This is a genomic window from Marinovum sedimenti, assembly GCF_054052205.1.
Map to the genome: position 1 here is coordinate 1,478,374 of NZ_CM133223.1, position 112,097 is coordinate 1,590,470.

A 112,097-nucleotide genomic window follows, 5' to 3' on the forward strand; every position below is an offset into this window, starting at 1 on the left:
AGGCCGGCGTCGGTTTTGCCACGACGGTCCATGCGCAGGGCGGCGTAGAGGACGTGGGTGCGCCAGCGGCCGTTGATCTGGAGATAGCTTTGCGCGACGCCTTCGTATTTGAAGCCTGCGCTTTCCAGCAGCCCGCGCGAGGCGGCGTTTTCCGGCAGGCAGGCGGCTTCGATGCGGCTGAGGTCCATCTTGGTGAAGGCGTGGTGGACCAGCGCGAGGATCGCCTCTTGCATATAGCCTTGGCGCGCGTGCGGCGCCCCGACCCAATAGCCAAGCGTGCCCGATTGTGCCGGGCCACGGCGGATATTGTCGAGGGTAATTGCGCCGAGCAGCGCCTGGTCGGCCCGGCGGATCAGGAACAGCGGCATGGCGGTGCCATTGGTGATGGCGCGTTGGGACCAATAGACCCGGTTGGTAAAGCTCTTGCGGGTCAGGTGATCGGAGGCCCAGGACGGCTCCCATGGGATCAGGAAGCCGTGCGAGTCATCGCGCAGCGACGACCAGTCGCGATAATCCGAATGGATCGGCGCGCGCAGGGTCATCCGGTCGGTTTCCAGCCGTATCCTGCGCCGGGTGAGAAGCATCAGGCGGCGCGCCGCGCATTCAGCCTCGCCAGATCCGGTGCACCATCGACCGGGCCATAAAGCGCCATTGCCGCCGGGGCCGCCGCCGCGATGTGGCCACCGAAATCGCGCACTGCGCCGACGGTGACTGCATCAATCCGGGCAATCGTCTCGGACAGGGCGGGCACCCTGCCCCAGATCTGGATCATGCGGGCCAGCCGCTCGGCCCGGCTTGAGGGGCTTTCCAGACCCATCAAAAGACCGGCTTTCATCTGCGCCCGGGCGCGGGCCACTTCGGCCTCACTCATGTCATCGGCAGCGCGTTTCAGCTCGTCGATGGTCAGGCCGATCAATTCGGGCAATTGCTCGGCCGAGGTGCCGGCGTAGATCGTTGTCATGCCGGTGTCGGCATAGGCGCCAGCCTGGGCAAAGATGGTGTAACACAGCCCGCGATTTTCGCGGATCTCCTGAAACAGCCGCGAAGACATGCCGCCGCCAAGCGCCACCGAATGGATCTGTGCGGTGTAGATCGAATCGTCGCAGTAGCCGGGGCTTTCCAGCGCCAGCGCAAAATGCGCCTGTTCCAACGTCTTGATATGGCGCGCCTCGCCGCCGCCGAACTTGGCGGGGCTGTCGGCCTGGGCCTTGCGCGAGGCCAGATGGCCAAACAGCGTCTCGGCCTGTTTCACCAGCGTGGCATGATCTACCGCCCCTGCCGCCGACAGGATCATCTGTTCGGGCCCGTATTGCTCGGTCACAAACCGCCCCAAATCTTCGCGGCCAAAGGCCTGCACCCGCTCGGGCGGGCCAAGGATGGTGCGGCCCAGCGCCTGTTCGGGGTAAGACACCTCTTGCAGCCAGTCAAAGATCACATCGTCGGGCGTGTCATTGGCCTGGCCGATCTCCTGCAGGATCACCCCACGCTCGATCTCGATCTCTTTGGGATCAAACACCGGATTCAGCAGGATATCCGCAACCACATCCACCGCAAGCGGCACATCATTGCGCAGCACACGCGCGTAATAGGCCGTCACTTCGCGCGAGGTATAGGCGTTGATATAGCCGCCGACGTCTTCGATCGACTCGGCGATTTGCAGCGCGCTGCGGGTCTCGGTTCCCTTGAACGCCATGTGTTCGAGGAAATGCGCGATACCGTTCTGCTCGGGCCGTTCAGCGCGGCCACCCGCGCAGACCCAAATCCCAACCGAGGCTGATTCCAGCCCCGGCATATACTCTGTAACAACGCGGAACCCGTTGGCGAGCGTGTGCAATTCTACCGTCAAGAGGCGATCTTCTCCCGTATCAGGGTTTCCAGCGCGGCCAGATCATTTGGCACCCGCGTTACCCGTTCCGGACGCTCATACAGGTCTGCCATGCGTTGTGGAAGCCCCGGGCGCAGGCCCGACGCTTTTTCCACCGCATCGGGGAATTTCGCCGGATGCGCCGTGGCCAGGGTGATCATCGGCGTGGCCGGATCGCGCAGCTCTTGGGCCACCTTCACGCCAACGGCGGAATGCGGGCAGAGCAATTCGCCCATCGTGGCCTTTGCGCTCTTGATCGTGGCCAATGTGTCGTCTTCGCTGACGCGGCCGCTGTCGAAATGTTCGCGCAGACGTTCGAGCGCGCCTTGCGAGACGTTGAAGCCGCCCTGCCCAAGCTCGTCCATAAGCTGCCCGATGGCGTTGCCGTCGCGGTCATAGGCGTCAAACAGCGCGCGTTCGAAATTGCTGCTGACTTCGATGTCCATCGATGGGCTGATCGAGGCATGCACGGTGTCTTTGGCATAGGCGCCGGTGGCGAGGCAGCGGTGCAGAATGTCGTTCTGGTTGGTGGCCACCACCAGCCGGTCGATGGGCAGGCCCATGCGCTTGGCGATATAGCCGGCAAAGACATCGCCGAAGTTGCCGGTGGGGACGGTAAAGCTCACCTTGCGGTGCGGCGCGCCAAGCGACACGGCGGAGGAGAAGAAGTACACCACCTGCGCCAGCACCCGCGCCCAGTTGATGCTGTTGACGCCGGCAAGGCGGACTTCGTCGCGGAAGTCGAAGTGGTTGAACATGTCCTTCAGCTTGGCTTGGCAATCATCGAAATTGCCGTCCATCGCGAGGGCATGTACGTTGGATTCGGTCGGGGTGGTCATCTGGCGGCGCTGGACTTCACTGACGCGGCCATGCGGGTAGAGGATGAAGACATCGACGGCATCAAGGCCGCGGAACGCTTCGATCGCCGCGCTGCCAGTGTCGCCCGAGGTGGCGCCCACGATGGTGACACGCTCGCCCCGGCGCTTCAGCGCATCCTCGAACAGTTGGCCGATCAGCTGCATGGCGAAGTCTTTGAACGCCAGCGTCGGGCCGTGGAACAGCTCGAGCAGGAAATGGTTGGGCGCAAGTTGTACCAAGGGCGCACGGGCGGCGTGGCCAAAGCCGGCGTAGGCGCGGGCAATAATGTCGCTGAACTGCGCGTCGGTGAAGCTGTCGCCCACAAAGGGCCGCATCACGCGAAACGCGGTTTCCTCATAGCTGAGGCCGGCCAGCGCGGCGATATCGCCCCGGCTCATCTGCGGGATCTCGGCGGGCACATACAGGCCACCGTCACGGGCCAAACCGCTGAGCATGGCGTCTTCGAAGGTAAGTTCGGGGGCCTTCCCCCGGGTCGAGATGTATTTCATGCTCAGGCGTCCTTGGTCTGGCGTGCGCGCAGGATATAAAACCCGGTCATGCCCAGCCAGATGATGGCGAGGGAGAACCAGGTAATCGCGTATTTCAGGTGATCGTTGGAGATGGCGGAACTGTCGACCGGCAAGGGGCTGAGGCCCGGTGCGGGCGGGTCTTCGCTGCGGACAATCACCAGCAGCGGCTCGGTTTTCAGCGCTTTCGACATGTCGCTGACATCGCGGGCGAACCAGATGTTGCCCGCCTCGTCATTGGCCGGGGTCGAGGGGTTGCGGTCATCGGGCCAGTGCAGATTGCCGGTGATCTTGGTGGCGCCGGTGCGGCGGGGTTTGTCCTTTTCAGCGACGAGGATAAAGCCACGGTCGATCAGGATATGCCGGCCGGTGATGGTGAGGTAAGGCGCGATGACGCGGTAGCCGGCACCTTTGTGTTTCTGCGAGACGAGGACATGCAGCTCGGCGCTGCCGATCTGGCCGGAGAGTTCGACGGGCGCGTATTTGTCGCTTGCCACATCGGCCACATCGGGCAACGGGATCGGATCGGCGGCGATGCGGGTGTCGATGGCGGTGAGGATGTCGCGTTTCCACGCCAGCCGCTGCACCTGCCAGACACCGAGCGAGATCAGGATGCCGGTGCCGGTCAGACCGATGATCAAGGCAAAGAGGATGCGCCGCATGTGGCCCCGTGGATGAGATAAGGCGCACCCGGAGGCTCCGCGCGCGCGCCAGTGTTTTCCCTGTTTCCCAAGGGTGATGCAACCGCAAAGACGTGCTGAGCCGCGCAGCCGAAACAGAAACGGCCCAGCAAATCGGCGGGCCTTTCCCGACAAGAGCCGGGCCAGCGGCTGTCCGCGGGGTGCCGCTGCAACGGTTTTTGCATGGAGCTTTATGCCGGCCAAGTCCGAACGACCTTTGCCGTACCGCCAAGCATCAGTCAAAGCGGCAGCCCGTAGGGGCGGGCAGCCGCTGGCCCGGCGGGCTGCGCCCTTGATTCCGGGCTAAGGGATTGAGGGCTGGCGTAAATTTAGAGCCGTACAAACAGAAAACGCCCACCAGATGGCGGGCGTTTCCGAAATCAAATCGTGGTCTGGCCTCAGCCGCCCCAGATGTAGACTGCAGCAAAGAGGAAGAGCCACACCACGTCAACGAAGTGCCAGTACCAGGCGGCAGCCTCGAAGCCGATGTGCTTTTCAGGGGTGAAGTGACCCCGGAGCAAACGCAGCAGGCAGATGAACAGGAAGATCGTGCCGATCACAACGTGCGCGCCGTGGAAACCTGTCGCCATAAAGAAGTTGGCGCCATAGATGTTGCCCGAGAAACCAAAGGCGGCGTGGCTGTACTCATACGCCTGGAACACGGTGAAGATCACACCCAGACCGATGGCAATGATCAGGCCCCACTTGACGTCTTCGCGGTTGTCTTCGTGCACAAGCGCGTGGTGCGCCCATGTCGCGGCAGCCCCCGAGCACAGCAGGATCAGCGTGTTGATCAGCGGCAGGTGAAACGGATCAAACGTCTCGATGCCGACGGGCGGCCAAACGCCATCGATGGCGGGGCTCATACCGTTCGGATCCATCGGATAGATCGCGTGTTTGAAGAAGCTCCAGAACCATGCGGCGAAGAACATGACCTCGGACATGATGAACAGGATGAAGCCGTATTTCAGGCCGATCCGCACCACCGGGGTATGATCGCCAATGCGGCTTTCGGCCACAACTTCGGACCACCAGCCAAACATGACGTAAAGCACGCCAACCAGACCGATGAGGAACATCCACGGGCCGTAGTCGTGAAACAGAAGCACCGCGCCGAAGAGCATGACAAAACCCGCCGCTGCACCCAGCAACGGCCAGATCGAGGGGCTCAGAATGTGATAATCGTGGTTCTTTACATGGGCCATTTTTGTGTCTTCCCTCGTTCAAAAGGCTCAGTTCGTTTGGGTGGTCTCCGGGTCCGCCTCAAGCTGGGCAGTTGCCGGCATGTCAATTTCGTAAAACGTATAGGACAGCGTGATATGCTTGGTGTACTTGGCATCCCGGTCTTCGACAATGGCGGGATCGACGAAGAACGTCACCGGCATCTCGACCCGCTCGCCCGGCATCAGCACCTGTTCGGTGAAGCAGAAGCAATCAATCTTGGTGAAAAACCCGCCGGCGTCGAACGGTGCGACGTTATAGCTGGCCTGTCCGGCAATCGGGCGGTCGGTCGGGTTATACGCCTCGTAAAACGCCAAGCCGGTCTCGCCGATGCGGATGGTCATCTCCGGCTGAAGCGCGCGAAACTGCCAGGCCATTTCATGGTCAAGCGAGGCATCGAAGCGGATCTTGATGGTCTTGTCGAGGATCACGTCGCTGCCGGTTTCGGCCACGCCGGTCGCACCGCCAAAGCCTGTGACCCGGCAGAACCAGTCGTAAAACGGCACCGAGGCCCATGCCAGCGCGCCCATCAGCACGACAACAGACACCGTCTGGATCACCGTCTTTTTGGGGCCGGACATCGCCATTACTTGGTCCCCGACAGTTCGGCAGGGGCCTGAAAGCCTTGGCTCGTGACCTTTACATAGGTCAGGCCAAAGACGATCACGATCAGCGCGCCGAGCAGCAGGCCAACACCGATGTTGCGGCCCTTGCGGCGCTTGTGCATTTCATGTTCTGGCGCAAAGTTCACAGCAGGCCCCCCAAGGAAAGCGCATAGCCCGCGCGGTCTAATCCGGCTTCGGCCAGGATCGCACCGAAATGGGCAAAGAGATACAGCAGCGACAGCTTGAAGAACCGACGTTCGACCGCGAAATTATCCGCCTCGGCGTCGTCTTCGTTGCGCCGCCAGATGGCGAAGGCCCCCATGATGAACAGCGCGTTGAGCACCACGGCGACCAGCAGATAAATCGGCCCGCCTGCCCCGGTAAACGAGATTGCAACGGCCAGAGCGGCCAGCAGCAGCGTGTAGACCAGGATATGCGCACGGGTGGATTTGCGGCCGTGGGTCACGGTCAGCATCGGCACACCCGCCGTGTCGTAATCGCCGCGCATGAACAGCGCCAGCGCCCAGAAGTGCGGCGGAGTCCACATGAAGGTCAGGCAGAACATCAGAACCGATTCGACCGAGATGCCGCCAGTGGCCGCCGCCCAGCCGATCATCGGCGGAAAGGCCCCCGCCGCGCCACCGATCACGATGTTCTGCGGCGTCCAGCGCTTGAGCCACATGGTGTAGATCACGACGTAGAAGAAGATGGTAAAGGCCAGCAGACCCGCCGCCACCCAATTGGTTGCCAGCCCGAGCAGGAGCACGGCGAAACCGGACAGCGCCACGCCAAGGGCCAGCGCCTCTTGCGGGGCGACCTTACCGGCGGGGATGGGGCGGTTTGCGGTGCGTTTCATTACCGCGTCAATGTCAGCGTCCCACCACATGTTGAGCGCGCCCGAGGCACCGCCGCCAACTGCAATGAACAGGATTGCGCAGAACGCCACGAAGGGATGCACCGCGACAGGCGCGGCCAACAGGCCGACAAAGGCGGTAAACACCACCAGCGTCATCACACGCGGCTTGAGCAGGGCGAAATAATCGCCGAACTGGGCCTCGTACTCTTGGCTGGCGCTATGCAGGCTGGCGTCGGTCATTGTTGTCTCCGGGGTGCCGGGTGGGCCGGGCAATCGCCCGGCACCGGTGTTTATTTGGCCGAAGCCACGTCAAACGACTGCGGCAGGGTGGCGTATTCTTCGACTGCGCCAACAAGCCATTCGGCATAAGCCTCTTCGCTGACCACTTTCACGGTGATCGGCATATAGGCGTGATCTTTGCCGCAAAGCTCGGAACACTGGCCGAAGTAGATGCCTTCGCGATCTGCGTTGAACCACAGTTCGGCAATCCGGCCCGGCACGCCATCCTGTTTCACGCCAAAGGCGGGGATGGTCCAGGAGTGGATCACGTCAGCGCCGGTGATCTGCATCACGACGGTTTTGCCAACGGGCACAACCACGGCTGTGTCGGTTGCCAGCAGATAGAGATCATCGGTGTAACCCGCCTCGGCCAGACCATCACGGCCAAGCATGAAGCTGTCGAATGCGATGACGTTGGGCTCGACCGCGTCGGTGCCCGCATCCACGTATTCGTAACCCCAGTACCACTGGTAGCCGGTGGCCTTGATCACGATGTCGCCTTCGGGGATTTCCTGTTGCTTGAACAGAACCGGAAGCGAAAACGCACCAATCAGCACGAGGATCGCGATCGGGCCGATGGTCCATGCGACTTCGAGCGGCGTGTTGTGGGTAAAGCTGCGCGGCGTCGGGTTCGACTTGTGATTGAAGCGGATGAAGGCATAGACCATCAGCCCCGCGACAAAAATGCAGATGATGGTGATCAGCCACAAGAGCATCCCATCAAGCCACTGAAGATCGCGCGCCAATTCGGTGGCCGCAGGCTGGAAGCCAATGCCATTGGGCACCGGCTTGCCGATCACTTCGAGGTCCTGCGCCATGGCAGGCAGGGCGACAAGCGAGGCCGTGAGGCCGGTGAGCAGAGATTTAAGTTGCATCATATACACCCTGGTCGGTTCATGCTGTTCGTCTTCGGGGGGCAAACGCCTGCGGATCGCAGATACGAATCCATTGCCGCGCCGCCCATTGTAACGCAGGCGTTTAAAATCATATTCTGTGAGTGAGATAAAGCACAACGCCCGCGTCAAAGGGCCGCTTTTTTGGACATATAGCAAACTTTCCGAGGCAATCCCCATGACAGACACCGCGTTTCGCCCGTTTCAGAGCTCTCTCGACAAGGATCGCGCGCTTGCGTTGGTGCGCGAGGCCACCGCTGGGGCCGACGATGGCGAGCTGTTCCTTGAGCGGCGGCGCTCGGAAGTGCTGCATTTCGATGATGGCCGCGTGAAAACAGCCAGTTACGATGCCTCAGAGGGCTTTGGCCTGCGCGCCGTCAAGGGCGAGGTTGCGGGCTATGCCCATGCCACCGAGATCAGCGAAAGCGCCTTGAAACGCGCGGTTGAGACCGCGCGGCTGGCTGTGGGCGATGGTGGCGGCGTGATGGCACCGGGGCCGCAAGCCACCAACCAAAGTCTATATACCGATGTTGATCCCATCGCCGGAGCCAGTTTTCCGGTCAAGATCGAGACCCTGCGCGAGATTGATGCCTTTGCCCGCGACATGGATCGCCGCGTGGTGCAAGTCAGCGCGACCATCATGGCCTCGCATCAAGAGGTCGAGATCCTGCGCCCCGATGGGCTGCATGTGACCGATGTGCGTCCGATGACGCGGGTCAATGTCTCGGTGATCGTCGAAAAGGACGGACGGCGCGAGGCCGGCACAGCGGGCGGTGGCGGACGGATCGGTCTTGATGGTCTGCTCGATCCCGCCGATTGGCAGGGCAAGGCGCGCGAGGCTTTGCGCATCGCGTTGGTCAACCTCGAGGCCGAGCCTGCCCCGGCGGGCGTGATGGACATCGTGCTTGGCCCCGGCTGGCCCGGCATCCTGCTGCACGAGGCCATCGGCCACGGGCTCGAGGGCGATTTCAACCGCAAGGGCTCGTCGGCCTTTGCCGGGCTGATGGGGCAACAGGTGGCGGCGCGTGGCGTGACTGTGCTTGATGACGGCACCCTGCCCGACCGGCGCGGCTCTTTGACCGTTGATGACGAAGGCACGCCCTCGGGCCGCAATGTACTGATCGAGGACGGCGTCCTCACCGGCTTTATGCAGGACCGCCAGAACGCTCGGCTGATGGGCGTGGCCCCCACCGGCAATGGGCGGCGCGAGAGTTTTGCGCATATCCCAATGCCGCGGATGACCAACACATATATGCTCGGCGGTGATACAGAGCCGGGCGATATCGTTGCCGGGCTTGAGGATGGCATCTGGGCCGTGGGCTTTGGTGGCGGTCAGGTCGACATCACCAATGGCAAGTTCGTGTTCTCCTGCACCGAGGCCTACCGGGTCAAGAATGGCAAGGTCGGCGCGCCGGTCAAAGGGGCGACGCTGATCGGCGACGGGCCGTCGGCTTTGATGCGGATTCAGGCACTTGGCAACGATATGGCGCTTGATCCCGGCATGGGCAATTGCGGCAAGGCGGGCCAGTGGGTGCCGGTGGGCGTGGGCCAGCCGACAGTCCGGATTGGCGGGCTGACAGTGGGGGGCGCTGCGGCCTGATACGCTGGGGGTTTTGACAGGAAAATAACGAAAGGCGTGGGTTACGGAAGATTGGAACTGTTTGGTTTACCCCTTGTTAACCACCGATATTGTAATAATGATTCTGCAAGCAGGCGGAACCAGGATGACCAACACAGTTACTTCTTCCTCTCACCCCCTACTCCCACCCACCTCGGAAGATGACCGGTTGGACTGGCTCCGCCTCTTGCGATCCCGGCGCGTCGGGGTTTCTACGTTCTACCGTCTGATGGACGAACACGGCACAGCCCGTGCGGCCCTTGCGGCCCTACCCGAAATCGCCCGCGATGCGGGGATTGAGAAATATGCCCCCTGCTCGCGCGCTGATGCCGAGCGAGAATATCATCACGGCACCCGTCTTGGCGCCCGGCTGATATGTCATGCCACGCAAGACTACCCCTCAGATCTTGCAGACCTGCCTGATGCGCCGCCACTGTTTTGGGCGCGCGGTGATATCGCGTTGTTGCGCCGTCCGATGATCGCTTTGGTCGGGGCGCGAAATGCCTCGTCCCTTGGCACGCGGATGGCCCGCGCCTTGGCACGAGAGCTTGGCGAGGCCGGATATGTCGTGGTCTCTGGAATGGCGCGCGGCGTCGACACCGCCGCCCACCTTGCCACGTTGGAGACCGGGACCATCGCGGTGTTTGGCGGCGGCATCGATGTGATCTACCCAGTTGAAAACACCAAACTGGCCGAGGATATTTTTGCCAGCGGCCTGGCCGTGTCGGAGCATCCTCCGGGGCTGGCCCCGCAGGCGCGGCACTTTCCGGTGCGCAACCGTATCATCTCGGGCCTGTCACGCGGGGTGGTCGTGGTTGAGGCCGCCGCCCGGTCCGGCAGCCTGATCACCGCGCGCAATGCGCTCGATCAGGGGCGTGAGGTTCTGGCCGTGCCGGGCCATCCGTTTGATGCCCGCGCCAGCGGTTGCAACATGTTGATCCGCGATGGCGCGCGTTTGGTGCGCAATGCCAATGATGTGATCGAAGCCCTCGGCCCGACCGAGGCCGCACCACAACAGCCAGAACTGCCGCTTACTTCTGCGCCCACACCGACAAAGCGCGATCTGCGCAGCACAGCGACACTGCACACTCAGATTCTGTCGCGGCTTGGCCCCTCGCCGCTGGCCGAAGACCAATTGATCCGCGATCTTGATGGCGCATCGCGGGATGTGGCCGCACAATTGACCGATCTTGAACTGTCCGGCCAGATCACGCGCCACCCCGGCGGCCTGATCTCGCTCGCGTCCTGAGTTCGAGCAAAGCCAGGCCGTCCGGCCGGTTCAAATCGCAACCAGAGCCGAACGCCAGCCGATAAACACCGCTTTACCCCAGCCCAAACAATGCCAACCTGCTTTTGCCGCGACAAGCGCCACTGCGCCGCCGATGTCACACCGCGGATTTGCCTGCATTGACTTTTGGCCTCTCCCTCCCACATGTTCCGCCGCCAGAGTAGGCGCATCGAGTCGGAAGGAATTTTTATGCCAGTTGTCGTTGTCGAGTCCCCGGCTAAAGCCAAGACAATAAACAAATATCTTGGACCGGGCTACACCGTTCTGGCGTCTTATGGCCACGTTCGCGATCTCCCTCCCAAGGACGGATCGGTCGATACCGAGAACGAATTCGAGATGAAATGGGAGATTGGCACTGACAGTCGCAAACATGTCAAAGCCATCGCCGACGCCCTGAAAGACGACAACGCCCTGATCCTCGCGACTGACCCTGACCGCGAAGGCGAAGCGATTTCCTGGCACCTCGAAGAAGCCCTGCGCAAGCGTCGGGCGATCAAAAAGGACACGCCGGTCAGCCGCGTCGTGTTCAACGCGATCACCAAATCCGCCGTCACCGAGGCGATGAAAAACCCCCGTCAGGTCGATGCGCCGCTGGTCGAGGCCTACCTTGCCCGCCGCGCGCTCGATTACCTTGTCGGGTTCAATCTGTCGCCGGTGCTTTGGCGCAAACTGCCCGGTGCAAAATCGGCGGGCCGGGTGCAATCGGTGTGCCTGCGGCTGATCGTCGAGCGCGAAATGGAGATCGAAGCCTTCAACGCGCGCGAATTCTGGTCGGTTAAAGCCCTGTTCGCCACCCCGCGCGGCCAAGAATACGAAGCACGGCTGACGGTTCATGCCGGCAAAAAGCTCGACCGCTACGATCTTGAAAACGAAACCGCCGCCGAACTGGCGGTGCAGGCCGTCACCTCGCGCGATCTCTACGTCAAATCGGTCGAGGCCAAACCGGCGAGCCGCAACCCCTCGCCGCCCTTCATGACCTCGACCTTGCAACAGGAAGCCAGCCGCAAATTCGGCATGGGCGCGCGCCAGGCGATGAACGCCGCGCAACGCCTGTATGAGGCCGGGCACATCACGTATATGCGGACCGATGGCATCGACATGGCCCCCGAGGCCGTCACCGCCACCCGCGAGGCGATCAAAGATCGCTATGGCGCGGAGTTTGTGCCGCCCAGCCCGCGCATCTATAAAAACAAGGCGAAAAACGCGCAGGAAGCCCACGAATGTATCCGCCCGACGGATATGACCAAGGACGCGACCGCGCTGAAACTGCGCGAAACCGATCAGGCGCGGCTGTACGATCTGATCTGGAAACGCACGATGGCGTGCCAGATGGAAGGCGCGCGGCTCGAACGTACGGTTGTCGAAATCGCCAGCCGCGACGAACAGGTTGGTCTGCGCGCCAATGGGCAACGGATTGTTTTCGAAGGCTTCCTCAAGGTCTATGAAGAGGGCCGCGATGACGTCGCCGATGGCGATGACGACCGCATTCTGCCGCAGATCTTGGCGGATGAGCCCGCCAAGTTTGCCAAATCCGGGCTTGAGGCCGACTACATCAAAGCCGGTGACGGCGAGGCGCAGCTGATCGAGTCGCAAGGCATCCAGCGCAACGGCAAGGCGCTGCTGAGCGAAAACGCCGCGGTTCTGGGGCTGCAACACCACACCCAACCGCCGCCGCGCTATACCGAGGCGACGCTGGTCAAACGGATGGAAGAATTGGGCATCGGCCGCCCGTCAACCTATGCCAGCATCGTCACCACGATTCAGGAACGCGAATATGTCCGCAAGGACAAGAACCGCCTGTTCCCAGAGGACAAAGGCCGGATCGTCACGATCTTTTTGCTGAACTTCTTCCGCAAATATGTTGGCTATGAATTCACTGCCGAGCTGGAAGAAGAGCTTGATCTGGTCAGTGCGGGCCAGGCCGATTACAAGGCGCTGCTCGCCCGGTTCTGGCAGGATTTCCATGCCGCGATTGCCGAAACGTCGGATCTGCGGATTTCCGAAGTGCTGGATGTGCTGGATGCGGCGCTGTCCGATCAGCTGTATCCCGCGCGCGAAGACGGCACCGATCCACGGCTCTGCCCGAAGTGCGGCACCGGCAATCTGCACCTGAAATCTTCGCGCACCGGCGGGTTTGTCGGCTGTGGCAACTATCCCGAATGCACCTATACCCGTCCGATCGCGGGCGAAGGCGCGGATGGCGACGAACGGTTGCTGGGCGAGAATGAGGGCGACGAAATCTGGCTCAAGGCCGGGCGCTTTGGCCCCTACGTTCAGCGCGGCGAACCCACGCCCGAGAACAAGAAACCGCCGCGCGCCTCATTGCCGCGCGGCTGGGACAAAGACGATATCGACCTTGAAAAGGCGCTGACGCTGCTCAGCCTGCCACGGGTGATCGGCACCCATTCCGAGGGCGGCGATATCAAATCGAACTTTGGCCGCTTTGGCCCCTATATCATGCACCAGAAGCCGGATGACGAGAAACCGGTCTATGTGAACCTCAAGGATCCGGCGGACGTTTTCGACATGGGGATGAACCGCGCGGTCGAGCTTTTGGCAGACAAGCGCGCCAATCCGGGCCGTGGCCGGGGGGGCACCGCCGCCAAACCGCTGCGCGAGCTGGGCGAACACCCCGAAAGCGGGGGGCCGGTGAATGTGATGGAAGGCCGCTATGGGCCTTATGTGAAATGGGGCAAGGTCAACGCGACCCTGCCCAAAGGCACCGAACCGGCGGATGTGACCATGGAAATGGCCAGCAAGCTGATTGAGGAAAAGGCCTCGAAGGGCGGCAAGAAGAAAGCCGCACCCAAGAAGGCGGCGGCCAAAAAGGCTCCGGCAAAGAAGGCTCCGGCGAAGAAACCGGCAGCCAAGAAAGCCCCGGCTAAAAAGCCTGCGGCCAAGAAGGCCGAACCCGAAGCCGACGCGTAATCACCTGATCAGGCGGGGCCCCTGCCCCGCCTGTCGCATATTTGCACTCATATTCGCGTTCAAGAATATGTGAGTTTTAACCTGACGGAAAATGAGGGAAAGCTCGCGGCCAACGAAGTGCAAACGAAAGGCCACTCCATGAGCAAAACAGGTTTCACCCGCCGTCATTTCATCGCTGCCGCTGGTGCGGCGCTGCTGCTGCCTGCGGTCGCGCGCGCTGCGGAACCGGTGCGGGATTTCACACGCCACAATATCTCGGGCTTTGCCCATCAGACCTGGCGCGATCACTTCAGCGAACTCGGCAAAGGGGCCATCGTGTGTGACACGGTTTCGCGCGCTCTGCATTTCTGGGCGGGCGACGGCAATGACTATCGCGTCTACCCCACCTCGGTTCCGAAAACCGATGAGCTGACCAAACGCGGCTATACCAAGATCGTGCGCAAGAAGGTCGGCCCGTCGTGGACACCCACAGCCAGCCAGATGCAGCGTTTCCCCGATTGGCGCCCTGTCGCGGGCGGTGCGCCGGACAATCCGCTGGGCACACATGCGCTGTATTTTGACTGGCCCGCCTATCTGATCCACGGCACACATGACACGCGCAAGATTGGGCGGCGGTCTTCGGATGGCTGTATCGGGCTGTACAACGAAAAGATCGAAGAGCTGTTTGCGATTACGGAAATCGGCACACAGGTCCGTTTGATCTAGGCGCAAGGGGACCGATCCATCAATGGATCGGTCCCGATCTGTTGACAGATCGGCGCCCGCCCTAGGCCAATGCGGTGTCCAGAGAGGCGAGGATCGCGGTCCAGCCGCCTTTGTGGTTATTGCGCATGTCTTCGTTGGCAAAGCGCACATGGGTCAGCCGCACCTTGGTCGCGTCGCCTTCGGGGATGAAATCCAGGGTGACCTCGCTGTTTTCCTCGGTGGAATGCGCGCTTTCCCACGTGAACACGATCCGTTCGTTTGGTGTGATTTCGCGGTAGGTGCCGGTGTGGGGCATCGCATTTTCGCCTGCCATCATGATGATCTCGAACCGGCCGCCGACCTTGGGTTCGGTCGCGGCACGCGCGACAGTCACGCTCTCGCCCGGCCGCATGAACTGGCGCAGCATGTCCGGATCGAGCCATGCGTTGAACAGCGCCTCTTGCGAGGCGGCAATGGTGCGTTCGACTTCAAGTGTCAGATCGGTCATCGGATATTCCTTTTGTTATCAATGTGTCCAATGCTTCGAGCCGGAGATCCCAGATCGAGCGCAGACCCCGGAACCAGTGGTCAACCTCGGCCAGCGGGGCCATCTGGACATCGATCAGATGCTCGCGCCACTCGGTCCGACGCCGCACCAGCCCGGCGCGCTCCAGCATTTTGATGTGCTTGGAGACAGCGTTGAGGCTCATGTCAAAGCGGGCATGGATGTCGCCCACTTTCAGCGGCCCCTCTTGCGCCAGAAGTGTCAGGATGGCGCGGCGGGTCGGGTCGCTTGCCGCTTTGAGGACGTCGTTCAGGGTTTCGCCGGTTTCTCGTTTAGCCATAAGGTTGAATAACTGATTCCGCACCATCAGTCAACCGATCGGTGGAATCATGGCCGAAGATTGATAACGCTAAACGCTTCTGCAGCGCGGCAATCCGTTTGACTCTGCGGCATCTGTCGCCCACAAAACCCGTCAATCAATACTTTGATGGGAGATTTTCGATGAAGAAGGTCTATGGCTCGGCGTCTGAGGCGCTTGATGGCCTGCTTTTCGACGGGATGCTGATCGCTTCGGGGGGCTTTGGTCTCTGCGGCATTCCGGAATTGCTGATCGACGCGCTGGTGGACAGCGGCGTCAAGGATCTGACGGTGGCGTCGAACAACGCGGGTGTGGATGGCTTTGGCCTCGGCAAACTGCTCGACACCCGGCAGGTCAAAAAGATGATGTCGTCTTATGTCGGCGAGAATGCCGAGTTCATGCGGCAGTATCTGTCGGGCGAGCTTGAGCTCGAGTTCAACCCGCAGGGCACCTTGGCGGAACGGATGCGCGCGGGCGGCTCCGGCATCCCCGGCTTTTACACCAAGACCGGTGTGGGCACGGTGATTGCCGATGGCAAAGACGTGAAATCCTGGAACGGTCAGGATTACATCCTCGAAGAAGGCATCTTTGCCGATCTCAGCATCGTCAAAGCGTGGAAGGCCGACGACACCGGCAATCTGGTGTTCCGCAAGACTGCGCGCAACTTCAACCCGCCGGCTGCGATGTGCGGCAAGGTCTGTGTGGTCGAGGTCGAGGAAATCGTCGAGCGCGGCGCTTTGGACCCCGATCATATCCACCTGCCGGGGATTTATGTGCACCGGATCATTCAGGGTGACCATGAGAAACGCATCGAACAGCGCACCGTGCGCAAGCGGGAGGAAGCCTGATGCCTTGGGATCGCAACCAAATGGCGGCGCGGGCCGCAGAAGAGCTTGAAGACGGCATGTATGTGAACCTTGGCATCGGGATCCCGACGCTGGTGGCGAACTATGTGGGCGACAAGGACATCACGCTTCAGTCGGAAAACGGCATGCTCGGCATGGGTCCGTTTCCGTTTGAGGGCGATGAGGATCCCGACCTGATCAATGCGGGCAAGCAAACGATCACCGAATTGGCGCGGACCTCGTATTTCGACAGCGCGACCTCGTTTGGCATGATCCGTGGCGGCAAGATCGCTGCGGCGATTCTGGGCGCGATGGAAGTGGCCGAGAACGGCGATCTGGCGAACTGGATGATTCCCGGCAAGCTGGTCAAAGGCATGGGCGGCGCGATGGACCTTGTGGCCGGTGTGGGCCGGGTTGTGGTGGTCATGGACCACACCAACAAACACGGAGAGTCCAAGGTGCTCAAGGCCTGCACCCTGCCGCTGACTGGCAAGGGCGTTGTGAACCGGATCATCACCAATCTGGGCGTGCTTGACGTGGTGGAAGGCGGTCTGCGGATCGTCGAGACCGCGGAAGGCGTGACCGAAGACGAGCTGCGGGCCGCCACCGAGGCAACGATTGTCTGAAGGCTTGCGTTAGAGATCAAGACCGGGGCGCGGCACAGGCTGCGCCCTTTTTCGTGCGGTGGCCCGATCTGTCAACAGATCGGTGCCGATCCATTGATGGATCGGGGTGCGCTTACCAGGCCGGTCAGTTCATTGTGACAAACACGCAGCCATCCGAGATGAACATGGGCGGCGTCCGGCACAGGCCCTGTGCCACTTTCCACGCTGCCAGCACCTTGGGGACATAGTCGCGCGTTTCGGAATAGGGCGGCACACCGCCATGCTGGCCGATCGAGTTTTCGCCCGCATTATACCCCGCGAGCACCAGCACCGGATCGCCTTCGAATTTTCGGATCAGCAGATCGAGGAACTTCACCCCGCCTTTGATGTTGTCGGCGGCCACGGCCACATCTGTCACGCCAAAACGCTCTGCAGTGGCGGGCATAAGCTGCATCAGCCCCTGCGCCCCGGCGGATGACACCGCATCCACCCGACCGCCGCTTTCCACCGACATCACCGCCAGCGCCAGCGCCGGGCTGACCTGTGTGCCCACGGTCGCCTTGAGCAGGTCAATGCCATGCACAGAGGCCAGGGATTGCAGATCGCTCAGGCGCGGCGCGCGCACCGCTTGATTGTCGGGCGCGTTGTCCAATGCGGCCAGCGCCTCGTCCAGACGACCGGCGTTTTGATCCTCGGCCTTGGTTGAGACGGTTGTCCAGAACCAGCCATACGCCGGTGCGCCGCTGCCGCCCTCGGTGGCAGGTGCGGCCTTGGGTGGCGCAACCTCTCTTGGGGCGGGGGCGGTGATTTGCACCAGTATGCGCTTTTTGGTGCCGGGCTTGGGCGGCTTGACCCGCCGTGCCTCAAAATCCTGAAAGGCCGGCGCTTCGCCCCATGCGGGCGGCGGCGCTATCACACTGTACAGTGCAAGCGCTATTGCGAGATGCTTCATCGATATACCTGCTCGGCCCTGTTGTCGGGCTGTTATTGTTGCCAGCTTGGCAAAAATCCCCCTGCCTGACCAGATTTGCGAAGTTGAAAAACGGCAAAGGCGCCATATTTGCCGGAAATTATGCCGGTGATATGATTTTCAAATATTAATGCAATCTTATTTTCCGCTTAAAATCATCAGGTTAGGTAGAAAGTCTGTTAACTTCTCATCAATATCCAAAATCGAGCGATTGGCGCCCAACTGCCGCCCCAATCCGCTGGCTTATTAGCGTCATACCAAGTCAGACGAACCTGAGGTGAGAGGCGGGTTTAGTCAGAAGCGACAAGGTTTAAGCAAACGCAAATCGACCTACGGAGACCAATACCATGATCAAGTTCATCAAAAACTTCCGCCAAGACGAAAACGGTGCCGTGACAGTTGACTGGGTCGTTCTGACCGCAGCCATCGTCGGCCTGGCCATCGCAGCCTATGGCGCGATCGAAACCAACACATCGACACTGTTCAACGCCACTGCTGGCGCAATCGGCGGCCAAAACGACTTCTAATCGTCGTCTGACCATCTGAGAATTCGGGCGTTTGCACTGCGCAAGGGCTCACATCAAACTTAAGGCCTGTAGGCCACACCAGGAGTACTACCATGCTGAAGTTCATCAACAAATTCCGCCAAGACGAAAACGGTGCCGTGACTGTTGACTGGGTTGTTCTGACCGCAGCCATCGTTGGTCTGGCCATCGCAGCTTACGGCGCGATCGAAACCAACACCTCGACCCTGTTCAACGCCACTGCCGGCGCAATCGGCGGCCAAAACGACTTCTAATTGTCGTTTTGTATAAACCAAGACGGACACCCAGAAATCGCGCCTGGGTGTCCGGTTAGGCTCTTGGAACCTGTGACGCAAATCGCGACCTAAGCTGTCGTGCCGCTGCACGTTTTTTCGAGTCCACCAAAGCGACGCCACCACGCTGCTGAGACACTGCCCTTGGCCCTCGCCCGTGAAACCGGGATGGCCTGCCGGCAAACCCAATGCGATCAACCGCCGATTTTACGGCACGATATTCAGGAAAGTCAGCAATGACCGAGCTACTCAAAAAGTTTTGCCAGAAAGAAGACGGCGCAGTCACTGTTGACTGGGTTGTTTTGACGGCGGCAATTGTCGGGTTGGCCACTGTGGCTTATGTCTCGATCGAGACCAACACCTCGACTTTGTTCAACGCCACCGCAGGCGCAATTGGTGGCCAAAACGACTTCTGATCCCGCACCACGCGACAGGATCCAATCACGACGACCGGCCCGTTCTTCGGGCCGGTCGTCGCGTTTGTGACGGCTGGAACTCTGTATGGCGTGACGATCAGAACGCGGGCCAGGGCACACACCGGCAGCCAGTGGCGAAAACCCAGTGGCGAAACACTCAATCGATTTTATCGCAACTGTTGCCATTCGCCACCCAGACGCCCGGAACGTGGCACAGTTTGACCACAAACCTTTGGCACATTGATCACCAAGAACTGGAACGGAAAAGGGGCACGACATGCGTGTGGTATTTGGATTGGTGCTGATTCTCGGCATCGGGCTGGCCGGCTTCGCGGTTTACCTGGCCAACGGCTATGTAAATTCCTATCGCGTGGCCCTGGCCAAAGCGAAAAGCTCTGAAGGGATCGCCACAACCGATGTCTTCGTGGCGACGAAACGGATGAACTATGGTGACAAGCTTGATAAATCCGCCGTGCGGGTGGTCAAGTTTCCCCGCGTATCTTTGCCCGACGGCACCTTCCTCGCGGCAGGCAGTGCGACACCGTATTACAAGCCTTGGGACGAGCTGGATGAAGCCACCAAGGAGACAATCAAGGCCAACCCCGAGCCCGGCACCCGCCCGGTCAAAGACGGCCTTAAAATCACCGACACCGGCGATCTGTTTTCAGAGACTGGCAAAGACCGTTATGTCCTGAGCACCATCGAAAAGGGTGAGGCCATCCTTGCCAGCAAGATCACCCTGCCCGGCCAGGACGCTGGCATCACCTCGCGGCTTGGCCCCGGAATGCGCGCCTTTGCGATCAAGGTCGACGTGGCCTCGGGGGTCTCGGGCTTCCTGCGTCCCGGCGACCGGGTCGATGTCTATTGGACCGGCAGTGTTGGCCAGCGCGGCGATGAACGCTCGGGCGGCTCGAATGAAGTGACCAAGCTGATCGAAACCGGCGTCAAGCTGATTGCCATCGACCAATCCGCGTATGGTGACAAGACGGCGACCACCATCGCCCGCACTGTGACTGTCTCGGCCAAACCCCAGCAAGTGGCGGCCTTGGCTCAGGCGCAATCGACAGGCCGCCTGTCTCTGGCGCTTGTCGGATCTGGCGATACCAGCGACGTTGGTCCGGTCGAGGTTGACCAGATGACCCTGCTCGGCCTTCAGGCCCCGGTGGCCCAGAAAGTTGTAGAGGTTGAGCGTGAAGAGGTCTGTACCATCCGCACGCGCAAAGGCGCAGATGTTGTGGAAATCCAGATTCCCTGCACCAATTGAACCACCCCACAAACAGTGGCCAACAAGATACAAAACGCCGCATCTAGGGATGCGGCGTTTCATTTTTCACCCCTGTTGCGAGATACCCACATAAACCGGGCCGCAGAAGCCATTGATTCTTGCAAAAAATCCAGACTTCCCCCACAGTACCCACAAATGCAGGCGATAAGACCTGCGCATTGAGGCGTGATCGGAAAGGCAGGTCACATGTATTTTAAGACGCTTTTAGGGGCGACCCTTTTGGGTGCTGTCTTGGCTTCTGGCCCGATTGCACCAAGTGCTCAGGCCGAAACGTTGCGTGTTGTGCGCCAGGGAACATCGTCCAAACTGTCGGTGCCGATCAACCGCGCGGTGGTTGTGGAAAGTGATGTGCCCTTTGCAGAGCTCAGCATTGCCAACCCCGCCATTGCCGATATCTCATCGCTCAGCGACCGCACGATCTATGTGCTTGGCAAAGGCACCGGGACGACAACGCTCACGCTGTTGGATGCTTCGGGCCGCTTGATCACCAATGTCGATGTGCACGTCACCTTCGACCTGACAGAATTCAAGGAACGCCTGCGCCAGATTATGCCGGGCGAAAAGATCGAAGTGCGCAGCGCCGACAATGGCATCGTCCTGTCGGGCGTCGCCTCGTCGATGCAAAAGATGCAGCGCGCGCTCGATCTGGCGGAACGTTATGCGCCGCAGCGGGTGTCGAACCTGATGAGCGTTGGCGGCGTGCAGCAGGTGATGCTCAAGGTGCGCTTTGCTGAGATGTCGCGCAATGTGTCGAAATCGCTGGCCTCGTCGCTAGCCATCGGCGGCGATCTGTTTGGCGGCGACGCCGGTGTGCGCTTTGGCTCGGGCCAGGCGGCACGGAACTCGGCGCTTCAAGGCATCATCGACGGCACAATCCCCGGCTCGACCTCGAACGAGCTGTCCTCCTCTATCGGGTTCAACCTTGGCGCTGTCGAAGTGGCGCTGTTGTTGGAAGCGCTCGAAAGCAAGGGCATGGTGCGGATGCTGGCCGAACCGAACCTGACGGCTCTGTCCGGTCAGGAAGCCACCTTCCTTGCCGGTGGCGAATATCCGGTGCCGGTGTCGGCGCAGGACGGGCTGATCCGGATCGAATTCAAACCTTTCGGTATCGAGCTGAGCTTTATCCCCCGCGTTGTCGATGGCGACATCATCAACCTCGAGCTCAAGACAGCGGTTTCCGCGATCGACCCGACAAACGGCTTTGTGAACAACGACTTCCAGCTTGACGCCTTCACCCGCCGCGAGGCGACGACCACGGTCGAGATGCGTGATGGCGAAAGCTTTGCCATTGCCGGGCTGCTCAAGGATGACTTCAAGGATCTCAACGGCCAGGTGCCGTGGTTGGGTGACATCCCGGTGCTTGGCGCGCTGTTCCGGTCGGCGGAATACTCGCGGCAGCAATCGGAACTGGTGATCATCGTGACGCCACATCTGGTGACCCCCACCCGTGGCGAAGCGCTTGCGCTGCCCACGGACCGGGTGCGCCCGCCCTCCGAGAAAGACCTTTTCCTGTATGGCCGCGTGGCCAGCGACACGGCATATAAAAAAGGACCGGTTGCCGAGGTTGCCAAACAGGATTTCACCGGGTCCTATGGCTATGTAATGGATTGATCAGATGCAGAAGCCACGTTTGACATACCTCATCGCATCCGCCGCCGTACTGGGTACGCTGGCAGGTTGTTCGCCCAATAAGGGACCGGTGCAAAGTTCGTTTTACCGAGAATCCGGGGCGTTGATCGATACCGGCGAGTTCGGCGTGGCGACGATGAACAACATGGCCTATCACACCGGCGAAAAGCAGTGGACCTATAATATGGCCCAACGCTTTGCCGATGAGGTCCTGACCACGGTCAATTTTGCCTTCAACAGCGCGCAGCTTGACGCTGGCGCCATCGATACCCTGCGCGAACAGGCCGCCTGGATCCGCCGCTTCCCCGAAGTGCGGTTCCGCGTCTACGGCCACACCGACAAGGTCGGCGGCGACGGCTACAACCGTCAACTCGGCCAACAACGCGCCAATGCGGTGGTTAATTTCCTCGTGTCACAGGGCATCTCGCGCTCGCGGCTCGAAGCGGTGGTGAGCTATGGCGAAGCCCAGCCCATTATCGTGACCGAAGGCCGTGAACGCCGCAATCGGCGGACCGTGACCGAAGTCACCGGCTTTGTGGCCGGGCATCCGATGCTGCTTGATGGCAATTACGCTGCCGTCGTTTACCGCGACTACGTGACCTCCGGCGAGGCCGGCTCTAGCTTTACCACAGGCGTATCAACCGGCACCCAAGCCGACACCGCCGACAGTTCTTCCTGACGAACCTCGTACCTCGGCAGGCAATGGGGCGGCTTTGCCGCCCCTTTTTTTTGCGCCAAAGCCCGTCAACAATTTACCCAATATTCACCTGATTGGTGCAAATTCGCGAAATGACGATCTTTTAGCCGCAATCTCGCCTGATTTATTGGGCACCTTCCTCGTAATGAAATGTGCCATGTTGGGTCTATGCAGCGTGGTTCGGTCCAGGAGGCAAGCAACGACGTCGGACAGGAGAATCCTGCCAATCGTTGCACTCAAAAGCCACCGGATTTGTGTAGAGGAATGAGGCCATGAATGACGACACAACGACGGAGATGGAGATCCCCCCCATCGTTGCCTGCACGATAAGTCGTAATGTGCAGGATTTCGAACTTCTGATCGAAGACATGGAGAACGCCTTGGGCGAACAATGGGGCGACCTCGGATTTGAGGAAGCGATCCCGTTTTTTGCACAGGAAGATGCGCAATCCCTTGAATTTGTTGCCATCGCTCTCGATACCGAGGACGAGGCCGATCTGCCGTTGTTGTCCGACATCATCACCGAAGCCACCGGTCGCGGGATCAAAGTGATCCTGATCACCGAAGATGTTTCGCCCGCCGCGCTGCACCATCTGATGCGCAAGGGGGCCGATGAATTCGTGCCCTACCCCCTGCCCGAAGGCGAACTGCAATTCGCCATCGACCGGGTGCGTGCATCGGCACCGGCCGCGGCCCCTGCCCTGCCGCAAGAGACTGCCCATGACATCGACACGCCCGAAACCGATGACACCGAAACCCCCGAGCAACCTGAAAAGAAGGTCAAGCTCAAAAAAGGGTCGGCCCGCGATGGCGCGTTGATCGCGGTTCACGGTTTGGCTGGCGGCGTCGGCTCGACCACATTCGCCGCCAACCTTGCGTGGGAATTGGCGACAATCTCCAAGGATGACGCGCCCAAGGTCTGTTTGATCGACCTTGATCTGCAATATGGCTCAATTGCCACCTACCTTGATCTGCCGCGCCGCGAGTCGGTGTACGAGCTGCTGTCGGACATTGAAAACATGGACGAAGACAGCTTTAGCCAGGCGCTGATGGATTATGAGGAAAAGATGCAGGTGCTGACCGCGCCCGCCGATATGCTGCCTCTCGACATCCTGCCGCCGCAAGACGTTGAAAAGCTGCTTAAAACCGCGACCGCGCATTTCGATTACGTCATTGTCGACATGCCCAAGACGCTGGTGCAATGGTCCGAAACGGTGCTGACCATGTCGCATGTCTATTTCTCGATGCTCGAGATCGACATGCGCTCGGCCCAGAATGCGCTGCGCCTGAAACGCGCGCTGCAATCCGAGGATCTGCCGTTTGAAAAGCTGCGCTTCCTTCTGAACCGCGCGCCGAAGTTTACCGATCTGACCGGCAAAAGCCGGGTCAAGCGCATGGCCGAAAGCCTGGGCATCGCGATTGACGTACAATTCCCCGATGGTGGCAAACCGGTGGTCCAAGCGTGTGACCATGGCCTGCCGCTTGCCACTGCTGCGGCCAAAAACCCGCTGCGTCGTGAAATCGCCAAGCTTGCCAAATCATTGCACGAAGTCGGTGCCAACGCGGCTGAAGCAGCCTGAGGATAAAGACAGATGTTTTCCAAATACCGCAAGGCAGCACCGGCCACAGAAAAGGCCCGCGCCGACAATGTCGCCAAGGTGCCCGCCAAGGACGACGCCCCGGCCAAGCCGATTTCGATGCGCCGCCCGGTCGTTTCCACGTCGCCAGCGCGCCCTGAGGCCACTGACAAAGAGCTTAAACGCAAAGAGCGGATGGGCGATCTCAAGCTCGAACTGCACCGTTCGCTGCTCGACAATCTCAACCTTGGTGCTTTGGAAAACGCCACCGAGGCCGATCTCAAGGCCGAGATCGGGGACATTGGTCAGGAGCTTTTGAACGAAAAGGGCGTTGTGCTCAACCGTGAGGATCGCGCCACGCTGATCCAGGAATTGTACAACGAGGTCAAAGGCCTCGGCCCTCTCGAGCCGCTTTTGCAAGACGATACTGTCAACGACATCTTGGTAAACGGCCCGCAACAGGTGTTTGTCGAACGCAACGGCAAGCTGACGCTGAGCGATGTGACCTTCAAGGATGAAAAGCACCTGTTGCGGATCATCGACAAGATCGTCTCCGCCGTTGGCCGCCGCGTCGATGAAAGCAACCCTTATGTCGATGCCCGTCTTGCCGATGGCTCGCGTTTCAACGCCATGGTGCCGCCGATTGCGGTCGACGGCTCGCTGGTGTCCATTCGTAAGTTCAAGAAGGAAAAGCTCGCGGTTGACGATCTCGTCACCTTTGGCGCCTTCACCGAGGAAATGGCCGCCTATCTTCAGGCCGCCGTCGCCTGCCGGCTTAATGTGATTGTTTCGGGCGGTACTGGCTCTGGTAAAACCACCACGCTCAACGCGCTGTCCTCGTTCATTGACGACAGTGAGCGCATCCTGACGATCGAAGACACCGCCGAACTTCAGCTACAACAGACCCACGTGGGCCGGATGGAAAGCCGCCCGCCCAACGTTGAAGGCAAAGGCGCGGTGTCCCAGCGCGACTGTCTGCGCAACGCCCTACGGATGCGGCCCGACCGTATCATCGTTGGCGAAACGCGTGGCGAAGAAGTCATCGACATGTTGCAGGCGATGAACACCGGCCACGACGGATCAATGACCACCATCCACGCCAACTCTGCGCGGGATGGCGTGTCGCGGCTGGAAAACATGATTGCGATGGCCGGGATCGAAATGCCGATCAAAGCGGTACGCAGCCAGATTTCCAGCGCTGTGAACCTGATTGTGCAGGCCTCGCGCCTGCAGGATGGCTCGCGCCGCATGGTTTCCATCACCGAGGTGACGGGCATGGAAGGCGAAGTGATCTCGATGCAAGAGGTGTTCCGGTACCAGCGTGTCGGCCTGACACCTGACAACAAAATCATCGGCCACTTCACCGCCACGGGCGTGCGCAGCCACTATTCCGAGCGTTTCAAGCTCTGGGGCTATGACCTGCCGCCTGCCATCTTTGAACCCTTTGCCGCGGAGTAGATCATGGAGATCTCAGCAGAACCGATTATCTATGCCCTGATCTTCGTCGGCGTTCTGGCGTTGGTGGAAGGCGTCTATCTGACGGTTTTTGGCAAGTCGATCAGCCTTAACAGCCGGGTCAATCGCCGTCTCGACATGATGGACAAGGGCGTGCGCCGCGACGAGGTGCTGGAAAAACTCCGCAAGGAGATGACCCAGCACGTCAAATCGCGCAAAATCCCGCTGTATTCCCTTTTGGCCACCAAGGCCCAGAAGGCCGCGATTGCCTTTACGCCGTCGCAACTGATCCTGATCATGGTCGCCGTCAGTTTCATGGCCTTTGTCGGCCTGACGCTGGGCACGGAAACCGGGTTGATCGTGCGCATTTGCGCCGCTGTCGCCATGGGCGTGGGTGGGGTTTACACCTGGGTCAATCACAAAGCCGGCAAGCGGATGTCGATGCTCGAAGAGCAATTGCCCGACGCGATCGAGCTGATCGTGCGGTCCTTACGGGTGGGCCATCCGTTCTCGTCTGCGCTGACCATCGTGTCGAAAGAGATCAAAGATCCGCTCGGGTCCGAGCTTGGCATCATCGCGGACGAGGCGGCGTATGGCCGTGACGTCGGCGAAGCGCTTGGCGAAATGTCGGCCCGTCTGGATATGCAGGATTTGCGCTTTCTCGCCGTCGCCGTGACGATCCAGCAGCAATCGGGGGGTAACCTCGCCGAAGTTCTGGCCGGTCTGTCCAAGGTGATCCGCGCCCGGTTTCGCTTGTTCCGCCGGGTCAAGGCGATCACGGCCGAAGCGAAATGGTCGGGCAAGTTTCTCTCGGGTTTTCCCATCGCCTGCCTCGGCTTCATCCAACTCACCGATCCGCATTACTACGATGACGTGATCGATCACCCCTACTTTATTCCGGCCTGTTTTGTGGTCTTCGGTTTTCTCGTGGCGAACCTTATCGTCATGCGATTCCTCGTGAATATCAAAGTTTAAGGAGCACGACATGTTCGAGCCCGGTGGAAAACTTTTCGAATTGCTTGGCCCCATGGCCCCGGTGATCATCGTTGGCGGATTGGGGGCGGTGCTCTTGCTGCTCGCGGTGTCGATGCTGATGCGGCAGCGCCCTGACCCGATGGAGAAACTGGCGGCCCAGACCCGGCAGCAAACCTCCCGCAAGGGCGAGGCTCTGCGCTCGGGGGGCACACGCAACGAAAAGCTCGACAAATACGGCTCTTTCCTCGAGCCGCAGGACGAAGAGGAATACTCGGAAGTCGCCAAAAAGCTGATGCAGGCGGGCTACCGTGGCCGCGATGCTGTTCGGTTCTTTCACGCCGCGCAGGTGGTTCTGGGGGTTTCGGCGCTTGGGCTTGGACTGGCGTATTATTATTTCGTGCTTGGGGCTGACAATGCCACCACGCAACAGATGGTGATGTATATCCTCGGCCCCGGTGCCGCCGGGTATTACATGCCGAAATACTGGGTGACCCGCCGCGCCGACGCCCGCCATCAAGAGATCGAAGACGGCTTTCCCGATGCGCTCGACATGATGCTTGTTTGCGTCGAAGCGGGCCAATCCCTTGACCAGTCCATCCTGCGCGTGAGCAAGGAAATCCAATCGTCGTATGCCGAACTGGCCTATGAGTTTCAGGTGGTCAGCCACGAAATCAAAGCGGGTAAAGACAAGGCGAGCGTTCTCAATGACATGGGCGAGCGCTGTGGCGTGCAGGATATTCAGTCCTTCGTGACCGTGCTGATCCAGGCCCAAGTGTTCGGGACATCCATCGCCGAGGCGCTGCGCGTCTATGCCGGCGAAATGCGCGACAAGCGGGTGATGAAGGCCGAGGAAAAGGCCAACAAACTGCCCACAAAAATGACGCTGGTGACGATGGGCCTTACGGTGCCGCCGCTGTTGATCATTCTGGTCGGGCCGTCGGCGAACGGCATCATGCAGCTCGGCTCGCTGGGGCAATAACCGCCCAGCTGTTCATCGAGGGCGCCGATCCATCATGGATCGGTGCCGATCTGTACACAGATCGGTTCGCGGATCGACAAATTCGCAACGATACCGGCGTTATTTCACGCCCTACCCTTCTGAGAGATACCGCTACCGCATTTGCTTGCGCTAGGCTTGCTTCCAAGCTGGGCGGCCCATCGGGCACGACATCGGCACAACCCGAGGCAATATAAGAGCAGGCAAGCAGGTGGAGCTTTCCAAAACCGCCGGTCTTCTGGCCTTTACCCTATTTCTAGCCGCCTGTTCGCAGGACGGCTTTTCGCGTGATCGCAATTCGCCTTATGCGCCGCAGGTCGACCGCCGCGCCGAAGCGGTGGATCAGCTTTTGGTCGGGCACCGGCTGTTGGCGTCAAAGGAATACGAACTGGCGCTGACCGCCTTCAACCGCGCCGCGCTTGAGCGTGGTCTTGATGATGCCGAAGTACTGTCGGCGCTCGGCACCGCAAATCTGGCGCTTGGCCGGTTGGGACAATCGGAAACGCTGCTGCGCCGGGCGGTCAAGAAAGAAGAGAACTGGCCCGAAGTCTGGAACAATCTGGGCGTGGTGCTGATGGAACGCGGCAAAACCGCTGAGGCCTCTCAGGTCTTCCACCGCGCCTATGCCATCGACAACGGCCAAAGCGATGCCATCCGGGACAACCTGAGGTTAGCACTCGCAAAATTGGACGATGTGCAGTATGATACTGAGCAACAACAAGAATACAAATTGGTGCGGCGGGGCAGTTCCGATTATCTGATCCGAACCGCGCAATAGAGGCAAGAGCAGAAAAGGACGCAAAAATGCGCCACCCTATCCTCGTGTGCGTCAGTCTGGCTGCTGTGCTGGGCTTGGCTGCCTGTGAAAAAGAGATCGACAAGAACGCTGTCGACCGCAAGCTGCAAGACATCAACGTGATCGATGAAAGCAACCTCAACGAGGTGATGCTTAACAATTCTGATCCCAACGAAGCGGTGAGCTATTTTCAGCGCGCAAGCGGGTCCAAACCCGACCGGATCGATCTTTTGCGCGGCCTTGCCGTTTCGCTGATCCGGGCCAAGCGCCCGACCGAGGCCGTCTCGGTCTGGAAAAAGGTGATTGCGCACAAAGACACCACCGAAGACGACAAGGTGCAGCTTGCCGACGCCCATATCCGCAACGATCAGTGGAAAGAGGCCGAAACCGTGCTCGACAGCGTGCCGCCGACGCATGAAACCTTCAAACGTTACCGGCTTGAGGCGATGATCGCCGACAGCAACAAGGAATGGAAAAAGGCCGACAGCTTTTACGAGGTTGCCATTGGCCTGACGACAACGCCCTCGGGCGTGATGAACAACTGGGGTTATTCCAAGCTGAGCCGTGGCGATTATGCCGGCGCGGAAAAGATGTTTACCCAAGCGATCCGCCAAGACAGCGACCTGTTCACCGCCAAGAACAATCTGGTGCTCGCCCGCGGCGCGCAGGGCAACTACACCCTGCCCGTCGTTCCGATGAGCCAGCAAGAGCGGGCCGAACTGCTGTATACGCTTGGGCTGTCGGCGGTGAAACGCGGCGATGTCGAGACCGGCAAAGGCCTGTTCCGCGACGCGGTCGAGACCCATCCGCAATACTTCGAAGCGGCTGTCCGCTCTTTGAATGCCCTGGAAAACAACACGGCGAACTGATCCATGAGCCTCTCTGTCACCACTTGGTCCGCCCTTTGGTTTCTGCCTTTCGTGGTGCCGATTTGCATCTATGTCTGCTGGTCCGACATGCGCGCGATGAAAATCCCCAACAAGGCGGTTCTCACCTTGTTGGCGGTTTTCGTGCTGGTTGGGCTGATCGCTGTGCCCCTCGCGGAGTATCCTTGGCGGTTCTTGCAACTGGGGATCATGCTGCTTTTGGGCATCGTGTTAAACGCCAGCGGCGTTGTTGGCGCGGGTGATGCGAAATTTGCCGCCGCCGCCGCGCCGTTTATCCATCCCGGCGATTTCGTTTTCCTGCTCATGCTCCTGGCTGCTACCCTTTTGGGGGCCTTCGCGGCGCACAGGTTGGCAAAGTATACTCCGCTGCGCCGGATGGCCCCAAATTGGGAAAGCTGGGAAACCGGCAGCGATTTTCCGATGGGGCTGGCACTGGGCGGCACCTTGGCGCTTTATCTGATGCTTGGTGCAATTTTCGGGAGTTGACGGCGATGTGCTTCATGAATTCTGAACCTCTGTCGGCCACAGTGGCCCTGCGCCAGAAAAGGTATCTGCCATGAACGCGGTTGTTGGAAATGTCACCGCCCCGCCCGCCCCCAAGCGGATGGAGGAAATGGCCCTGCCGATCACGATGATGCGGGACATTCTGCTCAAAACGATGTTCCGCGCGAACCTTGATATCGTGACCGACATTGCCCGCAGCATTTGCCTGCCGCTGCCGGTGACACAAGAATTGGTCGACCTGGCGCGCAGCCAGAAGTTTTTGCAGGCGACGGGCACGCTTAACGCCAACTCTGGCAACGAAATGGGCTATGAGCTGACCGATGCGGGCAAGGCGCGTTCGCTCGATGCGCTGGCGCAGTCCGAATATTTTGGTGCGATGCCGGTGCCGCTGGCGGTCTATCAGGAACAGGTCAAACGCCAATCGATCCGCAATATTCAGATCACCCGGCAGCAGTTGACCGCGGCGATGGGCGATCTGATCCTGCCGCCCTCGCTGATGGATCAACTCGGGCCGGCGGTGTCGGCCGGGCGCTCGATCTTGATGTATGGCCCGCCGGGCAACGGCAAATCCTCGATTTCCAATGGCATTCGCAAGGCGATGGGCGACAAGATCTTTGTGCCGCGCGCGATTGAATACGCCGGTCAGGTGATCACGGTTTACGATCCGATCGTGCATTCCGCCGCCGAAACCCAAGAGGACGATCCGACCCAGCTGCGCCGCTCTGGCAACCGTTATGACACCCGATATGTGCGCTGCGAGCGGCCGACGGTTGTGACGGGGGGTGAACTTTCGCTGAAGATGCTCGATCTGGTCTATAACCCGACCGCGCGCACCTATCAGGCGCCTTTGCAGCTGAAATCCTCGGGCGGGATTTTCATCGTCGACGACCTTGGCCGTCAGGAAGAGCCGCCGCAAGCGCTGGTCAACCGCTGGATTGTGCCGCTGGAAGAGAGCCGCGATATCCTTGCGCTGCAATCGGGTGAGAAGTTCGAAGTGCCGTTCGACACGCTGGTGGTGTTTTCGACCAACTTCCACCCCAATGAAATCTTTGACCAAGCGGCGCTGCGGCGGATCTTTTTCAAGATCAAGATTGACGGGCCGGAGCAGAAGGATTTCCTGAAGATTTTTGCATTGGTGGCCAAGAAAAAGGGCCTGCCGTTGGACGAGGCGAGCCTTATCCACCTGTTGCAGCAGAAATATCCGACGATCAAAAATGTTTACGCCAACTATCAGCCGGTGTTCCTGATCGATCAGATCCTGTCGATCTGCGCCTTTGAGGGGGTCGCGCCCCGGATGACGCCGGACTACATCGACCGGGCCTGGGCCAACATGTTCGTCAAAGACGAGAAGATCGTGAAGTGAGGCTAAGGGGGGCTTGGGGGCTCTGCCCCCGTCCTTGCAGGACTCCCCCGAGGTATTTTCAAACAGAAGAAGCAGGGGGTTGGCTTTTGAAATCTGGCGTGCCGCACTAGGTTTTCTGGATGGAGACTTTGCCCCCCGCCATCACCGACTGGTTTGCCGCCCGCAACTGGCAGATACATCCGCATCAACAGATGATGGTGGCGCGGAGCGCTGAGCCAGCGGTTTTACTGATCGCGCCCACCGGTGGCGGCAAGACGATGGCCGGATTTCTGCCCTCGCTGGCGGAATTGGCAGACGGGGCGGACATGGGTCTGCACACGCTTTACGTCTCGCCCTTGAAGGCGCTTGCGGCGGACATCAAGCGCAACCTGACCGGGCCGGTGACGGAGATGGGCCTGCCGATCCGGATCGAGGATCGGACCGGTGACACCTCTTACACCCAAAAGCGACGCCAGCGCGCCGACCCGCCGCATATCCTGCTGACCACGCCAGAGAGTCTCGCGCTGATGACGTCGTATGAAGACGCGCCGCGGATTTTCAAAGGATTGCAGCGGGTTATCGTTGATGAGATCCATGCGCTGGCGGAAAGCAAACGCGGCGATCAGTTGATGCTGGCGCTGGCGCGGTTGCAAAAGCTTTGCCCGGGCCTGCGGCGTGTTGGGCTTTCAGCCACGGTCGAAGACCCCGAGGCGATTGCCCACCTGTTGGCCCGCCACCCCGATCCCTGCACCATCATCGAGGCTGATACCGGGCCCAACCCGGACATTGCCATGCTCGATCTGCCCGATGCGCCGCCTTGGGCCGGGGGCGGCGCTGTCTTTGCCATTCCGCAGGTGCTGGCGGCGGTGAAGGCCCATCGCACCGCGCTGATCTTTCACAACACCCGCGCGCAGGCCGAGATTTTCTTTCACAATCTGTGGCTTGCCAATGACGACAGCCTGCCCATCGGCATCCACCACGGCAGCCTTGACCGGACCCAGCGCGAGCGGGTTGAGGCGGCGATGGTGCGGGGCGACTTGCGGGCGATTGTCTGCACCGGCAGCCTCGATCTTGGGATTGACTGGGGCGATGTCGACCTTGTCATTCAGGTCGGCGCGCCGAAAAACGTCAAGCGGCTGATCCAGCGGATCGGGCGGGCCAATCACCGCTACAATGCGCCGTCCAAGGCACGGCTGGTGCCGGCCAATCGCTTTGAGGTGGTGGAATGTCACGCCGCGCTGCAGGCCGCAGAGGCGCATGAGTTGGATGGCGATCCGCGCGGACCGGGGCCGCTGGACGTGCTGTGTCAGCATATCCTGATTTCCGCTTGTTCGGCGCCCTTTGCCGCCGAAGATCTCTATGCCGAGATGCGCAGCGCCGGACCGTATGCCGGGCTGACGCGGGCGGAATTTGACGATTGCCTCGATTTTTGCGCCACCGGCGGCTATGCGCTGCGGGCTTACGACCAGTGGCAGCGGCTCAAGCAAGGCGAGGACGGGCTGTGGCGGCTGCGCGACCCGCGCGCGGCGCGATTGATCCGGATGAACATCGGCACCATTCAGGACACCGACCTGTTGAAAGTGCGCTTTAAGGGCCGCGGTGGCAAGCCGCTTGGCGAGGTCGAAGAGGCCTTTGCCGCCACCCTCACCCCCGGCGATACCTTTCTGATCGGCGGCCAGATCGTGCGCTATGACGGGCTGCGCGAAACCGTGGTCGAGGTTACGCGGGACGCGGCGAAAAAGCCCAAGATCGCCACCTTTGGCGGCACCAAATTCGCCACCTCGACCCAACTGAGCCAGCGCATTCTGGCGATGTTTGCCGAGGCCGATTGGCCCTATCTGCCGGATCACACCCGCGACTGGCTGCACCTGCACCGCGAGGTCAGCCAGTTGCCGCAAAAGGGTCGGCTCTTGATCGAGAGTTTTCCGCATGATGGGCGCGAACACGCCTGTATCTATGGCTTTGCCGGGCGCAACGCCCAACAGACGCTGGGGCTGTTGATCACCAAGCGGATGGAGGAACTGGGTCTTGATCCGCTCGGTTTTGTCGCGACCGATTACGCCACGCTGATCTGGGGGCTCCAGCCGCTGACCGACCCTGCGCCGCTGTTTGACATTGATACGCTTGAGGCCGGGCTTGATGGCTGGTTGGCCGGGAACGCGGTGATGAAACGCACCTTTCGCGCCAGCGCCACCATCGCCGGGCTGATCAATCGCAACATGCCGGGCAGCAAGAAATCCGGGCGACAGGCGACGTTTTCCAGCGATATCCTCTATGACACCCTGCTGAAATACGACCCCGACCACCTGTTGATGCGGATCACCCGGACCGAGGCGATGCGCGGGCTGGTGGATTTCGCCCGCATCCGCGAAATGGCCGAGCGGGTTGCGGGCCGGATTGATTTGCGGCGGTTGGAACGTGTCACGCCCTTGGCCGCGCCGATGCTGCTTGAGGTCGGCAAGGTGCCGATTCAAGGTGCGGCGCGCGAGCGGCTGTTGCAGGATGAAGCCAATGCGCTGATGGCAGAGGCCGGGCTTGATACGCTCTGACATCTTGCGCGCGCCGCGCGGATGCGCGATGAACAATCCATGAACACCTACGCCTTTACCTTCGCGGGCCACAGCCTTGTTGCCCGCCCGTCCGGGGCGCTGTTTTGGCCTGCTGAGGGGGTGCTTTGCGTGTCGGACCTGCATCTCGGCAAATCCGCCCGGCAGGCGCGGCGCAGTGCGGTCCAACTGCCGCCCTATGATGTGCAGGACACGCTGGCGCGGCTTGAGGCGGAAATCCACGCCACCGAGGCGCACAGCGTGCTGTGTCTGGGTGACAGCTTTGACGATCTGCAAGCGTTTGACGATTTAAGCGACAGTGCGCGCGACTGGATCACCCGGCTTCAGGCCGGGCGGCGCTGGATCTGGATCGAGGGCAATCACGATCCCGGCCCGGTGGCGCTGGCCGGGGCGCATTTGGCACAGTTCAGCCACCTTGGGCTGACCTTTCGCCATATCGCCACCGCAGACGGCACCGCCGAGATTTCGGGGCATTACCACCCCAAGCTGCGACTGCGATCCGCCTCCCGCCCCTGCTTTCTGGTCGATGAGGCCCGCCTGATCATGCCCGCGTTTGGCACCTATACCGGCGGGTTGCGCTGTGACGATCCGGCGCTGTCGGGGCTGATGTCACCGCGGGCCTTGGCGATCCTGACAGGCGCGCGAGCGCTCGCCGTGCCGATGCATCAGAAAAGGTCGGGCCGCACCGCCTCAAGACCCGGTCGGTAGGTTCGGCTAACCGGCAGCTCGTCGCCATTTTTCAACCGTATCAATATCTTGCCTTCCTTACGCACCAAGTCCGAGATGGCATCAAGCACCACCCAGTGAGAGCGATGCACGTGGCATCCCGGCACCGGATCCATCTCGATCACCGCATCGGCAAACCGCATCCTAATCTGTTCCGCGCCGTCGCTGGTGGCCACTTCGGTCAGATGATCGTTGGCCGACACGCGATAGATATTGCCCGTCGGCGCAACCAGCCGATTGGTCAGGCGCGGGGCCTCGGCAAGAGGGGTCGCCTCGGACGGATCCTCGGTCTCCTCCTCCTCAGCCGGGCGCAAATGCGGGCGCAGCGTGTGCACAACAAGGAACACCGTCAGCGTCGGCACAAAGACATAGGCCATCGTCTCGGTAAACTTCGACGCACGCGGCGCATCGCCCGTAAAGAACACCTGCGATATCAGAAAAACGAAGGGCGAATAGACCAGCGTCATCAAACCCGTGCCAATCAAAATCGCCAGCCAGGCCGAAAAAGGCCGCGACAGCCAGATCGAGACTTCGTCAATCACCGCCCCGGCAAAGATCGAGCAGCCGACAACCACGGCCCAATACAGCGCGCGTGGCACCAGACCCAGCGCCCCTTGTGTGCCAAAGGGTTCGGCCACGATGGCCACAGCCGTCAACCCGACGAAAATCGCCAGCGACAGAGGGGATTTCAAGATTCGGCCGAGACGCGTTGTAATATCGCGCTGAATATCTCGGAAAGCGAAATTTCGTTTAAATGTATCAGTAATGCTTTTCATTTTGAGAAACGCACAGCCCTTATGTCAAATCTAAAGCGCCTTGAAAAACTATCGCACTCTGCGGCAGGGTGTAAGGTACAACCCCAACAGGTAGCGGAAAAAAATGCAGCTGAGCCCTGAAAAAATTCGTGATCTGAATGACAGTTTTGCGCGGCAAAGCTTGATGGCAACCTTTGGCGCGACGATCGACGAGATGGCACCGGGCAAAGTGAAGATCTGCGCGCCAATCAGCGCCTCTGCGCGCCAGCAACACGGCTTTGGCCACGCCGGCCTGACGTTTTCGCTGGGGGATACCGCGGCGGGGTACGCCGCGCTGTCGTTGATGCCCGAGGGGGCCGAGGTGCTGACGGCGGAGATCAAGATCAACCTGCTGGCCCCGGCCCGTGGCCAAAGCCTGCGCGCTTGCGGCGAGGTGATCAAAGCGGGCCGCAGACTTGTGGTGGTGCGCGCCTCGGTTTGGGCGCTGGACGGCGGAAAAGAGACCGAGATCGCCCTGCTGCAAGGCACGATGATCCCGGTCTGAACGGCCTGCCTAAGCGGTCAGCCCCTGCGGTGCCTCCAGCCCATTGGCCCGGCAACAGGCGGTCAGCGTATTGGCCAGCAGGCAGGCAATGGTCATCGGGCCGACCCCGCCCGGCACCGGCGTGATCGCCCCCGCCACCTCAGAGCAGCTGTCGAAATGGCAATCGCCCACCAGCCGGGTCTTGCCCTCGCCCTTTTCAGGCGCATCGATCCGGTTGATGCCCACGTCGATGACCGTGGCGCCCGGTTTGATCCAGTCGCCGGTCACCATCTCGGCGCGGCCCACGGCGGCCACAACGATATCGGCGCGGCGGGTCACCTCCTGAATGTCCTTGGTCCGGCTGTGCGCGATGGTCACGGTGCAGCTGTCGCCCAGCAAAAGCTGCGCCATCGGTTTGCCAACAATATTCGAGCGGCCAATCACCACCGCATTCATCCCCGACAGGCTGCCGTGGTGGTCGCGCAGCATCATCAGACAGCCCAGGGGCGTGCAGGGCACCATGCTGTTCTGACCGGTGCCCAACAGACCAACGTTCGAGATATGGAAGCCGTCGACATCCTTCGCCGGGTCGATCGCATTGATCACCAGATCCTCGTCAAGGTGATCGGGCAACGGCAATTGCACAAGGATACCATGGACTTTGGGATCGTTGTTCAGATCATCGATCAGCGCCAAAAGCGCATCCTGCGTGATCGAGGTGTCGCGTTTGTGCTCGTAAGAGTTCATCCCGACTTCGACGGTCTGCTTGCCTTTCGAGCGCACATAAACCTGGCTCGCCGGATCTTCGCCCACCAGAACAACGGCCAGCCCCGGCATGATACCGTGCTCTTCTTTCAGCCGCGCCACCTGTGTTGCCACCTCGCCGCGCATTTTGGCGGCAAAGGCTTTGCCATCAATAGTCGTCGCACTCATGTCTCGCCCACTTCATCTTCTTCGGCTTTAAAATATCCCCGCCGGAGGCAGGAGCCGCGTCAGCGGCGACCGGAGCGCCGGGGCTCGATGCCCCGGCGCTCCGCCCCCGTTTTAGAACAATCCTTCGACTTGACCAGCCTCATTCAGCCGAACATTTTCAGAAGCCGGCACCGACGGCAGGCCCGGCATGGTCATGATCTCGCCGCAGATCACCACAACAAACCCCGCCCCCGCCGACAGCCGCACTTCGCGCACCGGCACCGAATGGCCGGTGGGCGCGCCGCGCAGGTTCGGGTCGGTCGAGAAACTGTACTGCGTCTTGGCCATACAGACCGGAAGATTGCCGTATCCCGCCTCCTCCCAAGCGTGCAGCTGATCGCGGATCTTCTTGTCGGCCAGCACCTCGTCGGCGCGATAGATCGATTTGGCAATCGTCTCGATCTTTTCAAACAGCGGCAAGTCATCGCCATAAAGCGGTGCGAATTGTGCAACCCCGCTGTCGGCAATCTCAGCCACACGTTTCGCCAGCGCCTCGGTGCCTTCCGACCCCTTGGCCCAGTGCTGGCACAGGATCGCCTCAGAGCCTTGGGTCTTCACATAGGCCTTGACCGCCTCCACCTCGGCATCTGTGTCGGTGACAAAGTGGTTGATCGCCACCACAACCGGCACGCCAAAGCTTTTCACGTTCTGGATATGGCGGCCAAGGTTGGCACAGCCCTTCTTGATCGCCGCCACGTTTTCCGGCCCAAGATCAGCCTTGGCCACGCCGCCGTTCATCTTCATCGCGCGGCAGGTCGCCACCAGCACCACACAATCGGGCGCGAGGCCCGCCTTGCGGCACTTGATGTTCATGAACTTCTCGGCCCCAAGATCGGCCCCAAAACCGGCCTCTGTCACCACGTAATCCGCCACTTTCAGCGCAGTCGAGGTCGCCATGACCGAATTGCAGCCGTGGGCGATATTGGCAAACGGGCCGCCGTGCACAAAGGCCGGGTTGTTCTCCAGCGTCTGCACCAGATTGGGCTGCATCGCGTCCTTAAGCAGCACGGTCATCGCGCCATCGGCCTTGATATCGCGGCAGGTGATCGGCGTGCGGTCGCGGGTGTAGGCGACGATGATATCGCCCAGCCGCTTCTCCAGATCGCCCAGCGAGGTGGCAAGGCAGAGGATCGCCATGACTTCGGAGGCCACGGTGATGTCAAACCCGGTCTGGCGCGGATAGCCGTTGGCCACACCGCCAAGCGAGGTCACCACATCGCGCAGCGCCCGGTCGTTCATGTCCAAAGCCCGGCGCCACACCACCCGGCGCGGGTCGATTTCCAGAGCGTTGCCCCAGTACATATGGTTGTCGATCATCGCCGACAGCAAATTGTGCGCGGTGGTGATGGCGTGGAAATCGCCGGTGAAGTGAAGGTTCATATCCTCCATCGGCACCACCTGAGCATAGCCGCCTCCCGCAGCGCCGCCCTTCATGCCAAAGTTCGGCCCAAGCGAGGCCTCGCGGATACAGATCGCCGCCTTCTTGCCGATACGGTTAAGCCCATCCCCCAGGCCGACAGTGGTGGTGGTCTTGCCCTCACCCGCCGGCGTCGGGTTGATCGCGGTCACAAGGATCAGCTTGCCGGTCTTGTTGCCCTGAACCGAGGTGATGAAGTCCTGGCTCACCTTGGCCTTGTCGTGGCCATAGGGCAGCAGATGCTCGGCACCGATGCCGAGCTTGGCTCCGATCTCTTGTATCGGCTTTTTGTTGGCTTCCCGTGCAATTTCAATGTCGGATTTAAAGGCCATCGTCTCACTCCCGTTGATTGCGCCCTGCATACCGCGTCAATGCGCCGCGCCCACAGGTGAATCCGACATTTTGGCGCGAGCTTGCGGCGGGAATGGCGCGCCGTTTCGTCAATACGAAACCCCGCGCGCGCAATCGCCCGCATGTTTCCCCAAAACGCCCCGCACGCCGCCCCGGCGCGCAGCACAATCCATTGATGGATTGTGTCCGGATTTGTTCACAAATCCGCACCCTCACCACGAAAAAACCCCGGCGCGTTATGCCCCGGGGTTTCTGTTTTGTCGCACCGTTGAAAGCGTTACGCCGACGGTTCCGGCTCCATGTCGCCCGAAGGCTTTGACTTGGGTTTGGTCTTCGGAATTGCCGTCACCGAAGGCGCGTTGCCCTGATCAGGCGTGTCATCCTCGTCTTCATCCATCTGGGGCGGCTCGCCGCGCATGACACGGGCAATCTCTTCGCCAGTCAGCGTTTCGTATTCCAGCAGCCCCTGCGCCAGACGGTCCCATTCCGCTTTCTTCTCGGTCAGGATCCGGAAGGCCACATCATAAGCATCCTGAATGAAGCGTTTCACCTCTTCCTCGATCAGCTCCTTGGTGTGCGCCGAAACCGACAGACCGGCGGTGTTGCCGCTATAGCCTTCATGCGCTTCGGAATAGTCAATGTTGCCAACCTTGTCGGACATGCCCCAGCGCAGCACCATCGCCCGCGCCAAAGCGCTGGCTTGCTGAATGTCACCCGCCGGGCCGTTCGACACATTGTCTTCGCCGTATTTGATGATCTCGGCCGCCTTGCCCGCCATCGTCATCGCCAGCTTTTCTTCGCATTCGCTGCGATGCCAGTTCAGACGGTCGATCTCGGGCAGCGACACCACCATACCCAGCGCACCACCGCGCGGGATGATCGTCGCCTTATAGACCGGGTCACACTGCGGCAGCGACAGGCCAACAACGGCGTGCCCCGCTTCGTGATAGGCGGTCTTTTCCTTCTGCTCATCGGTCAAGACCATCGACCGACGCTCAGCGCCCATCATCACCTTGTCCTTGGCGTTCTCAAAGTCTTCCATCACGACAAACCGCCGCCCGACCCGCGCTGCCATAAGCGCCGCTTCGTTCACCAAGTTTGCCAGATCCGCACCGGAAAAGCCCGGCGTCCCGCGTGCGATGATCCGCATGTCGGCATCGGGGCCGAGGGGGATCTTGCGCGCGTGCACGTTAAGGATTTTCTCGCGGCCTTTGATGTCGGGATTCGGCACCGTCACCTGACGGTCAAACCGGCCCGGACGCAGCAGAGCCGGATCGAGCACATCCTTACGGTTGGTCGCGGCAATGATGATCACGCCTTCATTGGCCTCAAAACCGTCCATCTCGACCAGCAACTGGTTGAGCGTCTGTTCACGCTCATCGTTACCGCCGCCATAGCCCGCACCACGATGGCGACCAACAGCGTCGATCTCATCGATAAACACGATGCACGGTGCGTTCTTCTTGGCCTGCTCAAACATGTCGCGCACCCGCGATGCACCGACGCCCACGAACATCTCAACGAAGTCAGACCCCGAGATGGTGAAGAACGGCACACCCGCCTCACCCGCAATCGCCCGTGCCAGCAGGGTTTTACCAGTGCCCGGAGGGCCCACAAGCAACGCGCCTTTGGGGATTTTGCCGCCCAGACGCGAGAATTTCTGCGGGTTGCGCAGGAATTCAACGATCTCTTCGAGCTCTTCCTTGGCTTCGTCGATGCCGGCCACATCGTCAAACGTCACCCGGCCATGTTTCTCGGTCAGCATCTTGGCTTTGGATTTGCCAAAGCCCATCGCACCGCCTTTGCCGCCACCCTGCATCCGGTTCATGAAATAGATCCAGACACCGATCAGCAGCAGGAAGGGCAGCAGGCTCAGGATAAACGACTGAAAGCCCGATTGCTCTTGCAATTCGGCGTTCACCGACACGCCATTGTTGATCAGAACCTGGGTCACCTCGGCATCTTCGGGCCGGATGGTCACGTAATCGCGGCCATCTTTACCACGATACCGGATGGTTTCGCCGTCGATGGTGGCCGAGGAAATCTTGTCCTCTTCAACCAACGAGATGAAATCGGAATACGGCGTGCTCTGGCTTTGCAGCGTGGTGCTGCCGCCGGAGAACAGATTGAAAAGCGTCAGGATCAGGACGAAAAGCACGACCCAGAAAGCGATGTTTCGCATGTTGCCCAAGAAATTTCTCCCGAAGGTTGGGTTTGGCCCGCTCTATAGCGCGCCCTTACAGTGAAAAATAGGGGTTTGTGCAGCACATTCAATGGATCGCAAGGAATGCGGCAAAGCCACCCTGCCCGGCACAGACGTCGATCTCGTAGTGAGGCCCGAAACCGGCGGGCGCAAAGGCCACCAAACGCGCGCCGTCAAACACCGCCGGCTGCGCCACAAGGCTCTGAAACGGCAGGCCTTCGGGCCGTTTCGCCAATTGCCCCGCCCCCGCCTCAGACAAGGCGCGCACCTCATATCCCGCCACCAAAGCGCCGGTGATTTGCACCCGATTGTCCCAAAGCGCGCCCACAGGTGCCGCCGCCGCCGCAACCGCACCATATTCGCGGCAAATCCGGATATTGGCCGTCTCGGCCCGGATCAGGCAGCCATGCAGCGTGGCCGTGCCCCCCGACATCACCCGCTCCGCTGCATCCGCCAGCGCCTTGGCACGCGGACGATAAACCTGCGCCCCGACATATTGCAGCCCGGCGGCCAACAGGCGCAACCGCGTCTCCGCGTCCAGCGCCGCCAGCCGATCGCGATCATACAACAGGTCGCAAAATTGCGCCCGCACCACGTCGCCGGCTGCCTCAACCGCCCGCTGCCTAAGCGCTGTGCGCGCCCGCGCCATCCGCGCCGCCGTCTGCGCGAGGGTCGAAACGTCAAGGCCCAAGGGCGCCAACACCTCCAACGCCTGCCGCATCCGCACCCGGTCAAACCTCACATCCTCGTTGCTCGGATCGTCCACCCAATGGCCCTTCAGCACCGTCAGGTAATGCCGCAGATCCGCGCGCCGCGCCTCAAGCAAAGGCCGCATCACCCAGAACCCGTCGTCCGGCACAGCCGCGCGCGGCGGCGCACCCGCCCCCTCAAACACAGCACCCGAGCGCGCCACAAACCGCTGCGCCTGCATCGCCGCCAAGCCATCCACACCCGAGCCCCGCGCCAATCGCATCAAGAACGTCTCGGCCTGATCGTCGGCGGTATGCGCCATCAACACATGCCGCACCCGCCCGCGCCAGCCGTCAATCAACTGCAATCGCGCCGCCCGCGCCGCCTCTTGCAGGTTTCCGCTACCGTCCCAATCCGACCAGGTCACAACCGAATGCGGATGCCCCAAAGCGGCACATTCACGCGCAACAAACGCCGCCTCGGCCCGGCTCTCCGCCCGCAATCCATGGTCAATCGTCACCACCCACAGCCGAACGCCAAAATCCCGCGTCCAGTTGTGCGCCAAGGTCAGCATCGCCATGCTGTCGCCACCGCCCGACACCGCCAACCCGATATCCTCGGGAAACGCAGGGCCCAAAAGCGCGCCCATCGCCTCTGCAAAGTGACGTTCAAGACTGAAGCCCGTCATCGCAGCACAGGTCCAATACTTCTTCTGTTTAAAAATACCGCGGGGGAGTCCTGAAAGGACGGGGGCAGAGCCCCCAAAACCATCCCCGCCACAGGCCGCTAGCTAGAAGCCCCTAGCTACAGCCAAGAACCGCCATCTCGGATTGCGCTTCGAACAGGTCCACCGACGCCGGAAACTTCATCTCGATCTGGCCAAGGGTCTGACAGGCGGCATCGGTCTGGCCAAGATTGCCCAGCGTCCGCCCCAGCTGCAACAGCGCCGAGGACGCGGCATTGCCCTCGGGGTCCATCGAATAGCCATCCAGATAGGCACGCGCTGCGGCCTTCAGATCGCCCAATTCTTCCAAGGCCTTACCCTGCCCCAAGGCAGCGGCGGGGCCTAGCGGTCCGCCCGGATAGGTCGCATTGAAGGTCGCAAAGAGGTCCGCGGCGCCGCGAAAGTCACCCGAGGCGAGCGCCTCCTGCGCCCGCCGGAAATCCTCTTCTTCGCTCATCGCAAGTTCCGGCCCTTCGCCCGCAGGCGGGGCCACCGGCATCGGCGCGGCAGGCGCGGTCACATCCGACGTCACCCCCCCCAGCGTCGTGGTATCGCCAAGCGCCCCAACGTCGCCGCCTTCCAGCTCGACCAGCCGAAACTCAAGATCGCCAATCCGGTTGGTGCCATCGGTCACGATGGTATTGATGCGATGCTCAAGCTCTTCGGTCTTGCGCGTCACCCGGCTCAGCTCGGATTCGATCACATCGACCCGGTCCAGCAAGGTGCCGCCAATCACCGCGACATCGCTGCCGCCGGTGGTTGACAATTCGCGCCGCAGCCGCTGCATCTCGACGTTCAACAGCACCAGATCCTGCCGGATATCGGCCAGCGTGCCAGTGTTGTCCTGCGCCGCCACAGTCAGCGGCAGCGACAGAACAAACCCGAAGATCACAAGAAAACGCATCGTCATCACCTACCTTTTTGGGCGCGTCAGCTGACAGCGCCGCCTGCAATCACCGTCACCGCGCGGCGGTTCTTGGCGTAACAGGCCTCTTCCGAACAAATCTCGATCGGGCGTTCCTTGCCATAGGTGACAAAGCGCAGCCGGCTCGCCGACACACCCTGCGACATCAGATATTCCCGCACCGCATTGGCACGACGTCCACCCAGCGCGAGGTTGTATTCCCGCGTGCCCTGCTCGTCGGCGTGGCCTTCGATCACAGCAACGTAATCCGAGTTGGTGGCCAGCCATTGTGCCTGCTTGTTCAACGTCTCGCGCGCCTCAGCCGTCAGCGAGGATTGATCGACCAGAAACAGCACCCGATCGCCGATGGCCTGTTGGAAATATGTCGGGCTCGACGGATCGCCGTACGCCCCACCACCGGCCCCCGTGCCCGACCCGACGCCTGTGCCACTTGTGGCACCGCCGTCTGCAAACCGGTCGGCATTGGTACAGGCCGAAATGGCCAGCGCGCCCACGAGAAGCGCAATCTTGCTGAGATGTTTCATGATTAAACCTTACACTGCTCCGCCATCTGGCATTTCGCCATTGTTATCCACCAGCCTAGCACAAGCCAAACCGGCTTCCCATCATTATTGCCCCAGTCATTGGGCCAGTCACTTGGCCAGTCACCGTCCCAGTGACCGCCCCAGTCAACCGGCTCACTGCAACGGTCCCCAGCTCGGGTCCGAGGCCGCCTCGGGTGTGCGCACCCGCTTGAGATTGCGCCCGGACACATCGACCGAATACAGCCCCGCCTGCCCGCTTGCCCCTTGGGTTTCGCGGGTGAACATGATCACCCGGCCATTGGGCGCCCATGTCGGACCTTCATCAAGGAACGAGGCCGTCAGCAGCCGTTCTTCGCTGCCATCGGTGCGCATCACGCCAATGTGGAACCGGCCTTTGTGCTGCTTGGTAAAGGCAATCAGATCGCCGCGCGGCGACCAGACCGGCGTGCCATAGCGGCCCGCGCCAAAGGAAATCCGCTGCGCCTCACCGCCACTCGACGGCATGATATAAAGCTGCTGGCTGCCTGACCTATCGCTTTCAAACACGATCCGGCTGCCATCGGGGCTATACGACGGCGCAGTCTCAATCGCCGGGGTGTTGGTCAGCCGCTGCGTGCCGCCCGAAACGAGATCCATCAGGAAAATATCGGTGTTCGAGCCTTCGTTGAGCGAAAACACCGCCGTCTGCCCATTGGGCGCAAAGCGCGGCGCAAAGGACATCGCATCGGTCTGCGTCTCAAGAATACGGCTCTGCGTATTGCCCACGTCAAGCACATGGATGCGCGGAAAACCGGTGGCATAAGAGGTATAGAGCACCCGGTCGCCGGTGGGCGAGAACCGCGGGGCCAGAACAATCGACGAACTGTCAGTCAGATACTGCACATTCGCGCCATCGTAATCCATGATCGCCAGCCGCTTCTTGCGGTCGTTCTTTGGTCCGGTCTCGGACACAAAAACCACCCGGCTGTCGAAATAGCCGCTCTCGCCGGTGATCCGGCTATAGACCGCATCCGCCACCTTGTGCGACATCCGCCGCCAGCCATCCGTGGTGCCCTGAAACTGCAACCCTTTGCCAAGCTCCTGCCCCGAGAACACATCGTAGACCCGGAATTTCACCGTCAGCTGGCCACCGTCCGACACCGCCACCGCGCCCATGATCAGCGCCTGCGCGTTGATTGCTTTCCAGTCGGCATATTGCACCGGCGCGGCAAAGCTTGTCGGGCGCGAGATAAAGGCATCCTGCGCGATTTGGCGAAACAGGCCGGTGCCGGCCAGATCATCGGCCACAACCTGCGCCAGCCGCGCGCCCCATTCTTCGGCACCGGTGCTTTCCGCGATAAAGCCGGGGGCCGCAAAGGGCAGCGGTTCAACCACGCCTTCGGTGATCTCAATCCGAAGGGGGCCGCTTTGGGCATGGGCCGCAAGGCCCAGGGTGAGTGCCGCGAAAATCGCCGCCAGAAAGGTGGATACTCGGTGCTTCATACTTATCTCCCAACATTCTCGGGATTGAATGTCATTTCGATCTGCCGCCATTGGCCGTATTTGTCGACAGGCAGGTTATAGCCGTCCTTCTGACAGCGGATAATCGCGCGTCTTGCGGCCTGAAAGGCCACTTCGGCGGCTCCGGCGTCGCCGCCATTGCTGCCGGTCATGCGGATCGAGCTGGCCACGACCCGTCCGTTTTCTTCCATATCCATCGAGACAACCACCGTCACCCGTGCCGCCGCTGAGCCGACATCGACCAGCCAGCACTGTTGCACCGCCACCCGCAGCGCCTCGCGTTCGCCGCCGGTCAGCGGCGGGCCGCTGGGCACGGCGGGCGATGGCGTTGGCGCGGCCGCTGCGCCGCCAAGCGCCTCGGCCAAAGCATCGGCCACCGCGTCTTTGGTGGCGTCCGGTGTGGGCGCGGGTGTTGGGGCCGGAGTCGGTGTCGGGGTCGGTTTCGGCGCTTCGGTGGTGACAGTTTCCGCCGGTTTTTCCGGTTGCACCGGTGTCGGCGGCGCGGCGGGCCGTGTCCGGGGGCGCACCGATACCTCGGGCGCGCCCGACGGTAAATCGTCGGCCTCGGTCACAATCTCGTCGGTCGCCTCTTCCTGCGCCGTCGCCTCTTGCTCGGGCTGTGGATCGGGGGCTTGCACGGTCTCGTCAGGCACCACCGCATCTTGCGTGGTGTCCTCGATCTGAACATCCGGCTCAGAGGGCGCGACCGGTTCGGGCGCAACGCGCGGCGCAGGGCGCGGACGCGGCACCGGCGAAACCTCGGGCAGCACTACCGCCACATCCTCATTGGCCGGCGGGGCCGGCTCGGGTGGCGCGGTATCCTCGGGCGGAGCGGGTGGCGCGGGCGGCGGCGGCATATCCGGCAGGCTCTCAGGCTCTGGCGCGGGGGCGGTTTCCTGTGGCGTCGGCGTCTGCGGCGCGGGGGTCTCTTCGACCGGCGCAGGCGGCGGGGCCTCTGCCGTGTCGGGCACCAACGGCTCGGCCGGGGCAACCGGGGCAACCTCGGGCACCGCCTCTGGCGCAGGGTCCAGCGGCGAGGATGCCGCGACCAAAGCCGCGTATTCTTCTTCGCTCACCGTGCTGACATTGGTGACGTCAAATGGCAGCGGCTCGACCTCGAACAGCGGTCCCAGCAACAGCCAGCCGATCAGCCCGACATGCGCGGCACCGGACACATAGTGGCCAATGTGCGCACGTCTGCCAGTGTCTCTGCAAGTATCGCTACCTGTCTCGTTGATATCTGCGAAATCTGTCACCGCGGACCCGGCCTAGCCTTCGTCCCGGCCATCAAGCCGCGGACCCCCGGTGTCTGTCACCAGCCCGATGTTGGAAAAGCCGCCAGCATTCAGCGCGCCCATGATCTCCATCACCTGCGCATAAGACACGGCGCCATCAGCCCGCAGGAACACCCGGTCGCCGGTGCGCTCCTCGGCAATCGCGCGCAGCTTGCCAATCAGCTCATCCGAGGCGGTCTCGGTGGTCTGGATCAGAATGCGGTTGTCGGCGGTCAGGGTCACGGTCAGCGGCTCTTCGGCCTCGCTCGCCAGCGCGCTGGCGGCAGTTTTCGGCAGCTCCACCGGCACGCCCACAGTCAGCAACGGGGCCGACACCATAAAGATGATCAAGAGCACCAGCATCACGTCGACAAACGGCGTGACGTTGATTTCGGACATCGGCTTGGCCCCGCCCCTGCGGCGACGCCGGCCCCCGCCACCCGATCCGGATTTGACGATATGCGCGCCCATTTACGTCCTGCCTCGCTCAGCTTGAAAGAAATGTATCGCCGCCACGCCCCGAGGCCGCGTTTGCGCGGCAAAGGCATTCGGGGCTTGGGGGCGACTTGCGGGCATGACGGCCTAGCTATCCAACTGGCGGCTGAGAATGGTGGCGAACTCATCGGCAAAGCTTTCGTACCCCGACAGGATACGATCCGAATCCGCACTCAGCTTGTTATAGAAAATCACCGCCGGAATAGCGGCCAACAGACCCAGACCCGTCGCCATAAGCGCCTCGGCAATCCCCGGTGCCACAACGGCCAGCGAAGTGTTCTGTTGCTCTGCAATCTCGATAAAGGCGTTCATGATGCCCCAGACCGTGCCGAACAGCCCGACAAACGGCGCGGTCGAGCCGACGGTGGCCAGCACGCTCAGCCCCTTTTGCAGCTCGTCACTCACCGCGGCAATCGCCACATTCATCGACCGGTCAATCCGCGCCTGTGCGCCGGGGATCAGCCCGCCGTCCTCGCGGTGCGACCGGCGCCATTCCAGCATCCCGGCGGCAAACACCTTTTGCGACCGGCCCTTGGGCTCTGGCCCCATCTGCTCGAACAACTCGTCAAGCGGCTCACCTGACCAGAACGCCCGATCAAACCGGCGCGCCTCGCGGCGGGCCCGGCGATACGTCACCAGATTGAACACGATAATCGACCACGACCAGAAGCTCGCCACGATCAGAGCGACCATCACCAGCTTCACCGTCAGGGTGGCACGCGCGAAAAGGCCCCACATAGAGAAATCGATCTCCTGTGCGAGCGCTAGGGTCTCTGTTTCCATCAAACTGCTCTTTGTTATGGCCGGTTCTGTGCCGCCCGATTGCGCCTAAGACTAGCGGAAAGAAAGGGGAAACGCCAACACGAAGGCGTTATCTAAAGCGGTTTGTCACCGGTTTGGGCCGGGGTGTGGCGGATAACCGCCACAGGATTGAAACATCGCGAAACCTTGGCCGCGCGCCCTAGTGCATGTTGCGCCGGATCTCGGGCGGAAGCCGCAAAGGCTGGCCCGCAGGCCCCAGCAACACCACCGTCACCAGCGCCTCAAACAGCACCGCGCCAGCGCAGCGCACCACCTGGCGCAGCACCATGCGCGCGCCCGTCATCTGATCTGTGGTGGTTTCCACCTCAAGATCATCGCCATAATGGCCGGGACTAAGGTAATCACACTCGATCCGCCGTACCACAAAGGCCTGCCCGTCGCGCTCTTTCATCACCCGCTGGTCAATCCCGCGCGAGGCGACCCATTCGCTGCGCGCCCGCTCGATGAACTTCAGGAAATTGGCGTGATAAACGATCCCCGCCATATCGGTGTCTTCATAATAGACCCGGCACTGAAACTTGTGACTCATCGCTTGCTCCTGCTGACGCCGCCCCCCTGTCAAATCAGCAACAGAGCCAAGGCGCAAGCGGGGCGGTTTGCGCGAATCCTCTTGGTTAAACCCCGACGCCACCGTAAAAATCGCGGTATGCTTTTGCGCAAAAGGGCCGCCCCATGCATATGATTTACGAAATGCGTTATTCCTATTTTGGCCAGTCCGGCTGGAAATCCGCCGCGAGCACCGACAAGGCCCAACTGTTCGACGAGGGCCGCCTCGACGCCCGCCACTACTTCCTTGAAAAGATCGCCCTGCGCTCGCTGGCCGACCAGACTGATGGCGATTTCGGGCTGATCGTTCTCACTGCCGAAGACCTGCCCGAGCGGCATATGGCCCGCCTCAAACAGGTGTGCGGCGATACGCTGGGCGACCGGGCGCATGTGATCGCGCGCGCGCCCGACAGCACCGGCACCTGCTTTAACCAATACCGCAAAGAGGCCTTTGCCCGCGACCCCTGGAGCACGCAAATCGTGCTTGATGACGACGACGCCGTATCGGCCGATTTCACCGCCAAGCTGCGGGCCGAGGCGACGGCTGCAAAAAAGCTGCGCGCGCCGGGAGAGGAGTATTGCTTCATTTCCCATGCACGCGGCGTTTCGGCGGTGTTCAACGATGGCAAGATGTCGCTGCGCCACCGGCTCAACGCCGCAACCAACCTTGGCCTTGCTGTCACCGCGCCGACCGGGTCACGCTATCAACCCTTTGGAATTGCGCATAAGAAAATTCTCGCGCGCCGTCCTGTCAGGGTGATCTATTCCCCCACGCCAAGCTATATCCGCGCGGTCCACGACACCAACGACAGCCGCGCGCAGTACTCCGATGACATCGTGCAGGCCGATCAGATGGAGCGGATGCACACGGCCTTTCCGCTGCTCAAGGATTTGATGGTGGAATGGCCGATTGCGGATCAGGAAACCATCGCAGAGGCGGCGGCGTAAGCCGAGCAGCGCAAAACCCAAGTCGCGTTTTATCCGACCCGGATAACGCCGACAGATACAAACAATCTCAAGGCGTTAGAGGGGTCTGGCTGGGGCGAAATGCGAAGGGGCTTGGCGGTGAAATCCGGCGGCGTATTCAAAGCCCGCCCGGATATCCGCCGTCAGGCCCGAAGCCTTCATCCAATCGGAAATCTCAAGCGAGAGCGTGCCAAGAAACGTCACCTCTTCCAGCTCTGCCACGGCATTCAGAGCGGAATATTCGGGCCAGTCCATCGCCTTGTCGCGGTGGCCCACCCATGCCTCGGACGAGTCAAACTCGATCACTGCACGCGCGGTGCCCGCCGCTTCGTTCACAAAGAACCGATAGGCCTGAACGCCGTGATGCCCCTCACGCTCGACCCGTTCGGCGAGCGCGGAAATCGCGCTGCGAAAGGCGTCCGCAGACCCGGTCAACGCATAAGTGTTGAGGATGGTCAACGTATCAGAGGTCATGTCGCCCGCACTTTTTTGGATCATCAACACTCAGTTCCTAAAAGATATTCTTCTCGAAAGAAACCGCCTTCCTGTCCTTTTGCCCCCTTGAGGCGCGATATCGGCGGATTGACGCAATTTTGTGAGTCGCGGGTGAAACTATCCCCCGCTGCACCCCGCCACTGTTGATGGATCGGGCATCACCGGGCCGAAAAACAGAGCGTAGATTACGCTTTTCTTTATCATCGCCCTCAGCGTTCTGGCGCTTTCCGGCCCCGCCTTTGCCTTGCACAACGGCAACACCCCTCCGGGCCAGTTGGCCAAAGACAACCCCGATGACATCGGAGACCGCAACGGCAACGGTCAGGCCAATGGCGGCGATTACGCGCCCGGTTACTCTTCGAGCGTCGGAGAAGACCGCAACGGCGACGGCCGCACCAATGGCAAGGACTATGCGCCCGGTCAAAAAGACAAGTAAACCCCCGTCGCCATGCGTCCTGCGCGTGGCGACCCCCCTTAACCCTTTGTTAACACTAAATGTTTCGCGCGCGAAACAAACCGGCGCTTGGCCGCGTGCCTATTGCATCATCCCGGCCCGCGCCGCGATGCGCAGCGCATGGGACGGATCGTTGGCGGTGGCGGGCATGATCGGGTCATACGCCGCCCGGATCACCGCACCGATTTCGGGCCGCAGCACCGTTTTGTCGCCCGCAAGCGCGAGCGGCGAAACTTTGGAAAACGCGGTGTCTGACCACAGCAGCATCACCTGTGCCACCTGCCCGAGCGCCAGATCCTCGGCCGCCATCGCGCCGAGCCCGGCGTCCATCCGCAGGAACACGAAACAGGCCTTGATCGCGCCCTTATCATCAAAGCGGAACACTCGGTATTGGTTGGCGTCGGCGGCTTTGAGCCGTGCCACCAGCGGGCCAAGATCCGGCACCAGCCGGTCCAGATCGGGCACCTCTGTCAGCTCGTCCCAATCGCTGAAAAAGAAGAACATCAGGTTGCTGCCAAGCTCCGGGTCGGTCTCGGCCATATGGTGGCCCGCGACGGCGACAACCGCCTCAATCGCGCCTTTGATCACCGGCAAGGTGCCTTCGGTCACGCCAAAAACAATCGGCGCAATCGGGCGGCCCCAGCGGGCAAAGTGATAGGTGCCGTCAGAGCGGGTGAAGAGCGGGGTGATGTCAGAAGCGTCAAACATGTCCCTCCCTAACACCCCTCGCAGACAGGATAAACCAGATCTGTGCATTGCCGCAGGGTGTTCTGCGCGCAAGAACCTCTCGCCTTTCTCAGGACGCAGGCGTATGCGATTTGCATGTTACGTATGCTCCCCCTTGATCTTGCCCGCGATCTGCCGTTTTGGCGCCGCCCGGTGACGCTGCTGTTTTTGATGGCGGCGGCGATGCCGATTGCGTTTTCAACCTGGTCGGCACTGCTCAACAACTTCGTCATCGAAGTCGCGCATTTCGACGGATCAGACATCGGCTGGCTGCACACCGTCCGCGAGATCCCCGGCTTTTTCGCCATTGGTGTGATCGCGCTGATCATGTTCATGCACGAACAGGTGCTGGGGCTGGTGTCCCTTGTGCTTTTGGGGGTGGCGACGGCGCTGACGGCGTTTTTCCCGTCGATGGCGGGCATCCTGACAATCACCATGCTGAGCTCAATCGGCTTTCACTATTACGAGACGGTCAACCAGTCGCTGCAATTGCAATGGCTGCCCAAAGACCGGGCACCGCAGATTCTCGGGCTTTTGATGGCGGCGGGCTCGGCGGCGACGCTGGTGGCCTATGTCGCCATCGTCCTGACATGGGAGGCGCTGGGGCTGACCTATACCCATGTCTATCTGATTTCAGGCGGGGTCACGGCGGCGCTGGCGGTGTTTGCCATGCTCGCCTATCCCCGGTTCGAGGCCCCCAATCCGCAAATCAAAAAGCTGATCCTGCGGCGGCGGTATTGGCTGTATTACGTGCTGCAATTCCTCGCTGGCGCGCGGCGGCAGATCTTTGTGGTCTTTGCCGGCTTCATGATGGTCGAGCGGTTTGGCTTTGCCGTGCATGAGGTGACGGCGCTGTTTCTGATCAACCTCGTGGCCAATATGATCTTTGCGCCCTTGATGGGCCGCGCCGTGGGCCGCTGGGGCGAACGGGCGACGCTGTTGTTTGAATATGCCGGGCTGGTTGCGGTGTTCCTGGCCTATGGCGGCATCTATTACTTCGGCTGGGGCGTGGTGTTGGCGGCAACGCTTTATGTGATCGATCACATGTTCTTTGCGCTGGCGCTGGCGCTCAAGACCTATTTCCAAAAGATCGCAAGCCCCGGTGACATCGCCCCGACGGCGGCGGTGGCCTTTACCATCAACCACATCGCGGCGGTGTTTTTGCCGGCGGGGCTGGGCTATCTTTGGCTGGTGTCGCCGGGGGCGGTGTTCTTTGCGGCGGCGGGGATCGCTTCGGCGTCGTTCCTGCTGGCGCTGCTGATCCCACGCCACCCCGCACCGGGCAATGAGACCGTGTTCACACGGTTCATCGCCCCGGCTCCGGCGGAATAAGCGCTCTGCGGGCCATCCGGGTGCGGACAGCCCGTTAAGTTTGTCGCCTCAGAGATCGTTGCGCGGAATGCGCAGGATCTGGCCGGCGAAAATCAGGTTCGGGTTGGTGATCACATGGGCGTTGGCCTCGACAATCGGCTGGAAGTTGGCGGTGCCATATTGTGCGCGCGCGATCTTGGTTAAGGTGTCACCGGCTTTCACCTCATAGGGTTGCCACCCGGCGTAGCCCGGCAAGATGCGCGGCCCAAACAGCACCGGAATCACAACAGCAGGGCCGTTTTCGTTGCCGGTGTCATCCGCGAGCCGCAAGAACAGCCGGTTGAGCTGAAAACTGTGACTGTCGGGAATGGAGATCGCGCCCTGAAACTGGCGCAGACCCAGCGATCCGACGTTGATAAAGCCGGTATATTCGTCATGCCCTTCCGAAACGCTGACGGTGAGCGTGCCCTCAAAAGCGGTGGCATTTCCGGCGATCAGGATCTCTGACCCGACAAGATCGAAGGGCTGGGGTTGTTGAATATCAAGCGTTAAAGACATCTTAAAAACCTCTCGTTACGGTACAAATGCCCCGCAGTATAGCGCGCTATGCGGGAATCACCCAAGGCGAACTCGCCTTGCTCACAGTCGCGCGAGATTGCGCCACTGGCGTTGGCGCGCGCTTCGGGCTAGAGACCGTGAAACCTCAGCGCAAAGGCCCGTCATGCCCACATTTACCGCCTTCACCACCCTGCCCGGCAAAGACCAGGCCGAAGCTCTTGGCATCGCATTGGAGCGGTTGGAGCCGGAACCCACCGGCATCGGTGTTTTCGAAATGGAAGACGGCTCGGGCCTTTGGGAAGTTGGCGGATATTTCACCGAGTCGCCCGATCACACCGCGCTTGCGGTGTTGACGGCGGCCTTTGGGGCCAAGGATTTCGTGATCTCGGAACTGCCCGAAACCGATTGGGTCGCCAAGGTGCGCCGCGAGCTGGCCCCTGTCGAGGCCGGGCGGTTCTTTGTTTATGGCAGCCATGACGCCGACAAGGTGCCCGAAGGGGCCGAACCGCTGTTGATCGAGGCGGCGATGGCCTTTGGCACCGGCCACCACGGCACGACGCTGGGCTGTTTGCGCGCGCTCGACCGGTTGGCGCAAGACGGGTTTGTCGGCGACAGCGTGGCCGACATCGGCTGTGGCACCGCGGTGTTGGCGATGGCGGCGGCGCGGATCTGGCCCGAGCCGGTTCTGGCCTCGGACATTGATGAGGTCGCGGTCGACGTGGCGCTGGCCAATGTGCGCGCCAATAACCTCGAGGGTCGGGTGATCTGCCTTGAGGCCACTGGATTTGACCACGCGGACCTGACCGCCAAAGCGCCTTTCGACCTGGTGTTTGCCAATATCCTGATGGGGCCGCTGATTGCGCTGGCCCCGGATATGGCGAAATACATCCGCGCAGAAGGATATGCGATTCTATCCGGAATCCTCAATGAACAGGCGGATGAGGTGATTGAGGTTTATGCACGAAATGGTATCAATCTGGCCAATCGCGAAGAGATTGGTGAATGGACCACACTAATGCTCCGCAAATCGGTATGATTTTAAGGGGATTTTCCGCGAAATGGCGGAATCTGCCCCAACTCTGCCACAATTGAATCGCATAAAAGCCTACGAGTCTGGTGGGGGCCAGGTATCAAGAGGCTGCTATGTCGGAGACATTTTATCAGTTCGACAAGCGCGTGCGGCGGATCGCCAAGAAGAACCGCAAGATTGCGCGCGGTCATGTTAATTTCATTGATGGGGATGGCTTGATTAAAAAGCGCCCCAAGCACCGGATTGGCGCTTTACCGATCCGTGGATTGCTGATGATTGCCATTGGCTTCTTCAGCTTCAAAGGTGTGCTGATCGCCCATCAGGGGCAAGCCCAGTATGATGATCGGCTTGCTTTGCTGATCGACGGAACGCTGTTTGAGCGCGGTGCCGCCTGGGCCATGCAGATCGAACCGGTGTCATCAATGTTTGCACAAATCTGGTCGCCTTTATTCTAGGGCGATACCCAGTGTCTGGACCACTTTAATTCTTTGCCAGTGCCCCGGCCCGGTATTCCGGACCGGGCAAGACCCGGACAGTCCCCACGCACATAAAGTCTGACCGGTTTCAATAGACTTACACTCGCTTATTTAACGAGTAAGGCCGCGCCTTTACCAAAAAGACGCGGCCTCTAAATCAGGTCTGATATGTGCTCAGAGGTATTGGCGACGCGAAACGCGGTCGATATCGCCACGCTCCAACCCAATGTCATTAAGCTCTGCATCGCTCAGGCGGGACAGCATTTTATGCGTCCGGCGCGCATCGATCAAATCGCGGGTCGAGGAAATCATTGCGAGGATGACACGACCGATCCGGTCGGCAACGCCAGCAATGGCAATCTGTGCGTGGCTGTTTTCATAAACGGACATTTCTGACGCTCCTTAGGGCTGTGGCGCCTTAGGGCGCGAAAGTTTTCATAATGCGCAATTAGTGGGCATTGTGACCCCGAGCAAGCGCAGTATCTGCATAGTCCCTATGCAGTTTCGGAATAGCTCTTTTCTTGAAAATGGCTTCGGATATACTTGTAAATAAAGGCACATAAGCGTCGCTTCCAGACCATTGCGGGACGGTTTTGAGCCACTCAAACTTGCCGCACGGAAACTGTGCTTTAAAAATAGGCAAAACAGGTTTCTCTTGGCCTTTGTTCTCGTTTCGTGCTAGCGACAAGAAAAAGCAAAAAAGGCGGGGCAGTCATGCGGGTTTTGGGCATTGATCCGGGTTTGCGCAACCTTGGGTGGGGCGTTATCGACGTTTCTGGCAGCAAACTGTCCCATGTGGCGAATGGAATCTGTCACTCGACCGGCACCGATCTGGCCATACGGCTGCTGTCGCTGCACCGCCAACTGACCGAGGTTCTGCTGCGCTACGCCCCAACCACGGCAGCGGTGGAACAGACCTTTGTGAACAAGGATGCAGTTGCGACGCTGAAACTCGGCCAGGCGCGGGGCATCGCGCTTTTGGTGCCGGCGCAGGCCGGGCTGGAGGTGGGTGAATATGCGCCCAACAAGGTTAAGAAATGTGTGGTGGGCGTGGGTCACGCTGACAAGAAACAGATCGAACACATGGTGAAGATGCAGCTGCCCGGCGTTAAACTGGCCGGCACCGATGCCGCCGACGCGCTGGCCATCGCGATCACCCATGCGTTTTATGTGCGCGCTCCGGGGATGCAATTGCGCGAGGTGCGGGCGTCATGATCGGCAAACTGTCTGGACGGATCGATTATCGCGGCGACGATCACATCCTGCTCGATGTGCGCGGCGTCGGCTATGTGGTCTATTGCTCGGAGCGCACGCTGGCCTCGCTGCCAGGGCCGGGTGAGGCGGCGGCGCTGTACACCGACATGATCGTGCGCGAGGATCTGTTGCAGCTCTATGGCTTTCCCTCGCTGGTCGAGAAGGAATGGCATCGGCTGCTGCTCACGGTGCAGGGCGTGGGCGCGAAGGCCGCATTGGCCATTCAGGGCGCTTTGGGGCCGGATGGCGTGAGCCGGGCGATTGCACTGGGCGACATCAATGCGATCAAGGCCGCCAAGGGCATCGGCCCGAAAACGGCGCAGCGCGTGGTGCACGAGCTGAAAGACAAGGCCCCGGCGGTGATGGCGATGGGTGGCGCGCAAGCGGCGGTGGTTTCTGACCCCGGCGATGCGGTGATCGAACCGATGGCCCCTGCCCCGGCGGCCAAACCCGCGCCAAGGGCGAACAATGCGCAGGCCGAGGCGTTGTCAGCGCTCAGTAATCTGGGCTACGGCCCGGGCGAGGCCGCAGGCGCGGTGGCGCAGGCCGCAGGAGAAGACCCCGAGGCCGAGACCCCGGCGCTGATCCGTTCAGCGCTTAAGCTGCTGGCGCCAAAAGGATGACGCAAGGTGTACGGCGCAGCCAAATGCGCGGCGTTTGGCGTGATGGACGGCGGGTTTAACACATGGCTGAAATGAACGAACCGGACCCAACCCTGCGCCCCGAAGCCCGCCCCGAGGATATGGACCGCGCGCTGCGCCCGCAGGCGCTTGGCGATTTCATTGGCCAGGCCGAAGCCCGTGCCAATCTGCGCATCTTTATCCAGTCCGCCCGCCAGCGCGGCGAGGCAATGGACCACACGCTGTTTCACGGCCCGCCGGGTCTTGGCAAAACAACACTGGCGCAAATCATGGCGCGCGAACTGGGGGTCAATTTCCGCATGACCTCGGGGCCGGTGCTGGCCAAGGCCGGTGATCTGGCCGCGATCCTGACCAATCTCGAAGCGCGCGACGTGCTGTTCATTGACGAGATTCACCGGCTTAACCCGGTGGTTGAAGAGGTGCTGTATCCGGCGCTTGAGGATTTTGAGCTCGACCTTGTGATTGGCGAAGGCCCGGCGGCGCGGACCGTGCGGATCGAATTGCAGCCCTTTACGCTGGTCGGGGCGACCACGCGGATGGGCCTGTTGACCACGCCGCTGCGCGACCGCTTCGGCATTCCGACCCGGCTGGAATTCTACACCGTCGACGAGCTGCACGAAATCGTCAGCCGCAATGCCATCAAGCTTGGCGTGCCGGCCGACAGCGATGGCGCGCGCGAGATTGCCCGCCGGGCCCGTGGCACGCCGCGGATTGCCGGGCGGCTGTTGCGCCGCGTGGTGGATTTTGCCGTGGTCGAGGGCGACGGACACATCACCCGCGCGCTGGCCGACGGGGCGCTGACGCGGCTCGGGGTCGACACGCTTGGGCTTGACCGTGCGGACCGGCGGTATCTGTCGCTGATCGCCGAGAACTATGCCGGTGGGCCGGTGGGGATCGAAACCCTGTCGGCGGCGCTGAGCGAAAGCCGCGATTCATTGGAAGATGTGATCGAGCCTTACCTGCTGCAACAAGGGTTGATCCAACGCACCCCGCGCGGCCGGATGTTGGCCCCCAAAGCATGGCGCCATTTGGGCTTGGCGGCCCCAAAACCGCCCGGGCAAAGCGACCTCTTCACCTGACCCCCCGAGATCCATAGGCACAGCCCTGCCCCGGCAATCAAAAGCCGCGCGACTCTTTCTTTGTGCATAAAAATCGCGGGGTTGGATGTTCGTCGGAACACCCGGTGTTGACCGAGGCAAACTCACCTCGACCCACAGCACACACCCGCCGCCAGAACCCGAGCAACAAACCCCTATTTAGTTCAAGGGCGCCACACAGCGCCACGATCGCAAAGCGATTTGATACTTGGTCCGCAAGGCGAGAATTGCCGCGTTGCACCCGGGATATCAGCCCGCCGTCACAGGCAGCGCGGGGTTAAACTCGTGAGTTTTGAGGCTGAATCCGTTAGAACAGCACCAGTGTAGGCGATGGAGGGAAAAAACGCCGCAATCGACCGATGTAGGCGTATGGCCGAATTACGGATCACGGCGGACCGCCAACCTGACGGATGATTGGCGGCGAACGAAGGAAATCCACGGCTTACCACGCAGATACTGAATTGTTTTTAAATGTTTTTTACCGACGTGTGCAGAGGAACCTCTCTCGTTCACGCTTAAAAAAGGGACAAACAATGACCAGTCACCAGCCACAAAAAATTTCGCGTCGCACGGTTTTGCGATCTGGGGCCGCGTCTGCGGCGGCGCTTACCTTTGCGCCCACCGTTCTGCGGGCCCAGAACGCCCGCGTCCGCAAAAATATGATGAGCGAAGGCGGTCTTGTCGACCTGCGGACCTACGGCGAAGGCGTGGCTGAGATGCTGAACTTGCCGTTGAGCGATGGACGCAACTGGTATCGTCAAGGCTTCGTGCATTTCATCGACTGTCCTCACGGAAACTGGTGGTTCACCAGCTGGCATCGCGGATATCTTGGCTATTTCGAAGAGATCATTCGCGAACTGACCGGCAAGGAAGACTTCATGCTGCCCTATTGGGATTGGACTGAGGCGCATAAGGTGCCCGCTCCGATGTTCGGTCGCGACAACCCGCTGGATCCGGTCAATTTCAGGTCCTCCGCGGTCAATTACATCGCGACCAACGAGGACTTTCAGGAGCAGGTGCGCCCGGTGATGCAAGACTTCTGGAACAGCATGACGCCTGCCCAGAAAGCCGAGCAAGACAAGCGGTCCAATACCGACTTCGATGTCATGTGGGCCACAAAGGACAAAGACAATGCCACCTATGCATTCCAGGACAGGGAGTTCGCGCGTTTTCTGACCGAAGCGTACCCAATGCTGGATGCGCGCACGCAAAATATGGTCGAGCTTGGCTATGTTCTTGGCACCCTCGCGCCGACCGAATTTGCCGGTCCGTTCAAGGGTGATGATCCGTTTTTTGAGAACTCGGTGACCGACAGTCACCAGGTCACAGGCGATTTCAGCGGTTTGTCGTCGACCCATAACATGGTTCACAACAGCACCGGCGGGTCCGAGGGTGAAGACGGTAAGTATGAGGAACCCTATGGCATCATGACCAACAACCTATCGCCGTTGGATCCGATCTTTTTCCTGCATCATTGCAATATTGACCGGTTGTGGGACGTCTGGACGCGAAAACAACAGGCGCTTGGATTGCCAATTGCCCCCGAAGGCGACCTGCTCGACCCCTACAAAAAAGAGCAATACCTGTTCTTCTTCGACCGCACCGGTGACCCGGTTGGCGGCAATCCCACCTCGTGGGACTTCTTCGATACCAGCGCCTTTGAGTACAGCTATCAGCCGGGCTCTGGTGAGCAGGCCGTGCCCCCCAAGACCAGACTTGCGAAGAAAGAGACTGTCGCCAGCGCGCTGGCGGTGGCCCCTGCGGGTCGGTTTGCCGCCAGTGCGGATGCCGTCGTTTCGGGCGCACTGGCGCGGTCCATCGCGCGGCCCAAGGACAGCACGGTCCATCTGGCAACAGTGCGCTTTCTGCCGCCTGCCGACAGCCGTGGGAAGGTTTTCGATCTTTATGTCTCGCCGAAGGGGCAGCCGCCTGTTCTTGGCGTGGACAGCCCCGAATTCGCGGGCAGTTTTTCGTTCTTTGGGCAGGCGCACAGCATGGAAACCGGATTTACCGTGCCGATTGATGCGGTGTTGGATCGGATGGCGGACGGCGGACTTCTGACGGAAGGCGCGGAGCTGTCGTTCTCGCTCGTCCTTGCGGGGGGTGAAAACGCCGAGGCGGCCAGCGTGGAAGACAGCGGGGCGTTGCAGTCGGTGAGTGTGCACGTCTTTTCCGAGGGGTAGTTGAGCGCGTTCGTCAGGCTTTAGGACGGGGCTAGCGACGCGCCAGCCGCAGCATTTCCGCGACCGGAGTTCGGGCCGTTTTGATGCAGGAAGCGTCAGCACGGGTACAATCTCGGGAGGCGCGCCACGCCCCCCGGGTGGCACATTTTTCGCGGCCGAAACGTGCACGTTGACAGAAAGTTAACAGTGGTGATCATGGACAGCGGGGATTTGCGGGCCTGCGTTGGGGTCGCAGGACAGTCTTCGCACCGGTACAGATTGCGATAATCCGAAGGCGCGCGCCGCGGCTCGGGCGATTGCGCCACGATCACGAAAGCTGCGGTCGCCGGTCTGCCCGCTACACCATTGGCCCCTTTCGGAGTGAGAAATATGACCCCACCAGCAGGCGTGTTCAGATCGTGCATCGGGAAATATCAGGTGACCGCGCTGTACGACGGCGCGATCCAGGTTCCAAACGACGCCTTTCTTGGGGAAGATCGTCACCGGATTCTTAAGGCTCTTCAAAACGGCGGCATGGGTCTGGCGCCGGATCTGGTGCCAATTCCGGTTCTGGCCTTTTGTCTGCAATCGGACGATGCGACGATCCTGATCGACGCGGGGCTTGGCGCGGTTGACGCCTTTGGCCCCGGTACCGGGCACGTCGCAAACGCGCTTTCGGCGGCGGACATCCAGCCATCGCAGGTTTCGACTGTCATTGTGACCCACGCCCATCCGGACCACATCGGCGGACTGCTGACCGGCGAAAAGCCGACGTTTGCCAATGCCCGTGTCGTGATGGCCGAGGCCGAGCATGGGTTTTGGTCTGACGCCGGGATCACGGCCCAAGCGTCGGAGCAAATGCGCGGGTTCTTTCACTTGGCGCAGGGGATGTTTGACGCTTACGGAGATCGTCTGGAACTGGTGTCGCCGGACAGCGAAATTCACAGCGGCATCCGGCTTGAGGCGGCACCGGGACACACACCGGGCCATTCGATTCTGCATATCGATGGCGGGGACCAGCAATTCGTTATGATGGCCGACATCGTGCATAACGCGGTTCTGCAAACGACCCACCCCGAGATAGGATTTGCCTTTGACGTCGATCCTCATCAGGCGGCGGTGACACGCTCCGGCTTGCTGGATCGCTGCGCGGCGGACAATGTTCTGATTGCGGCCTCACATGTGCCGTTTCCCGGGCTCGGGCGGTTTGTGCGGGACGGCACCGGGTATCGGTATGCGCCGGCAACGCTGGCCGGGTGAGCGGCCTCGGGCGGTGCCGTGCTGCGCCGCGGTGGCCCGGTCCCGACTTGGGAAATCCTTGTGCCACGCCAGCGGCCTATGCCATGACTTGATATGCGGCATCCGCAATAAGGGCGCATGCCGGAGGGGGCTACGATGACACGACGTATCATGATCCTAGTATATCCGGGCTGCATGGCGCTTGATATTGTTGGCCCGTCGGACACGTTTTTGATGGCCAATACTGTCGTGCGCGAACATTCCGGTCAGAGTGCCGAAGCCGCCTATGACGTGTCGCTTGTTGCGCCCACGCTTGGAAGCCTCAAGACCGCCGGTTCCATCATAACGATCAACGTCGATCGCAGGTGTGACGACGTAACCGATGCGGAGTTGGACGATACCGATCTGGTGCTTGTCAGTGGCGGCGTCTCGGCAATCGACATCCGAACCGATCCGAGGATGCAGGACTTCATCAACCGCGCGCATGGCCGCGCCAATCGGATCGGGTCTATCTGTACCGGTGCCTTTTTGCTGGCCGAGGCGGGCATTATCCGCGGCCGAAAGGCAGCAACCCATTGGCGCAAGGCCAAGGTTCTTCAAGAGGCTTATCCGGAGGTCGAGGTCGAGCCAAGCAGCATCGTCTGCAAGGATGGCAACGTCTGGACCTCTGGCGGCATCACCTCCGGGATCGATTTGGCGCTTTCAATCGTCGAGGAAGATCTCGGGCCGGAAATTGCCCGCTCTGTCGCGCGGCTGATGGTGACGCATATGTCGCGGCGCGGCGATCAAAACCAATACGAAGATATCGATCTGGATGCCCCCACGCGCGTCGGCGCGGCGGATGTGGTGATGCAGGAAATCCTTATCTACATCCGCGTTCACCCGACCAAGGACCTCAGGCTCGAAACGCTGGCCGAGCAGTTCAACCTGACGGAAAAGACCCTTGCCCGGCACTTCAAGTCGTTCTCGGGACGGACGATTGGCAAGTATGTCGAAGAGGTCCGCCTTGTGCATGCGCAGGCGCGGCTTGAAAACTCTGGCGAATCCTTGAGCGAAATCGCACGCAGTTCGGGATTTCCGTCGAACGAGGCGCTGCGACGCGCCTTTTCCAAGCGCTTTTCCATCACTCCGGCAGAGTTCCGTGCGCGGTTTCGTAGCGCCGCAGAGAATTTGCAGAGCACCCCCGCCGAATGACCCCATGCACAGCCGGATCGCCAACGCCCTGACCGGTGTGGCGCTGCGCTGAACCGGGCCTTGCCGCGCCGCCGTCAGAGCGTCAAAGCCGCCGATCGTGGGCCACTTTGTCCGAATTCGCGTGTCTTCTGTCCTGTGTCCGACACGGCCAATTCCGTAGTCTTGTTAGATCAACAAGACAGGAATTTTACAATGTCTTATACAGATTTAGCGACGTATTTCATGGCCTTAGTGGCAATTTCCCTTGCGCCCGGCCCAGTTGTTCTGATGCTGCTGGTGCGGTCGGCGAGCAACGACATTTCCGGAGCGATCGGCTTTGCGATCGGTTACGCAATCGGCGGGATCGCAATCATTTCGGCGGTCTGCTTCGGGCTTAGCACATGGCTCACCGCGGTGCCCGAGGTCCTAGAGTACAGCAAGTACGTCATGATGGCGTACATGACATGGCTGGCCTACGGGATCTGGAAAGGCGATTTCGACTTGAACAGGTCGTGTGATGCGCCGCGCCGCCCGATCCACTCCTCCATCTTCGCCGGGGTGTTCACGTGCTTCATCTCGCCCTACATGATGGTCCTGTACCCGCTGGTGTTGCCCGAGATGATGGACATCACGCTGATCAAGATGCCCGAATTCCTGATCATCGCGGTCACGACTTTCCTGTCTTTGTTCGGAAGCGCAGCCCTGATTGTGGGCTTTGCAGCGCCGCTGCGCCGCTTGGCCAGATCCCCGCACTCGATGCGCATTATGAACCGTTCGCTGGCAACGATCCTAGTCTCGGTCGGCGGCTGGATGGCCCTGACCTGACCCGAGCTGACCAGCGGATGGATGCAGCACTGAGGGGTAATGTCAGCGCGCTTCGGCCCGCCGACATTTCGTGAAAAGCATAGCTCTGGCGAAGGGTGGCCCGCCGCTCGGATCAATAGCCTTGTTAACCCGTCACGCTGCCCCAATACTCGGGCGTGACAAAATGTGGAGGGTGCCATGCCAAAACTTCAGGGCAAAATAATCCGAATGGCTTTGGCGACAGCGCTTTTGATCGGCGGGGCGGCGCAGGCATTAGCGGCAGACTGCCTTGAGGTCACGCTGACCGGTACGCAAGGAGGGCCGGCTGCGTTCAACGGGCTGGCCGGGTCCGGCACTCTGGTCAGGTATGGCGCGGAGGAGGACGGCTGCTCTGCCATCCTGCTGCAATTCGATGCCGGGCGCGGCACGGTGCAGCGTCTGTCACAGATCAATGTGCCGCCCCCCCGGATTGCGGCGATCTTTCTGACGCATGTGCATTCCGACCATGTTGATGGTCTGGCCGATCTGATGCAGTTGCGTTGGCATTTGGCTTCGCGGGGGCCAAAGGTCGATCTGGTGTGCAGTCAGGATGCGCCATCGCCGACCGGACACGCGATGAGCTGCACCAAGCTGGCGGACCATATCGGCGATCCTTACCTACAGTCAGGCGAAATCGCCCAGCGCCTGTCCGAGAACGAAGATCGGCTGCCCGGCGGGCCGGCGGACCTGTTCAATATCAACGTGTTCAATCCCGGCAACGCCCCCGCCGAAGTCTGGCGCAAGGGCGATGTGGTCGTGAGCGCCATCGCGTCACGCCATGTTCCGGGGCACGTGTCCTATAGGGTCGATACGCCGGCGGGCAGTGTCGTGATCGGTGGCGACGCCTCGAACGACACGCCGATGCCGCCGCGCGAAAGCTCTGTGTCGGCAAACGTCGAAACCCTGGCCCAAGGTGCCGACATCTTGGTTCACAGCGTGATCCATCGTATCATGGGGCCGGACGGCGACAGCGGCTTTCCACCGCCGGTGTTTTACCGCCAAAGCACCGCCGTCGACCTGGGCGCAATGGCGCAGCGGGCTGGCGTTGCCAACCTGATGTATACGCATCTCATCCCACCTTTGGGCGCCGCGTCGATGGGGCCGTATACCGTGCAACCCGGCGGGTTGAGCGAGGCTGATTTCGAAGCCTCTGCGCGCGAAGGCGGATATTCCGGCAACGTGGTTGTGGGAACGGATCTGGCAACGCTCAGAATTCCCGCCGATTAACCCATTACGGGCCACATACCGACGCTCAGTAAAAACTCTGCGGATCGATATCCACCGCCAGCCGCAACGAACCGCGCAACTGGAACTGCCCGACCCAGTCTGACAAGGCCGCCTGCAAGGCCACCCCCTTGTCAGCCTTGACCAAAAGCCGCACCCGGTGGCGCCCCCGCACCCGCGCAATCGGAGCCGGGGCCGGGCCAAAGACCTGCGCCCCCACCCGCCGCAACGGCGCATCGCTTCGGGCCAGCGCATTGCCAAGGTCAAAGGCCTCCTGCGGGTCTTCGGCGGAAATGATGATCCCCGCAAGCCGCCCATACGGCGGCACCCCGGCGGCGCGGCGTTCATCGGCCTCGGCCCGCCAGAAGCCCTCCTCATCCCCGGCCAGAATCGCGCGGATCACCGGGTGTTCGGGCTGGTGCGTCTGGATCAAGGCGGTGCCGGGCTTGTCGGCGCGCCCGGCCCGCCCCGCCACCTGGCGCACCAGTTGAAACGTGCGCTCTGCCGCGCGCAGATCCGAGCCGTGCAACCCCAGATCGGCATCAATCACCCCCACCAACGTCAGCAGCGGAAAGTTGTGCCCCTTGGCCACCAATTGCGTGCCGATAATGATGTCCGCATCGCCGCCGGCAATCGCCTCGATCTGCTCCTTGAGCGCGCGCGCCGAGCCGTACATATCCGACGACAACGTTGCCACCCGCGCCTCGGGGAACAGCGCCACCGCCTCTTCGGTCAACCGCTCGACACCGGGGCCAACGGCGGCCATCCGATCCTCGGCCTCGCAGGACGGACAGACCTCGGGCATCGGTTTGCTCTCGCCGCATTGGTGGCACACTAGACGTTTGAGGAACCTGTGTTCGACCATCCGTGCATCACATTGGCCGCACTCAATTTGGTGCCCACAGGCCCGGCACAGGGTGATCGGCGCATAGCCACGCCGGTTGATGAACAACAGCGATTGCTCGCCGCGCGCCAGCCGCGCCTCTACCGCCTTTTGCAGTGTGGGCGACACCCAGCGGGTCGAGGGCAACGTCTCGTTGCGCATGTCAATTGCGCGCATCTCGGGCAGGACAGCCGCGCCAAACCGCGAGGTCAACTCAATCCGGGTGTACTTCCCCGCCTCGGCATTGGCCCAGCTTTCAAGCGAGGGCGTGGCCGAGGCCAGCACCACCTGCGCCTCTTCGATCGAGGCGCGCAAAACCGCCATGTCGCGGGCATTGTACAGCACGCCGTCGCCCTGTTTGTACGAGGTGTCATGCTCCTCATCGACCACGATCAACCCAAGATCGCGAAACGGCAAAAACAGCGATGACCGCGCGCCAACAACCATCTGCGCGCCGCCCTCGCCCAACATCTTCCAACAGCGGCGGCGTTCGGTCTGGGTGATGCCGGAATGCCATTCCGCGGGCTTGGCGCCAAAGCGCGCCTCAACCCGGGTCAGAAACTCCTGCGTCAGGGCAATCTCGGGCAAAAGCACCAGCGCTTGCCGCCCCCGGCGCAGACATTCGGCAACCGCCTCAAGGTACACCTCGGTCTTGCCCGACCCGGTGACACCGCGCAGCAGCGTGGTGGAATAGCCCCGGTCCATCGACGCGTGCAATTGCGCAACCGCCGCGCTCTGATCCTCGGTCAACGCCTTGCCGGGACGTGCAGGATCAAGCGTAAGATAGGGCGTATCGCGCGGCGCATCTTCTTCGCGCACCACTCCCTGCGTCGCCAACCCCTTGACCACCGAAGACGACACCCCGGCCATTTCGGCCAATTCCTTCAGAGTAAAGGACAGCCCGCCATACTCCTCGAGCACAGCCAGCACCGCGCGGCGCGCTTTGGTATCCCGGTCTGGCACGCCCGCGCCGCGCCGATATACCTTGCGCGATCCCGGCGAGGCCCCAAGCCCCGGCGCACGGGTCGCCAAACGCAACATCGCCGGCAGCGGCGTCAGGGTATAAGCCCCGGCGCGCTCCAGAAACGAGCGCATGCCATCGCGCATCGGGGCCACATCCAGCACCCGGATCACATGCCGCAACTTGGCGCGGTCAAACCCGCCCTCGCCCGGCCCCCACACCACCCCAAGCATCTTGCGCGGACCAAGCGGCACCTCGACAAACCCGCCGACATGACAGCCACCCTCGGGCGCAAGGTAATCCAGCACACCGGCCAGATCCCCCATCGCCTGCGTCAACAGCACGCCGATCCGCTCGCCATGATCGAAATAACTGCGGCTCATCTCGTGACGCTGCCCAATGCGGTTGAAGTCCCTGCGAGAGGTATGCCACCCGGCCCCAAATGCCAAGGTGCCCCCCGCGCCACCGCCGCCAATTTCAAACGCCCCCCTGCTTCTTCTGTTCATAAATACCTCGGGGAGCGCGAGGGGCTGGCCCCTCGTTCCCGCCCCCTGCCACGGGCCAAAGCGCCCAATGTGACGCAAAGGCCACCGCCCCACCCGGTTTCTCCCTTGGGGATAACCCAATCGTTGACTCTGAGGCACAACTTGAAGAAACACGCAGAAGCCGCTCGAAAAACTGGCGAAACCCGATGCGGGGTTTGCTAGTCTTTGCCAAAGACACAAGGGAATCGCATGACCTCCAGCCTCCAGATCGACGACGACCTTCGCGAGCGCATCATTTCGCGGCCTGCCGTAATCCTTGACGACAAGGATGTGATGCACGCCCTGATTGCCGCCAATGAAAAGGCCATGGGCAACAATATCGTCGATCTGCGCGGCATCGCGATGGAACGTCTCGAACGCCGCCTTGACCGGCTCGAAGACACCCATCGCAGCGTCATTGCCGCCGCCTATGAAAACCTCGCCGGCACCAACCAGGTGCACCGCGCCCTGCTGCGGATGCTCGACCCGGTCGATTTCGAAGACTTCCTGCGCGGCCTCTCCGGCGAAGTGGCCGATATCCTGCGGGTCGACGTGGTGCGCCTCGTGCTCGAAAGCAGTGAGCGGGCCGAAGACGAACCGGCAATCTCGAAACTGGGCGATGTGCTAATGGTCGCCGAACCCGGCTATGTCTCTGACTACATCACCGAGGGCCGCATGGGCGGTGTCCGTCCCGTCACCCTGCGCCAACTCGCCAAAGGCGACACCGCGCTCTTTGGTGCCAAAGCCGCCGACATCCGTTCCGAAGCCTGCCTCGCGCTGAATTTCGGGCCCAAACGCCTGCCCGGCATGCTGGCCTTCGGCGCCGAAGACCCGCATCTCTTCACCCCGCAACAGGGCACCGACCTGCTGGCCTTCTTCGCTGGCGTGTTCGAGCGCACAATGCGCCGCTGGCTGGCGTGAACGAAGCCGCCACATTCATCTCCCCCGCAGCGCGTGACGCGCTGGAAGCTTGGCTGACCCAAACCCGTGCCCTCAGGGGCCGGGCCGACGCCACGATCGAGGCCTACCGCGCCGACGTGCTCGCCTTCCTCGGCTTCATGACGCAGTACCATGGCGGCACCCAAGGGCTAGGCCCGCTGTCCCGGGTCACCCTGCGCGACATGCGCGCCTGGATGGCCCAGACGCGGGGGCCGGATGTCGGCTCGCGCACCATGGCGCGCAAACTCTCGGCGGTGAAAAGCTTCTATCGCTGGCTGGCCGAGCGCGAGGGGTTCGAACCCACCGCCGTCCTCTCCACCCGTGCGCCGAAATACACCCGCAAACTGCCGCGCCCGCTGGCCGAAGACGCCGCCCGCGCGATGATCGAAACGGTCGAATTGCAACACACCACCGGCTGGATCGCCACCCGCGACATGGCGGTGGTGACGCTGCTCTATGGCTGCGGCTTGCGTATTTCCGAAGCCCTCGGCCTCAGCCGAAGTGCCGCCCCCCTTGGCGACAGCCTGCGCATCCTTGGCAAGGGCAACAAGGAACGGATCGTTCCGGTGATCCCCGCCGCCGCCCGCGCGGTCGAAGGCTATCTCGCCGTCTGCCCGTTCAAACCCGACGCCGACGCGCCACTGTTTCTCGGCGCGCGCGGCGGCCGCCTCAACCCGCGACTGGTGCAAAAGGCGATGGAACAGGCCCGCATGCAACTCGGCCTGCCCAGCACCGCCACCCCGCACGCGATGCGCCACTCCTTCGCCACCCATCTGCTGAACGCGGGCGGCGATCTGCGCGCGATCCAGGAACTGCTCGGCCACGCCTCGCTATCCACGACCCAAGGCTACACCGGCATCGACAGCGCGCGCCTGCTCGAAGTCTACGATAAAGCCCACCCCAAAGCCGGCTGACCCAACCTTCTTCTGTTCAAAAATACCTCGGGGGAGTCTGAGGGGGCAGCGCCCCCTCAGGGGGAGTTTGACGGGGGCATAGCCCCCTCAAGGCCTGCGTGGCCTGAACGCAAACCAACCTGTGCGGCCAAAGCCGCGCCTTTAGAAAACCGCTACCCTGGCAACAAAAACAGCGTGATCGCCGGAAACAGCACCAAAAGGACGACGCGAACGATGTCCGAAGTCACAAACCACATCACCGCCTTATAGGTCTCCACCATCGGCGTTTCCCGGTCCATCGTGTTGATGATAAACAGGTTCATCCCCACCGGCGGCGTGATCAGCCCAACCTCGACCACAATCAGCACCAGAATGCCGAACCAGATCGCCACCCGCTCAAGCTCGATCCGGTTGGCCATGCCTTCGGTCACCCGAATGCCCAGCGCCTGCATCTGCTCGCGGCTCAGTTCCATCCCCGCCGCCATCGTGCCTTGAATGCTCTCGAGCATCTGTGCTGCCATGCCTTCGGGCACGCCAAGAGCGAGCACCTCGCGCGCGGCCTCGGCTTGCATCTGCGCCAGATCGACAAAGCCGAAATCCATCACCGAGATCACCGGGAAAAAGATCGGGATGGTCAGCAGGATCATCGACAGGCTGTCCATCAGGCAGCCAAAGATCAGATAGAACACTAGGATCATCGCCAGCACCGTCCAGGCACTGAACCCCTGCCCCACAACCCAATCCGCCAGCTCCTGCGGCACCTGCGTCAGCGCCAGAAACCCGTTGTAAAACCCCGCTCCGAGCACGATGAAAAAGATCATCGCGGTGGACGACGCAGTGGTCAGGATTGCTTCTTTGAACAGCGCCCAAGACATGTTGCCGCCGATCAGCGCAATGATCCCGGTGCCCGCCGCGCCAACCGCCGCGCCTTCGGTGGGAGTGAACCAGCCGCCATAGATGCCGCCGACCACAAGGCCAAAGACCAAGATCACCGGCCAGACATCGCGGAAATGGCGCAGCCTGTCGGCCATCGGCACCGGCGGGCGCACCCCGGCCGCCTCCGGGTGCCGCCGCACATAAATCGAAATCGTGATGATATAGCTAAGCGCCGCCAACAGACCCGGCACAAAGGCCGCGAGGAACAGCTTGGCGATGTTCTGCTCGGTCAGGATGGCATAGATCACCAGAATGACCGAGGGCGGGATCAAGATGCCCAGCGTGCCGCCCGCCGCCAGCGTCGCGGTGGAAAACCCGCCGGAATAGCCATAGCGTTTCAGCTCCGGCAGGGCCACGCGGCTCATGGTGGCCGCGGTGGCCAAGGACGAGCCGCAGATCGAGCCGAACCCGGCGCAGGCCCCAATGGCCGCCATCGCCACGCCGCCCCTGCGGTGGCCCAGCGCGCTTTCCGCCGCGCGAAACAGCGCCTGCGACATCCCCGAAAGCGTGGCAAACTGGCCCATCAACAAGAACAGCGGGATGATCGACAGCGAATAGCTTGAGAAGGTCGAGTAGGTCTCGCTTTTCAACTTGGCCATGAACACCAAGGTGCCGTCGGTCGCCAACCACAGGCCGCCGAGGCCACAGAGCAGCATCGCCAGCCCGATCGGTGCTCGCAGAAAAATCATCCCCAACAGCACGGGGAAGGACAGAAATCCCAGTTCCAGCAAGCTCAATGCGCCGCTCCTTCGCTCTTCGGCATCAGCCGTTTTCCGGTGGCGGCCATCATCACCCGGCCATAGGCGCAATACCCCGCAACAATCGATGCAACCACGGCGGCGACAAAGCTTGCTGCATAGGCCCACCAGACCGGAAATTGCAGCAGGAATGTCGTCTCGCCATTGCCAAGTTTTGACATCATGCCAGCAAACAGCCGCACGGTGATCAGCCAGATGACAAGCGTCAGGACCACCTCCCAAAAGGCCATGAGCCAGGCGTTGGCCCGGCGCGGCAAAGCTTGGGTGAAAATGTCCACGGTGGCATGGCCGCCGTGCAACTGGCAGTACGGCAGGAACGAAAAGATCGCAAAAGCGATCCCCGCCTCGACCAGTTCAAAATCGCCCGACACCGGACCGACGCCCCAGCCGATCAGCGCAGCGCCCAGCGCCTCGCTCAAGACACTAGAATGGCCCAGCGTGTTTAGCCCCCGGCCCAGCACGCTGACACAGGTCAGAACCACCAGAGCCGACAGCACCAGCCCGCCCATAAGCGCCGTCACCCGGGCGAGGCGATCCATCGTACTTAGCATGTTGCGTGCTCCCGCATTTCAGGCACCAAAAAGCCCCGGCACCGCACAGGCTCCACCTGGGCACCGGGGCTTTGATTTTACATCGACGATGCGTCGATCAATTCCAGCGCGCGGGCGCGCAGGCCGGTGCCATCAAGACCCTTTTCGTCCATTTCCGCAATCCAAGTGTCAACGGTGCCTTGGGCGGCGGTGCGCCACTCTTCGGTCTGTTCTTGCGTCAGGGTGATGACGTTATTGCCCAAATCCAGCGCCAATTCGCGCGACGGGCCATCATCCGCCTGCATCTGGCGCCCGAACCAAGCCGACGTCTCAACGCCCGAATTCGCATCGATCACCGCTTTGAGGTCATCGGGCAGCGCGTCGTATTTGGCCTTGTTCATGCCAAAGACAAACGCCGCTGTGTAAAGCGCGGTATCGCCGCCAAATTCGGTGTGGTTTGTCACCAATTCCGGCACTTTCAGCGCGCCGGTCACTTCCCACGGGATCACCGTCGCACTGATCACGCCTTTTGACAGGGCTTCGGGCACCGCGGGCACCGGCATGCCGATGGCGGTTGCGCCCAGCGCGCTGAACATCTGATTTGTCACGCGGGTCGGCGCGCGCAGTTTGACACCGTTGAGGTCCGATACGCTTTCGATCGGGTCAGCCGAATGGATCACACCGGGGCCATGCACATGCAGTGCAATTGGATGGAAATCCTTGAAATCGTCCGCCATCATGGTCTCTTCCGCCAAGGTCCAATAGGCGCGGCTGGCTGCCTCGGCATCGGTCATGGTGAAGGGCAGTTCAAACACCTCGGCACGCGGGAAACGACCCGGCGTATAGCCCGGCAGCGTCCAGACGATATCCGCGACGCCATCAATCAACTGGTCCATTAGTTGCGGCGGCGTGCCGCCCAGCGCCATCGCGTGAAACAGCTGAATTTCGATCCGGCCATTTGACTCTGCCTCGACCTTTTCGGCCCAAGGGATCAGCAGGTTTTTGGGCACATTGGCCTGTTCTGGCAGAAAAGAATGCAGCCGCAGCGTGACCTCCTGCGCCAGTGCGGCCCCGGCCCCAAGTCCTGTGACAAGCGCGGTTGCGCCCAGACACTGCACCAGTTTGCGTGTGTTGATCATGGTTTCCTCCCTTTGGTCTGTCCGTCGAGGACAGTTGCACATGAGTACCTGCCCCGCGCCCGTCCCGGCAAATGGAATCTGCTTTCGGCCGAGGTGCAGGCTCAATTTACTGTGATATGACACGGCTTTGTCTGGCTGCGGAGGTCCGCGGAGCACCCCCGGTTTGCGCTGGTCTGACGGGGCGATCAGTTGTTCTATGTCCGGGATCCACGGCAAGGGCCCACACCGCGTCACCCAAAGCCCCCTGTTCCCAGGATGCCCCGCGTGACCGGCACAGACCCCACGCCCCATTGAATCCATCGGCCATATCGGGGATGACAGAACAATGAACAGTTTTCGCGCCCTTTCGATCCATTGGCTGACCGCGACCGGTGCCGTTTTCGCCATGCTCGCCCTGCTTGAAGCGGCGCAGGCCGAATGGCCGATGATGTTTGTCTGGCTGGTGGTGGCCTTTGCGGTGGATGGCATCGACGGCCCCTTGGCGCGCAAATATGACGTCAAGACCAACGCGCCACGGTTTGACGGCGTGCTGCTCGACCTGATCATCGACTACCTGACCTATGTGTTCATCCCGGCTTTTGCGCTGTTTCAGTCCGGCCTGCTGCCCGGTTGGCCCGGCTGGCTTGCGATTATCGTCGTCACCTTTGCCAGCGCGCTGTATTTTGCCGACACCGGGATGAAGACCAAGGACAATTCCTTTGCCGGTTTCCCCGGGTGTTTCAACATGGTGGTGATTGTGATGTTCGCCATCGCCCCGGCCCCGTCGGTGATCCTTGCGACGGTTCTGATCTGCGCGGTGGCGATGTTCCTGCCGCTGAAGTTCATCCACCCGGTGCGCACCAAACGCTGGCGGCAGGTGTCTTTGCCGGTGGCGCTGGCCTGGACGTTTTTTGCCGGTTGGGCGGCTTGGGTGAACTTCGATCCGCAAAGCTGGGCGCATTGGGGGCTGATGGTGACGTCCCTGTATCTGGCCTCGGTCGGCATCCTGCAGCAGATCATTCCCGAGCGCGAAGATCCTGAGCGCGACCAGACCTAAGCCCGACTTTTCCAGTATTTCCGACCCTGAACATCCGACGGAGGGGCCATGCGCCTGATCTCGCTGACTGCGCTTGTCATGGTGGCGTTTGCCGCCAATTCGGTGCTCAATCGACTGGCTTTGGAGAGCGGCACCACCGGCCCGGCCAGTTTCGCGCTGATCCGGCTGGCGTCGGGGGCGGCGCTGCTGGCCCTGATGGTGATGTTGCGCGGCCAATCTGGCGCGTTGCGCCCGCAGGTGGCGGTGTGGCCCGGTGTGGCGACGCTAACGCTTTATATCCTCGGGTTTTCCTTTGCCTATCAGACGTTGCCCGCCGGGATCGGCGCGCTGATCCTGTTTGGCGGCGTACAGATCACCATGTTCCTCGGCGCGGTCTTTGCCCGCGAACCGCTGTCGCCTTTGCGCATTCTTGGCGCTGTGGTGGCCTTTGCCGGGCTGGTCTGGCTGATGGGTCCGGGCGCCGAACGCCCCGATCCGCTGGGGGCGGCGCTGATGCTGGCGGCAGCACTGGGATGGGGACTGTTTTCGCTGCTTGGTCGCCGCTCTGGCGCGCCATTGCCCACGATGGCGGCGTCGTTCCTGTGGTCGGTGCCGCTGGGCGTGGTGGCGTTTGTGCTTTGGCCCGACGGCACCGATCTGCGCGGCGCACTGTTGGCGGTGCTGTCGGGCGCTGTCACCTCGGGTCTTGGCTATGCGCTGTGGTACAACGTGCTGCCGCTGCTGCGCGCGAGCACCGCCGCAGTGGTGCAGCTCACCGTGCCGATCATCGCGATGGCGGGCGGCATGGTGTTTCTGGCCGAGCCTTTGACCCTGCGCTTTGCCTTGGCCGCGGCTTTGGTGCTCGGCGGCGTGGCATTGTCGCTGCGCGCCAAGTAATCCGTCACGTCAGCCCTTCCCTCCGCCCGGCCCGCAGCTTATCTGAGCGCCATGCGGATCCTGCTTGCCCTCACCCTCATGTTGCTGCCCGGCCTTGCCCACGCGGACTGCGTTGTCCTGCTGCATGGGCTGGCGCGCAGCGGCTATAGCTTTGCGGTGATGGATCAGGTGTTGCAGGCCGAGGGCTATAACACCGTGCTGCCATTCTACGATTCGACCTCAGCCGATGTCGAAACGCTGGTGGGCGAGACCCTGCCGCAGGCCATCGCCGAGTGTGGCGATCAGACCACCCATTTCGTCACCCATTCGATGGGCGGCATCCTGCTGCGGGTCTGGCTGCGCGACCACGGCGCACCGGCCAATATGGGCCGTGTGGTGATGCTCGCCCCGCCCAACCACGGCAGCGAGCTGGTCGATGAACTTGGCGGGATCGAGCTGTTTGCATGGGTCAACGGCCCTGCCGGACTTCAGCTTGGCACCGATGACAAAAGCCTGCCGCCGCGACTGCCCAAGGTCGAGGCCGAGCTTGGGGTGATTGCCGGCAACCGGTCGCTCAACCCCTATTTTTCGTCGCTGATCGAGGGGCCGGATGATGGCAAGGTCTCGGTCGCCTCGACCCGTGTGGACGGCATGGATTGGCACATCACTCTGCCCGTCACCCACACCTTCATGATGAACAACCCGTTTGTGATGCAGCAGACCCTGCTGTTCCTGCGCGAAGGTCGGTTCGACCCCGATATGGACCTGACCGAAGCCCTGTTTGGCGAGAGCGATGACAATTGACCTGACCTTTACCGGGGCCGACTGGCTGGCCCCCGACGGCCTGCGCACAGGCCCGCTGTCTGTGACCGATGGCCGGATTGGCGAAGGCGCGGCGCGGCGCGTTGACCTCCCCGGCAAGCTGATCCTGCCCGGCATTGTCGACCTGCATGGCGATGGGTTCGAGCGCCACCTTGCCCCCCGTCGCGGCGCAATGAAGAACCTCGCCACCGGTCTGATCTCGGCTGAGGCTGAGCTGGCCGCCAATGGCATCACCACCGCCATTCTGGCGCAGTTCTATTCCTGGGAGGGCGGGCTGCGCAGCCCCGAATTCGCCACTAAGATGCTGGACGCGCTGGCAATTGCACGGCCACGGGTGGACACCGATCTGCATGTGCAGCTGCGGCTAGAAACCCATATGCCGGACGATTTCCCAGCGGTTCTGGAGCTGATCGACAGACACGCCATCCGCTATCTCGCGTTCAACGATCACCTGCCGCATGCCCGTCTTGAAGCGGGCCGCAGCATTCCACGCCTGACCGGCACCGCGCTGAAATCTGGCCGCAGCCCTGAGGCGCATCTGGCGCTGATGCAAAAGCTGCACAGCGAACGCGCGCGGGTTCCTGCCGCCCTCGACCAGCTCTGCGCTGACCTGACCGCGCGCGGCGTGCGCATGGCCAGCCATGACGAAGCCGCGTGTGGCGAGCGGGCGATCTGGGCCAAGCGCGGCGTGACCATCAGCGAATTCCCCGAGACTGAAGAGGCTGCGCGTGCCGCGATTGACGCCACACATCCGGTTATCCTTGGCGCGCCAAACGTGGTGCGCGGGGCCAGCCACAAGGGCATGGTCTCGGCTCGCGAGTTGGTCACGGCCGGTCTTTGCACTGCGCTGGCCTCGGATTACCACTATCCGGCGCCGCGCAATGCAATCTGGGAGCTGGTCGACCTTGGATTGGCCGATCTGGCCGAGGCCTGGCAGATGATCTCCACCAATCCCGCCGCGATTCTGGGCCTCGACGATCGCGGCTCCCTCGCCCCCGGTCTGCGGGCCGATCTGGTGATCCTCGATGCGTCCTCACGCCGGGTCGAAGCCACGCTCTGCGGCGGCATTTTCACCTACCTCAGCGGCCAAACCGCCTCCCGCCTGCTTACTGCTTCGGAACCCTGACACCCCCCGGCCTGCCAAAACTGCGCATACAAAAAGAGTCGGGGTAGGCCCGCCAAAATCTCCCTTCCCCCGGCCACGGGGGAAGGACAGGATGGGGGCCGAGGCGTAGAGTCGCGCCAGAGGCGCGCCAATTCTAAAACTTCGCCAGAGGCGCGCCAATTAAAAACCGCGCCGTACGCGTGCTACTTGGCAGCCGCGCGCTGGACCCGGTTCACATGCCCCATCTTGCGTCCCGGCTTGGCCTCGGCCTTGCCATAGAGATGCAGGCTGGCGTTGGCTTCACGGGCCATCTCGGGCACGCGGTCCATGTCATCGCCAATCAGGTTCTCCATCACTACATCGGCATAGCGCGCGCCGTCGCCCAGCGGCCATCCCGCCACCGCACGAATGTGCTGCTCGAACTGATCCACAGTACAGCCCGCTTGCGTCCAATGGCCCGAGTTGTGCACCCGCGGCGCAATCTCGTTCACCACGAGGCCGGTGTCGGTGACAAACAGCTCCACCCCCATCACGCCGACATAATCGAGCGCATTGAGGATACGGCCCGCCAAAAGCACCGCGTCCGCCTGCATCATTGGCCGGATCTCGGCCGGGATCGTGGTAGTGCGCAGGATGCCGCCCTCGTGCACATTCTCGCCGGGATCGTAACAGGCCACTTCGCCGTCCACGCCGCGTGCCGCGATCACCGAAATCTCACGCGAAAAGCTGACAAAGCCTTCCAGCACCGCAGGCGCGCCCGCCATATCCGCCAGTGCCTGTTCGGCGTCGTCCGGCGTCATAATCCGCGCCTGCCCCTTGCCGTCATAGCCAAACCGCCGGGTCTTAAGAATCGCAGGCGTGCCGATCCGGGCAATCGCAGCGTCCAGCGAGGCGCGGTCGGTCACGTCGGCATACGGCGCGATGGTCAGGCCGAGACCCTCTAGGAAGTCCTTCTCGATCAACCGGTCCTGGCTGACCCGAAGCGCCTCACGCCCCGGACGGATCGGGCGCAGGGTTTCAAGGATGTCGAGCGCCTCGGTCGGGATGTTCTCGAATTCATAGGTGATGACATCGACGCTCTCGGCAAAGGCCCGCAGCGCTGCTTCGTCGTCATATCCGGCGGTTGTCACCTGATCGGCCACTTGGCCTGCAGGCGGGTTGGCCCCCGGCTCATAGATATGGCAGCGCAGCCCCAATCGCGACGCCGCGACCGAGAGCATCCGCCCCAATTGCCCACCGCCAAGAATGCCAATCACCGCGCCCTGTGGCAAAGCTTCACTCATCGACGGGAACCTCCGGGATCGACGCCGCCAGCGCGCTGCGCCAGTCGTCCAGCCGTGTGGCCAAAGCCGGGTCTTGCAGGGCGAGGATGCCCGCCGCCATCAGCCCGGCGTTCTTGGCCCCGGCCCCGCCGATTGCCATGGTCGCCACCGGAAAACCGCGTGGCATTTGCAGGATGGAATAGAGCGAATCAACGCCCGAGAGCGCTTTGGTCTGCACCGGCACGCCAACCACCGGCACGCGGGTTTTTGAGGCCATCATACCGGGCAAATGCGCGGCACCGCCGGCCCCAGCGATGATCACCTGAAGCCCCCGGTCCACGGCGGTTTTGCCATAGTCCCAAAGCCGGTCCGGCGTGCGATGCGCCGACACGATCCGCGCCTCGTAGGGCACGCCCAATTCATCAAGTATCTCCGCGGCTTCCTTCATGGTGGGCCAGTCCGACTGGCTGCCCATGATGATGCCCACAACCGGCTCTGTCATGCTGTTCCTCATGTTCAGGAGCGCGCACTATAGCCAAGTGCGTCCCGAGGGCAATGCCACAGACCCTCGCCCGAATACCGTCAGGTGTCCGGCCTCCTCTCTGCGCCACGCCGATCTGTCAACAGATCGGTACTGATCCATCAATGGATCAGGCACGCGCTCAACAACCCGTCGCGTCCTATACTCAGGCGATGATATCCGGCAGCAGCCTGTCTTCGATCTGCGCGATACGGTCCTTCAGCGACAGCTTCTTCTTCTTAAGCCGCTGGATCGTCAGCGCATCCGCCCGTCCCTCCCCCTGAAGCGCATCAATCGCCTCATCCAGATCGCGGTGTTCGCGTTTGAAAACCTCGAGTTCGACACGCAAAACCTCTTCGGTCTTCATCGCGAGTTCGGTTTGCATGTTCATTCGGCCAGACTCCGTCAGGGGCAGACCCTCAAGATAAGCGGTCACACTGGTTTTGGCAAAGGTCTTGCACCTCTTTGGTTGCCACACCATATTTATTGCGATCCGGTTGCCGCTGTTGGGACCGGGCAAGAGATGTCGCTTTGCCAAAGGACGTGTCATGACAAAACTGACCCTGGGCTCATACCCCCATATGCTGGGGTTTGAGCAGCTGGAACGCTTGCTCGAACGCACGGCGAAAACCGGTAACGAAGGCTATCCGCCTTTCAACATCGAACAAACCTCCGACCAATCCTATCGCATCACGCTGGCTGTGGCCGGGTTTGGCGAAGGCGACCTGTCGATCACCGTCGAAGACCGCCAACTGGTGATCCGCGGCCGCCAGCGCGACGACAACGGCGAACGGGTGTTTCTGCACCGTGGCATCGCCGCCCGCCAGTTCCAGCGCAGCTTCGTGCTCGCCGATGGTGTGGAAGTCGGCGAAGCGGTGATGGAGAACGGGCTTTTGCACGTCGACCTCACGCTGCAGCGGCCCAACACGGTGGTGCAAACCATCAATATCAGAAAAGGGTAACGTCATGAACACGCACTATGATTTCGGCAACGCCATGCCGCTCAATATTGTCTATGTCAAACCTGTGGCGGTGGCTGATCTGCCGCAAGAGGTCCGCGATCAGGCCGGAGACGCCGAGATCCTGTACTCGGTTCACCGCGAAGACGGCGAGCAGCTCGCCCTGGTGGCCAACCGCAGACTGGCCTTTGCCCTCGCCCGCGAACATGACATGGCCCCAGTCGCCGTCCACTGAAGCGCCGCGACGCAGTCAGGCGACACAATCAGAGGCTTGGGCCAGCATCTGCAAGCTCACACATGAAAAAGCCGGGCCCAAAGCCCGGCTTTCTCTATTTTCGGCAAGGCTGCGGCGATTAACCGGCAATCAGCCCCATGCTTTCGAGCTTCAGGATCACCTGATGCGCGCAGTTGTCGACATCGACATTCTCGGTTTCGACGCTCAGCTCGGGGTTGGCAGGCACATCGTAGGGGTCGGAAATCCCGGTGAATTCCTTGATCTTGCCTTCGCGCGCCAGCTTGTACAGCCCTTTGCGGTCACGCTTTTCGCATTCCTCGATCGAGGTGGCGACGTGCACCTCGATAAAGGCCCCAAAGGATTCGACATCTTCACGCACCGCGCGGCGGGTGGTGGCATAAGGCGCAATCGGCGCACAGATGGCGATGCCGCCGTTCTTGGTGATCTCAGAGGCAACATAGCCGATGCGGCGAATGTTGAGGTCGCGGTGCTCTTTCGAGAAGCCAAGCTCGCTCGACAGGTTTTTCCGCACGATGTCGCCATCAAGCAGAGTCACCGGACGGCCACCCATTTCCATCAGCTTGACCATAAGCGCGTTGGCGATGGTCGATTTGCCCGAGCCGGAGAAACCGGTGAAGAACACGGTAAAGCCCTGCTGGGCGCGCGGCGGCTTGGTCTTGCGCAGCTCCTTGACCACCTCAGGGAAAGAGAACCACTCGGGGATTTCCAGACCTTCTTGCAGACGACGGCGCAGTTCGGTGCCCGAGATGTTGAGGATGGTGATGTCATCCTTGTCTTCGATCTCGTCGATGGCTTCGTATTGCGCGCGTTCCTGCACCCAAACCATGTGTTTGAAATCAACCATTTCGACGCCGATGTCGGCCTGATGCTCGCGGAACAGGTCCTGCGCGTCATAGGGGCCATAGAAATCCTCGCCCTGGCTGTTTTTGCCGGGGCCGGCGTGGTCGCGGCCAACGATGAAGTGGGTGCAGCCGTGGTTGGCGCGGATCAGACCGTGCCACACCGCTTCGCGCGGGCCAGCCATACGCATCGCAAGGTTCAACAGCGACATCGAGGTGGTCGCCGCCGGATATTTGTCCAGCACGGCTTCATAGCAGCGCACGCGGGTAAAGTGATCAACGTCGCCGGGTTTGGTCATGCCGACAACCGGGTGGATCAGCAGGTTGGCCTGGGCTTCTTTCGCGGCGCGGAAGGTCAGTTCCTGGTGCGCGCGGTGCAGCGGGTTACGTGTTTGGAACGCAACAACCTTGCGCCAGCCCAGCTTGCGGAACAGGGCACGCAATTCGTTGGGCGTGTCGCGACGGGCGCGGAAATCATAGTGCACGGGCTGTTGGATGCCGGTGACAGGACCACCGAGATAGATTTTGCCCGCCGTGTTGTGCAGATAGTTCACCGCCGGGTGGGCGCTGTCATCGGCACCAAACACCTTTTCAGCTTCGCGCGCTTTGTTGGGCTCCCAACGGTCGGTCACGGTCATGGTGGCGAGGATCACGCCTTCCTGATCGCGCAGGGCGATGTCCTGACCGATTTCCAACTTTTCAGCGAACTTTTCGGACACGTCGAGCGTGATCGGGATCGGCCACAGCGCGCCATCGGCGGTGCGCATGTTTTCGACAACGCCGTTGTAATCTTCTTCGGTCAAAAAGCCCTTGAGCGGGTTGAAGCCACCGTTCATCAGCAGTTCCAGATCGCAGATCTGGCGCGGGGTAAGGTCGTGGCTCACCAAATCGGCGGCTTCGACTTTCAGCTTCTGGGCGCTTTCGTAGGAAACATAAAGTTCCGGGATCGGTGCCAGGTTATTCTGCATTAATTCAGTCCTGTGTTTGATAGGGACAAGGCGACTTGAGGTGCCCGTCAGTTCGGCGTGGAGCGCTTCGTATTCCGCGAATTTTCCGGCCAGAAAATGGTCGGTCAGCCGGTTCTTCTCGGCTGCCCCGCGGGACGTCAGCACATAAGCGAACCTTTGGCGCCGATCAGGGCCCGAGCGTTCGCTGATTTTAATGAACCCGGCCGCAGCCGCAGTTTTGAGCCGGGTGTTCAGGGTGCCAAGCGACACGCCCACCGCCTCGGCGATCGACCGCTGCGATGCATCCGGCGCCAGATCCAACTGACGCAAGAGACGGAAGGTCTGGCCCTCCTCATCGGTGATCGGTTTTGCCTTGGCGGGTGCCATAATAAGCGACTCAAAGTATGTTCAACGCTGAACACATGCCACGACATCTGCCCTCAGGGAACCCCCTTTTTGCCGCGGCGCAGCTTTTTGGGCGAATTGCCGCTTTGACGTCAGCGCAAGCCTTTACCCCTGCCCCAAACGAAAAACCGGCACGCGCGCGGCATGCCGGTTTCGTGGGTGGCAGGATGTGAGGCGCTGGCCTCAGGCGTTTTGCGGCTCGACCGCCGCCGCCGGGTCCGGCTCGCCCGCTTCTTCATGCTCGGCGAGGAATTTCTCGGCATCAAGCGCCGCCATACAGCCCATGCCGGCGCTGGTCACCGCTTGGCGATAGACATGATCGGTCAGATCGCCCGCGGCAAAAACACCGGGGATCGAGGTGCGGGTGCTGCCCGCCTCAACCTTGACATAGCCGCCGTTGTGAAGCTCGAGCACGTCCTTAACCAGCTCGGTTGCCGGGGCGTGGCCGATGGCGACAAACACGCCTTTGCAGGGGATTTCGGTGATCTCGCCGGTTTTCACATTCTTGACGCGCACGCCTTCGACGCCCTTGGGCATATCGGTGCCAAACACCTCTTCCAACTGGTGGAACCACAGCGTTTCGATCTTGGGGTGCTTCATCAGACGGTTTTGCAGGATCTTCTCGGCCCGCAATTCGTCGCGGCGGTGGATCAAGGTCACTTTCGACGCGAAGTTGGTCAGGAACAGCGCCTCTTCCACGGCGGTGTTGCCGCCACCGATCACTACGATTTCCTGTCCGCGATAGAAAAAGCCATCACAGGTGGCGCAGGCCGACACGCCAAAGCCTTTGAACGCCTCTTCCGACGGCAGGCCCAGCCATTTGGCGCGTGCGCCGGTGGCAAGGATCACCGCGTCGGCGGTATAGGTGGTGCCGCTGTCGCCCTTGGCGGTGAAAGGACGCGACGATGTATCGAGCGAGGTGATGATGTCGCCGATGATCTCGGTGCCCATCGCCGTTGCATGCGCTTCCATCCGCACCATCAGATCGGGGCCTTGTACCTCGGTATCGCCGGGCCAGTTTTCGACCTCGGTGGTGGTGGTCAGCTGGCCGCCCGGCTCGATCCCCTGCACAAGGATCGGCGACAGCATGGCGCGGCTGGCATAGACGCCAGCGGTATAGCCCGCAGGGCCGGAACCGATGATCAGAACTTTGGTGTGGCGTGTCTCGGCCATGGGGTGCCCTCCGGCTTGCGTATCAGTGTCAGAGGCCGCATATAGCGATCCCGCGCCCGAACGAAAAGGCCACGCAACCCCGTCATGCTAGGGTGCGAGCGGTTAAATTTTTACCAAGGCACCAGCAAATCGTTGCACGCAAATAGAATATTGCGTAATTGCGAAATATTATTGCGCAGTTAGCGCAAGGTGCTATAACAAACGCAAATCTGGCGGAGGACTACATGCCGGGCACTCGACTTGACCCCATTGATCGAAAAATCCTGGCAGAGCTTCAGGCGGATGGTCGCATGACCAACGTTGAGCTTGCGCGCCGCGTCGGGATTTCGGCCCCGCCCTGCCTGCGCCGGGTGCGCACGCTTGAAGAGCAGGGCTATATTCGCGGCTACCACGCCGAGATTGACGCCCGCGAATTGGGTTTCGAGGTGCAGGTGTTTGCCATGGTCGGGCTGGTCAGCCAGGCCGAAAGCGACCTGTCGGCCTTTGAAGACCGCTGCCGCGCTTGGCCTTTGGTGCGTGAGTGCCACATGCTGAATGGCGAGGTCGATTTCATCCTCAAATGCGTGGCCCCCGATTTGTCGAGCTTTCAGAGCTTTCTGACCGGCGATCTGCTGACCGCGCCCAATGTGGCCTCGGTCAAGACTTCGCTGGTGATCCGCGGTGCCAAGGATGAACCGGGCGTGCCGTTTGACGTGCTTGAAAACCGGCTGAGCAAGAACGCCTGACGCGGCTGCGGTTGGGGTGCGTCCCTCCGCACAACGCGCCGGGCCAGCGGCTGGCTTCGGGATGCCGCCGCGACGTGCATGTCAGGCACTTTATCCCAGCAAAATTCGAAATCCTTCGACCGTTGCGTTCAGATCAGCCAAAGCGGCAGCCCGGGGGGCGGGCCGCCGCTGGCCCGGCGGCTTCGCCTTTGTTCCGGGCCGGTCTCAGTCGAAATGTAGGTCAGCAAACGGCCACCCTCTTCGCGATCAAACCTCATCCCACAGCACCCGCAGCGCCTCGGAATAGTCCGGGTCATGCTCCCATTTCGGCATCAGGTTGCGCGCCATATCCAGCGTGATGTCGGGATAAGCCGCGCGCCATTTGCGCGCCGCCGCGAGCGCTTCTTCCTTTTGCCCGGCCAGCCAGTGGGTGCCAAACAGCATCCGATAGGCCCATGTCACGCCAGTGCCTTCGCGCAGCCCCTGCTCACACAGCGCCACCGATTCGTCGAACCGCCGCAGCGCCCGCAACGCAGCAGAGCGCCCGAACAAGCCGTTAAAGTGGAACGGATCCAGCGGGCTAAGCTGGTCATAGCGGTCAAAGGCGGCCATGCCGGTGTCGAACTCCCCGACATAAACCGCCGTCCACCCCAGCCGCAGCCAGCCCCAGGCGTTGTTGGGATCAAGCAGCAAGGCCCGGTCGACCAAGGTGCGCGCGCGCGGAAAATCATTGAGCGCGAGGGCGCACGTGGCGGAAATCGCAACCAAAGCGCCCGGATTGTCCTGCACCATCGGTGCCGCGCGCGCCACCAGATCGGCCGCAGCGGCCCGGTCTGGCGCGCCGTCGGTTGTCCACGTGTAGCAACACTGATGCGCGTGGCACCACGCCTTATAGGCCATCGCCGGGGCGTAATCAGGCTGATGTGCGAGCGCCTGATCCAACAGGGTGATCGCCCGGCGGTTTTCCTCGGCCCGGTGCGCCCAGAAGTGCGGCAGCGCGGTCAGCACCAGCTCATAGGCGGTGCGGTCCTGCGGCGGGCGGGCGCGGGCGCGGGCAATTTCGGCGGCGCGCAGATTGGGCAGGATTTGCCCCGCCACCTGCGCCGCGATCCGGTCGAGCAGATCAAACAGATCATCAAGCCGGTCGTCAAACCGCTCGGACCACAGCGTATGGCCATCGCCGCCGCCCACAAGCTGCACCGAGATCCGCACCCGCTCGCCCGCGCGCCGCACCGACCCTTCGATCACGTAATCCGCGCCCAGCCGGGTGGCCGCAGCGGGCACCGAAATGTCCTGACCGCGCAGGGCAAAGGCCGATTGGCGGGCGATCACGTGGAACTCTTGGCAGCGGCTGAGCGCGCTGGTGATCTCGTCGACCACACCATCGGCAAACATGTCGGCCTCGGGCGCGCCGAACTCCTCAAACGGCAGAACCGCCAAGGTGGGCCGCTCGCCCCGGGGCGCGCTAGAGGCAGGCGCAGGGGCAGCATCGTCGCGGGCGGCGCGCGCATCGCGCAGCCACCCCTCAAACCCGTCCGACGCCAGATCGAACCCTTCGAGAAACACCCCTGCCCCGGCATCGATCACCGCAACCGAATCCGCCCGCAGCCAGACCGCTTGGCGATCCGCCGCCAACACTTCTTCGGGCAAAACCCGGCGCAGCACCGACAATTCCTGCCGCAATGAGGCGCGCGATTGATCTTCGGAGCGGTCGCTCCAGAGCAGCTCTGTCAGAAACCCCCGCTCCGCCCGCATCCCCGGCTGGTTGGCCAGACAGGCCAAAAGCGCCTGCGCCCGGCGCGACAGCCCCTCGACCGGGCGATCCTTCCGGTCTGTCACCCGCAGCGGGCCACGCAAATGCAGCGTCAGTTCGGGCATAAGCGGCGATTTCCCTTGTGGTGGTGCGGTTTTTACGGGGGCGCGGGTGGATTTTACGCAAGTTTTGCACGCCCGTCACAGCTTTGCACCCGTGATTTTGCGCTGGCTTTGCGCGGGGTGAGCAAAGTGGGGACATCGGATTTCACCCCCATCGCAAGGATCACCGTCATGCAAAACGTCCACACCCCCCGCCGCACCCTCACCCACCGCCCTGCGACCGCCCAAGCCGGTTGGGGCCGTTTGGTCAAACGCGCCCTGGACTGGATTGCCGCCGCCGATCACGCCTATCGCCAACGCCAGCATATGCAGCGGCTGAGTGATGCGCAGATCAAAGATGCAGGCGTCACCCGCGCGGCGATGAACAACGGCGGGCGCTGAGCCCTGCCTTGCCGCTGGGCGTGAACTGCCCGCGTGAGCTGCCTGCGTGACTGGCCCGCTTGACTGGCCCGCTTGACTGGCCCGGACCCTGTTCCGGGTTTGTCTTGCGGGCCGGTTCTTTTGCGGCGCTTGTCTTTTGGGCCGGTTTTTCGGCTGTCCGGTCTGGATTACCTATCACAATGCGCGCGTCACCCGGCCCTAGCTGCGGTTCTGCTTGACCTTGCGGCGAATGGGGCCACTGTTCGGCAGCAACAATGACAGAATGAGACGGGGCGCACCCGTCCGGCATGTAGAGCAGGGAGTTTACACGATGAAATGGATCATTCGCCTGATTGGATTGGCGTTGCTGGTGGTGGGTGTCGCGGTGGGATCACTGCTGTTTTTGCCCAGTGACCGGCTCGCGCGGATCGCTTCGGATCAACTGTCGGCGCAGCTTGGGCGCAGGGTGACAATTGCGGGCGATGTCTCGATGACGTTTTACCCGGTTCTGGGCGTGAGCACCGGGCCGGTGACCATCGCCAATGCCGATTGGGCCGAGGAAACGCCGATGTTTCAGGCGCGCGCCGCGACGATTGCGCTGGAAACCCTGCCGCTTTTGCAACGCGATATTCGGGTAAAGGGGCTCTATGCCGAGCGGCCGCAGATCCTGTTGCAACGCCAGGCCGATGGCCGGGCCAATTGGCAGTTCGGGGCGGCGGCGGCCACGTCGGGCGGTAGCACCGGGGTCAAACGGGTCAGCATCGAAGACCTGACGATCAAGGGCGGGTCGATCCGAATTGATGACGCGGGCGGCACGCCGCTTGATCTGCGCAACGTCGACATTGCCCTGCGTTGGCCCGATCCTGCGGGGGCCGCCGATCTGGAGCTTGTGCTGCGGCCTGCGGGGCAGGACGTGACGGTGACGGCAGAGCTGACCTCGCCGCTCAATTTCATGGCCGGTGGCGCGCATCCGATCTCGGCCCGGATCAGCACCCAGGGTGGTCAGGCCACGTTTGACGGCAAGGTCAGTTTGGTGCCCGAAGCCCAAGGCAAGCTGAGCGCGGATCTCTCGTCGACCTCCGGCTTTCTGGCGGCGCTTGGCCTTGGCGCGGTGGACCTGCCGCAGGGGCTTGGCCGTGCCATTGGCGCGCGCACCGATCTGACCTTCGACGCCGATCAGCGGTTGTCGCTGCGCAGCCTGACCGCGACGCTGGATCAGAACCGGCTGACCGGTGATCTTGATGTGTTTCTTGCGGGCAAACCCCGGGTGAATGGCAAGCTTTCTGCCGGTGATCTCGACCTGTCAGCCCTGAGCGACAGCGGTAAATCGGGCGGCGCCAAAAGCGCATCCAAGGGCTGGTCCACCGCGCCCATCGACGCTTCGGCGCTGGGGATGTTGGATGGCGAGGTGTTGATTGACGCCACCGCGGTCGATCTTGGCACGATGTCCTTTGGCAAGGCCCGCGTTCTGGCCACCCTCGAAAACGCCCGCGCGGTGTTTTCGATTCGCGAACTTGCGGGCTATGACGGCAGCTTTACCGGCCAATTTGTGATCAACAATCGCAATGGCCTGTCCGTCGGCGGCGATCTGACCGGGCGCGATATCGCGGCGCAGGCCCTGCTGCTGGACCTGACCGGGACAGACCGGCTCTCGGGCAAGGCCGATGCCGAGATCAAGTTTCTGGCCTCGGGCGGCTCGCTTGACGCGCTGGTCAGCTCGCTAGAGGGCACCGGCGCGATGAAATTCGGGCGGGGCGTGATCTCGGGCATCGATCTGGATCAGCTGATGCGCAGCGGCAATGGCAGTGGCGGCACCACGATCTTTGACAGCCTCGGGGCCAGTTGGGATATCGCGTCGGGGCGGTTGGAAAGCGACGATCTGGCGCTGATCCTTGCAGCGTTGAATGCCGAGGGCAACGGCTGGGTGAACCTGTATGAGCAGACCATCGACTATGTCTTTACCCCGCGCATTCTGGCGGCGCGTGAGGGCCGCGGGCTTGCCATTCCGGTGCGGATTCGCGGGCCTTGGTCGCGTCCACAGATTTCAGCCGATCTGGCGAAGGCGGTCGAGATGAACTTTGCCAACGAGAAAAAGCAGGTGGAGGCCGAGGTGCGCACGCGCGTGGCCCAGGAACTGGGGCTTGAGGCTGTGGAGGGCCAGAGCCTTGAAGGGGCGGTGAAGCAGAAGGTGGAAACCGAGCTTCTGAGAGGCCTTGGCAATTTGCTCGGCGGCAACTGAGACACGGGTGCGGCCCCAAGAGGCCGCAGACTTACCCCAAGCTATAATCGACGAAAGGCCGGGCGACATGCCCGGCCTTTTGCAATTTGGTGCGACTCTGACGCAGCGCGCGGTGATTACCGGCGGCGGTCCCGGCGCGACGACATCGGCTGGAACGCCACGCCGACATGCGCTTCGCAATAGGGTTTGCCCTGTTTCACGGGCAGGCCGCAGAACCAGAAGTCATCCGTCGCCGGATCGCCCACGGGCCATTTGCAGGTGCGTTCGGTCAGCTCCATCAAGGTCAGCCGCTTGGCTTTCTTCTCGATCTCGCTGACACGGGCCAGCGCCTCGGGGCTGATCTCGTTGGCCGAGGGCTGCGGCGGCAGCGGCTGGCCTGCGGGAATGATCTGGCGGCGCGCCGGCGTCGACGGCCGGGGGGCGGCGGGTTCTTCGACGGCCACAGCCGGTTCCGGCTTGGGCTTGGGTTCAGGTTTGGGCGCGGGCTTGGCCTTGGCTTCTACCTTGGGGGCTTTGGCGGGCTCAGGCTTGGCTGCGGGGCCGGCACCGGCACGGTTGGACAGGCCAAGGCGGTGCACCTTGCCGATCACCGCGTTGCGTGTCACCCCGCCCAGCTCTTTTGCGATCTGGCTCGCGGATTGCCCCTCGCCCCACATCTTCTTGAGCAATTCGACGCGTTCATCGGTCCAGGCCATGGATCATCCTTACGAGAAAAAGCGGCCTCGACAGCGGGCCGCCTTTGTTATTTCGGTTTGGGCTCTATTCTAATCACTGGCGTCTGAGTTACAAGGCCGCGAATCGCGGTTGGGAGAGAGCCATGCACGACACGCCCACGACATACGCAGCCCCCGAGATGGGCGCACGCCGCTTTGGCCGGATCAACTGGCTTGGGCTGGGCACTTTGTGCCAGCGCGAGATCCAGCGATTCCTGGCGGTCTGGACCCAGACTCTGCTGGCACCACTGGTGACGGCGGGGTTGTTTCTGCTGATCTTTTCCATTGCCATCGGGCCACAGCGGGGCGACGTGATGGGCGTGCCGTTTACGCATTTCATTGCGCCGGGCATCCTGATGATGACGGTGCTGCAGAACGCGTTTGCCAATACCTCGTCCTCTATCGTGATTTCCAAGGTGCAGGGCAATATCGTTGACACCCTGATGCCGCCGTTGTCGCCGCTGGAGCTGGTGTTGGGGTATTTCGCTGGCGGTGTGGTGCGCGGGCTGGTGGTGGCGGTGGTGATTTCCGCCGCGCTGTGGCTGGTGCTGGGGATCGGGCTGGCGCATCCCTTGATTGCGCTGTGCTTTGCGGTGTTGGGGGCGGCGTTCCTGTCGGGACTTGGCATCCTTGCGGGGATCTACGCGCAGAAGTTTGATCAAATGGCGGCGATCACCAACTTCATCGTCACGCCGCTGGCGTTTCTGTCGGGCACCTTCTACTCGGTCGAGGCCCTGCCGCCGGTGCTGCACGAGATCACCCGGTTCAACCCGATGTTCTACCTGATCGACGGGGTGCGCTATGGCGTGATCGGCGTCTCCGACAGCTCACCAGTTTTGGGTCTGGCAGTGTCGGTCGCATCAGTCATCACCGTGGGCTTGGTGGCCCTGCAGATGTTCCGCAAAGGCACCCGCCTCAAGGCGTGACGCGCCCGATCTGTCAACAGATCGGTTCCGATCCATTAATGGATCGGGTCGCCTCCAATCCCATGGCGCCGCATCACGGCGCTGGCCTCTCGGCCCTCCCGATCTGTTAACAGATCGGCACCGATCCATTGATGGATCGGGTCACTTCACGCCCGGTTGCGGTGCGGTGGCCCGGCCCGTCGCGCGGCCCTCACGCCATGCCAAGAGAACGCCGCCCGCGATGATCACCGCCGCCCCCAGCACCGAGGTCGGCACCGGCGTCACGTGGAACACCGTGAAATCGATCGCCGCCGCGCAGATCAGCGTGCCATAGCTGAACGGCACGATAAAACTCGCCTCGGCCCGCGCCACGGCATTGAGAAAACAGCTCTGCGCCAGCGCCATCGACAGCCCGACACCGGCCATGCCCAGCCACTGCGGCCCGGTAGGCAGGGCCCAAACCGGAAGCACCACGAGTGTCGCGATGGTCAACCCGATGAGATTGTTGACAAACAGCACCTGCAACGGCCCCTCGCGCCCGGTCAACCGCTTGATAAAGATCACCTCAAGCCCCAGCATCAGCGCCGCCCCCAACGCCAAAAGCGCGCCGGGGTGGACCGCGCCAGACCCCGGGCGCAACAGGATCAACGCCCCGGCAAAGGCCAATGCGGCGGCGGCCCAGCGCCACGGCCCCACCCGCTCGCCCAAAAGCGGGATCGCGAGCAGCATCGCAATCACCGGATTGAGGAATGAAATCGCCGTGGCATCGGCCAACGGAATCGCAGCAACCGCGGCAAACATCAGCGTCACACCGCCCCAACCGCAAGAGGTACGGGCGACATGCAACCGCCAGTGCACCCGCGTGAACTTAGGACGTACCACCGCGACAATCAGGCCAAAGAACAAGCCCGCAAACAGGAACCGCCCGAAGGTGATCTGAAGCGGATGCAGTCCATCGCCAAGCACGCCCGTGCCCAGCGCCTTGGCAAAGGCGGTGGACGAGGCGATGAAGACAGTGGCGCAGAGCATGAGTGCGATGGCCAGCGGCGGGTTGGCATTTTTGGCGGTATACATGGGGCCGACTTGCTCCGATTGCCCAGCCTTTGGCAAGGGCGGATTGTCGGCTCAGCCAAAGGCCGGCGGATAGGTCAGCGTGTCGCTTGGCACATCCGATCCGGGGCGCAGGATCGACGTCTGCTCCACCGGGTACGGCGAGGTCAGCGAAGCCGCCCGAGGTTGGGAAAATCCGCAGGCGGTGTAGAATGCCGGATCGCCCAGCACCACCACCGTTTGCTGCGCTGCTCCGGCCCAGCCCACCAGCATCCGCACCATGCGCCGCCCATAGCCCTTGCCTTGCCACGCGGGGTCCACCGCCACCGGCGCGAGGCACAGCCAGCCCTTGGGCGCGACCATCGACGACAGCGCGAAATAGCCCACCGGCCCCTCCGGCCCCGGCAGCACGCTTTCCCCCGCAATCGCCCCCGCTTTGCGCAGTTTGGCCACCAGCCGCACCTCGTCTTCGCCACCAAAGGCCGCGCGCAACAGGGCGTCGACGGCGGGCTCTTCGCCGCGTTTCATCGCGCGCAGGAAACCGGGGTTTTGCATGGGGCCTCTTTTCGGATTGCGGGGCATCGGGGGCCAAGGCTACCCTCCGGCCATGACCGACGCCAGCGATATTGAACCGACCAAGATCGAAACCGGCCACAGCGGCGCCTGCCACTGCGGCACCGTGCGGTTTCGTGTCACACTCGCGCCCGAAGGCCGCGCCAGCGCCAGCCGCTGCAATTGCTCGTTCTGTGCGATGCGCGGCGCGGTGGCGCTGACGGCACCAGCGGGCGGCCTACGCTTCCTCACCGGGCAGGACAACCTCACGCTGTATCAATTCGGCAGCCACACCGCGAAGCACTATTTCTGCGCCACCTGCGGCATCTACACCCATCACGAACGCCGATTCCCACAGGGCGAGCTTGGCATCAACGCCGCCTGCCTCACCGGCCTCAGCCCGTTTGATTTTACCGAAGTGGTGGTACATGACGGCACCGCGCATCCGTCTGACACCGGCGGCGAGGAACGTGACGCTGGTGTGTTGCGCTTTACCCCCGCAGACCGCTAGCCAAGCCGTTCGACCCCCGCCAGATGGGTCAGCACCCGGCGCAGCACCGCCACCTCCTCGGGCTGCAAATCCGCCACCAGAGCCGCATCATAGCGCCGGGCGACATCATACAAGTCGCGGTAGGCCGCCTGCCCCGCCGCCGTCAGCATCAGATGCTCGACCCGCCGATCCGCCGCATCCTCTTGCCTTGACAGAAACCGCCGCGCCTCAAGGCTGGCCACCGCGCGGCTGATCTTGGTCTTGTGCACCTTGGCCACCCGCCCAATATCGCGCGCCGTCATCCGGCCATACAGCCCGAGGTGGAACAGCACCCGCCAATCAGTGCGCAGCATGCCGTAGCGATCCTTGTAGATCTGCTGAAAGCCAGTCGAAGACACCTCAGCCGCCTGATTGAGCAGATACGGCAGGAATAGCTGCAAATCGAAGTCATCTTTTTCTGTCATGGGGCTGCGTTAACCGTTGTTAGTTACAAAAACAACTATTATCTCTCACGGCAACTGGAGGATGCGAGATGAAAGATTTACCACAAGCCGCCCCAAACGCCGCCCCGCTGACCCAAGACCAAACGCCGGTTGGCACGCTCCCCGGCTATATGCCCGGTTTCGGCAATGATTTCGAAACCGAAGCTCTGCCCGGCGCGCTGCCGCAAGGCATGAACAGCCCGCAAAAGTGCAATTATGGCCTTTATGGCGAGCAACTTTCCGGCACCGCCTTCACCGATGTGCGCCCTGAACGGACCTGGTGTTATCGCATCCGACCTTCCGTCAAACACTCGCACCGCTATACCAAGATTGACCTGCCGCAGTGGCACAGCGCGCCCCATATCAACCCGGATGTGACCAGCCTTGGCCAATACCGCTGGGATCCGCTGCCGATGAGTGACACGCCGCTGACCTGGCTGACCGGCATGCGCACGATGACGACGGCGGGCGATGTGAACACCCAGATCGGCATGGCGAGCCATATCTATCTGGTGACCCGGTCGATGGAAGACGCCTACTTTTATTCCGCCGACAGCGAGCTTTTGGTGGTGGCGCAACAAGGCAAGCTGCGCTTTGCCACCGAGCTGGGAATCATCGATCTGGAACCCGGCGAAATCGCGATTATTCCGCGCGGTTTGGTCTACCGGGTCGAGGTGCTTGACGGGCCGTGCCGTGGCTTTGTCTGCGAAAACTATGGCCAAAAATTCGAGCTTCCGGGCCGTGGCCCGATCGGGGCCAACTGCATGGCCAACCCGCGTGATTTCAAGGCCCCGGTGGCGGCGTTTGAAGACCGCGAGGTGCCCTCGACCCTGACAATCAAGTGGTGCGGCCAGTTCCACGAGACGCAGATTGCGCAAAGCCCGCTCGACGTGGTGGCCTGGCATGGCAATTACGCGCCCTACAAATACAATCTCAGCACATATTGCCCGGTCGGCGCGATCCTGTTCGACCACCCCGATCCGTCGATCTTTACCGTGCTGACCGCGCCGTCGGGCACGCCGGGCACCGCGAATATCGATTTCGTGCTGTTCCGCGAACGCTGGATGGTGGCGGAAGACACCTTTCGCCCGCCGTGGTATCACAAGAACATCATGTCGGAATTGATGGGCAATATTTACGGCCAATACGATGCAAAACCGAAAGGCTTTGTGCCCGGCGGCATGTCTTTGCACAACATGATGCTGCCGCATGGGCCGGATCGGAACGCCTTTGAAGGCGCGTCGAATGCGGAGCTGAAGGCCGAAAAGCTCGACAATACGATGTCCTTCATGTTCGAGACCCGGTTCCCGCAGCACTTGACTGAATTTGCCGCGAAAGAGGCTCCGTTGCAGGACGATTACATCGACTGCTGGACCTCGCTTGAGAAGAAATTCGACGGCACGCCGGGGAAGAAATGAGCGGCGCGGCGCTGAAACTGCTGGTGATCCTGCCGGTTCTGGCCGGGTTTGTGCTGTTGGTGGTCGCGGTGCAGCGCCGCAATCGCAACGAACGCAACCGTGACGAGGGATAACGCGATGTATGTCGAAGGCTTGGTGATCCCGGTCAAACAGACCCGCCTTGCGGAGTATGAAACGTGGTCGACCGACATGGCGCAGGTGTTTCTCGACCACGGCGCAACCCGCGTTGTCGATTGCGTTGGCGAGGGGTTGGCACAGGGCGAGGTGACTTCGTTCCCCCGCGCGGTGCAGTTGCAGGACGATGAAGTGGCGGTGTTTTCGTGGATGGAATTCCCCGACAAGGCCACCCGCGACACCTGTATGAAAACCGCGTTTGACGACCCGCGCATGGGCAGCACCACCGAAATGCCAATGGATGGCAAGCGTATGATATTTGGCAGCTTTCGGGCGCTGGTAGACCGCTCATGAAGCTTTATTCCTTCTGGCGTTCGACCACCTCGTTCCGGGTGCGCGCGGCGCTGAACCTCAAGGGTATCGACTATGAAATCGCCCCGGTCGACCTCATCGCCGGGGACCAGCGCGCGCCGGAGTATGCCACGCTCAACCCCGGCCAAGGCGTGCCGTCGCTGGTGCTTAACGATGGCACTGTGCTGACCCAAAGCCTTGCCATTCTCGACTATCTTGAGGCGGTTTACCCCGAGCCGCCGCTGCTGCCGACAGATCCGGTGGCCTGCGCCAAGGTCCGCGCTGCGGCGCATCAAATCGCGCTGGATATCCATCCGGTCAACAACCTCAAGGTGGTCAACCATTTCAAAACCTTCGGGCCAAGCCAGGACGACGCCGTAGCGTGGATGCTGCATTGGATGTCCGAGGGCTTTACCGCTTTTGCCCAGATGATCCGCCCCGACACGCCCTTCTGCTTTGGCGCGACGCCGGGCCTTGCCGATCTTTGCCTCGTGGCGCAGATGTACAACGCCCGGCGCTGGGGGGTCGACCTTGCCCCATTTGGCCGGCTGGTCGAGATTGACGCCCGCTGCCAAGAAATCAACGCCTTCTCCCGCGCCATGCCCGAGGCGCAACCCGACGCCCCGAAATGACCGCTGCCCGCACGGTTGCCCGCACGACTGAATAGCAAAGGAAGACACATGCCCCTGATGAAAAGCTGGGTCGACAGCGCCAATGCGCCCGACACGCCCTTCCCCCTCAACAACCTGCCGTATGGCGTTTTTTCTGTCGGCGACGAAGACCCGCGCTGTGGTGTGGCCATCGGCGACAAGATCCTCGATTGTCAGGCGGCAGAAGACCTTGGGCTGCTGGATTTCGACACCGCCGCGCTGTTTGATGTGCCGTTCTGGAACGAGGTGATGGAGGAAGGCCCCGCGCTTTGGGAACGGCTGCGCAACACCCTGACTGGCCTTTTGGCCGAGGGCAGCGAAGCCCGTCCCAGCGTCGAGCCGCTGCTGGTGGACCGGGCCAAGGCAGACATGCACCTGCCGTTCCTTGTCAGCGAATACACCGACTTTTACGCCGGGCGGCACCACGCCACCAACGTCGGCACAATGTTTCGCGGGGCTGAAAACGCCCTGCCGCCGAACTGGCTGCACATCCCGATTGGCTACAACGGTCGCGCCTCTTCGATCGTGGTCTCGGGCACGCCGGTGCGCCGCCCTTGGGGCCAGTTGAAAGGCCCGAACGATGATGCGCCGCGCTTTGCCCCCTGCGCCCGCTTCGACCTTGAGTTGGAGATGGGCGCGATTGTTGGCCAGTCGTCCAACGGGCCGGTGACGGTCAAGGAAGCGGACGCGATGATCTTTGGCTACGTCCTGCTGAACGACTGGTCAGCGCGTGACATTCAGGCGTGGGAATACCAACCGCTCGGCCCGTTTCAGGCCAAGGCGACCGCCACCACGATCAGCCCGTGGATCGTGACCAGCGCGGCGCTGTCGCCGTTTCGCTGTGACACCCCCGCCCGCGAGGTCGAGCTACTGCCGCATCTGCGCGACGCTGGGCCGATGCTGTATAACATCGACCTGTCGGTCACGCTGGCGCCCGAGGGCAAAGACGCCACCACCATCACCCGCACCAATTACAATGCGATGTATTATTCCGCCGCGCAGCAATTGGCGCATCACACCACCAGCGGCTGTCCGATGACCCCCGGCGATCTGTTGGGGTCGGGCACGATCTCTGGCCCGGAAAAGCCCGAACGCGGCTCACTGCTTGAGCTGAGCTGGGGCGGCAAGGAGCCGCTGACCCTCGACACCGGCGAAGAGCGCAGCTTTCTCGAAGACGGCGATACGCTCACCCTGCACGGCGCGGCGCACGGCGACGGCTATCAGATCGGCTTCGGTGCCTGCTCTGGCACGCTGCTGCCTGCGCTAACCGATCCCTACGCGCGCTAAGCCCTCCCGGCACCTGCCCACACTCTCCAACGCCGACACCGGCGCATTCGACAAAAGGACCAGACATATGGCCAAAGCCTTCGCCTCTCAGGGTGACATGTCAGAAAAGAACATTTCCTTCACCGAAGTTGGCGAGGGGCTTTATGCCTTTACCGCCGAGGGCGACCCCAATTCCGGCGTCATCATCGGCGATGACAGCGTGATGATCGTCGAGGCGCAGGCCACGCCCCGGCTGGCGAACAAGGTGATCGATTGCGTCCGTACGGTGACAGACAAGCCGATCAGCCACGTCGTGCTCACCCATTATCACGCGGTGCGGGTGCTGGGCGCGTCGGCCTTTGGCGCCAATCAGATCATCATGTCCGACACCGCCCGCGCGATGGTGGTGGAACGTGGGCAGGAAGATTGGGACAGCGAATTCCAACGCTTCCCGCGCCTGTTTGAGGGGCATGAAAGCATCCCCGGCCTGACCTGGCCCACCACGACGTTTTCCGATGGCATGACCGTTTACCTTGGCAATCGCCGCGTCGATATTCGCCACTTGGGCCGCGCCCATACCGCCGGTGACGCGGTGATTCATGTGCCGGATCAGAACGTTATGTTCACCGGTGACATCGTTGAATACCACTCGGCCTGTTATTGCGGCGATGGCCATTTTGGCGACTGGGGCCGTACGCTGGACGCGATCAAAGCCTATGACGTTGACGCTATCGCACCCGGCCGGGGCGATGCCCTGATCGGCCGCGAGATGGTGAACGCAGCGATTGAGAACACCCGCGATTTCGTCGGCAGCACCTATCGTCCGGCAGCGCGTGTTGCGGCGCGGGGTGGCAGCCTCAAGGAAGCCTGGGACGCGGTGCGCGCCGAATGTGATCCCAAGTTCGCCGACTATGCGATCTATGAGCATTGCCTGCCGTTCAACGTTGCCCGCGCCTATGACGAGGCCCGCGGCCTCGATACCCCGCGCATCTGGACGGCGCAGCGCGACGTTGAGATGTGGGAGGCGTTGCAGAGCTGATCGGCTCTCTGCGCGCGTTACAATGGCAGCGGGGCTGGAAGCAGCCCCGTACTTGCCCTAAGTCTTGGGTAACCCTGCAAATGAGGCCCCCATGACCCAGATCATCCAGTCCCTGTCCGAGATTTCCGACCGCTACGACGCCGCCTTTGTCGACCTTTGGGGCTGCGTCCACAACGGGATCACCGCCTTCCCCGACGCCGTCGCCGCCTTGCAAGGCTTTCGCGCCCGGGGCGGCACCGTCGTTTTGCTGACCAACGCCCCCCGCCCGCGCGATGAGGTGGCCGACCAACTGCGTGCCTTTAACGTGCCCGATGACGCCTGGGACACCATTGCCACCAGCGGCGACAGCGCCCGCGCGGCCATGTTCACCGGCGCGGTGGGCAAAAAGGTGTTTCACATCGGTGCGCCGTCTGACGAACGCTTCTTTGGGCCGCTGCAATTGATCAACGACCCGGTCGAGATTGAACGCGTGTCGCTGCACGAGGCCGAGGGCATCGTCTGCACCGGTCCGTTTGATGCCCAGGCCGAGCCGTCAGTTCTGCGGCCCGAACTGCTGTTGGCCAAACAAAAAGACCTGCCGTTGCTCTGCGCCAACCCCGATATCGTGGTTGACCGGGGCGAAACTCGCGAATATTGCGCCGGGGCGATTGCGGCGCTGTATACCGAAATGGGTGGCCGCAGCCTGTATTTCGGCAAGCCGCATCCGCCGGTCTATGACCTCGCGCGCCGCCGTCTGGCCGAGATTCGCCCCGGCGTGGGCGATGCCGCGATCCTCGCGATTGGCGACGGGCCGCATACCGATATTGACGGAGCGATGGGCGAAGACATCGACAGCCTGTTCATCTCGGGCGGTCTGGCCGCCGAAGAGACCCGCACCAAAGAGCAACCCGAGCCGGAAGCGCTGAAAGCCTATCTGGCGCAGGAACAGATCAGCCCAAGCTACACCATCGGCTTTCTGCGCTAGAGCAAACTGCGCAAACACCTGAAAAGCAAAGCCCTCGACGCATCCGCGACGGGGGCTTTTGCTGTTTTAGTCCCCACAACTCCAACGAGACCCACTGTCCACAGGCCCCACAGACTGCGACCAAAGGCGCGGTTTGGCGGAAAATGCTTGAAATTTCTGCAGTCGCAAAGTAATAAAGTTACCAATAGTCACGCAAAGCTACGCACTTATTACTCGAAGGCCGTGCAATGGAGCCCCAGATGTTCGACAATATGCCCCGCGGAACGATCTGCATCGAAGATATCGAAATGGGAATGACCCGGTACATCCGCAAGCAGGTCACTGACCGTGACATCGAAATGTTTGCCGAGATCTCGACCGACCGCAACCCGGTGCATTTGGACGACGACTATGCGCAGGACACGATCTTTGAGGGCCGTATCGCGCATGGCATGCTCACCGCTGGGCTGATCTCTGCGGTGATCGGTGAACAGCTCCCGGGCCACGGCACGGTGTACATGGGGCAAACGTTGAAGTTCCTCGCCCCGGTGCGGCCCGGTGATATGGTTTACGCCGAGGTCAAGGTGACCGACATCGACCACGCCAAACGCCGGGTGACGCTGGAGTGCCATTGCGCGGTCGATGGTAAGAAGGTGCTGATCGGTGAGGCCAAGGTTCTGGCACCGTCGCGGAAGTTCGACTGAGGCGCAGGATATCTTGATGGACGTCGGCTTCGAGCCGAAATCGAACACGTCTAATCGCCGATAGCCCCGAGAACTTTTTTGCACTCAGACACAAACCAACTGACCTGATTCTTGCGATCCTCGGAATGTCGCACCGAATTATCTTCGTATCGTTCAGCAGCGGCGTACGCGTCGCTTTCGTTGCCCCCCACTGCGCGTATCAAGACCATATTGAGAACACGAATGTCTCCCTGGTCCCAACCCTCTTGGCCATCCAAGAGACATTGCTCCCCAAGTGCTAAATAGTCCGCCCATGCGAGCGCCTGCCCACGGTCAGCCAAAACTGTCCCAGCTGACAAGCACATAGTTACTGCCATTAGAAATGCTTCTATTAAACGCAATCATCAGCCCCTCCCGATTTCTTTCATATTCCGCAAGAAACATTTGAGCATAATTCCTATGCAAATCAGCTCAGCCTCATACGTAGACCCATTTTTAGGCCCCATGCAACTTCCGTGGCGGTGTACTGTCCCTGCAATCGATACATAATCGACCAAGTATAAGGCAAGTTTTATCCGAAGATTGCTTTTGCACCTATATCGTAAAAACCTCAAATTCACAGGTCGTGAAAAGCGTCGAAAACTGCCAATGATGGAAATGGGGAACGGTCTATTTCGCAGTACTACACATCCCGTTTACCTGCTGAATACTCGAAAAAATAAAAGCCCCCGCCGATTGCTCGACGGGGGCTTTGGTCCGTAGGGTGGGTTTTGCAACCCACCGCCACGTTTTACCAGTCTTCGCGAACCACGACGCGAGTCTTGATCGGCAGCTTCATCGCAGCAAGACGCAGCGCTTCACGCGCGATGTCTTCGTTGACGCCATCGATTTCGAACATCACGCGGCCGGGTTTGACCTTGGCGGCCCAATAATCCACGGAACCTTTACCTTTACCCATCCGAACTTCGGTGGGTTTGGAGGTGACAGGTGTGTCCGGGAAAATACGGATCCAGACACGGCCCTGACGTTTCATGTGACGGGTCATGGCACGACGTGCAGCTTCGATCTGGCGTGCAGTCACACGCTCAGGCTGAAGCGCCTTAAGGCCATAAGTGCCAAAGTTCAGGTCGCTACCGCCTTTTGCTTCGCCGGAAATCCGGCCCTTGTGCATCTTGCGGAATTTGGTGCGTTTGGGTTGTAGCATTGGTTACTCTCCCTTAGCGACGGCCACCGGCACCACGAGGGGCCGGACCGTCCTGGAGTTCCTGTGCCTTGCGGTCACGCGCTTGCGGGTCATGCTCGAGGATCTCACCTTTGAAGATCCAGACCTTGATCCCGATGATGCCGTAGGCGGTCATGGCCTCGACATGTGCGTGGTCGATATCGGCCCGCAGGGTGTGAAGAGGCACGCGACCTTCGCGGTACCATTCGGTCCGGGCGATCTCGGCACCGCCTAGGCGGCCCGCGACGTTGACCCGGATACCCAGGGCCCCCATGCGCATGGCGTTCTGAACGGCACGTTTCATCGCACGGCGGAAGGACACACGACGCTCGAGCTGTTGGGAGATGCTTTCGCCAACGAGGCGGGCATCAAGCTCGGGCTTGCGCACTTCAACGATGTTGAGGTGCAGTTCGCTGTCGGTCATCGAGGCGATTTTCTTGCGCAGACCTTCGATGTCTGCACCTTTCTTGCCGATGATGACACCAGGACGGGCGGTGTGGATCGTCACGCGGCACTTTTTGTGCGGACGCTCGATGATCACACGGGAGATACCCGCCTGTTTGCACTCTTCGTGGATGAAATCGCGGATTGCGAGGTCTTCCAGCAGCAGATCACCATAGTCTTTGGTGTCAGCGTACCAGCGGCTGTCCCAGGTGCGGTTGACCTGAAGACGCATGCCGATCGGATTGGTTTTGTTACCCATTAGGCTTGCTCCTCGATCTGACGCACCTTGATGGTGATTTCCGAGAACGGCTTGTGAATCTTGCCGAACCGGCCACGGGCCCGAGGGCGACCGCGTTTCATGATCAGGTTCTTGCCAACATAGGCCTCGGCCACAATCAGCTCGTCCACGTCAAGACCGTGGTTGTTCTCGGCATTGGCGATGGCCGATTGGAGGCACTTACGCACATCCGCAGCAATCCGCTTTTTCGAGAACGCCAGATCGGTCAGCGCACGTTCAACCTTTTTGCCACGGATCAGACCAGCGACGAGGTTGAGTTTTTGCGGCGACGTCCGGAGCATGCGCAGTTTTGCCATTGCTTCGTTGTCGGCCACGCGGCGGGGGTTCTTTTCCTTGCCCATGACTTACTTCCGCTTCGCTTTTTTGTCGGCGGCATGGCCAAGATAGGTCCGTGTCGGCGAATATTCACCGAACTTCTGACCAATCATGTCTTCGCTGACGTTGACAGGGATATGCTTCCGGCCGTTGTACACGCCAAACGTCAGACCCACAAATTGGGGCAGGATCGTCGAGCGGCGCGACCAGATTTTGATAACTTCGTTACGACCGGATTCGCGCGACGCTTCGGCTTTTTTCAGCACGTAAGCATCGACAAAGGGGCCTTTCCAAACAGAGCGCGACATATATTAGCGACCCTTCTTCTTGGCGTGACGCGAGCGCAGGATAAGCTTCTGCGACGCCTTGTTCTTGTTGCGGGTGCGCGCACCCTTGGTCGGCTTGCCCCATGGGGTCACCGGGTGACGACCACCCGAAGTCCGGCCTTCACCACCACCGTGAGGGTGGTCGATCGGGTTCATGACGACACCACGCACAGACGGGCGGATGCCCTTGTGACGCATACGGCCGGCTTTACCGAAGTTCTGGTTGCTGTTGTCGGGGTTCGACACGGCACCAACGGTGGCCATGCATTCCTGACGCACGAGGCGCAGTTCGCCCGAGGACAAACGAACCTGAGCGTAGCCACCATCACGACCAACAAACTGGGCATAAGTGCCGGCGGCGCGTGCGATCTGGCCGCCCTTGCCGGGTTTCAGTTCGATGTTGTGAACGATGGTACCGATCGGCATGCCCGAGAAAGGCATCGCGTTGCCCGGCTTGATATCGGCCTTTTGGCTTGCAACAATCGTGTCCGCAATCGCCAGACGCTGCGGGGCAAGGATGTAGGCTTGCTCGCCGTCTTCGTACTGGACCAGCGCGATGAACGCGGTGCGGTTAGGGTCATATTCGATGCGCATTACGACGGCTTTGACGTCGAGTTTGTTGCGCTTGAAATCCACGATACGATAGAGGCGTTTTGCCCCACCACCACGGCGGCGTGATGTAATACGTCCGGTGTTGTTCCGGCCACCCGATTTCGTCAGACCCTCGGTGAGGGCTTTGACGGGGCGTCCTTTGTACAGCTCCGAACGGTCGATCAGCACCAGCCCGCGCTGGCCCGGCGTCGTCGGCTTATACGACTTAAGTGCCATGCTTTCTGTCTTCCGTTTAGCAATGCGAGGGCGTGTGTTGCGCCCCGCTATGTTTGAAGGCCCCCGTAGGTGCCCAAGTTATAGGCCCCCGTAGGTGCCCGGTTCGAAGTGCCTTGCGGCCATAACGCAAGCGCCCCAGACGAATCTGGGGCGGTGCGGATGGGGTCTGATAAGGGATGGGGGGTGTGGGGTCAAGTGAAGCCGACCGGAAAGCTGCCTATCCATTTTTCCGTAGGAATTGCTCGATCTCTAAGACGATAAAAAACATCCCGAACAAGCTGCCCAACATAACTGAAATAACATAAAACAAAACAAGGGTTAAGATCAGCTTGTATTTAAAGCGCGCAGAGCGAGAATCTAGTAGTTCAACGCCTTCCTTTTGCGGCAAGCCGACCCCCGAGAGATACCCCTCTGGAAACATCCCCCAAAGAAAAGCCATTCCGGCTCCGATTACATACGTCAAAGTTCGCGCAAAAAGTACGCAGAACAGAAACGCGATGAAACCGAAAAAAATGAGTTTTGATAAACCTCTAAAGTTGCGATCGTCGACACTATTAAAGAACTCCAATGCGCCATTTTCGAGAGAATAAGCGAGTAACAACATCAATGCGCCCAGCCTCAAAATTGCTGCGGCAAAATCTGAGCAGCGCTTCATGGAATCATGGTTTGGGGAAATGAAAACAGCCACGTCTTCTCGCAGCGGTGATCCAAAAATGAACTTTAAAATGTATATCAATTTCTTCGTCCGATGAACGCATTCATTGGAACCCTCACACGAAAAAGTCGTCATTTCAAGTTACCGGCCGCGCACCGATTTGACAAACTTTGCCATCCATTCTACCTTCCCCACATGGCCACCATGAACGTCTCCCTCCCCGATCAGATGAAAGACTGGGTCGAAGCCCGGCTGAAGGACCACGCCTTCAGCAATACCAGCGACTATGTCCGCCACCTGATCCGGCTCGACCAAGAGCGGCAACAGGCCATCGCAGAGCTTCAGTTTTTGCTGGACGAGGCAGAGGCAAGCGGCCCGCCTCAGCCGTTCGACTTCGATGCGTTCCTTGCGAAAATGCACACTAAGCATGGAGCGGATTAGCCCGCTTCCCCTCGTTATCACATCGACAGCCTTGGCCGAATTGGAGGCGATCTGGCAGTACAGCGCCCAAACCTGGGGTTTTGCGCATGCGGATCGCTATCTCTCGGATCTCAACAAGAGCTTTGCCCTGCTCTGCGACATGCCGGAAATCGCGCCCATCCGCACCGAGTTTACCAATCCCACACGGGTCTACCGTGCCGCCGAACACCTGATGTTCTATCGCGTGGAAGACGAGGCACTGCGCATTCTTCGGGTGGTCCATGCCCGGCAAAACTGGCAACGGCTTTTCGACGCCAATTGAAAAAGGCCCCACCTTTCGGCGGAGCCTCTCAAATTTCCGTAGGGTGGGTTTGCAACCCACCGCAGGGCTTACAGCCCGGTTGTCACGTCGATTGTGTTGCCCTCTTCGAGCATCACATAGGCTTTTTTCACGTCTTTACGCTTGCCGATTTGGCCTTTGAAGCGTTTGACTTTGCCTTTGGTGATCGTGGTGTTCACCGCTTTGACCTTCACACCAAACAGCGCCTCAACGGCCTCTTTGATCTGGGGTTTGGCGGCGTCGATCGCCACTTCAAAAACCACGGCACCATGTTCGGACGCCATTGTGGTTTTCTCGGTGATGATCGGCTTGCGGATCACGTCGTAATGTTCTGCTTTCGCACTCATTTCAAACGAGCCTCCAGAGCTTCGACAGCCGCTTTGGTGAGCACAAGAGTGTCACGCTTGAGGATGTCATAGACGTTTGCGCCCATCGACGGCAGGATATCCAGACCTTCGATGTTGCGCGCAGCTTGCGCGAAACCTTCGTTGATCTCTGCACCGTCGATGATCAGCGCGCGTTTCCAGCCCAGATCACGGATCTGTTTGGCCAGCGCGCTGGTTTTGCCTTCGGACGCGGCGGATTCGATCACAACCAGTTGCCCGGCTTTGGCTTTCGCCGACAGCGCGTGCATCAGGCCCAGCTTGCGGACCTTTTTGGGCAGATCGTGGCCGTGCGACCGTGGGGTCGGGCCTTTGTAAACGCCACCCCCGCGGAAGATCGGAGCCGAACGCGCGCCGTGGCGTGCGCCACCGGTGCCCTTTTGGCGATAGATCTTCTTGGTCGAATAGCTCACTTCCGAGCGCGTCTTGACCTTGTGCGTACCGGCCTGCGCGTTGTTACGCTGCCAGCGCACCACACGGTGCAGGATGTCGGCGCGCGGTTCGAGACCGAACAGGGCGTCGTCCAGCTCGACAGAACCGGCAGAGCCGCCGTCGAGATTGATTACGTCGAGTTTCATTCGTCGCCTTCCTTCTTCTCGGCTTCGATCGAGGCCTCGGCAGACTTCAGCGCTTCGGCTTCAGCAGCTGCTTGCTCTTCAGCAAGACGCTTTGCTTCGGCTTCGGCCTCTGCGGCTGCGGCGGCGGCGGCTTCGTCGGCGGCTTTGGCAGCCGCTTCAGCAGCAGATTTCAGACCCGCGGGCAGAATGGCATTGTCCGGGAACGGCTTCTTCACCGCGTCACGAACGGTCACCCAACCGCCTTTGGAGCCGGGAACGGCGCCTTTGACCATGATCAGGCCACGGTCTGCATCGGTTTTCACCACTTGCAGGTTCTGTGTGGTGACACGCACCGCACCCATGTGACCGGCCATTTTCTTGCCTTTGAAGACCTTGCCCGGATCCTGACACTGACCGGTGGAGCCGTGCGAACGGTGCGAAATCGAAACACCGTGCGACGCACGCAGACCGCCAAAGTTGTGCCGCTTCATGGCACCTTGGAAGCCTTTACCGATCGACGTGCCGGACACGTCAACGAACTGACCTTCGAAATAATGGTCGGCGGTGAGCTCTTCACCCACACCAATCATTGCATCGGGGGCAACGCGGAACTCGGCAACCTTGCGCTTGGGCGCAACATTGGCCTTCGAGAAGTGGCCGCGCATCGCTTGGCTGGTCCGCTTTGCCTTGGCTGTGCCTGCGCCAAGCTGAACGGCGGTATAGCCGTGCTCGTCCGCAGTACGTTGTGCCACGACCTGGAGGCTGTCCAGTTGCAGAACGGTTACGGGGATCTGCTTGCCATCTTCTTGAAAGAGGCGAGTCATCCCGACTTTTTTAGCGATAATACCAGAGCGCATCATGTTCATGCCCTCCTTACGCTTGCAGCTTGATTTCGACGTCCACACCAGCGGCCAGGTCGAGCTTCATCAGCGCGTCCACGGTCTGGGGGGTCGGATCAATGATGTCGAGCAGGCGCTTGTGAGTCCGGATTTCGAACTGGTCGCGCGATTTCTTGTTCACGTGGGGGCCACGCAGAACAGTGAATTTCTCGATCTTGTTCGGCAGCGGAATCGGCCCGCGCACATTGGCGCCGGTCCGTTTGGCAGTGTTGACGATTTCCTGAGTGCTGGAATCCAGCACACGGTAGTCAAACGCCTTCAGCCGAATGCGAATGTTTTGGCTTTGCATTGGTCTTAGCCTTCATTGGCGTTGGGTCTCGAGAGGATGAAGCAGGACCACCCTGCCCCTTCATCGGCCCCGAAAAGTGTAAGGTGGGCAAAGATTGCCCACCCCACGCATCATGTAACGGTTAATCCCGAAAAGGATTAATCGAGAACTTTGGACACCACGCCGGAACCGACGGTGCGGCCACCTTCGCGGATCGCGAAGCGCAGGCCTTGTTCCATGGCGATCGGCGCAATCAGTTCAACTTCGAACTTCAGGTTGTCGCCGGGCATGACCATTTCCGTACCCTCGGGCAGGTTCACGGTGCCGGTCACGTCTGTGGTCCGGAAGTAGAACTGCGGGCGGTAGTTGGCGAAGAACGGCGTGTGACGGCCACCCTCGTCTTTGGTCAGGATATAGGCTTCCGCTTCGAATTTGGTGTGCGGGTTAACCGACTTCGGCTTGCAGAGAACCTGCCCACGCTCAACACCTTCACGGTCGATACCGCGCAGAAGAACACCAACGTTGTCGCCAGCTTCACCGCGATCAAGCAGCTTGCGGAACATTTCAACACCGGTACAGGTGGTTTTCTTGGTGTCTTTGATGCCGACGATTTCGATTTCGTCGCCAACGTTGATCACACCGCGTTCGATACGACCGGTCACAACCGTACCACGACCCGAGATCGAGAACACGTCTTCGATCGGCATCAGGAACGGCTCGTCAACCGCGCGCGGCGGCTGCGGGATGTACGCGTCAACAGCGGCCATCAGCTCTTTGATTTTCTCTTCGCCGATTTCCGGATCGCGGCCTTCCATCGCCGCCAGTGCGGAACCCGCAACGATCGGGATGTCGTCGCCCGGGTAGTCATAGGCGCTCAGAAGCTCGCGAACTTCCATTTCGACCAGCTCGAGCAGCTCTTCATCGTCGACTTGGTCGACTTTGTTGAGGAAGACAACCATCGAGGGAATGCCAACCTGACGGCCAAGCAGGATGTGCTCGCGGGTCTGGGGCATCGGGCCGTCGGCCGCGTTCACAACCAGGATCGCGCCGTCCATCTGCGCGGCACCGGTGATCATGTTTTTCACATAGTCAGCGTGGCCGGGGCAGTCGACGTGGGCGTAGTGACGGTTCTCGGTTTCATACTCGACGTGTGCGGTCGAGATGGTGATGCCACGAGCTTTTTCTTCCGGCGCGCCATCGATCTGGTCGTAGGATTTGAAGTCACCAAAGTATTTGGTGATCGCTGCGGTCAGCGTAGTTTTGCCGTGGTCAACATGGCCGATGGTGCCGATGTTGCAATGCGGTTTGGTACGCGCAAACTTTTCCTTTGCCATGGTAATGGCTCCCTTATTTTCTATCGGATGGTGGGGCGAACCCCACCCTACGGTGGTGGGTAGGGCGGGGTTAACCCCGCCACCCGTTCTTTATGCGTATTTCGCTTGGATCTCGTCCGAGATGTTCTGCGGAACAGGATCGTAATGGTCAAACTGCATCGTAAACTGCGCGCGGCCCGAAGACATGGAACGCAGGGTGTTGATGTAGCCGAACATGTTGGCCAGCGGCACCATCGCAGCAATCGCAACAGCGTTGCCGCGCGGCTCTTGGCCGGTCACTTGGCCACGACGCGAGGTCAGGTCGCCGATGATACCACCGGTGTAATCCTCGGGCGTCACAACTTCGACCTTCATGATCGGTTCCAGCAGCTTGGCGCCAGCTTTCCGCATACCTTCGCGCATGCCCATACGAGCCGCGATTTCGAAGGCCAGAACGCTGGAGTCAACGTCGTGGAACTTACCGTCGATCAAGGACACTTTGAAGTCGATCACGGGGAAGCCGGCAAGCGGGCCGCTGTCCATAACCGATTTGATGCCTTTTTCGACGCCGGGGATGTATTCCTTGGGAACAGCACCACCAACGATCTTGGACTCGAACGAGTAACCTTCACCCGGCTCTGTTGGCGAGATGATCAGCTTGACCTCGGCGAACTGACCCGAACCACCCGACTGTTTCTTGTGGGTGTAGGTGTGCTCGACTTCGTGGCCGATGGTCTCGCGGTAAGCCACCTGCGGCGCACCGATGTTGGCTTCGACCTTGAACTCACGACGCAGACGATCCACCAGAATATCGAGGTGAAGTTCGCCCATGCCCTTCATGATGGTCTGGCCGGATTCGATGTCGGTTTCGACGCGGAACGACGGATCTTCTGCCGCCAGACGTGCGAGGCCTGTCGACATCTTCTCTTGGTCGCCCTTGGTTTTGGGCTCGACAGCAATCTCGATCACGGGATCGGGGAAAGTCATCGTTTCCAGAACCACCGGATCGTTTTTGGCACAGAGTGTGTCACCGGTTGTGGTGTTCTTCAGACCGCCAAGCGCGATGATGTCGCCAGCGAAAGCTTCGCTGATTTCATCACGGTTGTTCGAGTGCATCATCATCATCCGGCCAACACGCTCGGTGTTGCCTTTTGTCGAGTTCAGCATCGAGTCGCCTTTGACGAGCTTGCCCGAATAGATCCGGACAAAGGTCAGCGAGCCAACAAAGGGGTCGTTCATGATTTTGAACGCCAGGCCCGAGAACGCCATATCATCATCCGCACGACGCGGGATGTTACGGGTTTCTGTCTCATCGCCGGGTTTGAAGCCCATGTAATCAACAACGTCCAGCGGGCTGGGCAGATAGTCGATCACAGCGTTGAGCAGCGGCTGAACGCCTTTGTTCTTGAACGCCGAACCACCGAGAACTGGAACGAAGGACAGCGACAGACACCCTTTGCGCAGCAGCGAACGCAGCGTTGCGACGTCCGGCTCATCGCCGTCCATCAGGTAGTTTTCCATCGCGTCGTCGTCCATTTCGACGGCGGCTTCGATCATTTTGGCACGCCATTCGTCGGCCATGTCCTTGAGGCTGTCGCGGATCGGTGCTTTGATCCAGCTCGCGCCAAGGTCTTCACCCTGCCACAGCCACTCTTCCATGGTGACGAGGTCGATCAGACCTTCCAGCTCGGTTTCTGCGCCGATCGGAATGCCAACCGGCACGGCTTTGGCACCGGTACGGTCTTCGACCATTGCAACGCAGTTGAAGAAGTCTGCGCCGATCTTGTCCATCTTGTTGACGAACACCATCCGCGGAACCTTGTAGCGGTCAGCCTGACGCCACACGGTTTCGGTTTGGGGTTCGACACCAGCGTTGGCGTCAAGCACACAGACCGCACCATCGAGCACCGCCAGCGAGCGTTCAACTTCAATGGTGAAGTCAACGTGGCCGGGGGTGTCGATGATGTTCAGACGGTGCTTGGGGCTATCGGGCGTTTCGCCATCTTCGGTGCGTTCCCAGAATGTGGTGGTCGCAGCCGAAGTGATGGTGATCCCACGTTCCTGTTCCTGCTCCATCCAGTCCATGGTGGCCGCACCATCGTGCACCTCACCAATGTTGTGGGATTTGCCGGTGTAAAACAGGATCCGTTCCGAGCAGGTTGTTTTCCCTGCGTCGATGTGGGCCATGATGCCGAAGTTACGATAGCGGTCTAGCGGATAATCGCGTGCCATGTGTGTAAGCCTCTGAATTTACCAGCGGTAATGGCTGAACGCTTTGTTCGCGTCGGCCATCTTGTGGGTGTCTTCACGCTTCTTGACAGCGGAACCGCGGGAATTGACAGCATCCAGCAGCTCGCCTGCGAGGCGTTCTTCCATCGTGTTTTCATTGCGGGCGCGGCTGGCGTTGATCAGCCAACGGATCGCAAGAGCTTCACGACGCTCGGGGCGCACTTCGACCGGCACCTGGTAGGTGGCACCACCAACCCGACGCGAGCGAACCTCGACCGACGGTTTGATATTGTCGAGCGCTTCGTGGAAGATTTCCACAGGGGCGCGTTTTACTTTGCCTTCAACGCGATCAAGCGCATTGTAGACAATTCTCTCTGCGACCGACTTTTTGCCGTCGATCATCAGGTTGTTCATGAATTTCGTCAGAACCGTGTCACCATATTTGGCGTCAGGCAGGACTTCGCGTTTTTCAGCGGCGTGGCGGCGGGACATCTATAGATCCTCTTACTTAGGACGCTTCGCGCCGTACTTCGAACGGCGTTGTTTACGGTCTTTGACGCCCTGGGTATCCAGAACACCGCGAAGGATGTGGTAACGCACACCGGGAAGGTCTTTTACACGACCGCCACGGATCAGAACCACAGAGTGCTCCTGAAGGTTGTGGCTTTCACCGGGGATGTAGCTGATGACTTCGAAGCCGTTGGTAAGACGGACTTTAGCCACTTTCCGCATCGCCGAGTTCGGCTTTTTCGGTGTGGTGGTATAGACGCGCGTACAAACGCCACGTTTTTGCGGGCATTGTTCCAAGTGTTGCGACTTGGAGCGCTTGACTTTGGGCTGACGCGGTTTGCGGATCAGCTGTTGGATCGTTGGCATAGAGGTATCTTCCCCGGTTTCGCTCTCAATTTGGTGCATGAGGGCGGCCCCATGCGGTGTATCTTACTGCGCAGGTACGTCCACAAGCGCAAAACCCGCGATCGCAGCCATTCCGAGGTCTACGACGCGGTTTGTTATCAGAGGATCGGAGCGGTAAGTGCCCGGATCGTGACCACAGCAATATGATGTCGACGGTGGGGCGACCCCCGGTGCCGAGATGGGGTGGCTATATGGGGAGTCGCGTGGCTTGTCAACAGCGCCACCCCGCTTGCCAACAGCGGCGGCGGAGTGCAAGGCTGCGACATGCAGTAGCACGGTCCAAACAGGAGTAAAACGCGATGCAGGTCATTGGATTGTGCCGGTTTTCCTATCCCGGTCTTGGCGGCTTTCAGGTCGAGCATGACAGCATCGAAGACCGCATTGCCTACCTCTATGACAGCGCCCGGATGGAAGAGCGGTTCCGCCATTTCGAGGCGATCACCCTGCCCGGCCTCAAGGCCCAGACCGATGGCGATTTCCTGTTTCTGATTGTGGTCGGCGATCAACTGCCGCGCCAATGGTCCGACCGCCTGCAGGATCTGGTGGCCGATTTCCCCCAAGCCCGCATTGTTGCCCACCCGCCGCGCGAACATCGCCCGGTGATGGCCGAGATCATCAATGACGCGCGCGGCGAGTTTGGCCAGCCCTGCCTGCAGTTCCGCCACGATGACGATGACGCCGTTGCGGTCACCTTTGTCGAACGCCTGCGCGCTGCTGCTGCCGATTGCCCCGGCCTGTTGCGCGATCACCGGTTGGTGGGCTTTGACTTCAATCGCGGCTTTATCGCCCGCCCCGACAGCGAAGGCATCATGGCCGAGGCCAACGTCACCCCCTATTGGGGGGTCGCGCTGGCGATGGCTGTCAAACCCTGGGCGCGCCACACCATCATGAACTTTGGCCACAACCGGCTAAACCGCTTTATGCCCACCGTGACCTACACCCACGAAGACATGTTTGTGCGCGGCCACAATGATCACAATGACAGCCGTCAGGGCGAAAAGGTCACCAAGGTCAAACTCAAGCGCCTCGACGACAAGGGCGAGCGCTATTTCAACGACACCTTTGCGATTTCATCTGACAGGGTACGCGCGATTTTTGCGTGACCGGCGCGACTCGCGCCACAGGGTAAACACCCCCATCGACACCACGATAAACGCCCCCAACAGCGTCAAAGGTGCAGGCCAGTCGCCCCAGACCAGATAGCCCAGGACCAGCGCCCAAAGCAGCGCGGTATAGCGGAACGGCGCGGTAAAGCTGACCTCGCCGACCCGCATCACCATCACGCTGCACAGATACGCCATCAGGATAAACCCCGCCGACAGCACGATCAGCAGCGCATTTGCCGGTGCAATCGGCTCCCATCCGGCGGGCAGGCTGGCCACTCCGGCAAAGACCATCACCGACACCGCCCCCATGAACGACACCAAGATCGAGGGCACTTCGCGTGACATCGACCGGGTGGCCAGATCGCGCAGGGTCGAGCAGACCACGGCGACGAGCGCGAACGACGTGGCGGTGCTGAACCCCTCCGGCCCCGGCCGCACGATAAGCAGCATGCCGCAAAAGCCCACTGCGATGGCAATCCAGCGCCGCCAGCCCACCGGCTCGCGCAGGAACAGCGCCGCCCCGAGCGCCACGCTCAGCGGCAGGATTTGCAGAATGGCGGTGACATTGGCGAGCGGCATCCGGAACAGCGCCGACAGGAAAAACACCGTCGCGCCGACCTCGGTTGCGCTGCGCAACCCGACCAACAGCCAGTCCCGTCGCGGCAGATCGAACCTCAGCGCCCCAAGGTGGCGCGCCAGAAAGAACAGGAACAGGCTCGCCAGAACGCCGCGCAGAAAGATCAGCTGAAACAGCGGCACGTCCCCGGCGGTGAGCTTGATAAAGGTGTCGTTGATGGTGAATCCGGCCATCGCGCCCATCATCAACAGCGCGCCGCGTGTGTTGTCCTGCATGCCCTGCCCTCTTTGCCCGCCGCATCCTTGGCGCGCAGGTCGGCGAATGACAAGCCCGTGCAGAAGATGCATGCCGGAGCCGTCAGGCGCGGACCGAGGAGACACCCGTGCCGCGCCTGTAAAGCCTTAGCCGTCCTTGCGGATGGTTTCGTTTTTCGGGTCATACGGGCTGTCACAGGTCACTTCCGCATCCCACAATTCGCCCATGATCCGCACCTTCAGCCGTGTGCCTTCAACCGCCAGCTCAGGCCGCACATAGCCCATGCCGATGCTCTTGCCAAAGGCCACCGAATAGCCGCCCGAGGTCAGCCGCCCGACCTTTTCCCCGTCAAGATACAGCGCCTCACGGCCCCAGGGATCGGCATCCTCCGGCCCGTCAATCAACAGCGTGCAGCACTTCGACCGCACCCCCAGCGCCTGCATCGCGTCCTTGCCGCGAAAGTCGCTCTCAAGGTCCACAAAGCGCGGCAGATCCGCCTCCATCGGCGTCGCATCCCGGCCCAGCTCAGTGCCAAAGGCGCGATAGCTTTTCTCCTGCCGCAGCCAGTTCTGCGCCCGCGCGCCCACCAGCCGCAGCCCGTGGTTCTTGCCCGCCGCTTCCAGCAGATCGAACAGGTAATTCTGCATCTCGATCGGGTGGTGCAATTCCCAACCCAGCTCGCCGGTATAGGCCACCCGGATCGCCATCACCGGGCACATCCCCAGCTCGATATGCTGCATCGACAGCCACGGAAAGCGCTTGTTCGACAGGGCGGTGTCAGGATCGCCATCCTTGATCACATCGCGCAACAACGCCCGCGCCAAAGGCCCCGCCACGGCAAAGACGCCGTATTGCGTGGTCACATCCTGCACCAGCACCATCTTGCCGGTTTCAGCCATGTAATCCTCGGCTGATTTGCGCAGAAAGTCGCCATCGTAATCTGTCAGCGCCCCGGCGGAGACAAGGTAATAGCTGTCCTCGCCCTGCCGCACGATGGTGTATTCGGTGCGCGTGGTGCCCGCCTCGGTCAGCGCATAGGTCAGGTTGATCCGGCCGACGCGCGGCAGCTTGTTGGTGGTGAACCAGTCGAGAAACCCGGTCGCGCCAGCGCCCGTCACGATGTGCTTGGTAAAGGCCGAGGCGTCGATCATGCCAACGCTTTCGCGCACCGCGCGGGCCTCATCGACCGCATGCTGCCACCAGCCGCCCCGGCGGAACGAGCGCGCATCGTGGTCAAAGCTGTCCGGCGCATCCAACGGCCCGAAGTAATTCGGCCGCTCAAACCCGTTCACGAAGCCAAACTGCGCCCCGCGCGCCTTCATCCGGTCATAACACGGCGCAGTGCGCAGCGGGCGACAGGCCTCACGCTCTTCATCCGGGTGGTGCAGAACAAAGACGTGGTCGTAACACTCCTCATTCTTGCGCGCGGCATATTCGGTGGTGATCCAGCGGCCATACCGCTTGGGGTCAAGCGAGGCCATGTCGATCTCGGCCTCGCCCTCCACCATCATCTGCGCCAGATAATAGCCCGTGCCGCCAGCGGCGGT

The 112,097-nt window shown here is 61.3% G+C and carries 117 protein-coding genes (2 of these 117 only partly in view); 59 read left to right on the forward strand and 58 right to left on the reverse strand.

Annotated elements, in window-relative coordinates:
- From ACW9UO_RS07065 to coxB, 9 genes are all read right to left on the reverse strand, one after another.
- On the reverse strand, positions 1-584 hold the 5' portion of the coding sequence (locus tag ACW9UO_RS07065) for a GNAT family N-acetyltransferase (protein WP_457088260.1). It extends 4 nt beyond the left edge of the window; the window shows 584 of its 588 coding nt (coding positions 1-584); its start codon is at positions 582-584; its stop codon lies beyond the left edge, outside the window.
- Positions 584-1,846: a M16 family metallopeptidase gene (locus ACW9UO_RS07070; RefSeq protein ID WP_457088261.1), complete on the reverse strand. Its 1,263-nt coding sequence runs from the start codon at positions 1,844-1,846 to the stop codon at positions 584-586. Before ACW9UO_RS07070 ends, ACW9UO_RS07065 begins: the two co-directional genes overlap by 1 nt.
- A complete protein-coding gene (gene thrC, locus ACW9UO_RS07075) occupies positions 1,843-3,231 on the reverse strand; it encodes a threonine synthase (protein WP_457088262.1) in 1,389 nt (462 codons plus the stop codon). Before thrC ends, ACW9UO_RS07070 begins: the two co-directional genes overlap by 4 nt.
- A 2-nt stretch (positions 3,232-3,233) precedes the next feature.
- Complete coding sequence (locus ACW9UO_RS07080) at positions 3,234-3,911, reverse strand: SURF1 family protein (RefSeq protein WP_457088263.1); 678 nt, start codon at positions 3,909-3,911, stop codon at positions 3,234-3,236.
- Positions 3,912-4,327: 416 nt separating this feature from the next.
- Positions 4,328-5,134: a cytochrome c oxidase subunit 3 gene (locus ACW9UO_RS07085; protein ID WP_457088264.1), complete on the reverse strand. Its 807-nt coding sequence runs from the start codon at positions 5,132-5,134 to the stop codon at positions 4,328-4,330.
- A gap of 27 nt (positions 5,135-5,161) precedes the next feature.
- A complete protein-coding gene (locus tag ACW9UO_RS07090; RefSeq protein ID WP_457088265.1) occupies positions 5,162-5,737 on the reverse strand; it encodes a cytochrome c oxidase assembly protein in 576 nt (191 codons plus the stop codon).
- On the reverse strand, positions 5,737-5,901 hold the full coding sequence (locus ACW9UO_RS07095; protein WP_457088266.1) for a cytochrome C oxidase assembly protein: 165 nt from the start codon (positions 5,899-5,901) through the stop codon (positions 5,737-5,739). Before ACW9UO_RS07095 ends, ACW9UO_RS07090 begins: the two co-directional genes overlap by 1 nt.
- Complete coding sequence (gene cyoE / locus ACW9UO_RS07100; RefSeq protein ID WP_457088267.1) at positions 5,898-6,851, reverse strand: heme o synthase; 954 nt, start codon at positions 6,849-6,851, stop codon at positions 5,898-5,900. Before cyoE ends, ACW9UO_RS07095 begins: the two co-directional genes overlap by 4 nt.
- 50 nt (positions 6,852-6,901) lie before the next feature.
- Positions 6,902-7,765, reverse strand: coding sequence for a cytochrome c oxidase subunit II (gene coxB / locus ACW9UO_RS07105; RefSeq protein WP_457088617.1), 864 nt, complete (start codon positions 7,763-7,765; stop codon positions 6,902-6,904).
- Positions 7,766-7,961: 196 nt separating this feature from the next.
- Here coxB and tldD point away from each other — a divergent pair, with 196 nt between their 5' ends.
- The 4 genes from tldD (at position 7,962) to ACW9UO_RS07125 (ending at position 14,322) form a co-directional block, all read left to right on the forward strand.
- On the forward strand, positions 7,962-9,383 hold the full coding sequence (tldD, locus tag ACW9UO_RS07110; RefSeq protein ID WP_457088268.1) for a metalloprotease TldD: 1,422 nt from the start codon (positions 7,962-7,964) through the stop codon (positions 9,381-9,383).
- A 124-nt stretch (positions 9,384-9,507) separates the two neighbouring features.
- Entirely contained in the window at positions 9,508-10,650 is a 1,143-nt protein-coding gene (gene dprA, locus ACW9UO_RS07115) for a DNA-processing protein DprA (protein ID WP_457088269.1), read from the forward strand.
- 228 nt (positions 10,651-10,878) lie between these two features.
- On the forward strand, positions 10,879-13,617 hold the full coding sequence (gene topA, locus ACW9UO_RS07120; protein WP_457088270.1) for a type I DNA topoisomerase: 2,739 nt from the start codon (positions 10,879-10,881) through the stop codon (positions 13,615-13,617).
- A 138-nt stretch (positions 13,618-13,755) separates the two neighbouring features.
- A complete protein-coding gene (locus ACW9UO_RS07125) occupies positions 13,756-14,322 on the forward strand; it encodes a L,D-transpeptidase (protein WP_457088271.1) in 567 nt (188 codons plus the stop codon).
- A gap of 61 nt (positions 14,323-14,383) precedes the next feature.
- On the opposite strand, the gene ACW9UO_RS07130 is transcribed toward ACW9UO_RS07125, so the two are convergent.
- Entirely contained in the window at positions 14,384-14,809 is a 426-nt protein-coding gene (locus ACW9UO_RS07130; RefSeq protein WP_457088272.1) for an SRPBCC family protein, read from the reverse strand.
- Entirely contained in the window at positions 14,790-15,146 is a 357-nt protein-coding gene (locus tag ACW9UO_RS07135) for an ArsR/SmtB family transcription factor (protein ID WP_457088273.1), read from the reverse strand. Before ACW9UO_RS07135 ends, ACW9UO_RS07130 begins: the two co-directional genes overlap by 20 nt.
- 161 nt (positions 15,147-15,307) lie before the next feature.
- On the opposite strand from ACW9UO_RS07135, the gene ACW9UO_RS07140 reads away from it, so the two are divergent.
- Together ACW9UO_RS07140 and ACW9UO_RS07145 are read left to right on the forward strand one after the other, a co-directional pair.
- Positions 15,308-16,012, forward strand: a complete 705-nt coding sequence (locus ACW9UO_RS07140) for a CoA transferase subunit A (RefSeq protein ID WP_457088274.1) — start codon at positions 15,308-15,310, stop codon at positions 16,010-16,012.
- Positions 16,012-16,635: a 3-oxoacid CoA-transferase subunit B gene (locus ACW9UO_RS07145; RefSeq protein WP_457088275.1), complete on the forward strand. Its 624-nt coding sequence runs from the start codon at positions 16,012-16,014 to the stop codon at positions 16,633-16,635. Before ACW9UO_RS07140 ends, ACW9UO_RS07145 begins: the two co-directional genes overlap by 1 nt.
- Before the next feature lie 124 nt (positions 16,636-16,759).
- On the opposite strand, the gene ACW9UO_RS07150 is transcribed toward ACW9UO_RS07145, so the two are convergent.
- Entirely contained in the window at positions 16,760-17,566 is an 807-nt protein-coding gene (locus ACW9UO_RS07150; RefSeq protein ID WP_457088276.1) for a lytic transglycosylase domain-containing protein, read from the reverse strand.
- A gap of 365 nt (positions 17,567-17,931) precedes the next feature.
- On the opposite strand from ACW9UO_RS07150, the gene ACW9UO_RS07155 reads away from it, so the two are divergent.
- The 16 genes from ACW9UO_RS07155 (at position 17,932) to pdeM (ending at position 34,236) form a co-directional block, all read left to right on the forward strand.
- A complete protein-coding gene (locus ACW9UO_RS07155) occupies positions 17,932-18,111 on the forward strand; it encodes a Flp family type IVb pilin (protein WP_457088277.1) in 180 nt (59 codons plus the stop codon).
- Positions 18,112-18,203: 92 nt separating this feature from the next.
- A complete protein-coding gene (locus ACW9UO_RS07160) occupies positions 18,204-18,383 on the forward strand; it encodes a Flp family type IVb pilin (protein WP_457088278.1) in 180 nt (59 codons plus the stop codon).
- A gap of 254 nt (positions 18,384-18,637) precedes the next feature.
- Entirely contained in the window at positions 18,638-18,817 is a 180-nt protein-coding gene (locus tag ACW9UO_RS07165; protein ID WP_457088279.1) for a Flp family type IVb pilin, read from the forward strand.
- A gap of 277 nt (positions 18,818-19,094) precedes the next feature.
- Positions 19,095-20,081 carry a Flp pilus assembly protein CpaB gene (cpaB, locus tag ACW9UO_RS07170; protein ID WP_457088280.1) on the forward strand — a complete coding sequence of 329 codons (987 nt, stop codon included), beginning with the start codon at positions 19,095-19,097 and terminating at the stop codon, positions 20,079-20,081.
- A 207-nt stretch (positions 20,082-20,288) separates the two neighbouring features.
- Complete coding sequence (locus ACW9UO_RS07175) at positions 20,289-21,713, forward strand: type II and III secretion system protein family protein (protein WP_457088281.1); 1,425 nt, start codon at positions 20,289-20,291, stop codon at positions 21,711-21,713.
- A 4-nt stretch (positions 21,714-21,717) separates the two neighbouring features.
- On the forward strand, positions 21,718-22,410 hold the full coding sequence (locus ACW9UO_RS07180; RefSeq protein WP_457088282.1) for an OmpA family protein: 693 nt from the start codon (positions 21,718-21,720) through the stop codon (positions 22,408-22,410).
- Positions 22,411-22,700: 290 nt separating this feature from the next.
- Positions 22,701-24,008 carry an AAA family ATPase gene (locus ACW9UO_RS07185; protein WP_457088283.1) on the forward strand — a complete coding sequence of 436 codons (1,308 nt, stop codon included), beginning with the start codon at positions 22,701-22,703 and terminating at the stop codon, positions 24,006-24,008.
- Positions 24,009-24,020: 12 nt separating this feature from the next.
- Positions 24,021-25,463, forward strand: a complete 1,443-nt coding sequence (locus ACW9UO_RS07190; RefSeq protein WP_457088284.1) for a CpaF family protein — start codon at positions 24,021-24,023, stop codon at positions 25,461-25,463.
- A 3-nt stretch (positions 25,464-25,466) separates the two neighbouring features.
- A complete protein-coding gene (locus ACW9UO_RS07195) occupies positions 25,467-26,435 on the forward strand; it encodes a type II secretion system F family protein (protein ID WP_457088285.1) in 969 nt (322 codons plus the stop codon).
- A gap of 10 nt (positions 26,436-26,445) precedes the next feature.
- Positions 26,446-27,414 (forward strand): type II secretion system F family protein, encoded by a 969-nt coding sequence (locus tag ACW9UO_RS07200; RefSeq protein WP_457088286.1) that lies wholly within the window; start codon positions 26,446-26,448, stop codon positions 27,412-27,414.
- Between the two features lie 229 nt (positions 27,415-27,643).
- Positions 27,644-28,210 carry a tetratricopeptide repeat protein gene (locus ACW9UO_RS07205; protein ID WP_457088287.1) on the forward strand — a complete coding sequence of 189 codons (567 nt, stop codon included), beginning with the start codon at positions 27,644-27,646 and terminating at the stop codon, positions 28,208-28,210.
- 26 nt (positions 28,211-28,236) lie between these two features.
- Positions 28,237-29,097: a tetratricopeptide repeat protein gene (locus ACW9UO_RS07210; protein ID WP_457088288.1), complete on the forward strand. Its 861-nt coding sequence runs from the start codon at positions 28,237-28,239 to the stop codon at positions 29,095-29,097.
- Positions 29,098-29,100: 3 nt separating this feature from the next.
- The gene (locus ACW9UO_RS07215) at positions 29,101-29,601 is read left to right on the forward strand and encodes a prepilin peptidase (RefSeq protein WP_457088289.1); all 501 of its coding nucleotides are present in this window, start codon (positions 29,101-29,103) and stop codon (positions 29,599-29,601) included.
- Positions 29,602-29,671: 70 nt separating this feature from the next.
- Positions 29,672-30,982, forward strand: coding sequence for an ATPase (locus tag ACW9UO_RS07220; RefSeq protein ID WP_457088290.1), 1,311 nt, complete (start codon positions 29,672-29,674; stop codon positions 30,980-30,982).
- A gap of 119 nt (positions 30,983-31,101) precedes the next feature.
- Positions 31,102-33,510, forward strand: a complete 2,409-nt coding sequence (locus ACW9UO_RS07225) for a ligase-associated DNA damage response DEXH box helicase (protein WP_457088291.1) — start codon at positions 31,102-31,104, stop codon at positions 33,508-33,510.
- A 39-nt stretch (positions 33,511-33,549) separates the two neighbouring features.
- Positions 33,550-34,236, forward strand: coding sequence for a ligase-associated DNA damage response endonuclease PdeM (gene pdeM, locus ACW9UO_RS07230; RefSeq protein ID WP_457088292.1), 687 nt, complete (start codon positions 33,550-33,552; stop codon positions 34,234-34,236).
- Here pdeM and ACW9UO_RS07235 read toward each other — a convergent pair.
- A complete protein-coding gene (locus ACW9UO_RS07235) occupies positions 34,194-34,946 on the reverse strand; it encodes a LytTR family DNA-binding domain-containing protein (protein WP_457088293.1) in 753 nt (250 codons plus the stop codon). The two genes, pdeM and ACW9UO_RS07235, sit on opposite strands and share 43 nt — an antisense overlap.
- Positions 34,947-35,139: 193 nt before the next feature.
- Here ACW9UO_RS07235 and ACW9UO_RS07240 point away from each other — a divergent pair, with 193 nt between their 5' ends.
- Positions 35,140-35,553, forward strand: coding sequence for a PaaI family thioesterase (locus ACW9UO_RS07240; protein WP_457088618.1), 414 nt, complete (start codon positions 35,140-35,142; stop codon positions 35,551-35,553).
- A 9-nt stretch (positions 35,554-35,562) separates the two neighbouring features.
- On the opposite strand, the gene folD is transcribed toward ACW9UO_RS07240, so the two are convergent.
- The 11 genes from folD to ACW9UO_RS07295 form a co-directional block, all read right to left on the reverse strand.
- Positions 35,563-36,465 carry a bifunctional methylenetetrahydrofolate dehydrogenase/methenyltetrahydrofolate cyclohydrolase FolD gene (folD, locus tag ACW9UO_RS07245; RefSeq protein WP_457088294.1) on the reverse strand — a complete coding sequence of 301 codons (903 nt, stop codon included), beginning with the start codon at positions 36,463-36,465 and terminating at the stop codon, positions 35,563-35,565.
- Between the two features lie 111 nt (positions 36,466-36,576).
- Entirely contained in the window at positions 36,577-38,253 is a 1,677-nt protein-coding gene (locus ACW9UO_RS07250; protein WP_457088295.1) for a formate--tetrahydrofolate ligase, read from the reverse strand.
- 296 nt (positions 38,254-38,549) lie between these two features.
- The gene (gene ftsH / locus ACW9UO_RS07255; RefSeq protein WP_457088296.1) at positions 38,550-40,463 is read right to left on the reverse strand and encodes an ATP-dependent zinc metalloprotease FtsH; all 1,914 of its coding nucleotides are present in this window, start codon (positions 40,461-40,463) and stop codon (positions 38,550-38,552) included.
- A gap of 79 nt (positions 40,464-40,542) precedes the next feature.
- Positions 40,543-41,853 (reverse strand): tRNA lysidine(34) synthetase TilS, encoded by a 1,311-nt coding sequence (gene tilS, locus ACW9UO_RS07260; RefSeq protein ID WP_457088297.1) that lies wholly within the window; start codon positions 41,851-41,853, stop codon positions 40,543-40,545.
- Positions 41,854-41,965: 112 nt separating this feature from the next.
- A complete protein-coding gene (locus ACW9UO_RS07265) occupies positions 41,966-42,799 on the reverse strand; it encodes a tetratricopeptide repeat protein (protein WP_457088298.1) in 834 nt (277 codons plus the stop codon).
- Positions 42,800-42,819: 20 nt separating this feature from the next.
- Positions 42,820-43,338: a peptidoglycan-associated lipoprotein Pal gene (gene pal, locus ACW9UO_RS07270; protein WP_457088299.1), complete on the reverse strand. Its 519-nt coding sequence runs from the start codon at positions 43,336-43,338 to the stop codon at positions 42,820-42,822.
- A gap of 153 nt (positions 43,339-43,491) precedes the next feature.
- The gene (tolB, locus tag ACW9UO_RS07275) at positions 43,492-44,826 is read right to left on the reverse strand and encodes a Tol-Pal system beta propeller repeat protein TolB (protein WP_457088619.1); all 1,335 of its coding nucleotides are present in this window, start codon (positions 44,824-44,826) and stop codon (positions 43,492-43,494) included.
- Positions 44,823-46,013 carry a cell envelope biogenesis protein TolA gene (locus tag ACW9UO_RS07280; RefSeq protein ID WP_457088300.1) on the reverse strand — a complete coding sequence of 397 codons (1,191 nt, stop codon included), beginning with the start codon at positions 46,011-46,013 and terminating at the stop codon, positions 44,823-44,825. The genes tolB and ACW9UO_RS07280 overlap by 4 nt, the downstream gene beginning before the upstream one ends.
- Before the next feature lie 93 nt (positions 46,014-46,106).
- The gene (gene tolR, locus ACW9UO_RS07285) at positions 46,107-46,583 is read right to left on the reverse strand and encodes a protein TolR (protein WP_457088301.1); all 477 of its coding nucleotides are present in this window, start codon (positions 46,581-46,583) and stop codon (positions 46,107-46,109) included.
- Between the two features lie 111 nt (positions 46,584-46,694).
- Complete coding sequence (tolQ, locus tag ACW9UO_RS07290; protein WP_457088302.1) at positions 46,695-47,390, reverse strand: protein TolQ; 696 nt, start codon at positions 47,388-47,390, stop codon at positions 46,695-46,697.
- Between the two features lie 178 nt (positions 47,391-47,568).
- Positions 47,569-47,958 carry a YbgC/FadM family acyl-CoA thioesterase gene (locus ACW9UO_RS07295; protein ID WP_457088303.1) on the reverse strand — a complete coding sequence of 130 codons (390 nt, stop codon included), beginning with the start codon at positions 47,956-47,958 and terminating at the stop codon, positions 47,569-47,571.
- 143 nt (positions 47,959-48,101) lie between these two features.
- Between ACW9UO_RS07295 and ACW9UO_RS07300 the strand changes: the two genes are divergently transcribed.
- Entirely contained in the window at positions 48,102-48,923 is an 822-nt protein-coding gene (locus tag ACW9UO_RS07300) for a glycosyltransferase (RefSeq protein WP_457088304.1), read from the forward strand.
- A 75-nt stretch (positions 48,924-48,998) separates the two neighbouring features.
- Here ACW9UO_RS07300 and ACW9UO_RS07305 read toward each other — a convergent pair whose 3' ends face one another.
- Complete coding sequence (locus tag ACW9UO_RS07305; protein ID WP_457088305.1) at positions 48,999-49,439, reverse strand: hypothetical protein; 441 nt, start codon at positions 49,437-49,439, stop codon at positions 48,999-49,001.
- A gap of 271 nt (positions 49,440-49,710) precedes the next feature.
- On the opposite strand from ACW9UO_RS07305, the gene ACW9UO_RS07310 reads away from it, so the two are divergent.
- Positions 49,711-49,872, forward strand: coding sequence for a hypothetical protein (locus tag ACW9UO_RS07310; protein WP_457088306.1), 162 nt, complete (start codon positions 49,711-49,713; stop codon positions 49,870-49,872).
- 99 nt (positions 49,873-49,971) lie between these two features.
- On the opposite strand, the gene ACW9UO_RS07315 is transcribed toward ACW9UO_RS07310, so the two are convergent.
- Positions 49,972-50,598, reverse strand: a complete 627-nt coding sequence (locus ACW9UO_RS07315) for a hypothetical protein (RefSeq protein ID WP_457088307.1) — start codon at positions 50,596-50,598, stop codon at positions 49,972-49,974.
- 114 nt (positions 50,599-50,712) lie between these two features.
- On the opposite strand from ACW9UO_RS07315, the gene ACW9UO_RS07320 reads away from it, so the two are divergent.
- Entirely contained in the window at positions 50,713-51,948 is a 1,236-nt protein-coding gene (locus tag ACW9UO_RS07320; RefSeq protein WP_457088308.1) for an MFS transporter, read from the forward strand.
- Between the two features lie 48 nt (positions 51,949-51,996).
- On the opposite strand, the gene ACW9UO_RS07325 is transcribed toward ACW9UO_RS07320, so the two are convergent.
- Positions 51,997-52,485, reverse strand: a complete 489-nt coding sequence (locus ACW9UO_RS07325; protein ID WP_457088309.1) for a LysM peptidoglycan-binding domain-containing protein — start codon at positions 52,483-52,485, stop codon at positions 51,997-51,999.
- A gap of 163 nt (positions 52,486-52,648) precedes the next feature.
- Between ACW9UO_RS07325 and ACW9UO_RS07330 the strand changes: the two genes are divergently transcribed.
- Together ACW9UO_RS07330 and ACW9UO_RS07335 are read left to right on the forward strand one after the other, a co-directional pair.
- Positions 52,649-53,521: a 50S ribosomal protein L11 methyltransferase gene (locus ACW9UO_RS07330; RefSeq protein WP_457088310.1), complete on the forward strand. Its 873-nt coding sequence runs from the start codon at positions 52,649-52,651 to the stop codon at positions 53,519-53,521.
- Between the two features lie 107 nt (positions 53,522-53,628).
- Complete coding sequence (locus ACW9UO_RS07335) at positions 53,629-53,970, forward strand: hypothetical protein (RefSeq protein ID WP_457088311.1); 342 nt, start codon at positions 53,629-53,631, stop codon at positions 53,968-53,970.
- Positions 53,971-54,165: 195 nt separating this feature from the next.
- On the opposite strand, the gene ACW9UO_RS07340 is transcribed toward ACW9UO_RS07335, so the two are convergent.
- Complete coding sequence (locus tag ACW9UO_RS07340) at positions 54,166-54,381, reverse strand: DUF1127 domain-containing protein (protein ID WP_457088312.1); 216 nt, start codon at positions 54,379-54,381, stop codon at positions 54,166-54,168.
- A gap of 324 nt (positions 54,382-54,705) precedes the next feature.
- On the opposite strand from ACW9UO_RS07340, the gene ruvC reads away from it, so the two are divergent.
- The 8 genes from ruvC to ACW9UO_RS07380 all read left to right on the forward strand — a co-directional run bounded on the left by ruvC (position 54,706) and on the right by ACW9UO_RS07380 (position 63,627).
- Entirely contained in the window at positions 54,706-55,206 is a 501-nt protein-coding gene (gene ruvC, locus ACW9UO_RS07345) for a crossover junction endodeoxyribonuclease RuvC (RefSeq protein WP_457088313.1), read from the forward strand.
- A complete protein-coding gene (ruvA, locus tag ACW9UO_RS07350) occupies positions 55,203-55,868 on the forward strand; it encodes a Holliday junction branch migration protein RuvA (protein WP_457088314.1) in 666 nt (221 codons plus the stop codon). The genes ruvC and ruvA overlap by 4 nt, the downstream gene beginning before the upstream one ends.
- A 71-nt stretch (positions 55,869-55,939) precedes the next feature.
- The gene (gene ruvB / locus ACW9UO_RS07355) at positions 55,940-56,965 is read left to right on the forward strand and encodes a Holliday junction branch migration DNA helicase RuvB (protein ID WP_457088315.1); all 1,026 of its coding nucleotides are present in this window, start codon (positions 55,940-55,942) and stop codon (positions 56,963-56,965) included.
- Between the two features lie 428 nt (positions 56,966-57,393).
- The gene (locus tag ACW9UO_RS07360; protein WP_457088316.1) at positions 57,394-59,166 is read left to right on the forward strand and encodes a tyrosinase family protein; all 1,773 of its coding nucleotides are present in this window, start codon (positions 57,394-57,396) and stop codon (positions 59,164-59,166) included.
- A gap of 369 nt (positions 59,167-59,535) precedes the next feature.
- On the forward strand, positions 59,536-60,405 hold the full coding sequence (locus ACW9UO_RS07365) for an MBL fold metallo-hydrolase (protein WP_457088317.1): 870 nt from the start codon (positions 59,536-59,538) through the stop codon (positions 60,403-60,405).
- A gap of 135 nt (positions 60,406-60,540) precedes the next feature.
- Complete coding sequence (locus tag ACW9UO_RS07370) at positions 60,541-61,578, forward strand: GlxA family transcriptional regulator (protein ID WP_457088318.1); 1,038 nt, start codon at positions 60,541-60,543, stop codon at positions 61,576-61,578.
- 192 nt (positions 61,579-61,770) lie between these two features.
- On the forward strand, positions 61,771-62,382 hold the full coding sequence (locus ACW9UO_RS07375; RefSeq protein WP_457088319.1) for a LysE family translocator: 612 nt from the start codon (positions 61,771-61,773) through the stop codon (positions 62,380-62,382).
- A 207-nt stretch (positions 62,383-62,589) separates the two neighbouring features.
- Positions 62,590-63,627 carry an MBL fold metallo-hydrolase gene (locus tag ACW9UO_RS07380; protein ID WP_457088320.1) on the forward strand — a complete coding sequence of 346 codons (1,038 nt, stop codon included), beginning with the start codon at positions 62,590-62,592 and terminating at the stop codon, positions 63,625-63,627.
- A gap of 25 nt (positions 63,628-63,652) precedes the next feature.
- Here the strand turns inward: ACW9UO_RS07380 and ACW9UO_RS07385 are convergent, their stop codons facing one another.
- Positions 63,653-65,851 carry a primosomal protein N' gene (locus ACW9UO_RS07385; protein WP_457088321.1) on the reverse strand — a complete coding sequence of 733 codons (2,199 nt, stop codon included), beginning with the start codon at positions 65,849-65,851 and terminating at the stop codon, positions 63,653-63,655.
- A gap of 351 nt (positions 65,852-66,202) precedes the next feature.
- Here ACW9UO_RS07385 and ACW9UO_RS07390 point away from each other — a divergent pair, with 351 nt between their 5' ends.
- Positions 66,203-66,913 carry a DUF484 family protein gene (locus ACW9UO_RS07390; RefSeq protein ID WP_457088322.1) on the forward strand — a complete coding sequence of 237 codons (711 nt, stop codon included), beginning with the start codon at positions 66,203-66,205 and terminating at the stop codon, positions 66,911-66,913.
- Positions 66,901-67,845, forward strand: a complete 945-nt coding sequence (locus tag ACW9UO_RS07395; protein ID WP_457088620.1) for a tyrosine recombinase XerC — start codon at positions 66,901-66,903, stop codon at positions 67,843-67,845. Before ACW9UO_RS07390 ends, ACW9UO_RS07395 begins: the two co-directional genes overlap by 13 nt.
- Positions 67,846-67,997: 152 nt before the next feature.
- Here ACW9UO_RS07395 and ACW9UO_RS07400 read toward each other — a convergent pair whose 3' ends face one another.
- The 3 genes from ACW9UO_RS07400 to ACW9UO_RS07410 form a co-directional block, all read right to left on the reverse strand.
- The gene (locus ACW9UO_RS07400; RefSeq protein WP_457088323.1) at positions 67,998-69,497 is read right to left on the reverse strand and encodes a TRAP transporter large permease; all 1,500 of its coding nucleotides are present in this window, start codon (positions 69,495-69,497) and stop codon (positions 67,998-68,000) included.
- A complete protein-coding gene (locus tag ACW9UO_RS07405) occupies positions 69,494-70,069 on the reverse strand; it encodes a TRAP transporter small permease (RefSeq protein WP_457088324.1) in 576 nt (191 codons plus the stop codon). The genes ACW9UO_RS07400 and ACW9UO_RS07405 overlap by 4 nt, the downstream gene beginning before the upstream one ends.
- A gap of 77 nt (positions 70,070-70,146) precedes the next feature.
- Positions 70,147-71,187, reverse strand: coding sequence for a TRAP transporter substrate-binding protein (locus ACW9UO_RS07410; protein ID WP_457088325.1), 1,041 nt, complete (start codon positions 71,185-71,187; stop codon positions 70,147-70,149).
- A 325-nt stretch (positions 71,188-71,512) separates the two neighbouring features.
- On the opposite strand from ACW9UO_RS07410, the gene ACW9UO_RS07415 reads away from it, so the two are divergent.
- From ACW9UO_RS07415 to ACW9UO_RS07430, 4 genes are read left to right on the forward strand one after another with little or no spacing between them, the layout of a single operon-like run.
- Positions 71,513-72,223: a CDP-alcohol phosphatidyltransferase family protein gene (locus ACW9UO_RS07415; protein WP_457088326.1), complete on the forward strand. Its 711-nt coding sequence runs from the start codon at positions 71,513-71,515 to the stop codon at positions 72,221-72,223.
- Positions 72,224-72,271: 48 nt separating this feature from the next.
- On the forward strand, positions 72,272-73,099 hold the full coding sequence (locus ACW9UO_RS07420) for a DMT family transporter (RefSeq protein WP_457088327.1): 828 nt from the start codon (positions 72,272-72,274) through the stop codon (positions 73,097-73,099).
- Between the two features lie 51 nt (positions 73,100-73,150).
- On the forward strand, positions 73,151-73,882 hold the full coding sequence (locus tag ACW9UO_RS07425) for an esterase/lipase family protein (RefSeq protein WP_457088328.1): 732 nt from the start codon (positions 73,151-73,153) through the stop codon (positions 73,880-73,882).
- Complete coding sequence (locus ACW9UO_RS07430; RefSeq protein WP_457088329.1) at positions 73,872-75,026, forward strand: alpha-D-ribose 1-methylphosphonate 5-triphosphate diphosphatase; 1,155 nt, start codon at positions 73,872-73,874, stop codon at positions 75,024-75,026. The genes ACW9UO_RS07425 and ACW9UO_RS07430 overlap by 11 nt, the downstream gene beginning before the upstream one ends.
- Positions 75,027-75,208: 182 nt before the next feature.
- Here ACW9UO_RS07430 and ACW9UO_RS07435 read toward each other — a convergent pair whose 3' ends face one another.
- From ACW9UO_RS07435 to ACW9UO_RS07445, 3 genes are all read right to left on the reverse strand, one after another.
- Entirely contained in the window at positions 75,209-76,288 is a 1,080-nt protein-coding gene (locus ACW9UO_RS07435) for a 5-(carboxyamino)imidazole ribonucleotide synthase (RefSeq protein WP_457088330.1), read from the reverse strand.
- Positions 76,281-76,769: a 5-(carboxyamino)imidazole ribonucleotide mutase gene (gene purE, locus ACW9UO_RS07440; protein ID WP_457088331.1), complete on the reverse strand. Its 489-nt coding sequence runs from the start codon at positions 76,767-76,769 to the stop codon at positions 76,281-76,283. The genes ACW9UO_RS07435 and purE overlap by 8 nt, the downstream gene beginning before the upstream one ends.
- A 184-nt stretch (positions 76,770-76,953) precedes the next feature.
- Positions 76,954-77,178, reverse strand: coding sequence for a YdcH family protein (locus ACW9UO_RS07445; RefSeq protein ID WP_457088332.1), 225 nt, complete (start codon positions 77,176-77,178; stop codon positions 76,954-76,956).
- 157 nt (positions 77,179-77,335) lie between these two features.
- Here ACW9UO_RS07445 and ACW9UO_RS07450 point away from each other — a divergent pair, with 157 nt between their 5' ends.
- Positions 77,336-77,749, forward strand: a complete 414-nt coding sequence (locus ACW9UO_RS07450; RefSeq protein WP_457088333.1) for an Hsp20 family protein — start codon at positions 77,336-77,338, stop codon at positions 77,747-77,749.
- Positions 77,750-77,753: 4 nt separating this feature from the next.
- Positions 77,754-77,981 carry a DUF1150 family protein gene (locus ACW9UO_RS07455; protein WP_457088334.1) on the forward strand — a complete coding sequence of 76 codons (228 nt, stop codon included), beginning with the start codon at positions 77,754-77,756 and terminating at the stop codon, positions 77,979-77,981.
- A 118-nt stretch (positions 77,982-78,099) separates the two neighbouring features.
- Here ACW9UO_RS07455 and ACW9UO_RS07460 read toward each other — a convergent pair whose 3' ends face one another.
- A complete protein-coding gene (locus tag ACW9UO_RS07460; RefSeq protein ID WP_457088335.1) occupies positions 78,100-80,175 on the reverse strand; it encodes a bifunctional sulfate adenylyltransferase/adenylylsulfate kinase in 2,076 nt (691 codons plus the stop codon).
- Positions 80,176-80,376: 201 nt separating this feature from the next.
- Positions 80,377-81,366 carry a thioredoxin-disulfide reductase gene (gene trxB, locus ACW9UO_RS07465; RefSeq protein WP_457088336.1) on the reverse strand — a complete coding sequence of 330 codons (990 nt, stop codon included), beginning with the start codon at positions 81,364-81,366 and terminating at the stop codon, positions 80,377-80,379.
- Between the two features lie 224 nt (positions 81,367-81,590).
- Between trxB and ACW9UO_RS07470 the strand changes: the two genes are divergently transcribed.
- Entirely contained in the window at positions 81,591-82,091 is a 501-nt protein-coding gene (locus tag ACW9UO_RS07470; RefSeq protein WP_457088337.1) for an Lrp/AsnC family transcriptional regulator, read from the forward strand.
- A gap of 246 nt (positions 82,092-82,337) precedes the next feature.
- Here ACW9UO_RS07470 and ACW9UO_RS07475 read toward each other — a convergent pair whose 3' ends face one another.
- Entirely contained in the window at positions 82,338-83,948 is a 1,611-nt protein-coding gene (locus ACW9UO_RS07475) for a hypothetical protein (protein WP_457088338.1), read from the reverse strand.
- A 168-nt stretch (positions 83,949-84,116) separates the two neighbouring features.
- On the opposite strand from ACW9UO_RS07475, the gene ACW9UO_RS07480 reads away from it, so the two are divergent.
- Together ACW9UO_RS07480 and ACW9UO_RS07485 are read left to right on the forward strand one after the other, a co-directional pair.
- The gene (locus ACW9UO_RS07480) at positions 84,117-84,326 is read left to right on the forward strand and encodes a hypothetical protein (protein WP_457088339.1); all 210 of its coding nucleotides are present in this window, start codon (positions 84,117-84,119) and stop codon (positions 84,324-84,326) included.
- 310 nt (positions 84,327-84,636) lie between these two features.
- A complete protein-coding gene (locus ACW9UO_RS07485; protein WP_457088340.1) occupies positions 84,637-86,544 on the forward strand; it encodes an AsmA family protein in 1,908 nt (635 codons plus the stop codon).
- A gap of 116 nt (positions 86,545-86,660) precedes the next feature.
- Here the strand turns inward: ACW9UO_RS07485 and ACW9UO_RS07490 are convergent, their stop codons facing one another.
- On the reverse strand, positions 86,661-87,239 hold the full coding sequence (locus ACW9UO_RS07490) for a GcrA family cell cycle regulator (RefSeq protein WP_457088341.1): 579 nt from the start codon (positions 87,237-87,239) through the stop codon (positions 86,661-86,663).
- 122 nt (positions 87,240-87,361) lie between these two features.
- On the opposite strand from ACW9UO_RS07490, the gene ACW9UO_RS07495 reads away from it, so the two are divergent.
- Positions 87,362-88,183, forward strand: a complete 822-nt coding sequence (locus tag ACW9UO_RS07495; protein WP_457088342.1) for an ABC transporter permease — start codon at positions 87,362-87,364, stop codon at positions 88,181-88,183.
- A gap of 141 nt (positions 88,184-88,324) precedes the next feature.
- Here the strand turns inward: ACW9UO_RS07495 and ACW9UO_RS07500 are convergent, their stop codons facing one another.
- Together ACW9UO_RS07500 and ACW9UO_RS07505 are read right to left on the reverse strand one after the other, a co-directional pair.
- Entirely contained in the window at positions 88,325-89,236 is a 912-nt protein-coding gene (locus tag ACW9UO_RS07500) for a DMT family transporter (RefSeq protein WP_457088343.1), read from the reverse strand.
- 51 nt (positions 89,237-89,287) lie between these two features.
- Positions 89,288-89,767, reverse strand: coding sequence for a GNAT family N-acetyltransferase (locus ACW9UO_RS07505; protein WP_457088344.1), 480 nt, complete (start codon positions 89,765-89,767; stop codon positions 89,288-89,290).
- Between the two features lie 52 nt (positions 89,768-89,819).
- On the opposite strand from ACW9UO_RS07505, the gene ACW9UO_RS07510 reads away from it, so the two are divergent.
- The gene (locus ACW9UO_RS07510; protein ID WP_457088345.1) at positions 89,820-90,275 is read left to right on the forward strand and encodes a GFA family protein; all 456 of its coding nucleotides are present in this window, start codon (positions 89,820-89,822) and stop codon (positions 90,273-90,275) included.
- Here ACW9UO_RS07510 and ACW9UO_RS07515 read toward each other — a convergent pair.
- Positions 90,272-90,718 carry a MarR family winged helix-turn-helix transcriptional regulator gene (locus tag ACW9UO_RS07515; RefSeq protein WP_457088346.1) on the reverse strand — a complete coding sequence of 149 codons (447 nt, stop codon included), beginning with the start codon at positions 90,716-90,718 and terminating at the stop codon, positions 90,272-90,274. The genes ACW9UO_RS07510 and ACW9UO_RS07515 overlap by 4 nt on opposite strands.
- Positions 90,719-90,867: 149 nt before the next feature.
- Between ACW9UO_RS07515 and hmgA the strand changes: the two genes are divergently transcribed.
- From hmgA to ACW9UO_RS07550, 7 genes are all read left to right on the forward strand, one after another.
- On the forward strand, positions 90,868-92,154 hold the full coding sequence (hmgA, locus tag ACW9UO_RS07520; RefSeq protein WP_457088621.1) for a homogentisate 1,2-dioxygenase: 1,287 nt from the start codon (positions 90,868-90,870) through the stop codon (positions 92,152-92,154).
- Between the two features lie 99 nt (positions 92,155-92,253).
- On the forward strand, positions 92,254-92,622 hold the full coding sequence (locus ACW9UO_RS07525; protein WP_457088347.1) for a DUF1428 domain-containing protein: 369 nt from the start codon (positions 92,254-92,256) through the stop codon (positions 92,620-92,622).
- Positions 92,619-93,251: a maleylacetoacetate isomerase gene (maiA, locus tag ACW9UO_RS07530; protein ID WP_457088348.1), complete on the forward strand. Its 633-nt coding sequence runs from the start codon at positions 92,619-92,621 to the stop codon at positions 93,249-93,251. Before ACW9UO_RS07525 ends, maiA begins: the two co-directional genes overlap by 4 nt.
- 48 nt (positions 93,252-93,299) lie before the next feature.
- The gene (fahA, locus tag ACW9UO_RS07535) at positions 93,300-94,556 is read left to right on the forward strand and encodes a fumarylacetoacetase (RefSeq protein ID WP_457088349.1); all 1,257 of its coding nucleotides are present in this window, start codon (positions 93,300-93,302) and stop codon (positions 94,554-94,556) included.
- Positions 94,557-94,623: 67 nt separating this feature from the next.
- A complete protein-coding gene (locus ACW9UO_RS07540) occupies positions 94,624-95,574 on the forward strand; it encodes an MBL fold metallo-hydrolase (RefSeq protein ID WP_457088350.1) in 951 nt (316 codons plus the stop codon).
- 91 nt (positions 95,575-95,665) lie between these two features.
- On the forward strand, positions 95,666-96,538 hold the full coding sequence (locus ACW9UO_RS07545; RefSeq protein WP_457088351.1) for a TIGR01459 family HAD-type hydrolase: 873 nt from the start codon (positions 95,666-95,668) through the stop codon (positions 96,536-96,538).
- A 239-nt stretch (positions 96,539-96,777) separates the two neighbouring features.
- Positions 96,778-97,221 carry a MaoC family dehydratase gene (locus tag ACW9UO_RS07550; protein WP_457088352.1) on the forward strand — a complete coding sequence of 148 codons (444 nt, stop codon included), beginning with the start codon at positions 96,778-96,780 and terminating at the stop codon, positions 97,219-97,221.
- 769 nt (positions 97,222-97,990) lie between these two features.
- Here ACW9UO_RS07550 and rplP read toward each other — a convergent pair.
- The 6 genes from rplP to ACW9UO_RS07580 all read right to left on the reverse strand — a co-directional run bounded on the left by rplP (position 97,991) and on the right by ACW9UO_RS07580 (position 101,321).
- Entirely contained in the window at positions 97,991-98,404 is a 414-nt protein-coding gene (gene rplP, locus ACW9UO_RS07555; RefSeq protein WP_457088353.1) for a 50S ribosomal protein L16, read from the reverse strand.
- Positions 98,405-98,417: 13 nt separating this feature from the next.
- Entirely contained in the window at positions 98,418-99,125 is a 708-nt protein-coding gene (gene rpsC, locus ACW9UO_RS07560; RefSeq protein WP_457088354.1) for a 30S ribosomal protein S3, read from the reverse strand.
- Complete coding sequence (gene rplV, locus ACW9UO_RS07565) at positions 99,125-99,505, reverse strand: 50S ribosomal protein L22 (protein WP_457088355.1); 381 nt, start codon at positions 99,503-99,505, stop codon at positions 99,125-99,127. Before rplV ends, rpsC begins: the two co-directional genes overlap by 1 nt.
- A gap of 3 nt (positions 99,506-99,508) precedes the next feature.
- Entirely contained in the window at positions 99,509-99,787 is a 279-nt protein-coding gene (gene rpsS / locus ACW9UO_RS07570) for a 30S ribosomal protein S19 (RefSeq protein WP_457088356.1), read from the reverse strand.
- 3 nt (positions 99,788-99,790) lie between these two features.
- The gene (gene rplB / locus ACW9UO_RS07575; RefSeq protein ID WP_457088357.1) at positions 99,791-100,633 is read right to left on the reverse strand and encodes a 50S ribosomal protein L2; all 843 of its coding nucleotides are present in this window, start codon (positions 100,631-100,633) and stop codon (positions 99,791-99,793) included.
- Positions 100,634-100,850: 217 nt separating this feature from the next.
- The gene (locus ACW9UO_RS07580) at positions 100,851-101,321 is read right to left on the reverse strand and encodes a hypothetical protein (protein ID WP_457088358.1); all 471 of its coding nucleotides are present in this window, start codon (positions 101,319-101,321) and stop codon (positions 100,851-100,853) included.
- Positions 101,322-101,483: 162 nt separating this feature from the next.
- On the opposite strand from ACW9UO_RS07580, the gene ACW9UO_RS07585 reads away from it, so the two are divergent.
- Both ACW9UO_RS07585 and ACW9UO_RS07590 read left to right on the forward strand, forming a co-directional pair.
- Positions 101,484-101,729: a type II toxin-antitoxin system ParD family antitoxin gene (locus ACW9UO_RS07585; RefSeq protein ID WP_457088359.1), complete on the forward strand. Its 246-nt coding sequence runs from the start codon at positions 101,484-101,486 to the stop codon at positions 101,727-101,729.
- Complete coding sequence (locus ACW9UO_RS07590; RefSeq protein WP_457088360.1) at positions 101,716-102,030, forward strand: type II toxin-antitoxin system RelE/ParE family toxin; 315 nt, start codon at positions 101,716-101,718, stop codon at positions 102,028-102,030. Before ACW9UO_RS07585 ends, ACW9UO_RS07590 begins: the two co-directional genes overlap by 14 nt.
- A 68-nt stretch (positions 102,031-102,098) precedes the next feature.
- Here ACW9UO_RS07590 and ACW9UO_RS07595 read toward each other — a convergent pair whose 3' ends face one another.
- The 8 genes from ACW9UO_RS07595 to rpsL form a co-directional block, all read right to left on the reverse strand.
- A complete protein-coding gene (locus tag ACW9UO_RS07595; protein ID WP_457088361.1) occupies positions 102,099-102,395 on the reverse strand; it encodes a 50S ribosomal protein L23 in 297 nt (98 codons plus the stop codon).
- Positions 102,392-103,009 (reverse strand): 50S ribosomal protein L4, encoded by a 618-nt coding sequence (rplD, locus tag ACW9UO_RS07600; RefSeq protein WP_457088362.1) that lies wholly within the window; start codon positions 103,007-103,009, stop codon positions 102,392-102,394. The genes ACW9UO_RS07595 and rplD overlap by 4 nt, the downstream gene beginning before the upstream one ends.
- Entirely contained in the window at positions 103,006-103,848 is an 843-nt protein-coding gene (gene rplC / locus ACW9UO_RS07605; protein WP_457088622.1) for a 50S ribosomal protein L3, read from the reverse strand. Before rplC ends, rplD begins: the two co-directional genes overlap by 4 nt.
- Before the next feature lie 13 nt (positions 103,849-103,861).
- A complete protein-coding gene (rpsJ, locus tag ACW9UO_RS07610) occupies positions 103,862-104,176 on the reverse strand; it encodes a 30S ribosomal protein S10 (RefSeq protein ID WP_323768096.1) in 315 nt (104 codons plus the stop codon).
- Between the two features lie 137 nt (positions 104,177-104,313).
- Complete coding sequence (gene tuf, locus ACW9UO_RS07615; RefSeq protein ID WP_457088363.1) at positions 104,314-105,489, reverse strand: elongation factor Tu; 1,176 nt, start codon at positions 105,487-105,489, stop codon at positions 104,314-104,316.
- 90 nt (positions 105,490-105,579) lie between these two features.
- Complete coding sequence (fusA, locus tag ACW9UO_RS07620; protein WP_457088364.1) at positions 105,580-107,700, reverse strand: elongation factor G; 2,121 nt, start codon at positions 107,698-107,700, stop codon at positions 105,580-105,582.
- Between the two features lie 18 nt (positions 107,701-107,718).
- The gene (rpsG, locus tag ACW9UO_RS07625) at positions 107,719-108,189 is read right to left on the reverse strand and encodes a 30S ribosomal protein S7 (RefSeq protein WP_457088365.1); all 471 of its coding nucleotides are present in this window, start codon (positions 108,187-108,189) and stop codon (positions 107,719-107,721) included.
- A 12-nt stretch (positions 108,190-108,201) separates the two neighbouring features.
- Positions 108,202-108,573, reverse strand: coding sequence for a 30S ribosomal protein S12 (gene rpsL / locus ACW9UO_RS07630; protein ID WP_008883423.1), 372 nt, complete (start codon positions 108,571-108,573; stop codon positions 108,202-108,204).
- Positions 108,574-108,911: 338 nt separating this feature from the next.
- Here rpsL and ACW9UO_RS07635 point away from each other — a divergent pair, with 338 nt between their 5' ends.
- Positions 108,912-109,715, forward strand: a complete 804-nt coding sequence (locus ACW9UO_RS07635; protein ID WP_457088366.1) for a putative rhamnosyl transferase — start codon at positions 108,912-108,914, stop codon at positions 109,713-109,715.
- Here ACW9UO_RS07635 and ACW9UO_RS07640 read toward each other — a convergent pair.
- Together ACW9UO_RS07640 and ACW9UO_RS07645 are read right to left on the reverse strand one after the other, a co-directional pair.
- Positions 109,683-110,570, reverse strand: a complete 888-nt coding sequence (locus tag ACW9UO_RS07640) for a DMT family transporter (protein WP_457088367.1) — start codon at positions 110,568-110,570, stop codon at positions 109,683-109,685. The two genes, ACW9UO_RS07635 and ACW9UO_RS07640, sit on opposite strands and share 33 nt — an antisense overlap.
- A gap of 126 nt (positions 110,571-110,696) precedes the next feature.
- A protein-coding gene (locus ACW9UO_RS07645; protein ID WP_457088368.1) for a GcvT family protein crosses the window boundary here: on the reverse strand, positions 110,697-112,097 show its 3' portion. Its footprint extends 1,101 nt past the window's final position; only the last 1,401 of its 2,502 coding nucleotides appear in the window; its start codon lies off the right edge, out of view; it ends in the stop codon at positions 110,697-110,699.

Coding starts and splice junctions, on each gene's coding strand:
- thrC (WP_457088262.1), bottom strand. CDS start 3,231: ATGAAATACATCTCGACCCGGGGGAAGGCCCCCGAACTTACCTTCGAA.
- ACW9UO_RS07080 (WP_457088263.1), bottom strand. CDS start 3,911: ATGCGGCGCATCCTCTTTGCCTTGATCATCGGTCTGACCGGCACCGGC.
- ACW9UO_RS07085 (WP_457088264.1), bottom strand. CDS start 5,134: ATGGCCCATGTAAAGAACCACGATTATCACATTCTGAGCCCCTCGATC.
- ACW9UO_RS07090 (WP_457088265.1), bottom strand. CDS start 5,737: ATGGCGATGTCCGGCCCCAAAAAGACGGTGATCCAGACGGTGTCTGTT.
- cyoE (WP_457088267.1), bottom strand. CDS start 6,851: ATGACCGACGCCAGCCTGCATAGCGCCAGCCAAGAGTACGAGGCCCAG.
- coxB (WP_457088617.1), bottom strand. CDS start 7,765: ATGCAACTTAAATCTCTGCTCACCGGCCTCACGGCCTCGCTTGTCGCC.
- tldD (WP_457088268.1), top strand. CDS start 7,962: ATGACAGACACCGCGTTTCGCCCGTTTCAGAGCTCTCTCGACAAGGAT.
- dprA (WP_457088269.1), top strand. CDS start 9,508: ATGACCAACACAGTTACTTCTTCCTCTCACCCCCTACTCCCACCCACC.
- topA (WP_457088270.1), top strand. CDS start 10,879: ATGCCAGTTGTCGTTGTCGAGTCCCCGGCTAAAGCCAAGACAATAAAC.
- ACW9UO_RS07125 (WP_457088271.1), top strand. CDS start 13,756: ATGAGCAAAACAGGTTTCACCCGCCGTCATTTCATCGCTGCCGCTGGT.
- ACW9UO_RS07130 (WP_457088272.1), bottom strand. CDS start 14,809: ATGACCGATCTGACACTTGAAGTCGAACGCACCATTGCCGCCTCGCAA.
- ACW9UO_RS07135 (WP_457088273.1), bottom strand. CDS start 15,146: ATGGCTAAACGAGAAACCGGCGAAACCCTGAACGACGTCCTCAAAGCG.
- ACW9UO_RS07140 (WP_457088274.1), top strand. CDS start 15,308: ATGAAGAAGGTCTATGGCTCGGCGTCTGAGGCGCTTGATGGCCTGCTT.
- ACW9UO_RS07145 (WP_457088275.1), top strand. CDS start 16,012: ATGCCTTGGGATCGCAACCAAATGGCGGCGCGGGCCGCAGAAGAGCTT.
- ACW9UO_RS07150 (WP_457088276.1), bottom strand. CDS start 17,566: ATGAAGCATCTCGCAATAGCGCTTGCACTGTACAGTGTGATAGCGCCG.
- ACW9UO_RS07155 (WP_457088277.1), top strand. CDS start 17,932: ATGATCAAGTTCATCAAAAACTTCCGCCAAGACGAAAACGGTGCCGTG.
- ACW9UO_RS07160 (WP_457088278.1), top strand. CDS start 18,204: ATGCTGAAGTTCATCAACAAATTCCGCCAAGACGAAAACGGTGCCGTG.
- ACW9UO_RS07165 (WP_457088279.1), top strand. CDS start 18,638: ATGACCGAGCTACTCAAAAAGTTTTGCCAGAAAGAAGACGGCGCAGTC.
- cpaB (WP_457088280.1), top strand. CDS start 19,095: ATGCGTGTGGTATTTGGATTGGTGCTGATTCTCGGCATCGGGCTGGCC.
- ACW9UO_RS07175 (WP_457088281.1), top strand. CDS start 20,289: ATGTATTTTAAGACGCTTTTAGGGGCGACCCTTTTGGGTGCTGTCTTG.
- ACW9UO_RS07180 (WP_457088282.1), top strand. CDS start 21,718: ATGCAGAAGCCACGTTTGACATACCTCATCGCATCCGCCGCCGTACTG.
- ACW9UO_RS07185 (WP_457088283.1), top strand. CDS start 22,701: ATGAATGACGACACAACGACGGAGATGGAGATCCCCCCCATCGTTGCC.
- ACW9UO_RS07190 (WP_457088284.1), top strand. CDS start 24,021: ATGTTTTCCAAATACCGCAAGGCAGCACCGGCCACAGAAAAGGCCCGC.
- ACW9UO_RS07195 (WP_457088285.1), top strand. CDS start 25,467: ATGGAGATCTCAGCAGAACCGATTATCTATGCCCTGATCTTCGTCGGC.
- ACW9UO_RS07200 (WP_457088286.1), top strand. CDS start 26,446: ATGTTCGAGCCCGGTGGAAAACTTTTCGAATTGCTTGGCCCCATGGCC.
- ACW9UO_RS07210 (WP_457088288.1), top strand. CDS start 28,237: ATGCGCCACCCTATCCTCGTGTGCGTCAGTCTGGCTGCTGTGCTGGGC.
- ACW9UO_RS07215 (WP_457088289.1), top strand. CDS start 29,101: ATGAGCCTCTCTGTCACCACTTGGTCCGCCCTTTGGTTTCTGCCTTTC.
- ACW9UO_RS07220 (WP_457088290.1), top strand. CDS start 29,672: ATGAACGCGGTTGTTGGAAATGTCACCGCCCCGCCCGCCCCCAAGCGG.
- ACW9UO_RS07225 (WP_457088291.1), top strand. CDS start 31,102: ATGGAGACTTTGCCCCCCGCCATCACCGACTGGTTTGCCGCCCGCAAC.
- pdeM (WP_457088292.1), top strand. CDS start 33,550: ATGAACACCTACGCCTTTACCTTCGCGGGCCACAGCCTTGTTGCCCGC.
- folD (WP_457088294.1), bottom strand. CDS start 36,465: ATGAGTGCGACGACTATTGATGGCAAAGCCTTTGCCGCCAAAATGCGC.
- ACW9UO_RS07250 (WP_457088295.1), bottom strand. CDS start 38,253: ATGGCCTTTAAATCCGACATTGAAATTGCACGGGAAGCCAACAAAAAG.
- tilS (WP_457088297.1), bottom strand. CDS start 41,853: ATGACGGGCTTCAGTCTTGAACGTCACTTTGCAGAGGCGATGGGCGCG.
- ACW9UO_RS07265 (WP_457088298.1), bottom strand. CDS start 42,799: ATGACGATGCGTTTTCTTGTGATCTTCGGGTTTGTTCTGTCGCTGCCG.
- pal (WP_457088299.1), bottom strand. CDS start 43,338: ATGAAACATCTCAGCAAGATTGCGCTTCTCGTGGGCGCGCTGGCCATT.
- tolR (WP_457088301.1), bottom strand. CDS start 46,583: ATGGGCGCGCATATCGTCAAATCCGGATCGGGTGGCGGGGGCCGGCGT.
- tolQ (WP_457088302.1), bottom strand. CDS start 47,390: ATGGAAACAGAGACCCTAGCGCTCGCACAGGAGATCGATTTCTCTATG.
- ACW9UO_RS07295 (WP_457088303.1), bottom strand. CDS start 47,958: ATGAGTCACAAGTTTCAGTGCCGGGTCTATTATGAAGACACCGATATG.
- ACW9UO_RS07300 (WP_457088304.1), top strand. CDS start 48,102: ATGCATATGATTTACGAAATGCGTTATTCCTATTTTGGCCAGTCCGGC.
- ACW9UO_RS07305 (WP_457088305.1), bottom strand. CDS start 49,439: ATGATCCAAAAAAGTGCGGGCGACATGACCTCTGATACGTTGACCATC.
- ACW9UO_RS07315 (WP_457088307.1), bottom strand. CDS start 50,598: ATGTTTGACGCTTCTGACATCACCCCGCTCTTCACCCGCTCTGACGGC.
- ACW9UO_RS07320 (WP_457088308.1), top strand. CDS start 50,713: ATGTTACGTATGCTCCCCCTTGATCTTGCCCGCGATCTGCCGTTTTGG.
- ACW9UO_RS07325 (WP_457088309.1), bottom strand. CDS start 52,485: ATGTCTTTAACGCTTGATATTCAACAACCCCAGCCCTTCGATCTTGTC.
- ACW9UO_RS07330 (WP_457088310.1), top strand. CDS start 52,649: ATGCCCACATTTACCGCCTTCACCACCCTGCCCGGCAAAGACCAGGCC.
- ACW9UO_RS07335 (WP_457088311.1), top strand. CDS start 53,629: ATGTCGGAGACATTTTATCAGTTCGACAAGCGCGTGCGGCGGATCGCC.
- ACW9UO_RS07340 (WP_457088312.1), bottom strand. CDS start 54,381: ATGTCCGTTTATGAAAACAGCCACGCACAGATTGCCATTGCTGGCGTT.
- ruvC (WP_457088313.1), top strand. CDS start 54,706: ATGCGGGTTTTGGGCATTGATCCGGGTTTGCGCAACCTTGGGTGGGGC.
- ruvA (WP_457088314.1), top strand. CDS start 55,203: ATGATCGGCAAACTGTCTGGACGGATCGATTATCGCGGCGACGATCAC.
- ruvB (WP_457088315.1), top strand. CDS start 55,940: ATGAACGAACCGGACCCAACCCTGCGCCCCGAAGCCCGCCCCGAGGAT.
- ACW9UO_RS07360 (WP_457088316.1), top strand. CDS start 57,394: ATGATTGGCGGCGAACGAAGGAAATCCACGGCTTACCACGCAGATACT.
- ACW9UO_RS07365 (WP_457088317.1), top strand. CDS start 59,536: ATGACCCCACCAGCAGGCGTGTTCAGATCGTGCATCGGGAAATATCAG.
- ACW9UO_RS07370 (WP_457088318.1), top strand. CDS start 60,541: ATGACACGACGTATCATGATCCTAGTATATCCGGGCTGCATGGCGCTT.
- ACW9UO_RS07375 (WP_457088319.1), top strand. CDS start 61,771: ATGTCTTATACAGATTTAGCGACGTATTTCATGGCCTTAGTGGCAATT.
- ACW9UO_RS07380 (WP_457088320.1), top strand. CDS start 62,590: ATGGCTTTGGCGACAGCGCTTTTGATCGGCGGGGCGGCGCAGGCATTA.
- ACW9UO_RS07385 (WP_457088321.1), bottom strand. CDS start 65,851: ATGAGCCGCAGTTATTTCGATCATGGCGAGCGGATCGGCGTGCTGTTG.
- ACW9UO_RS07390 (WP_457088322.1), top strand. CDS start 66,203: ATGACCTCCAGCCTCCAGATCGACGACGACCTTCGCGAGCGCATCATT.
- ACW9UO_RS07405 (WP_457088324.1), bottom strand. CDS start 70,069: ATGCTAAGTACGATGGATCGCCTCGCCCGGGTGACGGCGCTTATGGGC.
- ACW9UO_RS07410 (WP_457088325.1), bottom strand. CDS start 71,187: ATGATCAACACACGCAAACTGGTGCAGTGTCTGGGCGCAACCGCGCTT.
- ACW9UO_RS07415 (WP_457088326.1), top strand. CDS start 71,513: ATGAACAGTTTTCGCGCCCTTTCGATCCATTGGCTGACCGCGACCGGT.
- ACW9UO_RS07420 (WP_457088327.1), top strand. CDS start 72,272: ATGCGCCTGATCTCGCTGACTGCGCTTGTCATGGTGGCGTTTGCCGCC.
- ACW9UO_RS07425 (WP_457088328.1), top strand. CDS start 73,151: ATGCGGATCCTGCTTGCCCTCACCCTCATGTTGCTGCCCGGCCTTGCC.
- ACW9UO_RS07430 (WP_457088329.1), top strand. CDS start 73,872: ATGACAATTGACCTGACCTTTACCGGGGCCGACTGGCTGGCCCCCGAC.
- ACW9UO_RS07435 (WP_457088330.1), bottom strand. CDS start 76,288: ATGAGTGAAGCTTTGCCACAGGGCGCGGTGATTGGCATTCTTGGCGGT.
- purE (WP_457088331.1), bottom strand. CDS start 76,769: ATGACAGAGCCGGTTGTGGGCATCATCATGGGCAGCCAGTCGGACTGG.
- ACW9UO_RS07445 (WP_457088332.1), bottom strand. CDS start 77,178: ATGAACATGCAAACCGAACTCGCGATGAAGACCGAAGAGGTTTTGCGT.
- ACW9UO_RS07450 (WP_457088333.1), top strand. CDS start 77,336: ATGACAAAACTGACCCTGGGCTCATACCCCCATATGCTGGGGTTTGAG.
- ACW9UO_RS07455 (WP_457088334.1), top strand. CDS start 77,754: ATGAACACGCACTATGATTTCGGCAACGCCATGCCGCTCAATATTGTC.
- ACW9UO_RS07460 (WP_457088335.1), bottom strand. CDS start 80,175: ATGGCACCCGCCAAGGCAAAACCGATCACCGATGAGGAGGGCCAGACC.
- trxB (WP_457088336.1), bottom strand. CDS start 81,366: ATGGCCGAGACACGCCACACCAAAGTTCTGATCATCGGTTCCGGCCCT.
- ACW9UO_RS07470 (WP_457088337.1), top strand. CDS start 81,591: ATGCCGGGCACTCGACTTGACCCCATTGATCGAAAAATCCTGGCAGAG.
- ACW9UO_RS07475 (WP_457088338.1), bottom strand. CDS start 83,948: ATGCCCGAACTGACGCTGCATTTGCGTGGCCCGCTGCGGGTGACAGAC.
- ACW9UO_RS07480 (WP_457088339.1), top strand. CDS start 84,117: ATGCAAAACGTCCACACCCCCCGCCGCACCCTCACCCACCGCCCTGCG.
- ACW9UO_RS07485 (WP_457088340.1), top strand. CDS start 84,637: ATGAAATGGATCATTCGCCTGATTGGATTGGCGTTGCTGGTGGTGGGT.
- ACW9UO_RS07490 (WP_457088341.1), bottom strand. CDS start 87,239: ATGGCCTGGACCGATGAACGCGTCGAATTGCTCAAGAAGATGTGGGGC.
- ACW9UO_RS07495 (WP_457088342.1), top strand. CDS start 87,362: ATGCACGACACGCCCACGACATACGCAGCCCCCGAGATGGGCGCACGC.
- ACW9UO_RS07500 (WP_457088343.1), bottom strand. CDS start 89,236: ATGTATACCGCCAAAAATGCCAACCCGCCGCTGGCCATCGCACTCATG.
- ACW9UO_RS07505 (WP_457088344.1), bottom strand. CDS start 89,767: ATGCAAAACCCCGGTTTCCTGCGCGCGATGAAACGCGGCGAAGAGCCC.
- ACW9UO_RS07510 (WP_457088345.1), top strand. CDS start 89,820: ATGACCGACGCCAGCGATATTGAACCGACCAAGATCGAAACCGGCCAC.
- ACW9UO_RS07515 (WP_457088346.1), bottom strand. CDS start 90,718: ATGACAGAAAAAGATGACTTCGATTTGCAGCTATTCCTGCCGTATCTG.
- hmgA (WP_457088621.1), top strand. CDS start 90,868: ATGCCCGGTTTCGGCAATGATTTCGAAACCGAAGCTCTGCCCGGCGCG.
- maiA (WP_457088348.1), top strand. CDS start 92,619: ATGAAGCTTTATTCCTTCTGGCGTTCGACCACCTCGTTCCGGGTGCGC.
- fahA (WP_457088349.1), top strand. CDS start 93,300: ATGCCCCTGATGAAAAGCTGGGTCGACAGCGCCAATGCGCCCGACACG.
- ACW9UO_RS07540 (WP_457088350.1), top strand. CDS start 94,624: ATGGCCAAAGCCTTCGCCTCTCAGGGTGACATGTCAGAAAAGAACATT.
- ACW9UO_RS07545 (WP_457088351.1), top strand. CDS start 95,666: ATGACCCAGATCATCCAGTCCCTGTCCGAGATTTCCGACCGCTACGAC.
- ACW9UO_RS07550 (WP_457088352.1), top strand. CDS start 96,778: ATGTTCGACAATATGCCCCGCGGAACGATCTGCATCGAAGATATCGAA.
- rplP (WP_457088353.1), bottom strand. CDS start 98,404: ATGCTACAACCCAAACGCACCAAATTCCGCAAGATGCACAAGGGCCGG.
- rpsC (WP_457088354.1), bottom strand. CDS start 99,125: ATGGGTAACAAAACCAATCCGATCGGCATGCGTCTTCAGGTCAACCGC.
- rplV (WP_457088355.1), bottom strand. CDS start 99,505: ATGGGCAAGGAAAAGAACCCCCGCCGCGTGGCCGACAACGAAGCAATG.
- rpsS (WP_457088356.1), bottom strand. CDS start 99,787: ATGTCGCGCTCTGTTTGGAAAGGCCCCTTTGTCGATGCTTACGTGCTG.
- rplB (WP_457088357.1), bottom strand. CDS start 100,633: ATGGCACTTAAGTCGTATAAGCCGACGACGCCGGGCCAGCGCGGGCTG.
- ACW9UO_RS07585 (WP_457088359.1), top strand. CDS start 101,484: ATGGCCACCATGAACGTCTCCCTCCCCGATCAGATGAAAGACTGGGTC.
- ACW9UO_RS07590 (WP_457088360.1), top strand. CDS start 101,716: ATGGAGCGGATTAGCCCGCTTCCCCTCGTTATCACATCGACAGCCTTG.
- ACW9UO_RS07595 (WP_457088361.1), bottom strand. CDS start 102,395: ATGAGTGCGAAAGCAGAACATTACGACGTGATCCGCAAGCCGATCATC.
- rplD (WP_457088362.1), bottom strand. CDS start 103,009: ATGAAACTCGACGTAATCAATCTCGACGGCGGCTCTGCCGGTTCTGTC.
- rplC (WP_457088622.1), bottom strand. CDS start 103,848: ATGATGCGCTCTGGTATTATCGCTAAAAAAGTCGGGATGACTCGCCTC.
- rpsJ (WP_323768096.1), bottom strand. CDS start 104,176: ATGCAAAGCCAAAACATTCGCATTCGGCTGAAGGCGTTTGACTACCGT.
- tuf (WP_457088363.1), bottom strand. CDS start 105,489: ATGGCAAAGGAAAAGTTTGCGCGTACCAAACCGCATTGCAACATCGGC.
- fusA (WP_457088364.1), bottom strand. CDS start 107,700: ATGGCACGCGATTATCCGCTAGACCGCTATCGTAACTTCGGCATCATG.
- rpsG (WP_457088365.1), bottom strand. CDS start 108,189: ATGTCCCGCCGCCACGCCGCTGAAAAACGCGAAGTCCTGCCTGACGCC.
- rpsL (WP_008883423.1), bottom strand. CDS start 108,573: ATGCCAACGATCCAACAGCTGATCCGCAAACCGCGTCAGCCCAAAGTC.
- ACW9UO_RS07635 (WP_457088366.1), top strand. CDS start 108,912: ATGCAGGTCATTGGATTGTGCCGGTTTTCCTATCCCGGTCTTGGCGGC.
- ACW9UO_RS07640 (WP_457088367.1), bottom strand. CDS start 110,570: ATGCAGGACAACACACGCGGCGCGCTGTTGATGATGGGCGCGATGGCC.